The sequence below is a fragment of the Mesorhizobium sp. WSM4844 genome (assembly GCF_055811775.1).
Map to the genome: position 1 here is coordinate 56,820 of NZ_JBVVQB010000006.1, position 94,309 is coordinate 151,128.

The 94,309-nt window shown below is 62.5% G+C and carries 92 protein-coding genes and 1 tRNA gene (1 of these 93 running past the window's edge); 30 read left to right on the forward strand and 63 right to left on the reverse strand.

Features of this window, described 5'->3' with window-relative positions:
* Positions 1–280 carry the start of a triose-phosphate isomerase gene (tpiA, locus tag AC0L2A_RS07580; protein WP_473608191.1) on the reverse strand. The gene continues 488 nt to the left of window position 1, outside the view, so 280 of the gene's 768 nt are visible here — the first part of the coding sequence; it begins with the start codon at positions 278–280; its stop codon lies beyond the left edge, outside the window.
* A gap of 146 nt (positions 281–426) precedes the next feature.
* On the opposite strand from tpiA, the gene AC0L2A_RS07585 reads away from it, so the two are divergent.
* The 6 genes from AC0L2A_RS07585 to lexA all read left to right on the forward strand — a co-directional run bounded on the left by AC0L2A_RS07585 (position 427) and on the right by lexA (position 6,808).
* Positions 427–2,319, forward strand: a complete 1,893-nt coding sequence (locus AC0L2A_RS07585; RefSeq protein WP_473608193.1) for a SurA N-terminal domain-containing protein — start codon at positions 427–429, stop codon at positions 2,317–2,319.
* Positions 2,316–3,326: an anthranilate phosphoribosyltransferase gene (gene trpD, locus AC0L2A_RS07590; protein ID WP_077384095.1), complete on the forward strand. Its 1,011-nt coding sequence runs from the start codon at positions 2,316–2,318 to the stop codon at positions 3,324–3,326. Before AC0L2A_RS07585 ends, trpD begins: the two co-directional genes overlap by 4 nt.
* Before the next feature lie 4 nt (positions 3,327–3,330).
* On the forward strand, positions 3,331–4,182 hold the full coding sequence (gene trpC / locus AC0L2A_RS07595) for an indole-3-glycerol phosphate synthase TrpC (protein ID WP_473608194.1): 852 nt from the start codon (positions 3,331–3,333) through the stop codon (positions 4,180–4,182).
* A 66-nt stretch (positions 4,183–4,248) separates the two neighbouring features.
* Complete coding sequence (gene moaC / locus AC0L2A_RS07600; protein ID WP_473608196.1) at positions 4,249–4,746, forward strand: cyclic pyranopterin monophosphate synthase MoaC; 498 nt, start codon at positions 4,249–4,251, stop codon at positions 4,744–4,746.
* Positions 4,746–5,951, forward strand: a complete 1,206-nt coding sequence (locus AC0L2A_RS07605; RefSeq protein ID WP_473608197.1) for a molybdopterin molybdotransferase MoeA — start codon at positions 4,746–4,748, stop codon at positions 5,949–5,951. Before moaC ends, AC0L2A_RS07605 begins: the two co-directional genes overlap by 1 nt.
* 104 nt (positions 5,952–6,055) lie before the next feature.
* Complete coding sequence (gene lexA, locus AC0L2A_RS07610) at positions 6,056–6,808, forward strand: transcriptional repressor LexA (protein WP_027151887.1); 753 nt, start codon at positions 6,056–6,058, stop codon at positions 6,806–6,808.
* On the opposite strand, the gene AC0L2A_RS07615 is transcribed toward lexA, so the two are convergent.
* The gene (locus tag AC0L2A_RS07615) at positions 6,802–9,258 is read right to left on the reverse strand and encodes a ComEC/Rec2 family competence protein (RefSeq protein ID WP_473608199.1); all 2,457 of its coding nucleotides are present in this window, start codon (positions 9,256–9,258) and stop codon (positions 6,802–6,804) included. The two genes, lexA and AC0L2A_RS07615, sit on opposite strands and share 7 nt — an antisense overlap.
* Before the next feature lie 103 nt (positions 9,259–9,361).
* On the opposite strand from AC0L2A_RS07615, the gene gltX reads away from it, so the two are divergent.
* Both gltX and gltA read left to right on the forward strand, forming a co-directional pair.
* Complete coding sequence (gltX, locus tag AC0L2A_RS07620) at positions 9,362–10,786, forward strand: glutamate--tRNA ligase (protein WP_473608200.1); 1,425 nt, start codon at positions 9,362–9,364, stop codon at positions 10,784–10,786.
* 181 nt (positions 10,787–10,967) lie between these two features.
* Positions 10,968–12,296 carry a citrate synthase gene (gene gltA / locus AC0L2A_RS07625; RefSeq protein ID WP_473490194.1) on the forward strand — a complete coding sequence of 443 codons (1,329 nt, stop codon included), beginning with the start codon at positions 10,968–10,970 and terminating at the stop codon, positions 12,294–12,296.
* An 89-nt stretch (positions 12,297–12,385) separates the two neighbouring features.
* Here the strand turns inward: gltA and lpxB are convergent, their stop codons facing one another.
* The 17 genes from lpxB to AC0L2A_RS07710 all read right to left on the reverse strand — a co-directional run bounded on the left by lpxB (position 12,386) and on the right by AC0L2A_RS07710 (position 29,386).
* A complete protein-coding gene (gene lpxB, locus AC0L2A_RS07630) occupies positions 12,386–13,552 on the reverse strand; it encodes a lipid-A-disaccharide synthase (protein WP_473608201.1) in 1,167 nt (388 codons plus the stop codon).
* A complete protein-coding gene (locus AC0L2A_RS07635; protein ID WP_473608202.1) occupies positions 13,542–14,444 on the reverse strand; it encodes an LpxI family protein in 903 nt (300 codons plus the stop codon). The genes lpxB and AC0L2A_RS07635 overlap by 11 nt, the downstream gene beginning before the upstream one ends.
* Positions 14,431–15,264 carry an acyl-ACP--UDP-N-acetylglucosamine O-acyltransferase gene (gene lpxA, locus AC0L2A_RS07640; RefSeq protein ID WP_473608204.1) on the reverse strand — a complete coding sequence of 278 codons (834 nt, stop codon included), beginning with the start codon at positions 15,262–15,264 and terminating at the stop codon, positions 14,431–14,433. Before lpxA ends, AC0L2A_RS07635 begins: the two co-directional genes overlap by 14 nt.
* Before the next feature lie 13 nt (positions 15,265–15,277).
* Complete coding sequence (gene fabZ, locus AC0L2A_RS07645; protein WP_023801228.1) at positions 15,278–15,736, reverse strand: 3-hydroxyacyl-ACP dehydratase FabZ; 459 nt, start codon at positions 15,734–15,736, stop codon at positions 15,278–15,280.
* Between the two features lies 1 nt (position 15,737).
* Complete coding sequence (gene lpxD, locus AC0L2A_RS07650; protein WP_473608205.1) at positions 15,738–16,796, reverse strand: UDP-3-O-(3-hydroxymyristoyl)glucosamine N-acyltransferase; 1,059 nt, start codon at positions 16,794–16,796, stop codon at positions 15,738–15,740.
* Positions 16,797–16,976: 180 nt separating this feature from the next.
* Entirely contained in the window at positions 16,977–19,349 is a 2,373-nt protein-coding gene (bamA, locus tag AC0L2A_RS07655; protein WP_091593793.1) for an outer membrane protein assembly factor BamA, read from the reverse strand.
* Between the two features lie 217 nt (positions 19,350–19,566).
* Positions 19,567–20,709 carry an RIP metalloprotease RseP gene (gene rseP, locus AC0L2A_RS07660; RefSeq protein WP_473608207.1) on the reverse strand — a complete coding sequence of 381 codons (1,143 nt, stop codon included), beginning with the start codon at positions 20,707–20,709 and terminating at the stop codon, positions 19,567–19,569.
* A gap of 134 nt (positions 20,710–20,843) precedes the next feature.
* Positions 20,844–21,674, reverse strand: coding sequence for a phosphatidate cytidylyltransferase (locus tag AC0L2A_RS07665; protein ID WP_473608208.1), 831 nt, complete (start codon positions 21,672–21,674; stop codon positions 20,844–20,846).
* Complete coding sequence (locus tag AC0L2A_RS07670; protein WP_473608209.1) at positions 21,671–22,402, reverse strand: isoprenyl transferase; 732 nt, start codon at positions 22,400–22,402, stop codon at positions 21,671–21,673. The genes AC0L2A_RS07665 and AC0L2A_RS07670 overlap by 4 nt, the downstream gene beginning before the upstream one ends.
* A 32-nt stretch (positions 22,403–22,434) precedes the next feature.
* A complete protein-coding gene (gene frr / locus AC0L2A_RS07675) occupies positions 22,435–22,989 on the reverse strand; it encodes a ribosome recycling factor (RefSeq protein WP_077384157.1) in 555 nt (184 codons plus the stop codon).
* A 122-nt stretch (positions 22,990–23,111) separates the two neighbouring features.
* A complete protein-coding gene (gene pyrH / locus AC0L2A_RS07680; RefSeq protein WP_023801221.1) occupies positions 23,112–23,834 on the reverse strand; it encodes a UMP kinase in 723 nt (240 codons plus the stop codon).
* A gap of 321 nt (positions 23,835–24,155) precedes the next feature.
* Positions 24,156–25,079, reverse strand: coding sequence for a translation elongation factor Ts (tsf, locus tag AC0L2A_RS07685; RefSeq protein WP_473608211.1), 924 nt, complete (start codon positions 25,077–25,079; stop codon positions 24,156–24,158).
* Positions 25,080–25,197: 118 nt separating this feature from the next.
* Positions 25,198–25,995, reverse strand: a complete 798-nt coding sequence (gene rpsB / locus AC0L2A_RS07690) for a 30S ribosomal protein S2 (RefSeq protein WP_027151898.1) — start codon at positions 25,993–25,995, stop codon at positions 25,198–25,200.
* 177 nt (positions 25,996–26,172) lie between these two features.
* Complete coding sequence (locus AC0L2A_RS07695; protein WP_473608212.1) at positions 26,173–26,784, reverse strand: LysE family translocator; 612 nt, start codon at positions 26,782–26,784, stop codon at positions 26,173–26,175.
* A complete protein-coding gene (locus tag AC0L2A_RS07700) occupies positions 26,781–27,059 on the reverse strand; it encodes a DUF4031 domain-containing protein (protein WP_027151900.1) in 279 nt (92 codons plus the stop codon). Before AC0L2A_RS07700 ends, AC0L2A_RS07695 begins: the two co-directional genes overlap by 4 nt.
* A gap of 101 nt (positions 27,060–27,160) precedes the next feature.
* The gene (locus AC0L2A_RS07705; RefSeq protein ID WP_473608213.1) at positions 27,161–28,459 is read right to left on the reverse strand and encodes a hypothetical protein; all 1,299 of its coding nucleotides are present in this window, start codon (positions 28,457–28,459) and stop codon (positions 27,161–27,163) included.
* Between the two features lie 99 nt (positions 28,460–28,558).
* Positions 28,559–29,386 carry a cell envelope integrity EipB family protein gene (locus AC0L2A_RS07710; RefSeq protein ID WP_023801218.1) on the reverse strand — a complete coding sequence of 276 codons (828 nt, stop codon included), beginning with the start codon at positions 29,384–29,386 and terminating at the stop codon, positions 28,559–28,561.
* Between the two features lie 138 nt (positions 29,387–29,524).
* On the opposite strand from AC0L2A_RS07710, the gene AC0L2A_RS07715 reads away from it, so the two are divergent.
* The 4 genes from AC0L2A_RS07715 to AC0L2A_RS07730 all read left to right on the forward strand — a co-directional run bounded on the left by AC0L2A_RS07715 (position 29,525) and on the right by AC0L2A_RS07730 (position 32,552).
* A complete protein-coding gene (locus AC0L2A_RS07715) occupies positions 29,525–29,989 on the forward strand; it encodes a RidA family protein (RefSeq protein ID WP_287051899.1) in 465 nt (154 codons plus the stop codon).
* 7 nt (positions 29,990–29,996) lie between these two features.
* Complete coding sequence (locus AC0L2A_RS07720) at positions 29,997–30,725, forward strand: glycerophosphodiester phosphodiesterase (RefSeq protein ID WP_473608215.1); 729 nt, start codon at positions 29,997–29,999, stop codon at positions 30,723–30,725.
* 56 nt (positions 30,726–30,781) lie between these two features.
* Positions 30,782–31,999, forward strand: coding sequence for a GNAT family N-acetyltransferase (locus AC0L2A_RS07725; RefSeq protein ID WP_473608216.1), 1,218 nt, complete (start codon positions 30,782–30,784; stop codon positions 31,997–31,999).
* A gap of 118 nt (positions 32,000–32,117) precedes the next feature.
* Positions 32,118–32,552: an HIT family protein gene (locus tag AC0L2A_RS07730; RefSeq protein WP_023801214.1), complete on the forward strand. Its 435-nt coding sequence runs from the start codon at positions 32,118–32,120 to the stop codon at positions 32,550–32,552.
* 87 nt (positions 32,553–32,639) lie between these two features.
* On the opposite strand, the gene clpA is transcribed toward AC0L2A_RS07730, so the two are convergent.
* The 6 genes from clpA to AC0L2A_RS07760 all read right to left on the reverse strand — a co-directional run bounded on the left by clpA (position 32,640) and on the right by AC0L2A_RS07760 (position 40,313).
* A complete protein-coding gene (clpA, locus tag AC0L2A_RS07735) occupies positions 32,640–35,105 on the reverse strand; it encodes an ATP-dependent Clp protease ATP-binding subunit ClpA (RefSeq protein ID WP_023801213.1) in 2,466 nt (821 codons plus the stop codon).
* 6 nt (positions 35,106–35,111) lie between these two features.
* Positions 35,112–35,438: an ATP-dependent Clp protease adapter ClpS gene (gene clpS, locus AC0L2A_RS07740; RefSeq protein WP_023801212.1), complete on the reverse strand. Its 327-nt coding sequence runs from the start codon at positions 35,436–35,438 to the stop codon at positions 35,112–35,114.
* A gap of 461 nt (positions 35,439–35,899) precedes the next feature.
* A complete protein-coding gene (locus AC0L2A_RS07745; RefSeq protein WP_473608218.1) occupies positions 35,900–37,621 on the reverse strand; it encodes an ABC transporter permease in 1,722 nt (573 codons plus the stop codon).
* Positions 37,621–38,646 carry an extracellular solute-binding protein gene (locus AC0L2A_RS07750; RefSeq protein WP_473608219.1) on the reverse strand — a complete coding sequence of 342 codons (1,026 nt, stop codon included), beginning with the start codon at positions 38,644–38,646 and terminating at the stop codon, positions 37,621–37,623. Before AC0L2A_RS07750 ends, AC0L2A_RS07745 begins: the two co-directional genes overlap by 1 nt.
* A 115-nt stretch (positions 38,647–38,761) precedes the next feature.
* Positions 38,762–39,826 carry an ABC transporter ATP-binding protein gene (locus AC0L2A_RS07755; protein ID WP_473608221.1) on the reverse strand — a complete coding sequence of 355 codons (1,065 nt, stop codon included), beginning with the start codon at positions 39,824–39,826 and terminating at the stop codon, positions 38,762–38,764.
* Positions 39,827–39,983: 157 nt separating this feature from the next.
* The gene (locus AC0L2A_RS07760; RefSeq protein ID WP_023801209.1) at positions 39,984–40,313 is read right to left on the reverse strand and encodes a phasin family protein; all 330 of its coding nucleotides are present in this window, start codon (positions 40,311–40,313) and stop codon (positions 39,984–39,986) included.
* Between the two features lie 337 nt (positions 40,314–40,650).
* On the opposite strand from AC0L2A_RS07760, the gene AC0L2A_RS07765 reads away from it, so the two are divergent.
* A complete protein-coding gene (locus AC0L2A_RS07765; protein WP_473608222.1) occupies positions 40,651–42,081 on the forward strand; it encodes a D-alanyl-D-alanine carboxypeptidase in 1,431 nt (476 codons plus the stop codon).
* Between the two features lie 44 nt (positions 42,082–42,125).
* Here AC0L2A_RS07765 and AC0L2A_RS07770 read toward each other — a convergent pair whose 3' ends face one another.
* The 4 genes from AC0L2A_RS07770 to AC0L2A_RS07785 form a co-directional block, all read right to left on the reverse strand.
* A complete protein-coding gene (locus AC0L2A_RS07770) occupies positions 42,126–42,827 on the reverse strand; it encodes a DnaJ domain-containing protein (protein WP_198032858.1) in 702 nt (233 codons plus the stop codon).
* A complete protein-coding gene (locus tag AC0L2A_RS07775; RefSeq protein ID WP_287174278.1) occupies positions 42,824–43,555 on the reverse strand; it encodes a VWA domain-containing protein in 732 nt (243 codons plus the stop codon). Before AC0L2A_RS07775 ends, AC0L2A_RS07770 begins: the two co-directional genes overlap by 4 nt.
* 96 nt (positions 43,556–43,651) lie before the next feature.
* Positions 43,652–44,089: a DUF1489 family protein gene (locus AC0L2A_RS07780; protein ID WP_023801205.1), complete on the reverse strand. Its 438-nt coding sequence runs from the start codon at positions 44,087–44,089 to the stop codon at positions 43,652–43,654.
* Between the two features lie 122 nt (positions 44,090–44,211).
* Positions 44,212–45,615 carry an L-serine ammonia-lyase gene (locus AC0L2A_RS07785; protein WP_473608223.1) on the reverse strand — a complete coding sequence of 468 codons (1,404 nt, stop codon included), beginning with the start codon at positions 45,613–45,615 and terminating at the stop codon, positions 44,212–44,214.
* Between the two features lie 159 nt (positions 45,616–45,774).
* On the opposite strand from AC0L2A_RS07785, the gene AC0L2A_RS07790 reads away from it, so the two are divergent.
* Positions 45,775–46,530 (forward strand): DUF599 domain-containing protein, encoded by a 756-nt coding sequence (locus tag AC0L2A_RS07790; RefSeq protein WP_473608225.1) that lies wholly within the window; start codon positions 45,775–45,777, stop codon positions 46,528–46,530.
* A 35-nt stretch (positions 46,531–46,565) separates the two neighbouring features.
* Here the strand turns inward: AC0L2A_RS07790 and AC0L2A_RS07795 are convergent, their stop codons facing one another.
* The 4 genes from AC0L2A_RS07795 to AC0L2A_RS07810 all read right to left on the reverse strand — a co-directional run bounded on the left by AC0L2A_RS07795 (position 46,566) and on the right by AC0L2A_RS07810 (position 49,767).
* Positions 46,566–48,131 carry an amidase gene (locus AC0L2A_RS07795; protein ID WP_473608226.1) on the reverse strand — a complete coding sequence of 522 codons (1,566 nt, stop codon included), beginning with the start codon at positions 48,129–48,131 and terminating at the stop codon, positions 46,566–46,568.
* The gene (locus AC0L2A_RS07800) at positions 48,131–48,589 is read right to left on the reverse strand and encodes a GNAT family N-acetyltransferase (protein ID WP_473608228.1); all 459 of its coding nucleotides are present in this window, start codon (positions 48,587–48,589) and stop codon (positions 48,131–48,133) included. Before AC0L2A_RS07800 ends, AC0L2A_RS07795 begins: the two co-directional genes overlap by 1 nt.
* A gap of 7 nt (positions 48,590–48,596) precedes the next feature.
* Positions 48,597–48,884, reverse strand: coding sequence for an Asp-tRNA(Asn)/Glu-tRNA(Gln) amidotransferase subunit GatC (gene gatC / locus AC0L2A_RS07805; protein ID WP_027151920.1), 288 nt, complete (start codon positions 48,882–48,884; stop codon positions 48,597–48,599).
* A gap of 175 nt (positions 48,885–49,059) precedes the next feature.
* A complete protein-coding gene (locus tag AC0L2A_RS07810; protein ID WP_473608229.1) occupies positions 49,060–49,767 on the reverse strand; it encodes a metal-dependent hydrolase in 708 nt (235 codons plus the stop codon).
* Positions 49,768–49,867: 100 nt separating this feature from the next.
* Between AC0L2A_RS07810 and ruvX the strand changes: the two genes are divergently transcribed.
* Entirely contained in the window at positions 49,868–50,353 is a 486-nt protein-coding gene (gene ruvX / locus AC0L2A_RS07815) for a Holliday junction resolvase RuvX (protein ID WP_023801197.1), read from the forward strand.
* On the opposite strand, the gene AC0L2A_RS07820 is transcribed toward ruvX, so the two are convergent.
* The 3 genes from AC0L2A_RS07820 to AC0L2A_RS07830 all read right to left on the reverse strand — a co-directional run bounded on the left by AC0L2A_RS07820 (position 50,320) and on the right by AC0L2A_RS07830 (position 53,377).
* A complete protein-coding gene (locus AC0L2A_RS07820) occupies positions 50,320–50,631 on the reverse strand; it encodes a DUF6105 family protein (protein ID WP_473608230.1) in 312 nt (103 codons plus the stop codon). The genes ruvX and AC0L2A_RS07820 overlap by 34 nt on opposite strands.
* Positions 50,632–51,175: 544 nt before the next feature.
* Positions 51,176–51,595, reverse strand: a complete 420-nt coding sequence (locus tag AC0L2A_RS07825; RefSeq protein WP_473608316.1) for a UPF0158 family protein — start codon at positions 51,593–51,595, stop codon at positions 51,176–51,178.
* A gap of 153 nt (positions 51,596–51,748) precedes the next feature.
* On the reverse strand, positions 51,749–53,377 hold the full coding sequence (locus AC0L2A_RS07830) for a DNA alkylation response protein (protein ID WP_473608232.1): 1,629 nt from the start codon (positions 53,375–53,377) through the stop codon (positions 51,749–51,751).
* A 158-nt stretch (positions 53,378–53,535) separates the two neighbouring features.
* Here AC0L2A_RS07830 and AC0L2A_RS07835 point away from each other — a divergent pair, with 158 nt between their 5' ends.
* The 6 genes from AC0L2A_RS07835 to AC0L2A_RS07860 all read left to right on the forward strand — a co-directional run bounded on the left by AC0L2A_RS07835 (position 53,536) and on the right by AC0L2A_RS07860 (position 58,411).
* The gene (locus AC0L2A_RS07835) at positions 53,536–54,498 is read left to right on the forward strand and encodes an aspartate carbamoyltransferase catalytic subunit (protein ID WP_473608233.1); all 963 of its coding nucleotides are present in this window, start codon (positions 53,536–53,538) and stop codon (positions 54,496–54,498) included.
* On the forward strand, positions 54,495–55,781 hold the full coding sequence (locus AC0L2A_RS07840) for a dihydroorotase (protein ID WP_473608234.1): 1,287 nt from the start codon (positions 54,495–54,497) through the stop codon (positions 55,779–55,781). The genes AC0L2A_RS07835 and AC0L2A_RS07840 overlap by 4 nt, the downstream gene beginning before the upstream one ends.
* Positions 55,782–55,927: 146 nt before the next feature.
* Positions 55,928–56,515 (forward strand): glycerol-3-phosphate 1-O-acyltransferase PlsY, encoded by a 588-nt coding sequence (plsY, locus tag AC0L2A_RS07845; protein ID WP_091593741.1) that lies wholly within the window; start codon positions 55,928–55,930, stop codon positions 56,513–56,515.
* Entirely contained in the window at positions 56,512–57,636 is a 1,125-nt protein-coding gene (gene dprA, locus AC0L2A_RS07850) for a DNA-processing protein DprA (protein ID WP_473608236.1), read from the forward strand. Before plsY ends, dprA begins: the two co-directional genes overlap by 4 nt.
* Positions 57,637–57,648: 12 nt before the next feature.
* Positions 57,649–57,915: a hypothetical protein gene (locus AC0L2A_RS07855; protein WP_473608237.1), complete on the forward strand. Its 267-nt coding sequence runs from the start codon at positions 57,649–57,651 to the stop codon at positions 57,913–57,915.
* 40 nt (positions 57,916–57,955) lie between these two features.
* Positions 57,956–58,411: a translation initiation factor 2 gene (locus tag AC0L2A_RS07860; RefSeq protein ID WP_473608239.1), complete on the forward strand. Its 456-nt coding sequence runs from the start codon at positions 57,956–57,958 to the stop codon at positions 58,409–58,411.
* Positions 58,412–58,584: 173 nt separating this feature from the next.
* Here AC0L2A_RS07860 and AC0L2A_RS07865 read toward each other — a convergent pair.
* Positions 58,585–58,660 (reverse strand) — tRNA-Lys (locus AC0L2A_RS07865).
* Between the two features lie 263 nt (positions 58,661–58,923).
* Between AC0L2A_RS07865 and AC0L2A_RS07870 the strand changes: the two genes are divergently transcribed.
* The gene (locus tag AC0L2A_RS07870; RefSeq protein WP_473608240.1) at positions 58,924–59,511 is read left to right on the forward strand and encodes a BA14K family protein; all 588 of its coding nucleotides are present in this window, start codon (positions 58,924–58,926) and stop codon (positions 59,509–59,511) included.
* An 81-nt stretch (positions 59,512–59,592) separates the two neighbouring features.
* Here the strand turns inward: AC0L2A_RS07870 and glpK are convergent, their stop codons facing one another.
* The 20 genes from glpK to coaD all read right to left on the reverse strand — a co-directional run bounded on the left by glpK (position 59,593) and on the right by coaD (position 80,153).
* Positions 59,593–61,086, reverse strand: a complete 1,494-nt coding sequence (glpK, locus tag AC0L2A_RS07875) for a glycerol kinase GlpK (RefSeq protein ID WP_473608241.1) — start codon at positions 61,084–61,086, stop codon at positions 59,593–59,595.
* A gap of 88 nt (positions 61,087–61,174) precedes the next feature.
* On the reverse strand, positions 61,175–62,899 hold the full coding sequence (locus AC0L2A_RS07880; protein WP_473608242.1) for an ABC transporter substrate-binding protein: 1,725 nt from the start codon (positions 62,897–62,899) through the stop codon (positions 61,175–61,177).
* Between the two features lie 72 nt (positions 62,900–62,971).
* Positions 62,972–63,253, reverse strand: a complete 282-nt coding sequence (locus AC0L2A_RS07885) for a DUF2160 domain-containing protein (RefSeq protein WP_023801186.1) — start codon at positions 63,251–63,253, stop codon at positions 62,972–62,974.
* A 2-nt stretch (positions 63,254–63,255) separates the two neighbouring features.
* Positions 63,256–64,134: a carbohydrate ABC transporter permease gene (locus AC0L2A_RS07890; protein WP_413468417.1), complete on the reverse strand. Its 879-nt coding sequence runs from the start codon at positions 64,132–64,134 to the stop codon at positions 63,256–63,258.
* Between the two features lie 43 nt (positions 64,135–64,177).
* Complete coding sequence (locus AC0L2A_RS07895) at positions 64,178–65,044, reverse strand: carbohydrate ABC transporter permease (RefSeq protein ID WP_473608244.1); 867 nt, start codon at positions 65,042–65,044, stop codon at positions 64,178–64,180.
* Positions 65,045–65,046: 2 nt separating this feature from the next.
* Entirely contained in the window at positions 65,047–66,117 is a 1,071-nt protein-coding gene (locus AC0L2A_RS07900) for an ABC transporter ATP-binding protein (RefSeq protein WP_473608245.1), read from the reverse strand.
* 12 nt (positions 66,118–66,129) lie between these two features.
* On the reverse strand, positions 66,130–67,212 hold the full coding sequence (locus tag AC0L2A_RS07905) for an ABC transporter ATP-binding protein (protein ID WP_287210219.1): 1,083 nt from the start codon (positions 67,210–67,212) through the stop codon (positions 66,130–66,132).
* 28 nt (positions 67,213–67,240) lie between these two features.
* Positions 67,241–68,767, reverse strand: a complete 1,527-nt coding sequence (gene glpD, locus AC0L2A_RS07910; RefSeq protein ID WP_128172388.1) for a glycerol-3-phosphate dehydrogenase — start codon at positions 68,765–68,767, stop codon at positions 67,241–67,243.
* Between the two features lie 139 nt (positions 68,768–68,906).
* Positions 68,907–69,674, reverse strand: a complete 768-nt coding sequence (locus AC0L2A_RS07915; RefSeq protein ID WP_128172387.1) for a DeoR/GlpR family DNA-binding transcription regulator — start codon at positions 69,672–69,674, stop codon at positions 68,907–68,909.
* A gap of 127 nt (positions 69,675–69,801) precedes the next feature.
* On the reverse strand, positions 69,802–71,211 hold the full coding sequence (locus tag AC0L2A_RS07920) for a pyridoxal phosphate-dependent decarboxylase family protein (RefSeq protein ID WP_473608246.1): 1,410 nt from the start codon (positions 71,209–71,211) through the stop codon (positions 69,802–69,804).
* Positions 71,212–71,266: 55 nt separating this feature from the next.
* Positions 71,267–71,998: a proteasome-type protease gene (locus tag AC0L2A_RS07925; RefSeq protein ID WP_128172385.1), complete on the reverse strand. Its 732-nt coding sequence runs from the start codon at positions 71,996–71,998 to the stop codon at positions 71,267–71,269.
* A 32-nt stretch (positions 71,999–72,030) separates the two neighbouring features.
* The gene (locus AC0L2A_RS07930) at positions 72,031–72,825 is read right to left on the reverse strand and encodes a transglutaminase family protein (protein WP_287062681.1); all 795 of its coding nucleotides are present in this window, start codon (positions 72,823–72,825) and stop codon (positions 72,031–72,033) included.
* A gap of 117 nt (positions 72,826–72,942) precedes the next feature.
* Positions 72,943–73,884, reverse strand: coding sequence for an alpha-E domain-containing protein (locus AC0L2A_RS07935; RefSeq protein ID WP_287174994.1), 942 nt, complete (start codon positions 73,882–73,884; stop codon positions 72,943–72,945).
* Positions 73,885–74,099: 215 nt separating this feature from the next.
* The gene (locus AC0L2A_RS07940) at positions 74,100–75,512 is read right to left on the reverse strand and encodes a circularly permuted type 2 ATP-grasp protein (RefSeq protein WP_287222125.1); all 1,413 of its coding nucleotides are present in this window, start codon (positions 75,510–75,512) and stop codon (positions 74,100–74,102) included.
* A 171-nt stretch (positions 75,513–75,683) separates the two neighbouring features.
* Positions 75,684–75,920 carry an Lrp/AsnC ligand binding domain-containing protein gene (locus tag AC0L2A_RS07945; RefSeq protein ID WP_473490237.1) on the reverse strand — a complete coding sequence of 79 codons (237 nt, stop codon included), beginning with the start codon at positions 75,918–75,920 and terminating at the stop codon, positions 75,684–75,686.
* Positions 75,921–76,083: 163 nt separating this feature from the next.
* On the reverse strand, positions 76,084–77,214 hold the full coding sequence (gene tgt / locus AC0L2A_RS07950; RefSeq protein WP_473608248.1) for a tRNA guanosine(34) transglycosylase Tgt: 1,131 nt from the start codon (positions 77,212–77,214) through the stop codon (positions 76,084–76,086).
* Entirely contained in the window at positions 77,211–78,323 is a 1,113-nt protein-coding gene (gene queA, locus AC0L2A_RS07955; protein WP_473608249.1) for a tRNA preQ1(34) S-adenosylmethionine ribosyltransferase-isomerase QueA, read from the reverse strand. Before queA ends, tgt begins: the two co-directional genes overlap by 4 nt.
* A 122-nt stretch (positions 78,324–78,445) precedes the next feature.
* Positions 78,446–78,958: a peptidylprolyl isomerase gene (locus tag AC0L2A_RS07960; RefSeq protein WP_091593716.1), complete on the reverse strand. Its 513-nt coding sequence runs from the start codon at positions 78,956–78,958 to the stop codon at positions 78,446–78,448.
* A 29-nt stretch (positions 78,959–78,987) separates the two neighbouring features.
* Positions 78,988–79,578 (reverse strand): peptidylprolyl isomerase, encoded by a 591-nt coding sequence (locus AC0L2A_RS07965; RefSeq protein WP_473608250.1) that lies wholly within the window; start codon positions 79,576–79,578, stop codon positions 78,988–78,990.
* A 74-nt stretch (positions 79,579–79,652) separates the two neighbouring features.
* Positions 79,653–80,153 carry a pantetheine-phosphate adenylyltransferase gene (gene coaD / locus AC0L2A_RS07970; RefSeq protein WP_473608251.1) on the reverse strand — a complete coding sequence of 167 codons (501 nt, stop codon included), beginning with the start codon at positions 80,151–80,153 and terminating at the stop codon, positions 79,653–79,655.
* A gap of 325 nt (positions 80,154–80,478) precedes the next feature.
* Between coaD and AC0L2A_RS07975 the strand changes: the two genes are divergently transcribed.
* Positions 80,479–80,631 (forward strand): hypothetical protein, encoded by a 153-nt coding sequence (locus AC0L2A_RS07975; protein ID WP_084646649.1) that lies wholly within the window; start codon positions 80,479–80,481, stop codon positions 80,629–80,631.
* Between the two features lie 60 nt (positions 80,632–80,691).
* Here the strand turns inward: AC0L2A_RS07975 and gyrA are convergent, their stop codons facing one another.
* Positions 80,692–83,502 (reverse strand): DNA gyrase subunit A, encoded by a 2,811-nt coding sequence (gene gyrA / locus AC0L2A_RS07980; protein WP_473608253.1) that lies wholly within the window; start codon positions 83,500–83,502, stop codon positions 80,692–80,694.
* Positions 83,503–83,694: 192 nt separating this feature from the next.
* A complete protein-coding gene (locus AC0L2A_RS07985) occupies positions 83,695–84,549 on the reverse strand; it encodes a helix-turn-helix transcriptional regulator (RefSeq protein ID WP_473608317.1) in 855 nt (284 codons plus the stop codon).
* Between the two features lie 85 nt (positions 84,550–84,634).
* On the opposite strand from AC0L2A_RS07985, the gene AC0L2A_RS07990 reads away from it, so the two are divergent.
* Both AC0L2A_RS07990 and AC0L2A_RS07995 read left to right on the forward strand, forming a co-directional pair.
* Entirely contained in the window at positions 84,635–85,171 is a 537-nt protein-coding gene (locus AC0L2A_RS07990; protein ID WP_473608254.1) for a hypothetical protein, read from the forward strand.
* A gap of 77 nt (positions 85,172–85,248) precedes the next feature.
* Positions 85,249–85,878, forward strand: coding sequence for a MarC family protein (locus tag AC0L2A_RS07995; RefSeq protein ID WP_473608255.1), 630 nt, complete (start codon positions 85,249–85,251; stop codon positions 85,876–85,878).
* A gap of 88 nt (positions 85,879–85,966) precedes the next feature.
* Here the strand turns inward: AC0L2A_RS07995 and AC0L2A_RS08000 are convergent, their stop codons facing one another.
* Together AC0L2A_RS08000 and AC0L2A_RS08005 are read right to left on the reverse strand one after the other, a co-directional pair.
* On the reverse strand, positions 85,967–86,392 hold the full coding sequence (locus tag AC0L2A_RS08000; protein ID WP_023801163.1) for an OsmC family protein: 426 nt from the start codon (positions 86,390–86,392) through the stop codon (positions 85,967–85,969).
* A 132-nt stretch (positions 86,393–86,524) separates the two neighbouring features.
* Positions 86,525–87,043 carry a single-stranded DNA-binding protein gene (locus AC0L2A_RS08005; protein ID WP_473608257.1) on the reverse strand — a complete coding sequence of 173 codons (519 nt, stop codon included), beginning with the start codon at positions 87,041–87,043 and terminating at the stop codon, positions 86,525–86,527.
* Between the two features lie 237 nt (positions 87,044–87,280).
* Between AC0L2A_RS08005 and AC0L2A_RS08010 the strand changes: the two genes are divergently transcribed.
* From AC0L2A_RS08010 to AC0L2A_RS08020, 3 genes are read left to right on the forward strand one after another with little or no spacing between them, the layout of a single operon-like run.
* Positions 87,281–87,595, forward strand: a complete 315-nt coding sequence (locus AC0L2A_RS08010; protein ID WP_128172376.1) for an ArsR/SmtB family transcription factor — start codon at positions 87,281–87,283, stop codon at positions 87,593–87,595.
* Positions 87,592–88,086 (forward strand): SRPBCC family protein, encoded by a 495-nt coding sequence (locus AC0L2A_RS08015; protein ID WP_473608258.1) that lies wholly within the window; start codon positions 87,592–87,594, stop codon positions 88,084–88,086. Before AC0L2A_RS08010 ends, AC0L2A_RS08015 begins: the two co-directional genes overlap by 4 nt.
* Before the next feature lie 21 nt (positions 88,087–88,107).
* A complete protein-coding gene (locus tag AC0L2A_RS08020) occupies positions 88,108–88,713 on the forward strand; it encodes an ATP-dependent Clp protease proteolytic subunit (RefSeq protein WP_095520443.1) in 606 nt (201 codons plus the stop codon).
* 186 nt (positions 88,714–88,899) lie between these two features.
* Here the strand turns inward: AC0L2A_RS08020 and AC0L2A_RS08025 are convergent, their stop codons facing one another.
* Positions 88,900–89,154 carry a hypothetical protein gene (locus AC0L2A_RS08025; RefSeq protein WP_473608260.1) on the reverse strand — a complete coding sequence of 85 codons (255 nt, stop codon included), beginning with the start codon at positions 89,152–89,154 and terminating at the stop codon, positions 88,900–88,902.
* A 719-nt stretch (positions 89,155–89,873) separates the two neighbouring features.
* Between AC0L2A_RS08025 and uvrA the strand changes: the two genes are divergently transcribed.
* Positions 89,874–92,795 (forward strand): excinuclease ABC subunit UvrA, encoded by a 2,922-nt coding sequence (uvrA, locus tag AC0L2A_RS08030; protein WP_473608261.1) that lies wholly within the window; start codon positions 89,874–89,876, stop codon positions 92,793–92,795.
* Between the two features lie 188 nt (positions 92,796–92,983).
* Positions 92,984–93,790, forward strand: coding sequence for a DUF72 domain-containing protein (locus tag AC0L2A_RS08035; RefSeq protein ID WP_473608263.1), 807 nt, complete (start codon positions 92,984–92,986; stop codon positions 93,788–93,790).
* Positions 93,791–93,821: 31 nt separating this feature from the next.
* Here the strand turns inward: AC0L2A_RS08035 and AC0L2A_RS08040 are convergent, their stop codons facing one another.
* Positions 93,822–93,998, reverse strand: coding sequence for a hypothetical protein (locus AC0L2A_RS08040; RefSeq protein ID WP_473608264.1), 177 nt, complete (start codon positions 93,996–93,998; stop codon positions 93,822–93,824).
* Positions 93,999–94,309: the final 311 nt, after the last annotated feature.

Consider the following 94,309-nt stretch of genomic DNA (forward strand, 5'->3'; position numbering starts at 1 on the left):
GACTGGCGCCCGCATCTTTCAGCATCTCGGCCGAAATACAGCCGGTATGGGCGCCGCTCTCCTTGCTGTGGCAATCCTCGCCCCCGGCCCGGACCGGCGTGCGCGACAAGATCTCCGCGGCATGCGCAAGCAGCGTCGCCGGAACGCAGACCAGCGCTTCGGTCTCGGCATCGAGCCCGCTCATGAAGCCGTTGCCGATCATCCTGAGTTCGTTGAGCGAGGCGCTGGTGCCGTTCATTTTCCAGTTGCCAGCGACCAACGGGCGGATTCCAGGCGTCATGGGATTTGCTTCTCCGGGCAATATTCGGCTGCGTCCTCACTACCAAACTCAGCCCACAAAGCAATCGACAGTGGGCCGGAAGGACGCTATTGCGCTTGTTTCAGACTCGGCGCATGCGAAAATGCGCGAAAAAATCGGAAGTGACCATGCTTGGTATCTTGAGAAGCGCCGCGGGGACCTGGATCGCGAAAGCGCTGCTGATATTATTGGTGTTGAGCTTCGCCGTCTGGGGCATTTCCGGACAGATGGTCGGTGGTTTTGCAGGCCACGACGCCGTTGTCACGGCCGGCGGCACCAAAGTGTCGATCAACGAGTATCGGCTGGCCTATGACCGGCAGATCAGCGTGATGTCGCAGCAATTCGGCCAGCGCATCAGCCGCGAGCAGGCGACGGCGCTCGGCCTCGACAACCAGGTGCTGGCGCAACTCGTGTCGGGCGCGGTCCTCGATGAGCAGGCCCGCAAGCTCGGGCTTGGGCTGTCCAAGGACCGGCTGGCCCAACTCACGCATGAAGACCCGGCCTTCAAGGGTCCCGGCGGCAACTTCGACAGAAGGACTTTCGAATACATACTGCAACAGGTCGGCATGCGGCCGGAAGACTATCTCAGGAATCGCGCCCAGCTGGCTGTGCGCCAGCAGATCGTCGAGGCGGTTTCGGACGGCCTCAAGGCCCCGAATACGTTCTTGAGGGCGGTGGCGCTTTATCGTGGCGAAGACCGCACCATCGACTATTTGACCTTGCCGAAATCGCTGGTCGAGCCGATTGAAGCGCCATCCGACACTACGCTTTCGGCTTATTTCGAGGAAAACAAGAAGACCTATGCGGCGCCCGAATACCGCAAATTCTCCTATGTCAGGCTCGAGCCGGAAGACATCACGGATGTGAGTGCCGTGACCGACCAGCAGGTCAGCGACGACTACAACAAGAACAAGGGGCGCTACACCACGCCGGAAACGCGCACCATCGAACAGCTCGTGTTCAAAACGCCCGATGCTGCGAAGGCCGCGCTCGATTCACTCGAGACCGGCGCGACCTTCGACAAACTCGTCGCCGCCGAGGGCAAGACGCAGGCCGACACGCTGCTCGGCACGCTGTCCAAGGACAAGATCGCCGACAAGGCGGTGGCGGATGCGGCCTTTGCGCTCAAGGTCAACGAAGTCAGCCCGGTCGTTCAGGGCGCCTTCGGTCCGGTGCTGCTGCGCGTCACCGAGATCAAGCCCGAAGTGGTGAAGCCGCTGGCCGAAGTGGCCGCCGACATCCGCAAGGACCTGGCGCTCGGCGAGGCAAGCCGCATTCTGCTCGACGTCCATGACAGCTACGAAGATAGCCGCGCTTCGGGCAGCACGCTCAAGGAAGCGGCCGAAAAGCTGAAGCTGAAGGTCGTCACCGTCGACGCGATCGATCGCACCGGCCTGAGGCCGGACGGCGCCATCGTCAAGGATCTGCCGGAATCGCCGGATCTCATCAAGGCGGTGTTCGATGCCGAGCCCGGCACCGAGAATCCCGACCTCACCACCGCCAACAATGGCTTCGTGTTCTACGAGGTGGATTCGATCGCGCCGGCCCGCGACCGCACGCTGGATGAAGTCCGCCAGAAGGTCGTGGCCGACTGGACGGCGGCGGAAACGACCAAGCGGCTCACCGCAAAAGCGCAGGAGCTCGAAAAGCGTCTCGAGGCCGGCACCACGCTCGACGTGATCGCGAGCGAACTCAAGCTTGAGAAACAGACCAAGCGCGGCGTCAAGCGCGGGGCGGACGACGCCGATTTCGGCAAGGAAGGGGCGGCTGCGATGTTCGGCGAAGGCGAAGGCGGGACCGGATTGATCCCCTCGCCCACCGGCGACGGACAGATCCTGTTCAGGATTGCCGAAGTCTTCGAGCCTGCCGGGGCCGACGCCAGCTCGGTGCCGGACGACGAGCAGAAATCGTTCACCGCCGGCATGTCCGACGACCTGCTCGACCAGCTGGTGGCGCAGCTGCAAACGCAATATGACGTTCGCATCGACCAGACCGCCGTTGCCCAAGCCCTGACCAGATGAGCGCGCTCAAGACCCACATCGCCAAGGTCGCCGCCGGCAGCTCGCTTTCCTTCGAGGAAGCGCGCGATGCCTTCGACATCATCATGTCGGGCGACGCTACGCCCGGCCAGATCGGCGGCTTCCTGATGGCGCTGCGCGTGCGCGGCGAGACGGTGAGCGAGATTTCCGGCGCCGTCGCCACCATGCGCGCCAAGATGCTGCGCGTCGACGCGCCGGCTGGCGCCATCGACATCGTCGGCACCGGCGGCGACAATTCGCACAGCGTCAACATCTCGACCGCATCCGCCTTCGTCATCGCCGCCTGCGGCGTGCCGGTGGCCAAGCACGGCAATCGCGGATTGTCCTCGCAGACCGGCGCCGCCGACGTGCTGACCGCGCTCGGCGTCAAGCTCGACATCCCGCCGGAAACGATCGGCCGCTGCATCCACGACGCAGGCGTCGGCTTCATGTTCGCGCCGGCGCATCATCCGGCGATGAAGCATGTCGGCCCGATCCGCGTCGAGCTCGGCACCCGCACCATCTTCAACCTGCTTGGCCCGCTCTCCAATCCGGCTGGTGTCGTCAGGCAGATGGTTGGCGTCTTCTTGCCGGAATGGATCATGCCGGTGGCCGAGACGTTGAAGGCACTGGGTGCCGACCACGCCTGGGTCGCCCATGGCGACGGCTATGACGAGATCACCACCACCGGCGAAACCCAGGTCGCCGAACTGGTCGGCGGCGAGATCCGCAGCTTTACGCTGACCCCGGAAGCGGTCGGGCTGAAGCGGCATACCAAGGACGAGTTGCGCGGCGGCGATGCCGCCTACAACGCCCAGGCGCTGCGCGACATGCTGGGCGGCGCTGCCGGCGCCTTTCGCGATACGGTGCTGATGAACGCCGGCGCCGGACTGGTGGTGGCGGGAAAGGCGACGACGCTTGCCGATGGCATGGCGACGGCGGCGCAAGCCATCGACAGCGGCCGGGCGCTAAAGGTGCTTGACCGGCTGGTCGAGATTTCGAACGGATAGCGCCGTGTCTGATATCCTGCGCAAGATCGAAGCCTACAAGCGCGACGAGATCGCGGCGGCGAAGGCGCGGGTGCCGCTTGCCGAAATCAAGGCGCGGGCAAAGGATACCGACGCACCACGCGGCTTTCTCTCGGCCCTTGAAGCCAAACGCAAATCCGGCAGTTTCGCGCTGATCGCCGAGATCAAGAAGGCGAGCCCGTCCAAGGGCCTGATCCGCGCCGATTTCGATCCGCCGGCGCTGGCCACGGCCTATGCCAAAGGTGGGGCTGCCTGCCTGTCGGTGCTGACCGATGCGCCGTCTTTCCAGGGGGCGCCTGAATTCCTCACCGATGCGCGCAGCGCCGTGACATTGCCGGCTTTGCGCAAGGATTTTCTGTTCGAGCCCTATCAGGTGTTCGAGGCCCGTGCGTGGGGCGCGGACGCCATCCTGATCATCATGGCGAGCGTCGATGACGCCGTGGCCAGGGAACTCGAAACGACGGCGTTCGAGCTCGGCATGGATGCGCTGGTCGAGGTTCATGACGAGGCCGAGACGGAACGCGCGCTGAAACTGTCGTCGCGGCTGATCGGAATCAATAACCGCAATCTGCGGACGTTCGAAACCAGCATCGAGACATCGGAGCGGCTCGCGGCGATGGTGCCGGCCGACCGGCTGCTGGTCAGCGAGAGCGGTATTTTCTCGCACCAGGACTGCCGCAGGCTGGAACGGAGCGACATTGGCACTTTCCTCGTCGGCGAGAGCCTGATGCGGCAACAGGACGTGGCCACTGCGACGCACCTGCTTTTGACGGGCAAGGCGCCCGCCAATGCATCTGCCCGAAAATCGGAATCGATGTTCGGAGAGCATGATGCATAGATACAAAGCGTCAGAGCGTAGTTTGTGCGTCCAAACGGACGCACGTCGCTCCAGGGTGACCTGACGATGTCGGCCGCCCTCACCCATCTTGGCGCGGAAGGCGAAGCCAATATGGTCGATGTCGGCGACAAGGCGGAGACGACCCGCACGGCAATCGCCGAAGGTCTTGTCTCGATGCGGCCCGAAACGCTGAAAATGATTCTCGACGGCGATGCCAAGAAGGGCGACGTGCTGGGCACGGCGCGCATCGCCGGCATCATGGCGGCCAAGAGGACGCATGAGCTGATCCCGCTCTGCCATCCGCTGCTGTTGACCAAGATATCGGTAGACATCGAACCTGACGCGACGCTGCCCGGCCTGAAGGTCACGGCGCTGGCCCGCGTCACCGGCAAGACCGGCGTCGAGATGGAAGCGCTGACCGCCGTCTCGGTCGCCTGCCTGACCATCTATGATATGGCCAAGGCGGTCGATCGCGGCATGGCGATCTCCGGCATCAGGCTGGTGGAAAAGACCGGCGGCAAATCCGCCGACTACAAGGCGGATGCCCAGGGGGCAGGCCAATAATGGCGCTGCTTGCGGTCGCCGAGGCGCTCGAGCACCTGCTTGCGGATGCTGCGCCCTTGCAGGCTGAAAGCGTCGCGCTGATGGATGCCGCCGACCGCGTGCTGGCGGAGCCGCTCATGGCGCTCCGCACCCAGCCGCCATTCAACGCGTCGGCCATGGACGGCTATGCCGTGCGGGCCGACGATGTCGCGTCCGTGCCCGCGAGACTTTCGGTGATCGGCATGGCGCCGGCCGGTCGCGGCTTTACCGGAACGGTCGGCCCGGCGCAGGCCGTGCGCATCTTCACCGGCGCGCCGCTTCCCGCAGGCGCCGACACCATCGTCATCCAGGAGAATGTCCGCGACCTCGGTGGCGGCATCGTCGAAGTGACCGCGCCGACGGTTGAAGGCCGCAACATCCGCCGCCTCGGGCTCGATTTCTCGCAGGGCGACATGCTGCTGGAGAAAGGCCGCCTGCTTGATCCGGCGGCATTGTCGCTGGCGGCGTCGGCCAACCACCAGCAGGTCCGCGTGGTGAAACGGCCGCTGGTCGCCATCATCGCCACCGGCGACGAATTGCTGCCGCCGGGCAGCGACCTTGGCCCCGACCAGATCATCTCCTCCAATGCCTTTGGCGTCGCCGCCGCGGCCCGCTCGGTCGGCGCCAGCGCACTCGATCTCGGCATCGCCCCCGATCGCAAGGAGGCGATCGCCGCGCTGGTGACAAAAGCCGTCGACGCAGGCGCGGACGTCATCGTCACGCTGGGCGGCGCCTCGGTCGGGGACCATGACCTCGTCCATGACGTGCTGACCGGCGAAGGCATGGCGCTTGATTTCTGGAAAATCGCCATGCGGCCCGGCAAGCCACTGATGTTCGGGCGGCTGGGTGCCATCCGTTGCATCGGCCTGCCCGGCAATCCGGTGGCCAGCCTGGTCTGCACGCAGCTCTTTCTGAAGCCGCTGCTGGCGCGGCTCGGCGGCCGCGCCTTCCGCCAGGACATGCGTCAGGCGCGGCTCGGCGCCGCCATGCCGGCCAACGATCTCAGGCAGGACTATGTACGCGCGGTGGTGAAGGAAGAAGCCGGCACGCTTGAGGCAACGCCGTTCAGTATCCAGGATTCCTCGATGCTCAGAATGCTGGCCGACGCCAACGGACTGGTCGTGCGCGAGCCATTCGCTCCCGCAGCCGCAGCGGGCGCCGCCTGCAGCGTGCTGATGCTACGCTGAACAAACCGTCAACACATTCATTAAACTTTAAATGGTTGCGGAACACAACTGGAACAGATAGTGTTTGTTCTGGGTTTGTTTTTCTGATTCTGTTGGGGGTCGCGATGCTGACACGCAAACAACATGAACTGCTGATGTTCATTCACGAACGGCTGAAGGAAAGCGGCATTCCGCCCTCGTTCGACGAGATGAAGGAAGCGCTCGACCTCGCCTCCAAATCAGGGATCCACCGGCTGATCACGGCGCTGGAGGAACGCGGTTTCATTCGCCGCCTGCCCAACCGCGCCCGCGCGCTGGAGGTGCTGCGGCTGCCCGATTCGATCGCGCCGGGCCTCAATGCGGCGCGCAAATTCTCGCCGAGCGTCATTCAAGGCAGCCTTGGCCAGGGCGGGCTTGGACAGGGCGGCCTCGGACGCCAGATCAAGCCGGCGCCTTCGCGCATGCGTGCTGCCGGCAATGACGACGACGTCGTTGCCACCGTCTCCATACCGGTGATGGGCCGCATCGCTGCCGGTGTGCCGATCGACGCCATCCAGCACCAGACGCATTCGATCTCGGTGCCACCGGACATGATCACCGGCGGCACCCACTACGCGCTGGAGGTCAAGGGTGATTCGATGATCGAGGCCGGCATCTTCGACGGCGACACGGTCATCATCCGCAACGCCGACACCGCCCAGCCTGGCGAGATCATTGTCGCTCTGGTCGACGAGGAGGAAGCGACGCTGAAACGATTCCGCCGCAAAGGTGCCTCGATCGCACTGGAAGCCGCCAATCCGGCCTACGAGACGCGCATCTTCGGGCCGGACCGGGTCAAGGTGCAGGGCAAGCTCGTCGGACTGATCCGGCGTTACTGAAGGGCAGGCTTCTGGGGTTTCTTGGCCCTGCGGTATGGAGGCAGGCCCCTTGCCTCGCGCGAAAATCGCCGCTGCTCATGCCAGGGCCTGTATGGCTGTCTGACGGCAAAACGGATTTCTGCGCGCGTCGTCGCCGATAGCGGATCGAAGAAGACGGCGGCGCTGCCCATGCGAGCGAGCTGCCGTTTGGTGACGACGAGAACCAGCGGGTTGCGGCAGGGTTTGTAATAGGCTGTGGCGTCGTCGATGACGATCAAATCCGCAAAGGCACAGGCCGGCCGCGCGGTTTTCCGGTCGTCGGCGAGCGCAATGAGCGCGCCGGACGGATGCCGGGCCAAGCACAGGCCGGCAGTGCAGGTGAAAGGCGCTCCCGACGGCAGGTCGGCCGGGTCGGCGATGTCGAACTGCACATCTCCTTTTTCGAATGTCTCCGGCTCGATGATCGTTGTTGAAACCAGCGCATGTTTCCAGTTGTCGGTGGTGAATTCGTTCGAACGCATCCGGTTGACGGCAAGTTCGCCGCCGCCGATCGGCAGCGCCACCAGATGCGCATCCTCCGAAATCAGCACGTCGGGGGTGCGCGTCTCGGAAATCGTCAGCAGGCCGGCGAGCGCAAAGGGAAGTGCGGCAAGCCGCAGCCATGTCGTCGCCATCGTGGCTATGACCAGGGCGACTGTCACCAGCAGGACCGATTGCAACGAAATCAGTCCGACTGCATCGACCGGCGAACGCTCCGAGATCCATCCCGAAATTGCGATCATCGCCGTCAGGCCCTTGCCCATCATGTAGAGGAAAGGGCCGTCGAGGCCGAAAGGCATTGCCAAGGCGCTGAGGACGGCCAGGAACATGACGATCGTGACGATCGGCATGACGGCCAGATTGGCGAACAGGCTGAGCGGCGAGACGCGCTGGAAGTGCCAGATGGCGAACAGCGCGGTGGCGCTGCCGGCAATGATGGAGGTCATTGCGATGGTGCCTGCCCCAGCGACGAGTTTGCGCGTGACGAAAGCGACCGGTGACCGTCGCTGTCGCGGCGCCTTGGCCTTGTCGGCCCGGTAGTCGGACCAACCGGCATAGGCGCCCACGAGAGCCGCAGTCGCGGCGAAGGACATCTGGAAACTTGCGCCGACCACCTCATGCGGCGACACGACGATGACGACGATGGCCGAAATCGCCAGGTTGCGCATGGTGAGTGCCGCCCGGTCGAACAGCACGGCGACAAGCATTACCGCCAGCATGATGAAGCTGCGTTCAGCCGCGACCACGATACCGGAAAAGATCAGATAGGCAGCGATGGAGACGAGTGCGGCAGCAGCCGCATATTTCTTGACCGGCCGGCGCGACGAAAAGTCGGGAAACAGCGCAAAGGCGCCGCGCAGCAATCCCATGACGGTGCCGGCGACAAGCGCCATGTGCAGGCCGGAAATGGAGATGATGTGGTAGATGCCGGTGCGCCGCATCGATTCGTTTATCTCTTCGGGGATGCCGGCACGCACGCCGACGATCAGCGCAGCGGCAATCTCCCCCTCGGCACCACGGATGCTGTCCCTGATATGGTCGGCGATGGTTTCGCGCGCCTTCTCGATCGACGAAGAAAGGCGTGCGGTTAACGGTGCATCTTCGGAGACGACGATCTTTGGACTGCCGAGGAAAAAGCCACTGGCACCGATACCGGCGAAATAGCTGTCGAAGGAGAAGTCAAAGCTGTCCGGTCTGACCGGGCCAGTCGGAGGCAGAAGCCTCACATAGCCGGTTGCCACCGAGCCTGCGGTCATCTCAGCGGGAATCTTGCGTGCCGACACCCTGACACGTTCGGGTGCATAACGCAGTGTCGGCCGGGCGGTCGACATCACGTCGATGGTCAGCCTGATCCGGCCGTTCGCCATCTGGTCGAGCCTGACGACACGGCCGGTCAGCCGGGTCTGGATTTCCGAACCGAGCATCTTCGTTCCGGCGCGCCAGGTTTCAACCTTGGCGGCGAGCACACCAAGCGCGCACAGCAACGCTGCCATGAAGCACAGATGCGTTTTGCGGCGTGAGCGCGTGACGGCCGCACACAATGCCGTGAGGACCACGACGGCGACGGGCTGGGCAAAGTCCGGTTCGACGGCAAGCGAAAAATAGACGATCACCCCGCATGCCAGAAAAACCGGCACCAGCAGGAAGGCGACGCCGCGGTCGAGTTCCAGGCCGGCTGCCGAGGCCACGCTGTTGCGGACACCGGATGGTGAAAGATGGCTGAGCTGTCGGCGAAAACGAATGACAGGGCCGGGTGCTGGAGCCGGTATCGGCACCGAGCGATCCGGCGAAAGAGGCTGGATGCCCGGCGGCGACGCAGGCAGCGAAACGGGTAGCGGCTCAGCGTGAGGAACGTCGGCGAACAGCGATCGTTCGCTGACGCTTGCGTTCGCGCCCTCGCTCTCGTCCACGCCGCGGCCTGGTCCAGCCATAGGGTTCGCCCCTTGCGCCCTTGACCTCCTATGCTACATGAACGCGCAACGCGCGAAAGTCCGCGCAGCCACATCCGTTTCCTGCGCTTGCCCCGAGAGTTCCATGTCCGACAAGGTCGTCACCCGTTTTGCCCCTTCGCCCACCGGATTCCTGCATATTGGCGGGGCGCGCACGGCGTTGTTCAACTGGCTGTATGCGAAACACACCGGCGGCAGGATGCTGCTGCGCATCGAGGACACCGATCGCGAGCGTTCGACCGATGCGGCAACCGCTGCCATCCTCGATGGGCTCTCCTGGCTCGGCCTCACCTGGGACGGCGAGCCGGTATCGCAGTTCGAGCGCGCGCCGCGCCACCGCGCGGTCGCCGAGGAGCTGGTGCGCCTCGGCAAAGCCTATTACTGCTATGCGGCGCCCGCTGAGCTGGAGGCAATGCGCGAGAGTGCGCGGGCCAAGGGCTTGCCTCCCCGCTATGACGGCCGCTGGCGCGACCGCGACCCGTCAGAGGCGCCGGTTGGCGCCAGGGGCGCGATCCGCATCAAGGCGCCGGCCGAAGGCGAGACGGTGGTGCATGACCGCGTGCAGGGCGAAGTCCGCTTCCCCAACAAGGACCTCGACGATTTCATCATCCTGCGCTCGGACGGCAACCCGACCTATATGCATGCCGTCGTCGTCGACGACCACGACATGGGCATCACCCACATCATCCGCGGCGACGACCATCTGACCAATGCCGCCCGCCAGATGGTGATCTATCGAGCCTTGGGCTGGGAGGTGCCGTCAATGGCGCATATCCCGCTGATCCATGGCGCCGACGGCGCCAAGCTGTCGAAGCGGCACGGCGCCCTCGGCGTCGAAGCCTATCGCGCCATGGGCTATCTGCCCGAGGCACTGCTCAACTACCTGGCGCGGCTCGGCTGGAGCCACGGCGACGACGAGGTCATGTCGATCGCCGACATGATTGCGTGGTTCGACATCGGCGATGTCAACAAGGGGGCCGCCCGCTTCGACTTCGCCAAGCTCGAGGCGCTGAACGGCGTGCATATGCGGCGCATGAATGACGCCGAATTGCTCGATATCTTCATCAACACCTTGCCCTATCTTGAAGGCGGCCCGGCGATCGCAGCGCGCCTCGACGACAAACGCAAGGCGCAGTTGCTGGCCGCCCTGCCCGGCTTGAAGGAGCGCGCCAAGACGCTGGTCGAGCTGGTTGACGGTGCCGCCTTCCTGTTTGCCGAGCGGCCGCTGCCGATCGACGAGAAGGCGGCGGCGCTGCTCGGCGGTGAGGCGCGCGAGATCCTGCGGGGCGCCCATGCGGCGCTGAAGGCGATTTCAGGGGATTGGACGGCCGCAGCGGCCGAAGCGGCGATCCGCCAATATGCGCTCGCCGGCGGCCATAAGCTTGGCGCTGTGGCCCAACCTTTGCGCGCCGCGCTCACCGGCAAAAGCACCTCGCCCGGCGTGTTCGACGTGCTTGCCGTGCTTGGCCGCGAGGAAAGCCTGGCGCGCGTCGCGGATCAAATCGATTAGCAAAACTGGCCCAAGAAGATTGGCATTGAAAGGTGGGTTTCGCAGTGCAACATTAGGTCTTGGCCCAATTTGGCACGCAAATCCAATTGCGGGCGCAAACGCGCGAACTCCGATACTTTCGACGTGTTGCGTTGCAGAAATTTTGCCTTTGCCGACATGAGAACACAAAAAGGAGTTTGCAATGTCCGAAGCTGCGACAAAAATGGAATATGGCGGCAAAACCCACGCGTCGACTGCGAAACTTGAATTCGGCGGCAAAACTCACGAACTCAAGGTGCGAAGCGGCTCGGTCGGACCTGACGTCATCGATATCGGCGCGCTTTACAGCACTACCGGGGCCTTCACCTACGATCCCGGCTTCACCTCGACGGCAAGTTGCGAGTCGGAAATCACCTTCATCGATGGCGATGCCGGCATCCTTTTGCATCGCGGTTATCCGATCGACCAGTTGGCCGAGCACGGCGACTTCCTCGAAGTCTGTTATCTCCTGCTCTACGGCGAACTGCCGACCAAGGCGCAGAAGGACGATTTCGACTACCGGGTGACGCGCCACACCATGGTGCACGAGCAGATGTCGCGCTTCTTCACCGGCTTTCGCCGCGACGCCCACCCGATGGCGGTGATGTGCGGCGTGGTCGGTGCGCTGTCAGCTTTCTATCACGATTCCACCGACATCTCGGACCCCTACCAGCGCATGGTCGCATCGATGCGGCTGATCGCCAAGATGCCGACGATCGCGGCGATGGCTTACAAATACCACATCGGCCAGCCCTTCATTTACCCGAAGAACGAGCTGAATTTCGCGGCCAACTTCCTGCATATGTGCTTTGCCGTGCCGTGCGAGGAATACAAGATCAACCCGGTGCTGGCGCGTGCGATGGAGCGCATCTTCATCCTGCACGCCGATCACGAGCAGAACGCCTCGACCTCGACCGTTCGCCTCGCCGGCTCGTCCGGCGCCAATCCGTTCGCCTGCATCGCCGCCGGCATCGCCTGCCTGTGGGGACCGGCCCATGGCGGCGCCAACGAGGCAGCCTTGAACATGCTGGGCGAGATCGGCCAAGTCGACCACATCCCGGAGTTCATCGCCCGCGCCAAGGATAAGAACGATCCGTTCCGATTGATGGGCTTTGGCCACCGCGTCTACAAAAACTACGATCCGCGCGCCAAGATCATGCAGAAGACCGCACATGAGGTCTTGGGCGAACTCGGCATCAAGGACGATCCGCTGCTCGATATCGCCATGGAACTGGAAAGGATCGCTCTGACCGATTCCTACTTCATCGAGAAGAAGCTGTATCCGAACGTCGATTTCTATTCCGGCATCACGCTGAAGGCGCTGGGCTTCCCCACCACCATGTTCACCGTGCTGTTCGCGGTCGCCCGCACCGTCGGCTGGATCGCGCAGTGGAAGGAGATGATCGAGGATCCGCACCAGAAGATAGGCCGCCCGCGCCAGCTCTATACAGGTGCGCCGGAACGCGACTACGTGCCGATTGCTAAACGGTGAATAGTGAATAGTGAATAGTGAATAGCAGGGTCTCTTTGTGGCCTATGGTCAAGCCGATTTTGACCATTCACTATTCACCACTTCACCATTCACCGCTTGATACACCTCATCACGACCCCCGCAGCGATGTCGCCCGACGGTCTGTCGACGGCCATGCGTCTGGCCACCTCGGCAAAACCGTCCTTCTGCCATGCACGATAGGCGGTGTCGGAAAACAGCGCCTCCAACTGCCGCGCCAGATAGTGCGGTCGCACATATTCGTTGTAGCTTTCCGGCACGATCGGGCGGTCGGCGATGAGATTGGGCAAGGAGGCGCTCCATACGGTGATCAGGCGTTGGGCCATCCGCATGACCGGATCGAGCCGGTAGCAGGAGATCATCGGCAGACCCGACAGCGCCAGTTCCAGCGACACCGTTCCCGATGCGATCAGCGCTGCATCGGCCTTGCCGAAGGCCTGCCATTTGCGCTCGGGATCAAGGATGATCTCCGGCTTCTCGTCCCAGCTTGCCACCGAAGCCCTGACCAGGTCGGCGACATGCGGCACCGTCGGCAACAGCAGGCGCAAGCGGTGTCCGCGCGCACGCAGGATCGAGATCGTCTTGCCGAACGGGCCGGCCAGCCGTCGCACCTCGCCGCGACGCGAGCCGGGCAGCACAAGCAGTGTCTTCACACGATCGTCGGACAGGTCGCGCGGCAGGCTTTGCGCCTTGGCGGCGCCGAGCACGCCTGGATCGTGGGTAAGGCGATGGCCGACATAGGTGCCGGTCGGACCGCCGAGGCGGGCGAGTTCCCTCACTTCGAAAGGCAGGATGCAGAGGATGTGGTCGACATACGGTTTCATCGCCACCGCCCTGCCCGGCCGCCATGCCCAGACGCTCGGGCAGACATAGTGGACGATCGGGATTGCCGGATCGGCGGCACGCACCTTTTTCGCCACGCGCAGCGAAAAATCCGGGCTGTCTATGGTGATGAGGCAGTCCGGCTTTTCATTGGCGACCGCACCGGCTGTCTGGCTGATCCGTCGCATCAGGCGCGGCAGATCGCGCAGGATGGCGCTCAATCCCATCAGCGCGATCTCGCCGCCGTCAAACAGCGGCGTGAGGCCGAGCGCCTGCAAATGCCGGCCGCCGATGCCGACGAGCCGGACCTCGCGGCCGGTCACGCGCTTGAGCGCCTCTACGATGTCGGCGCCAAGCAGATCGCCGGATTCCTCGCCGGCGACGATGGCGATCTTCAGCGGTCGCTCAGTCGCCATGCACCGGCTCCGCAGCAGGCAGGCCGATCACGAACAGGCCGAGCGCGTTGGCGCGAGCGACGACTGTCGGGCCTTCAAGAATCAGCGAGCGGCCGGCTTCGACGGCAATGCCGGCAAGTCCGGCGGCATGCGCCGCCTCGATCGTCTGCGGGCCGATGGAGGGCAGATCGGCGCGCAACTCCTGGCCAGGCTTGGCGCATTTGACCAGGACGCCGCGCGTTCTGCCGGCCAGCCTGCCATGGCCGCGCAACTGCCGTGTTCGATCGAGCAATCCGTCGGTGCCCTCGATGCCTTCCAGCGCGATGGCGCGGCCGCCGATCGCAACAGCCGCCTGGCCGATATCCAGCGCGCCGATGGCCATTGCCGCTGCGTGGGCCGCTTTGATGTCGCGCCAGTCGGATTTCCGCGGCGCTGCCTTGGTCAGCGCGCCTTCGGCGGCGACCAGTTCCGGCACGATCTCATGGGCGCCGACCACCTTGATGCCGCTGCGCTCGACCCTTCGCACGAACAGTTTCAACACGGTGTCGTCGCCTTGGGTTACGCCGACAAGAAGGCTGGGCACCCAGGCGAGCAGGCCGAGATTGAGGCGCATGGCGCTCAGCCTGGGGCGGCGTGTGATATGGCCCGCTGTCACCAAATGGGTAACATGACTATTTTTGAGCGTCGGCAGCAGTGAGCCGACATCCTCCAGCCTCAACGTCGCCTGCTCATAGGCGTCGAAGTCGGCTATCCGGTCGACCTCGCCCGCCACTATTACCACGAAGGGAGACTTGCCTTGCCCAGCAAGCGCCCTGGCGACTTCGACCGGCAAACTGCCGCCGCCGGCAATGATGCCGACTTTGACGTCTGGCGCGAGATCAAGGCCCGTCCGGGTGCCCTCAATCTTCGTCATCGGCATCGCCGCCGCCGCCGGCCTTGAGCGACGGGACGGCATAGTGCCGCTTACCGCGACTGGCGATGAAATCGATGATCTTCATGGCGGTCGGTGACGAGGCGAATTCCGCCTTGGCGAACTCGATGTTTTCGCCGACAGTTCGGGAGCGATCGAAGATCGTCCTGTAGGCCTTGCGCAGCGTGTGGATCTCGGAGCGCGGCAGCCCGGCGCGCTTCAGGCCGATGATGTTGAGGCCGCGAAGGCTGGCGCGATTGCCGACGGCGATGGCGTAGGGAATGACATCGCCGACGAATGCCGAGCAACCGCCGAGAAAGGCGTTGTCGCCGACGCGGACAAACTGATGAACGGCGCTGAGACCACCGATATAGACGTTGTCGCCGATCTCGCAATGGCCGCCCAACGTCGCCTGATTGGCGAAGGTGGCGTTCTTGCCGACGATGCAATCATGGGCGATGTGGGCGTAGGCAAGGAAGTTGCCGTTGTCACCGATCGTCGTCTCGCCGCGGCTGGAATCGGTGCCGACGTGCATGGTCACGCCTTCGCGGATCGTGCAGTTCTCACCGACGACCAGCGTGGTGCGGCCGCCCTTGTGCTTGTTGTTCTGCGGCGGCGCGCCCAGTGTCGCCATCGGATAGACCTTGGTCGACGCACCGATGGTGGTCGCGCCGATCACCGAGACGTGGCTGACCAGTTCGACGCGGTCGCCGAGCACCGCGTCGGCGCTGATGTGGCAGAATGGCCCGATGCGGACGCCTTCGCCGATTTTTGCGCCGGCCTCGATGACCGACGATGGATGGATGACTGTCTGGATTTTCATAAGCATTCGATCGTCAGTCGCTCGCGACCATCATCGCCGAGATCTCGGCTTCCGCGGCCTTGACGCCGTCGACTAGAGCCTCGCAGGCGAATTTGAGAAGGTTGCCGCGTTTCTTGATTTTCTTCACATGGATCTTCAACTGGTCGCCAGGAACGACCGGTTTACGGAATTTGGCGTTGTCGATGGTCAGGAAATAGACCAGCGACGGTTTTTCGGTGCCTAGGCTGCGGATGCAGATGGCGCCGGCCGTCTGCGCCATCGCCTCGACGATCAGCACGCCGGGCATGACCGGCTGATCCGGGAAATGACCTTGGAAATGCGGCTCGTTTATGGTCACGTTCTTGATGCCGGTGGCGGACTCGTCGCCATCGATATCGATGATGCGGTCGATCATCAGGAACGGGTAGCGATGCGGCAGGAGCTTCATCAGCCCCAATATGTCGACCGCCTCGAGCGTTGTCGCCGCAACCATCTCAGCTCTTCCCTCCGTCGCCCGATTTGCGCGCCCTGGCCAGTCTTCGCAGAGCCGCGATCTCCCGCATGGCTTCCGCCATCGGCTGCGCCGGGTACCCTCCCCAAATCTCGCCTGCGGGGACGTTGCTCATGAACCCGCTTCTTGCAGCAAGCTTGGCCCCTGTCCCTACCGTCAGATGATCCGCAAGACCGACACCGCCACCCATGGTGACGTTGTCGCCCACCGTTACGGAACCGGAAATACCCGAAAGGCCGGCGATTATGCAATTGCGGCCGATGCGGACGTTATGAGCGATCTGGACCAGATTGTCGATCTTGGTGCCTTGACCGATAATCGTGTCGGACATGGCGCCGCGATCGACGGTGGTATTGGAGCCGATCTCGACGTCGTCCTGGATGACGACCCGGCCGATTTGCGGCACACGCTCCGGACCCTTGGCGCCGGCCACGAAGCCAAAACCGTCCTGGCCGATGCGGGCGCCGCCATGAATGATGACGCGGTTGCCGATCAGCGCGTACTGGATGCTGGCGCCTGGGCCGACATAGCCGTCGCGGCCGAACTGGCAGGAGGGGCCGATAACGGCATGAGGAGCAATGACGGTTCCGCTGCCGATGGAAGCGCGAGGGCCGATGATCGCGCCGGCCTCGACGATCGCGCCTGCCTCGACGCGCGCCGATGGATCGACATGGGCATGCGGCGATATACCAGTTTCGCCGGTCATCGGTGCCGGTGTCGCAGCCGCCGGGAAAAGCAGGCGGCCGACCATCGCGAAAGCCTGTTGCGGGCGCGGATGGATCAGAACCGCGATACCGGCCGGCGCTTTGCCGGCAAATTCGGCGGGGCATAGAACCGCCGCTGCTCGCAGCGATTGCATCAGCGCGAAGTTGCGTCTGCCATCGACAAAGACAAGCGCGTGCTCGCCGCCTTCGCTTGCCGGCGCCAAGGCTTCGATCGATCTGTCGGAGAGGTCGGAATCGACAAGCACCGAGCCGGTCAGATTCGCGACTTCGCCAGCCGTATACCGGCGTGATGGCGCGAAGAACACCGGATCGGTCATTCCAGAAGCTATATCCAGCTAGCGCACGACCCCGAAAATCGGAATCGATTTTCGGAAAGGATAATGCGCAAAATCAAAGTCCTGCAGCGTCCTATGCGCGTCCAGGAGGATGCGCGGCGCCGTAGTGTCGAATTACTCTCTTCCGGACCGCTACGGCCCGGAAGTATCGTTGCCCGCCAATCAGAAGCGGGACGATATGCCGAAGTTGAATTCCTGCACGTCGTCGGTGTCCTCCTCGAGGACCGGGATCGCATAGTCGATCCGGATCGGACCAAAGGGCGACGCCCACATCAGGCCGACGCCGACAGAGGCGCGCCACTGCATGTCGACCGTCGACTGATCGACCAGTGAAGCATCGATCTTGCTGCCATAGAGCGTCGCCGCGTCGGCGAACACCGCGCCGCGCAGGCCGAAGCTTTCCGGAATAACCGGCATTGGGAACTGGGCTTCCGCCGAGGCATTGAAATAGGTGGTGCCACCAAGATGGTCGCCGGCGTCGTCACTGTCGACCGGGCCGATACCGCCGTAAGCGAAGCCACGGATCATGCGGTCGTTGCTCTGGAAATGATCGAAGATGCGCAGGTCGCCATCGCCGCCGTAGCCTTGGATATGACCAGCCCCGCCGGAAATCACCGCCACCAGATCAAGCTGCTCGGACAATGTCTGGTAGACGCTGCCACGCGTTGTCACCTTGACGAATTTGGCGTCGCCACCGAGGCCGGCGAATTCCGTGGTGACATTGGCGAAGATGCCTTCATGCGGGTTCTTCATGTCGTCGATGGTGTTGTAGACCAGGCCGAGACTGACCGACGACTTGAGCCACGGGCTTTCCGCGATGCCGTCCAGGATAGCCGTAGAAATGTTGCATTTGAGGGGGTCGTAGTCGCCGTTGGTCTCGCAGTCTTCGTCGAGCTCGTACTTCTCCTGGGAGATATTGTACGCCAGCTGCGTCGAGATGTCGTCGGTGATCGGCAGGCCGAAGCGCACTGTCGCGCCTAGCGTCTCGCTCTTGTAGTCGTCGCGTTCCCTGGTCCGGTTGAAGACATCGAAACCGGCGGCAATGCGCCGCCCGAGGAAATAGGGCTCGGTGAAGGAGAAGCTGTAGTCGCGCGAATTCTTGCCGCCGCCCGCGGAGAGCTTGATGAACTGGCCGCGTCCGAGGAAGTTGCGTTCGCTGATCGATCCTTCGACGGTCGGGCCTTCAGTGTCGCCACCGCTCGAATAGCCGGCGCCGACGGAGAACTCGCCGGTCGACTTCTCGACCACGTCGACCACCAGCACCACCTGGTCCGGCTCAGAGCCGGGCACGGTCGAAACCTCGACTTTCTCAAAAAAATCGAGCGCTTCCAACCGTTTCTTCGCGCGCTGGATGAGAACCTGGTTGAAGGCATCGCCCTCGCTCACGTCGAATTCTCGGCGAATGACAAAGTCGCGTGTCCGGTCGTTGCCGCGAATCTCGATGCGCTCGACATAGGCCTTGGTGCCCTGGTCGATCGTATAGACCACTGAAATGGTGTGGTTCTCGAAATTGCGGTCGCCGCGCGGCGTCACCTGGGCGAACGGATAGCCGGAACCGGCGACCCTCTCGGTTAATGCGATGATGGTGTCTTCGACGTTCTCGGCGTTGTAGACATCGCCCTTGTGGGTTTCGACCACCGATTGCAGCGATGCGCCGTCGACCTCGGGAATCGTGCTCTCGACGCTGATGTCGCCGAAGGTGTAGCGCTCGCCCTCCTGCACGGTGATGGTTACCGTGTATTTATTGGTGGTTTCGTCGAGCTCGCCGACCGCGGAAATCACCTGGAAGTCGGCATAGCCGTGATTGTAATAAAAACGGCGCAGCAACTCCTGGTCGGCGTTGAGCTTGTCTTCGTCATAGACGTCGTCGCGCAGCACGAACGAAAGGATGGTCGAGCGCTTGGTCGAAATGACATCGGACAGGCGACGGCTCGAATAGGCGCTGTTGCCGACGAAATTGATCGCGGCGATCTGTGTGCGGCCGCCTTCGTTGATGTTGAACACCACGTTCACGCGGTTGTCGCCGAGATCCATGATCTGGGTGGTCACGGCGGCGTCGTCGCGGCCGATACGCCTGTAGGCAGCCTTGACCGCCTCGACATCGGCATCGAGCGCCTGCTGCGAGAACGTTCCACGCGGCTTCAACTGGACCGCGGCCGCCAGCGCGTTGTCCTTGAGCTTCTTGTTGCCCTGGAACAGCACCTGGTTCACGACCTGATATTCGGAAACCTTGATGACCAGCGTCGAACCGACCTGGTTGATCTGGACGTCCGAGAACAGCCCGGTGCCGAACAGCGCCTTGACCGCCTCGTCGATATCGGCGCTGGAAAACGGCCTGCCGGGCTTGATCGTGACGTAGTTGCGGATCGTCTCGGCGTCGACACGCTGATTGCCGCTGACTTCAACTCTTGAAACAACTGCGGCCTCGGCCGCCGATGTGGCAACGAACTGCACTGCGAGCGCACCTGGTACGACCAGGGCGGCGGACAGGGCCACCGCGGACGCGGCGCTCAGAAACTTGGATGCTGCCTTCATCGGGCTTTTGTACCTTTTCTCGAAGTCCCCACGGCGAGAAAACCGGACGTGCGGTAATTTCCCCTACCGTATTAACCGGATTTTCCCTACACGCAAGGCTCCTGGTTAATTTGTATTTACTTAACCCAATTGCGTGGCTTTCCCGTCACGCATATCCCCACGCATGGTAAACGGCGTCTCAACATTGGCTGTGCTGAAGCCAAATTTCTTCATGATTTCAGCATCCAAACAGGTCGTTCCAGAAAACGAACCCCATGAAGCCCAAGACGAGAAGCAGGCCAGCCCTGTAGCCCAACTCCATCATCCGTTCCGACACCGGTCGCCGAATGATGGCCTCCACGCCGTAGAACAGGAGATGGCCGCCGTCGAGCGGAGGAATCGGCAAAAGGTTCAGAATACCGATCCCGACCGACAGCAGCGCGACAAGTTGCACAAGCCAGTCGAAGCCGAGTTTTGCCGCCTGCCCCGACATCTTTGCGATCTTGATTGGGCCGCCCAGCTGGCATTTGTCTTCGCGACCGACAACGAAACGCTTCAGGAACTGACCGGTGCGCTGAATGATGTATCCGGTCTCCTCGACCGCCGCCCCTACCGCTCCGACCGGGCTGTAAGTGATCAGCCTGGGCTGGCCGAATTCCTGGTTGTTGACGACGCCGATCACCGCCACCTTGACCTTGTTGCCCAGCCCGTCTTGCTGCTCCATCAATTCCGGCGTCGCCGTAACGGTGATCTCCTTGCCGTCGCGCAGCATGACGAAGGTGATGGGGTCGCCACCGCGGCCCGAGACACGGCGCTGGACGTCGGCGAAGGTCTGGACCTTGCTGCCGTCGACGCTGACGAAGCGGTCTCCGGGCAGGATGCCGGCCCTGGCCGCTGGGCTGCCCGCAGTGACTTCAGCCACCATTGGCTCCAGCACGGGCCGGCCATAGGCGGAAAACAGCACCGCGAAGACGGCGATCGTCAGCAGAAAATTGAACAGCGGGCCAGCCACCACAGTTGCCGCGCGCTTCCAGACCGGCTGCGTGTGAAAAGCGATCTTGCGTTCGGCAGCCGTCAGCGTTTCGATCTCCTCCGAACTGGGCTGGCTCGAGGTGGGGTTCATGTCGCCGACGAATTTGACGTAGCCGCCGAGTGGAATGGCGCAGAGTTTCCAGCGCGTGCCATGGCTGTCATTAAAGCCGAAGAGTTCCGGGCCGAAGCCGATCGAAAAGACCTTCACGCCGATGCCGCACCAGCGGCCGACGAGATAATGGCCCATCTCGTGAACGAACACGACGACGGTCAGCACGAACAGGAAAGGCACCAGCGTGCCGAGGACAAAGCCCTCCGTGCTGAAAACCGCGTGAAGAAGCTCGTTCAATTCATGTCCTCAAAATTCGTCCGCAGCACGGTGGTACCGCGACTGTGGCATCAATCCAGGCGAATCCATGGCGCATCCTGCGCAGGTCAAGAAACCAGGCCCCCGAATCAATGCCGATAAAGAGCCAATGCCGATCAAGCTGGAAACAGCCACTGTGCCGGATGGTCGGCGGTCGCCGAAATCCAGCCGATGACGTACAGGGCGAAAGCCGCCGCGACAAGCCCGTCGACCCGGTCCATGACGCCGCCATGGCCCGGTATCAGCGTGCCCGAATCCTTGCGGTTGTGGCGCCGCTTCACCCATGATTCGAAAAGGTCGCCGGCCTGGGAGACGAGCGAAAGCACCAGCGCGACGACGCCGAGCACTGCGAGATTGCCGACTCCGGCCGCAGCGGCCAGAAGCAGCCCGGCAACCACGCCGCCGACGGCGCCGCCGAGCGCACCGCTCTGCGTCTTGCCGGGTGAGATCGACGGCGCCAGCTTCGGCCCGCCGACAGCGCGGCCGACGAAATAAGCTGCTATGTCGGTCGCCCAAACCACCGCGAACAGGAAGAGAATGGCGACGAGGCCGGAATGGTCGCCGTCGCGCAAAAGAGCAAGTGACAGTCCGGAAATGGCGGCATAGGCAAGGCCGGACGCGTCCCACTGTCCCGTTTGATGCATCGAAGTCTGGTGCATCGAAGCCACGACCACGGTGACAACGACCATCACCGCCACAAGAAGCAGCAGCCAGGACGCCGGCAGGCCGGCGACCAAGGCGCCGACGAAAACCAGAAGCAGCGCTTCCGGCAGAAGACCAACACCCGTGGCGGCGACCGGGCGGCACATTCGCGTCCATTCGTAGAAGATCAGGATCGTCATGGCGGCGCAAAGCAGCCGGAAGGGCAGTCCGCCGAGCCAGGTCAGGCCGAGCGTAACGACCGCAAGCACGACGGCAGAAATAACGCGAAGCTGGAGGTTGCTCATCCCTTGGCTGTCACGGCGACGCCTTCAGCGCCAAGCCCGCCGAAACGGCGCTCGCGACCGGCAAAGTCGCGCAATGCGTCAGCCAAATGCTCGCGGCTGAAATCGGGCCAGTAGCAAGGCAGGAAGACAAGTTCGCTGTAAGCCGCTTGCCACAGAAGGAAATTCGACAGCCTGAGCTCACCGCTGGTGCGGATGACCAGTTCCGGATCCGGAATACCCTGGGTGTCGAGAGAGCCGGCAAAGGATCCGGCCGTAATCTCCTCGCTGTCGAGCTCGCCGCGCGCCACCGCCGAGGCAAGCTTGCGCGCGGTGCGCACGATCTCGTCGCGTCCGCCATAGTTGAAAGCGATGACCAGGGTCAGAGCGTCGTTGCGGACGGTCAGCGTTTCGGCCTCTTCAAGCAGGCTCCTGATGTCAGGTTGCAGCCCTGCCCTGTCGCCGATGATCCTGACCCGCACGCCATTTTGGTGCAGTTCGGCGAGGTCGCGGCGGATGAAGATTTTCAACAGGCCCATCAGGTCGCTGACTTCGGACTTCGGCCGCGACCAGTTTTCCGACGAGAAGGCGTAGACGGTGAGGAACGAGATGCCAAGGCCAGGAGCGGCGCGCACCGTGTTGCGCAGCGCCTCGACGCCGGCACGATGCCCAGCAAGCCGTGGCAAGCCACGCGCCTTGGCCCAGCGTCCGTTTCCGTCCATGATGATTGCGACATGCGCGGGGCTTGTCATGTTCTCGCTTTCGAGCCAGCAGTGGCCAGACCCTAAACCTGCATGATTTCAGCTTCCTTATCGGAAAGCAGATGGTCGATGGTGCCGATCATCTCGTCGGTGAGCTTCTGGACCTGGTCGGACCGCTTGCGATGATCGTCCTCGCTGATATCGCCGTCCTTTTCCGCCTTTTTGAGGAATTCCATGCCGTCCCGGCGCACGTGGCGCACGGCGATGCGCGCATTCTCGGCATAACCATGCGAGATCTTGACCAACTCCTTGCGGCGCTGTTCGTTGAGCTCGGGCAGCGGAATCCTGAGATTGGTGCCGTCGACGATCGGATTGAAGCCGAGATTGGATTCACGGATGGCGCGATCGACCGCACCGACCATCGACTTGTCCCAGACCGAAACCGAAATCATGCGCGGCTCCGGCACCGACACGTTTGCCACCTGGTTGATCGGCATGGTGGTGCCGTAGGCCTGCACCTGGATCGCGTCGAGCAGGTTGCTCGACGCGCGGCCGGTCCGCAGCGAAGCCAGATCGTGCTTGAACGCAGCGATCGCCCCGTCCATGCGCCGTTTGAGATCATCGTATTCGCCACTCATCATCGTCTCCTCGACCCGTTAGCCGGGTTCACTTCAGGGTAACCCGTATTCAAGCCTCGATCCGAAAACCGGTTCCCGTTTTTCGCCTACGGAAAACCTTCGGTTCGGCATCGGGCTCCCGATCAGTCGTCCGTGACGACCGTGCAACGTCCGCCGCCCCTCAGAATATCACCGAAACCACCCTTCTCGTGGATCGAATAGACGATTATCGGGATGTTGTTTTCGCGCGCAAGTGCAATCGCGGCCGTATCCATGATCGAAAGACCGCGTTTTATGACTTCGCCATGGCTGATGCGCTCGAAGCGGGTCGCATGCGGGTCCTTCTTGGGATCGGCGGAATAGACGCCATCGACCTGGGTGCCCTTGAACAGCGCGTCGGCGCCGATTTCCGCCGCGCGCAGCGCCGCGGCCGAATCGGTGGTGAAGAACGGATTGCCGGTGCCGCCGGCAAAGATGACAACCTTGCCCTGGTTCATGTAGGCGGTCGCCTGGCGCTGCGAAAAGCTCTCGCAAAGCTCAGGCATGGCGATTGCAGACAGCACCACAGCGTCGACCCCGATCTTGTTCAGCGAGGTGCGCAGCGCCAGCGAGTTGATGACGGTGGCGAGCATGCCCATGTGGTCGCCGGTGACGCGATCTCCGCCCTTGGAGGCAACGGCGACGCCGCGAAAGATGTTGCCGCCGCCAATGACGACCCCAACCTCGATGCCAAGGGTGCGGGCCTCGGCGATGTCGGCGGCGATGCGATCGACCACCGACACGTCGATGCCGAAATGCTGTTCACCCATCAGCGCTTCGCCCGACGCTTTCAGCAAGACACGTCGGTAGAGGGGCTTCACCGTCATCTGGTCCTCATCATTATGCGTGTGACGCGCCCGGGGCGGCTTCCCCGCTCAGGCGCTGCCCCGAAACATTGGCGTTCCGATACACGAAGGGCGCTGCGATGTCACGCGGCGCCGGAACCGGCAAACGCTCTTCCAGCCATTGGCTTACACCGGAAAATGCAACTTGTGCATGCAGAATCTTGCATGAGCAGATCCGGGCATGAGCAGATAGCCAGCCGGCCTGTCGCCGACGCCTGGCCTTCATCGATACCGCGCAAGAAATCGGCCGGGCATCCTCGCGGACACCCGGCCGTAAAGTCGTTCAGAAAGATAGAGTGCGTTTTACTTCTTGACCGCCGCCGCGACTTCCGCCGCAAAATCGGTCTCGTCCTTCTCGATGCCCTCGCCGAGCGCAAAGCGCAGATAGGCAGTGATCTTGGCCGCTGCGCCGATTTCCTTCTCGGCGTCCTGCAGCGCCTTCTCGACGGTGATGTCGGGATTGAGCACGAAAGCCTGCTTGAGCAGCACGACCTCTTCGTAGAACTTGCGCAGGCGGCCCTCGACCATCTTCTCGATAATCGCTTCCGGCTTGCCGGACTGGCGCGCCTGGTCGGCGAAGATCGCCTTCTCGCGCTCGACCGCCGCCGGATCGAGTTCTTCCGTGGTCAGCGCCATCGGGTTGGTGGCGGCCACATGCATGGCGACCTGACGCGCAAAGGCGTTGGCGGCCTGCGCGTTGCCTGACGTCTCGATGGCGACCAGCACGCCGAGCTTGCCAAGGCCGTCGGCAACCGCATTGTGGACGTAGGTTGCGACGGCGCCCTGCTCGACGGTGAGCTTGGCCGAACGGCGGAAGCCAAGATTCTCGCCAATGGTGCCGACGGCGTCCTTGATGGTGTCGGCAACCGACTTGTCGGAACCCGGATACGGGGCGGCTGCAACGGCCTCGGTCTTGCCGCCATAGGCGAGCGCCACCTTGGCGACGTTGGCGACGATCTCCTGGAAGGCAGCGTTGCGGGCAACGAAGTCGGTCTCGGAGTTGACCTCGACGACCGCCGCCTCACGCACGCCGGAATCGACGCCGATGAGGCCTTCGGCCGCGGTACGGCCGGCCTTCTTGTCGGCCTTGGAGATGCCCTTCTTGCGCAGCCAGTCGACGGCCTCTTCCATGTTGCCGTTGGTCTCGTTCAACGCCATCTTGCAGTCCATCATGCCCGCGCCGGTCAAGTCGCGGAGTTCTTTGACCTGTGCAGCCGAAATGCTCATTGTCGCCTCTTCGTTTAAAATGCACCGACGCACCACCGGTCTTCGATGATGCGCCTGGCGCCAGCGCTCAGCGCGCCAAAATTATGAGAAAGATGAAGGCCGAAACCGGCCTTCGCTGTTACGCTTCCGGTGTCTGGGCGGCCGGTGTCTCGGCGGCCGGCGTCGGCTCGAGTGCCGGCTCGATCGGAGCCTCGGCCAAAGCGCCGACGTCGACGCCAAGCGCGCCCTGCTGGCGAGCAATGCCGTCGATTGCAGCCTTGGCGATCAGATCACAATAGAGCTGGATGGCGCGGGCCGCGTCGTCATTGCCCGGAATCGGGAAATCGATCTTGTCCGGGTCGCAGTTGGAATCGATGATGGCGACGACCGGGATGCCGAGACGCTTGGCCTCGAGGATGGCGATCGCTTCCTTGTTGGTGTCGATCACGAACATCAGGTCTGGCGTCGAGCCCATGTCCTTGATGCCGCCCAGCGCCTTGTCGAGCTTCTCGCGCTCGCGGTCGAGGTTGAGGCGCTCCTTCTTGGTGAGCCCCTGGGCCTCGCCAGCCAGCATCTCGTCAAGCTTGCGCAGGCGCTGGATGGAGTTCGAGATCGTCTTCCAGTTGGTCATCATGCCGCCGAGCCAGCGGGAGTTGACATAGTACTGGGCCGAGCGCTGTGCGGCGTCGGCAACGATGTCGGACGCCTGGCGCTTGGTGCCGACGAACAGCACGCGGCCGCCCTTGGCGACGGTGTCGGAAACCTGCTTCAGCGCCTGGTGCAGCAACGGCACTGTCTGCGAGAGGTCGATGATGTGGATGTTGTTGCGGGCGCCATAGATATAGGGCGCCATCTTCGGGTTCCAGCGGTGGGTCTGGTGGCCGAAGTGAATGCCAGCTTCCAAAAGCTGGCGCATGCTGAAATCAGGCAGAGCCATTCTTATGTCCTTTTCCGGTTAGCCTCCACGGACACAGGCATTTCTGGACTTTGTCCTCGAACGCCACCGGAGGTTTCAGCCGGATTTCTCCCGGGCAGACACCAAAGTCCGTGTGTGGAATGAGCGCGCATATAGAGGGGATGCGCGGCAAACGCAAGCGCTGCGGTGTCTTGCGGCTCAGCGTGCGGCGATCAGCGCACCGGTGCCGATCATGGCGCCGCCGGCAAACCTGTTCATCAAGCGCATCCGCCTTGGCGTCTTGAACCAGCCCGAAGCCTGCCCGGCAAGCACCGCATAGACGCCCATAGTGATAATGTTGACGCCGATCACGACCGTAACCACGAGCAGCCCCTCAGCGAAGTTCATTGCATTGAGATCGAGGATCAACGGCATGATGGAGGCGTGGAACAGGATCGCCTTGGGATTGCCCAATGCGATGGAGATGCCGAGGTAAAACGATCGAGACAGTCTTGCCTGCGTAACCTCCAGTCCATTCGATCGCGCGGAAGCCGATCGCCACATCCTGATGCCAAGAAACATCAGATAGGCTGCACCCGCATATTTCAGGATGAGAAAAACCCATTCGAAGGTCTGTGCCAGTGCCACCAGACCGAGCAGCGCCAAAGTCACCAGCACCGCGTCGCCGGCGGCGATACCGAGGCCGGCCAGGAACGCGCGAACGAACCCGCGCGAAACGCCGTTGGCAATGACCGTGAATACCGCCGGGCCAGGCGTGGCGGCGGCAAATGTGATCGCAGCGCAGTAAGCCAGAAATGCCGTCAACGTCATGGTCGTATCTTCCCCTTCGGCACCCGGACCCGCCGGAAAACAGCAACGATCTCCTCGCGGCTGCATTCGACGGCGCCTAGCCGCACCGCACGGTCGCGCTCGAAGCCGGTTATGTCATAGTGCGGCGCCGATGTCTTCGGCGGCCCCTGATAGGATGAGCGCTTGACGCCGAGCTGTGCCGCAAAACGATGCAGCTCGTCGGTGTCGTCGGCCAGCAGGTGACACCAGCGGTGGCCGACCCATTTCCAGATCGCCGCGTCGACATAGACCGCCATGAGGCTTGCCGCACTCCTTCATCTTGCGCCGATCAGCGGAGCCGCAGCTCACCCGCAGCCGAAATCCAACGTCAGCGATGCCAATGCTAGAGATGCCAATCCTAGCGATGATAGAAGGGATTCGGATAGAAAATGAAGCTGCCGGCGGCTTCGAGTTCGGCCACGGTCGTGGTGATGGTTTCCTGCATGCGCCGGTGCAGTTCGGCGAGGGCATCGTCGATAGAGCCCGGAAAGGCGTGCAATCCCAACGGCTCCGGCACCCGGATATGCGCGCAGCGCGGCCCGGCCGGTTGCGGTACGAAGCAATTGATCGTGTCGCGCAGCGTGCCCTTGCAATAATCGTTGCGGATACGCTTCAGATGCTCTGCGATCTCCTCTTGCGCGATGCGCGGATTGGCTGAGGCCCACGGTCCGACGCGTTGGAGACGCTGGATCGTGTCCGCCAGCGAGCGGATCTGTTTTTGTCGCTCGGCGTCGCCGGTGCCTTCCCGCAGCCAGCGGCGCGCCCGGCGCAAAAGCTCGGCGATCTCGCTGGCGCCGGGATCGACCGAAATACCCTCCCCCAGGCGCCGGCTCAATTCGAGCAGCAATTGCTTGTGCCGCGTAGCATACGAAGCCCGTTCGTCGGGCGCCATGCCGCAGGCAATCTCATCGCGCGACAGCAGCGTCGCATAGATATGGTGGACGCGCTCCGGCAGCGTATCGGCGGCACGACGCTCAATCTTCACGCTCTTCTCGACATAGGCGCATTCCTGCGCCAGCGCCGGCTCGACATTTTTGGTGAAGGCGAGCTTCCAGACAACCGGCGCGATCCAGACTTTGAAATCCTGATCCGTGACGCGACCGCGCTTGAGCGCTTCGAACCCCATCTCGACCGCCCCCGGAAGAAGCGGAGCGACGACATTGCCATGCCAGCCGACGCCGCCTTCGGGATGCAAGAGAACGCCATGCCCTTTCAGCGCCCAGGCGATCGAGTGTTCCTTGGCAGCGCCGCTGTTGCCGGGTATCTGGGCGATCAGATTGTTGGCCAGCCAGAATTTCTGCATGATCCGGCCGAGGCCGTTGACGACGCCATGCGTGGCCCAGGATGCCGCGAGCGGACTTACCCTCGAGACGATCTCCTTGTCGATCATCCAGTCGGTGAAGAATTCCGGATGGTTGGGCGTGATGAACGTTGCCTTGCCTGCGCCGCAACAGGCCTTCAGCCGCTGCCGGTCGTCGTCGGGAAAGTCGATATGGCGGACATTGGCGACACCGCGCAATCCGGCCACGCGGTTGAACGGCAACAGGTCGCGAAACCCGGGAATGCCACGCAGCATGACGACCCGATTGACGACAGTCATGATCCTGATCAGCGCCGGATTGGGCGTCGGCGCCACGAACACATCGATTTTGCTCAACCCACCCCCCGATCGATCCCTCGGCGTAGAGGTTGAAATGCAATTGCGGCGTGTTCAAGTCATTCGCCGCCGCCTTGCGGGCGTGGCTAACCCAAGGCTCTATTTCGGCGGACAGGGTTTCGTCTGATCGAACAGCGAAAGATTGACCAGCTTGCCGGTCATCGAGAAGTCGTTGTAGTCCATGAGCAGGTCGCGCGTGATGCCGTTCTCATGCAGCTTGAAGCTGATCCGGTATTCCGGCACCTCCTCGCCTGACTTGTCGGTGCTGTCGAAATAGGCGATGTCGACTGGCCAGTATTTGTCGGTGGCGAGTTTTGCCAGTGCCGGCACTTCCGGATCGGTCTTGTCTGCATCGGCTTTCTTGCCGACGACGACGGTGGTGGTCATCACCTTGTTGGCATCTTCCGAACCGTCGAACAGGTTGGTTTCGTAGAAATTTTCGCCCTTTTCGGCCTTGTCGATCAGTTCGGCCAGATGCTGCGTCGGAAACTGTGTGGCCGGCAGTTCGACGCTGCTCTTCTCCGGCTTGTCGATGTCGACCTTGAGGCCGTTTGTCTCCTTCGTCGCGGTGCCCTTGACCTCCTTGTCGAGAGTCTGGTCGACAAAGGATTTTGTCACGAACGAAAAGGTCTTGCCTTCGGCGTCCTCGAAAGTGGTCGTCTGCTGGTCGGTCAGCCTTGTATTCTCGTTGGTGACGATCTGGGTGACGAAACGGAACTTCACCGTATAGCCTTCGCAAGGCGAGCCGTTGAACTCATAGACCATGCGGCCGGAAATGCCGGTGATGCCGGAGCGGTCGGAGGCCTTGTCCAGGGTCAGATCGTAAACCGCGCGATGCGCCTGCAGCGCCGGTACGGCAAAAGCCGGCGCCATCGAGAACACCGCTGGCAGCAGGACAGCGTGGAATGCGAGGCGTGTTGCGCGCATGAGGGGCTCCGATCATCGCGCCTGATGGCAGGCCGCAGGGAAAGAGGGTCCAGCTTAAAAAAAGTCGTGGCGGAAGCGAGGCAAAAATTGCAATTTCGGCCCGGCCTGCGCAGCGTCATCAAGCAATAGGGAAATACCATGAGTGAAACAATCGAAAAGCGGCTAAGCGATCTCGGCGTGACGCTTCCGGTCGCTGCCGCGCCCGCCGCCAACTACGTGCCCTATTGCAGATCAGGCAATCTGCTGTTCATCGCCGGACAGCTGCCGCTCAAGCAGGGCAAGCTGCAGGCGAGTGGCCTGCTCGGCCGTGATGTCGACATCGCAATCGGCCAGGAAGCGGCAAAATACTGCGCGATCAACATATTGGCGCAGGCCAAGGCAGCACTTGGCGATCTCGAGAAAATCCGCCGCGTGGTGAAGATCACCGTCTTCGTCGCCTCGGCGCCGGATTTTTTCGAGCAGCACCTGGTTGCCAACGGCGCCTCGGATCTACTGGTTGCAGTGCTCGGCGATCCCGGCAAGCATGCTCGCGCCGCCGTCGGTGCCGCCTCCCTGCCGCTTAATGCCGCAGTGGAAATCGAAGCCATCTTCGAAGTCGAATGAGCCCGGCATGACCGACCTTTCCTGGCTGACCGCCCGACCCATTGCCCATCGCGGCCTCCACGACATGAACAAGACGCGCTGGGAGAACACGCTTTCCGCCTTTGCCGCTGCGGCTGAACGCGGCTATGCGATCGAATGCGATGTGCATCTGTCGTCAGACCGCATCCCGGTGATCATCCACGATAGCGATCTGAAGCGGCTGACCGGCCAGGACGGTTTCGTCTGGCAGCGCACGGCAGCGGAAATGACGGCCCTCAGGATCGGCGGCACATCAGATCGTCTGCCGACGCTGCAGCAGGCCCTCGACCTGGTCGATGGCCGCGTGCCGGTGGTCGTCGAGCTGAAAGGGGTTCCCGGCCGCGACGAAGGCCTGGTGGAAAGCGTCGGCAAGATGCTCAGAAACTACAAGGGCAAGGCGGCGATCATGTCTTTCGACCACTGGCTGATCCGCGATTTCCCGAAACACGCGCCCGGCATTCCGGGCGGGCTGACCGCATATGGCAAGGAAGCCAAGCTGATCGAAGCGCATTTCGCCATGCTGGCGCACGACATTGCCTTCACCTCCTACGCCGCCGGCGACCTGCCGAACCGGTTTGTCAGTTTTGTGCGCGAAAGGCTCAAAATGCCGGTCATCACCTGGACCGTGCTCGACCAACCGGCGGTCGACCTGACCTTCAGATATGCCGACCAGATGACGTTCGAAGGATTTGAGCCGGATCTTGTGCAGGTCGCCTGAACCGAGCTTGCTTGAACTGAACTTGCATGGACCGGCACGGAGCTTAAATAGGCCTCATGGATCAAGGCGATGAAGGCGACGGGCAAACGGCGAATGGAGAGTATGCGATCCGGGTTGCCTCCGGCATCGGAGCCTTCACCTGCGCCGAATGGGATGGCCTCGGCGGGACCTCACGCGGCGATACAGAAAACGGATACAACCCACTCGTTTCATTCGCTTTTCTGAGCGCGCTTGAGGAGTCCGGCTGCGCCGTGCGGCGCACCGGCTGGCAGGGCCATCATCTCAGGCTCGAGACAGCGCAGGGAAAGCTGCTCGGTGCCATTCCCTGCTACCTGAAATCGCACAGCCAGGGCGAATATGTATTCGATCACGGCTGGTCGGACGCGTTCGAGCGCGCCGGCGGGCGTTACTATCCAAAACTGCAATGCGCCGTGCCGTTCACGCCGGTCACCGGCCCTCGCCTGCTGGTCAATAAGGGCGAAGACAGTCGCGCCGTGAAGGCCGGCTTGGCAGCCGGCCTGAAGGCGGTGACTGAAAAGCTCGGCGTTTCTTCCGCGCACGTAACCTTCGCGCAGCCGAGAGATGTCGAGGCGCTGGAAGCGGCGGGTTTTTTGCACCGCACCGACCAGCAGTTCCACTTCTTCAATGAAGGTTATTCGACCTACGACGATTTTCTTGCCACTCTGGCATCGCGCAAGCGCAAGGCGATGAAGAAGGAGCGGCGCGAGGCGCTCGCTCACGGCATCTCGATCGACTGGCTGACCGGCAGGGACCTGACCGAAAGGGTCTGGGACGACTTCTTTGCCTTCTACATGGATACCGGGAGCAGGAAATGGGGGCGGCCCTATCTCAGCCGCGCGTTTTTCTCGATGATCGGCGAGCGCATGGCCGACGACATCCTGCTGGTGATGGCCAAGCGCAATGGACGCTACATTGCCGGTGCCATCAATTTCATCGGTTCCGATGCGCTCTACGGGCGCAACTGGGGCTGCATCGAGGACCACCCTTTCCTGCATTTCGAGGTCTGCTATCACCAGGCGATCGACTTCGCCATCGACCGTAAGCTGAAGGTGGTCGAAGCCGGCGCACAAGGCGAGCACAAGCTGGCGCGCGGTTACAGGCCGGTGACCACGCATTCGGCGCATTACATTGCGCATCCCGGCTTGCGTAACGCGGTCGCCGACTATCTCAGGCGCGAGCGCCGCGAAGTGGAGCGGATGGCCGGCTATCTCGAAGAGCACACCCCGTTCCGCAAGGATCTGGCGGACGATTAGAGCGACGTGCGTCCAATTGGACGCACAAAGCACGCTCGAAAGCATCGTAGTTTCCGAAAATCGATTCCGATTGTCGGGTCGATGCGGTAGGAGCAAGGCACAATCCGGAGCGCACGCCATGGCCGAACAAACCACCTACGACAGCAACAATATCTTCGCGAAAATCCTGCGCGGTGAAATCCCGTCGCATCGCGTCTATGAAGATGACGCGGTTGTCGCCTTCATGGATGTGATGCCGCAAGGTCCGGGTCATACGCTGGTTGTGCCGACGGCGCCGTCGCGCAATCTGCTTGACGCGGATCCGGCAACATTCGGCCCACTCTTCGCCGTCGTGCAAAAGGTGGCGGTGGCGGTGAAGAAGGCCTTCGGCGCCGATGGCGTCACCATCCTGCAGTTCAACGAGCCCGCTTCGGGCCAGACCGTCTACCACCTCCATGTCCACGTCATTCCACGCTTCGAGGGCATCCCATTGAAGCCGCATAGTGGGCAGATGGAGAAGCCGGAAGTGTTGGCTGAGAATGCTGGCAAGATACGGACGGCGCTGACAAACTGATGTCGGGCGCGTCGCACGTCCGGCCGCCCACCAGCCCCTCGAAGCAAAAAAGCCCCGTTTCCGGGGCTTTTTTTAGCTTTCAGGCCATCATCCCTTGCGGGGCAGTTGCGGCACCAGGCTGCGCTTGCTGCCGTCCTTGCCCTTGGGCTCCGCCTTCTGCGCGACCGCCTTTTTCGCGGCCGGCTTCTTGCCGGCAGCTTTCCTGGGCTTCGGCGTGTCGTCCGGTTCTTCCTTCTTCGGCTTGACCGGCGCCTCGTCGGCGAGCGACTCGAGCTTCAGCCCGGTTTCGCCGGTCTCTTTCTTGTCGACGGTGACACGCACCGTGCCGCCCTTCTTGAGCTTGCCGAACAGCACCTCGTCGGCCAGCGGCTTCTTGATGTGCTCCTGGATGACGCGGCCGAGCGGCCGTGCTCCCATGCGCTCGTCATAGCCCTTCTCGGCCAGCCAGGCGATCGCCTCCTGCGACAGGTCGAAGGTGACGCCACGCTCGGAGAGCTGGGCCTCGAGCTGCATGACGAACTTCTGCACCACCTGGTGGATGACCGGCACCGGCAGCGAGCCGAACGGGATGATCGCATCGAGACGGTTGCGGAACTCCGGCGTGAACAGCCGGTTGATCGCCTCGACATCGTCGCCTTCGCGCTTGGTCGAGCCGAAACCGATAGCCGCGCGCTGCGCATCCGAGGCGCCCGCATTGGTGGTCATGATCAGGATGACATTGCGGAAGTCGATCTGCTTGCCGTTGTGGTCGGTCAGCTTGCCATGGTCCATGACCTGCAACAGGATGTTGAACAGATCCGGATGCGCCTTCTCGACCTCGTCCAGCAACAGCACGCAATGCGGATGCTGGTCGACGCCGTCGGTCAACAGGCCGCCCTGGTCGAAGCCGACATAGCCGGGAGGCGCACCGATCAGCCGTGAGACGGTGTGGCGTTCCATATATTCGGACATGTCGAAGCGGATCAGCTCGACACCGAGCGAGGCCGCGAGCTGCTTTGCCACTTCGGTCTTGCCAACGCCAGTCGGTCCCGAGAACAGGTAGGAGCCGATCGGCTTCTCCGGTTCGCGCAGGCCGGCCCGCGCCAGCTTGATCGCCGAGGTCAAAGCCGTGATCGCGGTGTCCTGACCGTAGACGACGCGCTTCAGCTCGATGTCGAGACCGGCCAGCACCTTCTCGTCGTCGGCGGAAACCGTCTTCGGCGGAATGCGGGCGATGGTGGCGATCGTCGCTTCGATCTCCTTGATGCCGATGGTCTTCTTGCGCTTGGCCTCCGGCACCAGCATCTGCGAGGCGCCGGTCTCGTCGATCACGTCGATCGCCTTGTCCGGCAGCTTGCGGTCGTTGATGTAGCGCGCCGACAGTTCAACCGAAGCCTTGATCGCCTCAGCCGTGTAGCGAACCTTGTGGAACTCCTCGAAATACGGCTTGAGACCCTTCATGATCTCGATAGCGTCCTCGATGGTCGGTTCGTTGACGTCGATCTTCTGGAAGCGCCGCACCAAGGCGCGGTCCTTCTCGAAGAACTGGCGGAACTCCTTGTAGGTGGTTGAGCCGATGCAGCGGATCGTTCCGGACGACAGCGCCGGCTTCAACAGGTTCGACGCATCCATGGCGCCGCCAGACGTCGCTCCTGCCCCGATCACGGTGTGGATCTCGTCGATGAACAGAACCGCGCCCGGATAATCCTCAAGCTCCTTGACGACCTGCTTCAGCCGCTCCTCGAAATCACCGCGATAGCGGGTGCCGGCCAGCAATGTTCCCATGTCGAGCGCGAAGATGGTGGCGTTGTGCAGCACTTCCGGCACGTCGCCCTCGACGATGCGCTTGGCGAGGCCCTCGGCGATCGCCGTCTTGCCGACGCCGGGGTCGCCGACATAGAGCGGATTGTTCTTGGAGCGGCGGCACAGCACCTGGATGGTGCGGTTGATCTCGGACTCGCGGCCGATCAGCGGATCGATCTTGCCGGCCTTGGCCTTGTTGTTCAGATTGACGCAATAGGCGGTCAGCGCGTCCTGCTGCTGCTTTTTCTTGCCGCTGTCCTCTTGCGGCTCGGCGCCGCTCTGGCCCTGCTCGTCATCGGCGCCACGCGGCGACCGCGTCTCGGACGCGCCGGGCCGCTTGGCGATGCCATGCGAGATGTAATTGACCGCGTCGTAGCGGGTCATCTGCTGCTCCTGCAGGAAATAGGCGGCATGGCTCTCGCGCTCGGCGAATATGGCAACGAGCACGTTGGCGCCGGAGACTTCCTCGCGGCCGGACGACTGCACATGGATCACCGCGCGCTGGATGACGCGCTGGAAACCGGCCGTCGGCTTGGAATCCTCGTCATAGCCGGTAACGAGATTGTCAAGCTCGGTATCGATGTAGGTGAGAACCGTGTGCTTCAACTCGTCGAGATCGACGTTGCAGGCGCGCATGACCGCGGCCGCCTCGGTGTCGTCGATGAGCGCGAGCAGCAAATGCTCAAGGGTTGCGTATTCGTGGTGCCGCTCATTGGCGAGCGTCAGCGCCTGGTGAAGCGCCTTTTCCAGGCCTTGGGAGAAAGCCGGCATGTTACCTCACTTCTTCTCCATCACGCATTGCAGCGGATGCTGATTCTGTCGGGCGAAATCCATGACCTGAGACACTTTGGTCTCGGCCACCTCGAATGTATAGACCCCGCACTCGCCCACTCCATGATTGTGAACATGAAGCATGATGCGTGTGGCGGCTTCACGGTCCTTCTGGAAAAAGCGCTCCAGCACGTGAACCACGAATTCCATGGGTGTGTAGTCGTCGTTGAGAATGAGGACCCGATAAAGGCTAGGCTTCTTGGTCTTGGTTTTGGTGCGCGTGATGACGGCCGTGCCGCGACCGGTCTCGTTGCCGTCGCTGCCGTTTTGCATCCGCACCACATCTGTTGTGGCAGTCAAACCTGTCGTCACGTAACCCTGCCTTTTCGAATCCCCATATGAGTTCGACATGTAGGTCATCGATGAACGATTTTAAGCCCTTCTGTTTAGCTGACAATATGGCTAGGTGGCCAAACTTGACCGATTTTTCGAAATCGTGAAGGCAGCAGAGCCCCTGATTTCAAATTGAGGGCATCGCATCGAAAGTACGCTAGTCAACGGCGAGGGAAAACGAAGCCTGAACTCTGTCATGCTGCCCACTGCTTCGGTCGATAGGTTGAGCGGTTTTCCGACCCGTCGCTTTGGCGGCACGATCCGATAGGCGTGGAGCACTTACGATTTATCGTAGATGCGTCAGCTAACGAAACAACATGCATCTGAATAACGAACCTGGAGTCGCATGATCCCTTCAGACGCGCTTTAGGTGCCAGCGAGACTGTTTAGGCCGGGCACACTCAGGATTTCCATCGTCCAACATGAGCGAGAACAGCGACAGGCAAGATGCCGACGAGAACTATGGCAAGTGCCGCGATCGACGCTTCCTCGTAGGTCCCCCGCGCCGCCTCGCCGTAGAGATGCGTCGCCAGGGTCTCGAAATTAAGCGGCCTCAACAGAAGCGTCGCCGGCAACTCCTTCATGCAATCGACAAACACGAGCAAGCCCGCAGCGACGAGCGACGGTTTCGAAAGCGGCAGATGAATTTGCCGGAATGTGCCGGTCACATTGTGGCCGAGGCTGCGCGCGGCGTGATCGAACGAGCGCGGAATGCGGCTGAAGCCCGCCTCGACCGAACCGACCGCAATCGCCAGGAAGCGTGCGACATAGGCGTAGCCGAGCGCTGCTCCGGATCCGATCAGCAGCAGGCCGGTTGGCGCGCCCAGCCATGCCAGCGCGGTTCGGTCGATCATCTGATCGAGGGCCGCGACGGGCAACAATATTCCGATGGCCACCACGGTGCCAGGCATCGCATAGCCGACCGTGGAAATCCGCTGCAAAGCCGCCGTGACGCGGCCGGGAAGCGAGCGCGCCGTATAGGCGATGATCACGCCGAAGAGCAGGATGGCGAGCGTGGCCATGGCCGACAGGGTGACGGTGTTGAGCGTTTCCGACAAGAGCCGGGGCGACAGCCCTGCGAAACGGACGCGCTTCCACGCCTCGACGACAAGATAGCTCGCCGGGGCGATGAACCCGATGAACACCGGCAGAAGGCCGAGCGCAAAAACCACCAGACCCGAAACGGTTCCGAGACGATGCGGTGTGAAACTCCGCGCCTTTTGTGCGCTCGACCAATAACGCTGACGACGGCGCGCCCAACGCTCGATAGTGACGAGCGCGACCACCAATGACAGCATGGCGAGCGCAATCTGCGCCGCGCCCGGCAGGTCGGACCGCGTCACCCATGTCGTGTAGACCGAGACCGTCAGTGTCTTCACGCCCAGGAACTCCGAGGCACCGATGTCGTTCAGCGCCTCCATCAGCGCGAGGCTGACGCCGACGGCGATCGCCGGACGTGCCAGCGGCAGCGCAACGCGCCAGAAGACGCCGCCTTTGCCACTTCCAAGCGTGCGCGACACCTCGACCAGATTGGCCGCCTGGGTGAGAAACATCGCCCGCGTCGTCAGGTACACATAGGGGTAGAGCACGAAGCCGAGCAGCACGATGCAGCCGGCCATCGACCGGATGTCGGGAAGGCGGAATTCGTGTGGGCTGGTGAAGCCAAGTGCCACTCTGAGCGCACCCTGGACCAAGCCGATCGGATGGAGAAGATCGAGATAGACGTAGGCGATTATGTAGGTCGGCACCGCGAGCGGGAGGAGCAGCGCCCATTCGAGAAACCTGCGGCCGGGAAAGTCATAGGCGGTGACAAGCCAGGCCGTCGAGGTGCCAAGAAGCGTGACGAGGACACCGACGCCGATGAGTAGCGCCGTGGTCTGCTGGAAGGCCTGTGGCAGCACATAGGCGAGGAGATGCGGCCAGAGCCCGCTCGATCCCCGCAGCGCCTGCCAGATAAGGGCGAGAACCGGAGTCGCCACCAGCACAGCGACAAGCACGGTCGCCATGAACCACAGTCGCCCGGACCAGTACCGGGCGACCTTCACAGTGGAGGCTCTTCGCAGATCGACATCCGACATCGGGAGATCACCGGGCGCAGCACTGCCCACGCCCGGATCGCCCATCAGTTGTCGAAGCCGACCTTCTCGGCCAGTTCGCTTGCCTGCTTGCGATGCTTGACGATTTCCGTCATCGGCACTGGATCGACTTTCAACGCGCCGAACGAGGCGATGATCGGGTCGATCGGAGCGCCGGCCTTGACCGGGTATTCGAAATTTGCCTTGGCATAGAGTGTCTGGGCGTCGTCGGAGACCAGATATTCCAGCAGCTTGACCGCCTCACCCTTGTTCGGCGCATGCTTTGCGACGGCCGCGCCGCTGACGTTGACCTGCGTGCCGCCATCCTTGAACGTTGGCAGGACGACCTTGATCGCGTCGCCCCAGGCGACCTGCTCCTCACCGCCCTTGCCGGAGCGCATCAGTCCGACGTAGTAGGAATTGGCGATGCCTATCTGGCAAATGCCGCCGAGGATGTCCTTGGCCACATCGCGGTCGCCGCCGCCCGCCTTGCGGGCGAGATTCCCCTTGACGGCGGCAAGCCATGCTTCCGTCGCCTCGGCGCCGTTATGTGCGATGTAATCGGCGAAAAGAGCGGTGTTGTAGGGATGCTGGCCGGACCGGATGCAGACCTTGCCCTTCCATTTTGGATCGGACAGGTCCTCGTAGTTGAACGCGGCAAGATCGAGATCCTTGGCCGCGTAGAGTACCCGGGCCCGCATCGACAGAGCAAACCAGTTGTTGGCCGGGTCACGCAGGTTCTCCGGGACCGCGGCTTTCAGAACATCTGATACGACCGGCTGCGTCAGGCCTTTTTCGGCCAGATCAGCGAGGTTGCCGACATCGACCGTCATGAGAATATCGGCAGGTGAGCTTTCCCCTTCCGAGGCCACACGCTCCGCCAGACCATCTTTCATGAAGACTGTATTGACCTTGACGCCGCTCGAGGCGGTGAAGGCGTCAAGCAGCGGCTGGATCAGCCCAGGCTCACGCGTGGTGTAGATGTTCAGTTCGGCCGCCATGGCGCTGGCCCCGCCAACGAGGGCGAAGACGCCGCCCACCAGGGCGAGTCGCAATGTGGAAAGGCTCTTCATGAAGCGGTCCTCCATTAATTGATTGGTGCGGCCGGCATTGGTTGACAGCCCAGGAATTGCTCGATCATATGTGACTAATTTAGTCAAGTTACTTTGCGACCAAAGCGCTTGCGACTTATGCCGCAGCGAATATCAGGACGCCGCCTGGATCTACGGTCAGGTGGATCGGCTCACCCGGCTTTACATCGATCCGGCTGGTGGTGCGCAAGCGCAAGAGGTCAGCAACGCCCTCGATCCTGACCAGCAATTGTTCGATCTCACCCAGAAAAGAGCGGTTGACGACAAGCGCCGGCAGACCTTCGTCGGGACCTGAAAGGGAAACAGCCTGCGGGCGGATGCAGGCAAACGCCTTGCCGCCTTCCGGAAGATCGAGCTGGGCTGGAAAGCTGCCCAGCACCGTTTTGACCCGGCCATCGCGGTAGATGCCCTCTACCCTGTTGCACGGGCACAGAAATTCGGCGGCGTAGAGTGAATTGGGATGATCATAGATATCGTAGCCCGTCCCGACCTGCACAACACGCCCCTCCTGCATCAGCACAACCCGATCACCGACGGAAAGGGCCTCCTCCGGGTCGTGCGTGACGAGGATCGCCGTCGTCCCCAAGGCTCTCAACGTTGAAATGGTCTCCTCGCGCACCCGCTCCCGCAGGCCACGATCAAGGTTCGAGAAAGGCTCGTCCATCAGGAGAATGACGGGTTTTGGGGCAAGCGCCCGCGCCAGTGCGACTCGCTGCTGCTCGCCACCTGAAAGCGTGTGTGGGTAACGGCCGGAAAGCGCCTGGATGCCGATTCGGGCGATCACCTCGGCCGCACGGGCGCTCGCCTCGCGCCGCGACAGCCGCTTGAGGCCGAAGGCCACGTTCTCCTCGACGGTCAGGTGCGGGAACAGGGCATAATCCTGGAACATGAATCCGATGTTGCGGTCTTCGGGCTCGACAAAGCTGTTCGCGCCCGCGATCTCAATGCCATTGAGCAGAATTCTTCCGCTGTCCGCAGTATCGACGCCTGCAATGATCCGCAAAAGCGAGGATTTGCCGCAACCGGACTGGCCGACCAGGCAGACGATCTCTCCAGGCGCAATCGAAAGCGAAACGTCATCCAGCGCCTGGGTGTCGCCGAAGCATCGGCTGATGTGTTCCAGCGTTAGCGGAGCGCCGGCATCATTTATCGACCCATGCATCATTCGCCCTTAAGCTAAACCGACAAGCTGGCTCATAGCTGTTTAGATCAGCGTCGATCGGCTGGAAACTTAATTGCCATGAAAAAAACCCGGCCGCACGTTCGCGACCGGGTCCGTCTTGCTGGCCCAAGGGCCGTGTTCACATCTTGTAGCGAGATTATTTCGCCTTTGCGACGATCGATTCGAACGGCTTGTAGGCTTCCTTGGCGAGTTCGGCATAGAGGTCACCAATCTTGGTGGCTTCGGTGACGAAGGCTTCGTACGACTGCCTGGCAAAATCGGACTGGATCTCGATCGCCTTCTCCAGCGACTTGGCCGACAAAAGTTTCTCGGCTGCTGCGCTGCCGGCCTCGAAGCTTTTCTTGGTGTACTCGCCCGCCTCGGTGGCGATGGCCTGCGCGCCCTTGGAAAGGGATGCGAAGCTCTTCAAGCCGCTATCCGCAAACTCCTTGCCGTATTTGCTGAAATCTTCATAGGTCTGGGTCATTCACGCAATCCCTTGCCAGTTGTCCTTGAGCGGTGGACGCGGCCTTGTCCGGGCCGCGTTGTGCAATGCGAGTAATATATTGTGCACTGCACAAAAGTCAAGTTTTTTACCGAGTGCGGGTTTCACCGGGTGCGGCCCCGGCCATCCGGCCAGCAGATCGGCGCAACCGTCGGGAAATGGCTAAGATTCGAATAAAGAAAAGCTCAAGCTCGAAGAAAATGGTGAACGCCGCGGTTACCATAAACGGATTGGTAACGCTGGCCGCGATAGCTTGGCTTGAAGTGAGGCAGGACCCCTTTGCCGCCTCCACCGCAACAAAAATTCAAAGGAACCATCGGTGCGTCAGGCGTTGTCGGGCATTCTCTCCAAATCCGCGTCCTCCTTGAAAACGATCATGATCCTCGCTTTGGCGATGACATTCGTCGTTGCCGGCGCTGCTTCGTCCATGGCGGCGAGGTCGGCGGCCATCGTCATCGACGCCAAGACCGGCAAGGTGCTTTACTCTTCGAATGCCGATGGCCGACGCTATCCCGCCTCGCTCACCAAGATGATGACGCTTTACCTGGCCTTCGAGGCCATGGCGAACGGCAAGATCGGCAAGAACTCCCGCGTCGTCTTCTCGGCCAATGCTGCTGCCGAACCGCCGACCAAACTCGGCGTCAAACGGGGCGGCGCGATCACCGTCGAGACCGCGATCCTGTCGATGGTGACCAAGTCGGCAAACGACTCGGCAACCGCAATCGGCGAACTTCTCGGCGGCAATGAAGCCAATTTCGCCCACATGATGACTGCCAAGGCGCGGGCACTGGGCATGAAGGGGACCGTTTTCCGCAACGCCCACGGCTTGCCCAATCCCGGTCAGTTCACCACCGCGCGCGACATGGCGATGCTCGGCATCGCGCTGCGGGAGCATTTTCCCCAGTATTACAGCTATTTCTCGCAGCGTTCCTTTCTCTACGGCCGCAGGCGCATCAACGGCCACAACCGGCTGCTTGGACGCATCAAGGGCGTCGACGGCATCAAGACTGGCTACACCCGCGCCTCCGGCTATAATCTCGTCTCCTCGGTCGACGACGGCGATCGCCGCATCGTCGCGGTGGTCATAGGCGGGAAATCCGGCGGCAGCCGCGACAACCAGATGGCCGCATTGATCAAAACCTACCTGCCGAAGGCGTCGTCGCGCGGCAGCGGCATGCTGATCGCCAAGGCTGGCGGCGGCAACCCGATCACCGCTCTGGCGAAAGTATTCCTGCCCAAGCGCGACGCGCCGACGCCGGACAGCAGGCCGGAAGACGATGCGGCGTACAACGAGGCCCCGGAAGGCGATGCCATTGCCTCCCTGGTCGAGGAGGCCGAGCCCGTCGTTGAAGAAGCCACCCCCGTCGTTGAGACCACGCCCGTCTCTCGGACCAAAAAGCTCGAGACAATGGCCGCGGCCACGGCGGACGATGTGGCGACCGCACGGGTCGCAGCAGCCTATGGCGAACCGGCAAAGGTCGATCCCGTCAACACGGCATCGGTGCCGTCCGGCTGGGCAGTCCAGGTCGCCTCTTCGCCAAAACAGTCCGAAGCCCAGGCTCTCCTGGACGAGACGAGCAAACAGGCGCCTTCGGTCCTGGCCGATGCTGTGGGCTTCACCGTCGCCTTCGAGAAGGGCGGCGTCACCTACTACCGCGCCCGGTTCGGCTTTGGCTCGAAGACTGCCGCCTCGAAAGCCTGCAACGCCCTGAAGAAAAAGAAAATCGAGTGCTACGCCGTCCACCAGTAGGCGGCGTCGAAACTTCTCCCGGAAGAATTCTGCGTCGAAGGAGACTAGTTGTGATTGGAGAGCAAGACGTCCTTGGCTTCGTTGATCCGCGCCGCCAGAAACGAAGTGCCGCCGAGATCGGGGTGCAGGCGCTGCATCAGGCGGCGGTGCGCCTTGCGGACATCCGCCGCGGCGGCCCCCGCTTCAAGACCAAGGATCTTGTAGGCCTCCTCCTTAGTCATGGCGCCCGAACCTGGCGAAACACCCAGCCCGTCGCCACCATTCGCCTCCGCGTCTTTGCGCCAGATGGGAAATCTGCCGTCAAGATACGTCTCTAGGAGCTGGCGGCTCTCCGGGTCGCCGGGGAGTTCGCGATAAAGCTGCTGCAATTCCGCAAGGCTCATCGTGCCTAGCATCTTGCCTTCATGGCGGCCGGCGAGCACGAGCCCCTCCAGATTGCCGGTATCGTGATCAAGCTCCATTTCGAGGGCCGCGGTGCGCACCGTCGAATACTTGCCCGGCTCCAGTTTCGCCGTCGGCCGCTTCATCCGCATCGAGCCATACCAGGCGAGCGCCGTCGACAGGATCAAGCCGCCGATGCCTGCGCGTCCAACCAGAAGCGCGGCGACGCCGATCAGCGCCAGCAGGACAGGCCCAAGCGTCCTCATCCAGCTTGCGAGTTTCGCGGGGTCGGAGCGCAGAAACACCATGGCCACGCCGAGCAGCACCAAAAGCAACGCCACGAATGCGATAGTCGCGCCCATCATTTCCTGCCGCTCCGCAGATGCTCGATCAGCAGCCGGTCTTCCGGCCTGCCCCTGGCCTCCAGAGCCTTCAGCCCGCCCGTCGCAAACACCGCAACCGCCGATAGCAGGCTGGCCAAGGTTGCGGCGGCCCGCCGATCAAATCGGAACCAGGCGCCTTTGGACAGCCGCGCAATATCCTTGAACGCCTTTTCCGCGCCGGCATCATGGCCCTCCTGAAAGACGAAGACAGGAACGCCGTGCAGGCCGAGGCTGCCGGCCTTTTCCGCCAGATCGTCGATATTTTCCTCCATCGCGTCGCCGATATAGACCAGCGCGTTGACCTTGGCCGCCGCCGTCTGTTTCAGCGCATGGGCGAGCACCTTGCCGATCTGGGTGTGGCCGCTGCGGCATTCGATCCGCGTCATCAGCTGCTTCAGCGCGTTCGTATCGGTGACGAATGCGGATGAGCGGCACTCGCCAAAACCGCGAAAATAGACCAGTTGGACCTTGAGCGCCCCGGCCTTGCCGACGGCGTCGAACATCTCGCCCTGCAGCGCACAGGCGAGATCCCAGGTCGGCTGGCGGCTCATGGTCGCGTCGAGGGAAAGGATCAGCCTGCCAGTACCGGTCGCGGACGCAGCCAGCGTCCTTGCCTGACGGATAAACGCGTCGATTTCGCCGGTGCTCGATTGGGATTCGACCGGCGCAGGATTGGCCTTTGCGGGCACGGGCTGCTTCTTGTCGCTCATGACATTCAAGATGTGGCGTTGTCGCACAGCTTGCAAGCCCAGCATGAGGCTATCTGGAGGGCCGGCGATCACCGCAGCTTTGAATTTTGGGCCTTCCTAGAGAAGGCCGAGATCGGCAAGCTCGCGCCTGAGTTTCGGCGGCATTTCGACCAATCCCGCTTTGCCCTTGGAGAGATCGGCCGGTGCGTCCGACGGTTTCAAATAGCGCCAGCCTTGAAAGGCGCGGCGCGGCTGCCATTCAGTCGGCACGACCGCGGGATCGAGGATCAGGTGACAGCGGCCGATACCCTCGTCATCGGTGAAAGGACGGATTTCGGTGATCAACTGGCGGCACTGCACGTTGCCCTTGATTACCCAGTAGAGGGAACCGCCATCGGTGACCTCGGCGCTGCGCGTCGGCGTCATGCGGGTGGTGTGGTAGTGCTCGACCGGTTCACCGGCGCGCCGCCGTTCGTCGAGGCGGAACGCGATCCACTCTTCGAGATCTTCGACGCTGTCGCAGCCAACGCAGAGCTTTATGAGATTGAGGGACATGGATCAAGGTTTAGTCCGGCGCGCGAAGGCGTCAACTGGCCCAATCGACTTTCTCCACAGTGCCGACTTTCTCCACAGTGCCGCTGTTCTCCACGGCGCCAATCCACAGTGCAAGGTTTGGCTCAGCATTCCACGATATTGACGGCCAGTCCGCCGAGGCTGGTTTCCTTGTATTTCTCGTTCATGTCGAGGCCGGTCTGGCGCATGGTCTCGATCGCGGCATCGAGCGGCACGAAATGAACGCCGTCGCCCTTGATGGCCAGCGACGCGGCAGTCACCGCCTTGACGGCGCCGAGCGCGTTGCGCTCGATGCAAGGCACCTGCACCAGCCCGCCGACCGGATCGCAGGTCATGCCGAGATGATGCTCAAGCGCGATCTCGGCGGCGTTCTCGACCTGCTCGGGCGTGCCGCCCATCACGGCGCACAGCCCCGCTGCCGCCATCGCCGAGGCCGAACCGACCTCGCCCTGGCAGCCGACCTCGGCGCCCGAGATCGAAGCGTTGGTCTTGATGATGCCGCCGACCGCTGCTGCGGTCAGCAGGAAATCGCGGATGCTTGGCTGGTCGGCCTCGGGATGGAAATGCAGCCAGTAGCGCAGCACCGCCGGCAGCGTGCCTGCAGCACCATTGGTCGGCGCGGTGACGACGCGCCCGCCGGCGGCGTTCTCCTCGTTCACCGCCATGGCATAGATCGACAGCCAGTCGTTGGCGAGCAGCGGATTGGGCCGGTTCTGCCGCCACTGCTCCTGCAGCTTGTCATGCAATTGTCGCGCGCGTCGGCGCACCTTCAGGCCGCCCGGCATGATGCCGTCCTGCGACAGGCCGCGCTCGATGCAGCTCTTCATGGCGCTCCAGATGCCGTCGAGGCCGGCGTCGAGTTCTTCGCGCGACATCTGCGTCTCTTCGTTGACGCGCTTCATGTCGGCGATGGAAAGACCGCTTTTCGCGGCCATCGACAGCATCTCGACAGCATTCTTGAAGGGGTATGGAACCTTCTTGCCTTCGCTCGTCACAGAGCCCTTCGCCTTCATCCGCTGCAGTTCTTCTTCGGAAACCACGAAGCCGCCGCCAATCGAATAGTAGATGCGCTTGAGCAGCAGGCGGTCGTCGGCATCAAGGGCGGAGAAAGCCATGCCGTTGGCGTGGCCGGAAAGCGGCGTCTTGCGATCCAGCACCAGATCCGTGGCCGGCTCGAAGCGATAGGACGGATGGCCGGGCGGCGAAATCCGCTTCTCGGCGGCGATACGGTCGACGATGCTGTCGGCCTGATCGGGGTCTACCGTCTGCGGCGTCTGGCCGGCAAGCCCGAGCACGACGGCGCGATCGGAACCATGGCCGATGCCGGTATAGGCAAGCGAGCCGTGCAGGCTGGCGGCGATGCGGTCGACCTTGGCGCCGACCGGGCGTGGCCAGTCATCTCCCGCGACCTCGTCGAGAAAACGCCGCGCAGCCGTCATCGGTCCCATCGTGTGCGAACTCGATGGTCCAATGCCGATCTTGAACAGGTCGAAAACCGAAAGGAACACGCGTCGCTCTCCTATTGGAATTTACATATAGGAATTCCTGTGATGTTTCCGCTCTTTCGAAGATTGCGGCGCTGCACCTGCCGACCTTGTTTGCTCCGGCAGCGACATCGTTGCGTTCCGCCATCGAAGCGCCGCCACCGCTTGTGGTAAGAGGGTTGCATGGGCGATTCCTTCCATTTGTCGACGGCAGACCTCGTTGCGCTTGCCTTCTTCGTTTTCGTGTGGGTGCTGCATACGCTCGCCTCCGACGGAAAGCTGGTCAGGCGCATGTCGCTGACGACGGCGATGAACGTCCAGCGTCAAGCCTGGATGCGCAACATGGCCGAACGCGAGGTCCGCATTGTCGACACCGCCATCATGGCCGGCCTTCAACAGGGAACCGCCTTCTTCGCCTCCAGTTCGCTGATTGCGATCGGCGGCTGTTTTGCCCTGCTCGGCGCCTCCGACCAGGTTGTTTCGGTGCTGAGTGACCTGCCGCTCGGCGCGACGTCGTCCCGCTCCGCCTTTCAGATGAAGGTGTTCGGTTTGGTGCTGATCCTTGCCTATTCCTTTTTCAAGTTCGGCTGGGCCTACCGGCTGTTCAACTATTGCTCGATCCTGATCGGTGCGGTGCCGATCCCGCACGGCGAGGCTTCACGCAACCCGGTCAGCGAGACGGCGGTATGGCGGGCGGCGCGCATGAACATGCTGGCCGGAAAACATTTCAATTCCGGCATGCGCGGCGTGTTCTTCTCGATCGGCTATCTCGGCTGGTTCGTCGACCCAAAAGTATTCGTGCTGTCGACGCTGCTGTTGCTGGCGGTTCTGGTGCGTCGCCAATTCTTCTCGGCGGCGCGGCAAGCCGTGATAGGTCAGCCGCCCGAGCCGACACCCGGTCCGGGAAAAAGACGATCGATGCGGCCCGACAGCCGGTAGGCGACGCCCCTCACCCCTTCAGGTGGGAAACGACACTACCACCACTTTTCCGGCTGGAACGTACCCGCAGCCTGTTCGATGACATGGGCGGTCTGGAACAAGGTTTCCTCGTCGAACGGCCGACCGATGAGCTGCAGGCCGAGCGGCAGGCCCTTGGCGTCGAGCCCTGCGGGCACGGCGATGCCCGGCAGTCCGGCCATGTTCACGGTCACCGTGAAGATGTCGTTGAGGTACATCTTGACCGGGTCGGCGGCCATGTCCTCGTCGGCGATGCCGAAGGCCGCCGACGGCGTCGCCGGCGTCAGGATGACGTCGACGCCGGCAGTGAATGCATTTTCGAAATCCCGCTTGATGAGGTTGCGCACCTTCTGCGCCTGCAGATAGTAGGCGTCGTAGTAGCCGGCGGAGAGCACATAGGTGCCGATCATGATGCGGCGCTTGACCTCGCGGCCGAAGCCGGCGGCGCGGGTCTTCTCGTACATGTCGACGATGTCCTTGCCCGGCACGCGCAACCCGTAGCGAACGCCGTCATAGCGGGCTAGGTTCGACGAGGCTTCGGCGGGCGCGACGATGTAATAGGCCGGCAGCGCATATTTGGTATGCGGAAGCGAAATGTCGACGATCTCGGCGCCGGCATCTTTCAGCCAGGCAATGCCCTTCTGCCACAGCGCCTCGATCTCGTCGGGCATGCCGTCGACGCGGTATTCCCTCGGGATGCCGACCTTCATGCCCTTGATCGGCTTGCCGATCGCCGCCTCGTAATCCGGCACCGGGCGATCGACCGAGGTGGTGTCCTTCGGATCGACCGAGGCCATGGATTTCAACAGAATCGCGGCGTCACGCACGTCGCGGGCGATCGGACCGGCCTGGTCGAGCGACGAAGCGAAGGCGACGATGCCCCAGCGCGAGCAGCGGCCGTAGGTCGGCTTGATGCCGACCGTGCCGGTGAAGGCGGCGGGCTGGCGGATCGAGCCGCCGGTGTCGGTGGCGGTGGCGCCGGCACACAGGAACGCCGAAACGGCGGAGGCCGAGCCACCCGACGAGCCGCCCGGCACGAGTTGGGCGTTATCCAGCGTGCGCGCGGTCCTGGTGCCGCCGGCCGAGACAAAACCGCCATCGCCCTGATGCGTGGTCGGCATCACCATCGTGTCGACGCGTGAACGCCGCCACGGATTGACGACCGGGCCGTAGTAGGAGCTCTCATTGGACGAGCCCATGGCGAACTCGTCCATGTTGAGCTTGCCGAGCATGACGGCGCCGTCGGCCCACAGATTGGCGGTGACGGTCGATTCGTAGTGCGGCTTGAAGCCGTCCAGCACATGGCTGCAGGCCTGGGTGTGGATGCCTTCGGTGCCGAACAGGTCCTTGATGCCGAGCGGAATGCCTTCGAGCGACCCGCCCTCGCCCTTCGCAAGCTTCGCGTCCGAGGCCTTGGCCATGTCGCGCGCCTTGTCATCGGTTACGACGACATAGGCATTGAGCGCCGGATTGGCCCGATCGATTGCCTGGAGATAGGCTTCGGTGATCTCGGTTGCGGTGATTTCCCTGGCGCGCAGCTTGGCGCGGGCCTGCGATATCGTCAGGTGGGTCAGGTCGCTCATCAGGCAAGGCTCTTTTCGTAAAACACCGACCACCCGGAGTCGGGATAGTCCAGCACCGGGCCGCAGCGCGAAAATCCGGCGCGTTCATAGACGGTCCACGCAGCCGGATGGCGGTCGCCGGTTTCCAGCACCAGACGCTTCAGTCCTTCATTGCGCGCCAGCGCCTCGATTCGCTCGACGATCCCGGCGCCGATCTTCTGCCCGCGATGCGAAGGCCGCGTGTACATGCGCTTGACCTCGCCGACGGCGCCGTCATGGCGTTTCAGCGCGCCGCAGCCGATGGCGAGGCCGTTGTCGCGAGCGATGAAGACAGTCGTGTCTTTGTCGGCCATCTGCTCGACGGTCATGTGGGAGCAGTGCTCCGGCGGCGTCAGTTCCAGCAGCGTGTCGTTGAGCTCCTTGACCAGCCCGCGCACGTCGTCCTGCAGCGGCGTTTCGATGGCGATCTCGATTGCCATCGGCCCGCTACTCCACGACCTTCGGAACGAGGAAGAAATTCTCTTCGGTCGCCGGTGCGTTGGCGACGATGTCGGCCGCCTTGCTGCCGTCGGTGACGACGTCCGGGCGCTTCTTCATCTCCATCGGAATGACCGACGTCATCGGCTCGACGCCGGAGACGTCGACCTCGTTCAACTGCTCGACAAAGCCGAGAATGGCGTTCAACTCGCCGGTCATGCGCTCGGCATCCGCCTCGCTCACCGCAATGCGGGCGAGACGCGCGACGCGCTTCACTGTCTGCAGATCAACGGACATATTTGCTTGTGCCTCGGGAAAACCAGTCCGCGCTATAGCGGCGCGGCGCGTGCCGCGCAACATGCATCGTGCCGAGAACCGGCCCGGAGGTCGATGGCAGCGCAACGCCGTCGCAGCGAACAGCTTGCGCCTTTGGCATGCTCTACAAGGTGCATGCTTCTACAAGGTGCATGCACTACAAGGTGATTGTCCCGCCGATCTCCGGCAACGCCACCTTCACGCCGGAACCCTCCAGCCCCGCGACGAACTTGTCGGCGGTCTGGTCGATGATCGGAAACGTGCCGAAGTGACTGGGAATGACCGTCTCGAACTGAAAGAAGCGCCGGCAGGCAAGGGCTGCCACCGCGCCGCCCATGGTGAAGCGGTCGCCGATCGGCACGATGCCGATCTTCGGCTCGTGCAGTTCGTTGATCAGCGCCATGTCGGAAAAGATGTCGGTGTCGCCCATATGATAGAGCGTCTTGTCTTCCTGGAAATGCAGCACGAGGCCCCCGGGATTGCCGAGATAGGTGTTCTGGCCCTTGTCGCCCGGGAACGACGAGGAATGCAGCGCCTGGGCGAAGGTGGTGGTGAAGCCGCCGCAATCGATCGTGCCGCCGATATTGCCCGGATTGATCTTCTTGTCGCTGACACCCTTGCCGATCAGGTACATGCAGACCTCGAAATTGGCGACCAGCATGGCGCCGCTTTTCCCAAGCACTTCAAGCGCACCGCTGATGTGGTCGCTGTGGCCGTGGGTCAACAGAACATGGGTGACCCCTTCCGCCGGCTCTTCCCAGCCGCCCGTCCATGACGGATTACCGATCAGGTAGGGATCGATGAGGATTTTCGCGTCGGCGGTTTCGACGCGAAATGCGGAATGTCCGTACCAGGTCAGTTTCATGGATGCCTTCCTCGATTTTTGCTTCGCCAAAGGATAGAACGCCGGCAGTGAAATTAAAGTCCCACAGCGTCCTTTGCGGCGTGTAGTCCGAGGAAAGCCGTTGAGCATCATCACCATCGAGGAGTTGCCGGCGCGGCTCGGCGGCGGCAAGACGCTGGCCGGGCTCGACCTTGGCGACAAGACGATTGGCGTGGCGGTTTCCGACCGGGGCTTTGCCTTCGCCCACCCGCGTCCCGTCATCATGCGCAGGAAATTCTCGCTGGATGCCGCAGTGCTGCTCGCCTTGCTGCAGAAAGAGAATGTCGGGGCCGTGGTGCTCGGCCTGCCGGTCAATATGGACGGGTCGGAAGGCCCGCGCGCCCAGAAATCCCGCGCATTCGCCCGTAACATGGCTGGTGTGACCGACCTGCCCTTCGTCTTGTGGGACGAGCGGCTGTCGACGGTGGCGGCCGAGCGGACCCTGATCGAGATGGATTTTTCGCGCCGCAAACGCGCCGGCAAGATCGATTCGGCCGCGGCGGCCTTTATTCTGCAGGGCGCGCTCGACCGGCTTCAGGCGCTCGGCGTCGACGCCTGGTCGAAATAGCGGTCGCGCATTATCCTGATCCAGCCACCGATCACCCGGCGTCGGCGAAACGCCCAAAACGCCATGAGCAGCAGGCTGTCGAGGATGCAGGCCTTTGCCACCATGCCCGGAATGAGCGCCGGATCGATGCCAAGCATCTCACCATAGAGCTGGAAGACGAGGTCATGCAATTGGCGGCTCAGCATGACGTAGCCGAAATTGATGTCGTTGAACGACAGGAAGAACCAGCCCCAGAACAGGGCGAGCGGCGTCGCCCATAGCGCGAACAAGGTGCGCATCAGCGGTCCCTCAAGTTCGTGTCCGGCCTCAAGTTCGTGTCCAGCCCCAAGTTCGTGTCCAAGAGGCCTGAAATGCGCGAGAGCGCCGCGTTGTGCGCCGCCGCCTTCGCCATCAAGGAGCTCAATATATGCCGCATAGCGTTCCTGCTTCCGTAGACAGGACAGTGGGCTTTGCGGCCTGCCGCTGCAATGGAAACCATTTGTTAAGGTTAACGGTCATCCAAAGGCCTTTTTACCTTCTCCCCTTGTGAGGGCTTTGCACAGAAGAACAAGGTTCCGTCTTCGATTCTGGTTTGTTCGCGTCTGATTCTGAGACGTCTCGTGAACAGAATCTCTGTGCAAAACCCTCCTTGTGGGAGAAGGTGGATCGGCGCGCAGCGCCGAGACGGATGAGGGGTGCTGGAAGAAATGAGGCGTGGGCGTTCCCTGGAACACCCCTCATCCGGCCGCTTCGCGGCCACCTTCTCCCACAAGGGGAGAAGGGAGAACCGCGCTTGCCCTCATCAGCATCGCGCTGGATCCCTTCTTACCTTCTCCCTCAACCTCAGCTGCTGACCTTGATGTCGTTATCCGCGCACCAGGTCTTCAACGCTTCTTCCGTGGCTTTTTGCTCGAAGTCGTACCATCGATCAACGGCGCCCCTGTGCTCCAAAAGATCCTTAAAGAGGGCATAGGCACCCGCCCGGCTGAAGATCTCCCGAACCTTGTCGAAATCGTCGGGCAGGTGATGGCGCGCGAATGTCAGCACCAGCGGTTTGCCGAGATCGAGTTCCCGCTTGTCCGGGATGGGGATGTATCTCTCGCTGTCCTCGACGTCGTCAGGCAGTTCTTCAACATCGTCCACCCAGTCGGAATGCCAGTAGATCTTGCCTGTCTCCTTGCACAGATAGGCCGTATTTTCGCCGGCTCCGCCGGAACTCACGAATTCGAACGCGTCCAGAAGCTCACTGAAATTGACTGCCATTGCCATCTCGCTGCGCATGAGCCTGTCGTGGCCGTATACAACCCTATCTAATCGGGCGCGAACGTGGGAGTTCCCACAGTCTCAGATTATTTGCGCCGCGCTCGCAATCATCTAGCGGCGTGACAGACGACGAGAAGCCTTGCCGAAGTCGCTTCAGGTGACCGGTGGGTAGAGCGTGTCAATGATCATGCGCGCGTCATGGCGTGAATCGAGCATGCCATAGGTGTTGCGCCACTGGCCGGCGAGGCGCGTCTCGACGAAGGCGTCGGCGATCCGCCCTGCCCCCAGCCTGCGAAGCTCCGCCGCCGCCGCCGACAGCGCCAGTTGCTCGGTGAGCAGACGGGCCGAGCCCTCATCGGTTGCCGCGACCTGCATTGCTGCCTTGAGCACACCGACGGTGCCACGCCCGCCGGCGCCGAGATCGCGATCGATGCCGGCCAGCACCTCCTCGAACAGTCCGGTTGCACGCCCCAGCACGCGCAGCACGTCGAGCGCCATGACATTGCCGGATCCCTCCCAGATCGCGTTGACCGGAGCTTCGCGATAGTAGCGGGCAAGCGGGGCCTCCTCGACATAGCCATTGCCGCCAAGGCACTCCATCGCCTCATAGAGCAGCGGCGGTGCGATCTTGCAGACCCAGTATTTGACGACCGGCGTCATGGCGCGCGCAAAAGCCGCCTCGCCGCGGTCGCCGGCCGCCTCGTCGAAAGAGCGCGCCAGTCGGAATGACAGCGCGGTGGCGGCGGCGACGTCGAGCGCCATGTCGGCCAGCACGCGCTGCATCAGCGGCTGCTCGATCAGATTGGTTCCAAACACCTGGCGGTGACGGGTGTGGTGGACGGCTTCGGCCAACCCGGCTCGCATGATCGCCGACGAGGCGATCGCGCAGTCGAGCCGGGTCAGCGTCACCATATCCATGATCGTCTTGACGCCTGCCCCGGGCTCGCCGACCATCTCGCCGATGGCATTGACGAACTCGACTTCGGACGAGGCGTTGGAGCGGTTGCCAAGCTTGTCCTTCAGTCGCTGGAAGCGGAAGCCGTTGCCCGAGCCATCGCCGAGAATGCGCGGAACGAGAAAGCACGAAAGTCCTTCCGGCGCCTGTCCAAGCACCAGGAACGCATCCGACATCGGCGCCGACATGAACCATTTGTGGCCGGTCAGCCGATAGAAGCTGCTGCCGGCGCGCTCGGCCCTGGTGACGTTGGCGCGGACGTCGGTGCCGCCCTGCTTCTCGGTCATGCCCATGCCGAGCGTTAGCCCGGCCTTTTCGACCGGTGGCTTCTGGCTCTGGTCATATTTGCGTGTCGTCACCCGCGGCGCCCATTCGCGAAACAGTTTTGGGCTTGTCATCAGCGCTGCCAGCGAGGCGCTGGTCATGGTGATGGGACAGAGATGCCCGGTTTCGAGCTGCGCCGTCAGGTAGAAACGGGCGGCCCGCACCTGATGGCGGCGGCCGATCTCGGCATCGCCATTTTCCCAAACCGACGAATGCAGCCCGTTCGCCACCGACCGGCGCATCAGCGCATGATAGGCTGGATGGAACTCGACCAGATCGATGCGCCGGCCCTGGCGGTCGTGGGTCCTGAGCTTCGGCGTCTCGACATTGGCGAGGCGAGCCAGTTCCTGCGCCTCCTGCGTCAGCACGAAACGGCCAAGCCCATCGATATCCTTGCGCACCGGATCGGAAAAACGCTCGGCAAGCTGGATCAGCAACGGATCGCCTCGCCAGGCGTTGCCGCCTGCCAGCGGCGGCGGCTGGTTCGTCACGTCGTCGGTCACACACTGTCCTTATCATCACAAGGCCACGAATCCGAAGCCATCAGCTAGATATAGCCCAAGCGTTGCTGCGCGCGCGACGAAAATACCGGGGAGAAAGGCCGCAATCCAAAGCTGGTGCTTGCAGCCAAAGGTCCTCCACCCTATAGCAGCGCCTTGAGATGACCGACGCTTCGTCCCTGCCACTCTACCCTCACCGCCATCTTCTGGGCATCCGCGATCTTTCCCCCGCCGACATCGAGCTTTTGCTGGACAGGGCGGACCGGTCGGTCGCGATCTCGCGGCAGTCGGAGAAGAAGGCCTCGACGCTGCGTGGCCGCACCCAGATCAATCTGTTCTACGAAGCTTCGACCCGTACGCAATCGTCGTTCGAACTGGCCGGAAAACGGCTCGGCGCCGACGTCATGAACATGTCGGTGGCCAGTTCTTCGGTGAAGAAGGGCGAGACGCTGATCGACACGGCGATGACACTGAACGCCATGCATCCCGACATCCTGATCATCCGCCACCAGTCGGCGGGTGCCGCCGCGCTGCTGGCGCAAAAGGTCGGCTGCTCGGTGATCAATGCCGGCGACGGCGCCCATGAGCACCCGACGCAGGCGCTGCTCGACGCGCTGACCATCCGTCGCGCCAGGGGCCCGCTGTCGAAGCTGATCGTGGCGATCTGCGGCGACATCCTGCATTCGCGCGTGGCGCGTTCCAACATCATGCTGCTCAATGCGCTCGGCGCGCAGGTGCGCGTCGTGGCGCCGTCGACGCTTTTGCCCGCCGGCATCGAGAAAATGGGCGTGATCGTCACCCGTTCGATGGCCGAAGGGCTCAAGGACGCGGATGTGGTGATGATGCTGCGGCTGCAGCGCGAGCGCATGGAAGGCGCCTTCGTGCCTTCGGTGCGTGAGTATTTCCACTATTTCGGCCTCGACGCCGAGAAGCTGAAAGTGGCCAAGGACGGCGCTCTGGTCATGCACCCCGGCCCGATGAACCGCGGCGTCGAGATCGCCTCGGAAATCGCCGACGGTCCGCAGAGCGTCATCCAGGAGCAGGTGGAGATGGGTGTCGCCGTGCGCATGGCGGTGATGGAAGCGCTGCTCGATCCCCGCCGCAATCGCGAACTTGCCCGATGAGCACAACGGTCTTCAGCCGGGCCCGCATCGTTGATCCGTCGCGCGGCATTGACGAGGTCGGCACTGTCATTGTCGAGGGCCGCAAGATCGTCGCTGCCGGCAAGGCGGCCTTGAACCAGGGCGCTCCGCAAGATGCTAATGTCATCGACTGCGCCGGCAAGGCAATCATTCCCGGCCTGATCGATGCGCGCGTCTTCATCGGCGAACCGGGCGGCGAACACCGCGAGACCATCGCTTCGGCCAGCGTGGCGGCGGCCGCCGGCGGCGTCACTTCCATCGTCATGATGCCCGACACCGACCCGGTGATCGACAATGTCGCGCTGGTCGAATTCGTGCTGCGCACCGCCAAGGACACGGCCATCGTCAACATCTTTCCGGCGGCGGCGATCACCAAGGGGCTCGAAGGCCGCGAGATGACCGAATTCGGCCTGCTGCGCGAGGCCGGCGCGATCGCCTTCACCGACGGGCGGCACACCATAGCAAGCGCACTGGTGATGCGCCGCGCGCTGACCTATGCGCGCGATTTCGGCGGCGTGATCGCGCATGAAACCCAGGACGCCGACCTCGCTTCGTCAGGTGTCATGAACGAAGGCCTCTATGCCAGCTGGCTCGGCCTTGCCGGCATTCCGCGCGAGGCCGAGTCCATTCCGCTGGAGCGCGACCTTGCGCTGGCGCGGCTGACTGGCGGCGCCTATCACGCGGCCAAGATTTCGACTGCGATGGCGGCAAACGCGGTAACGAGGGCCAAGGCCGACGGCGCCAAAGTCACAGCAGGCGTCTCGATCCACAATCTGTCGCTCAACGAGAACGATGTCGGCGAATACCGCACCTTCTTCCGGCTGACGCCGCCGCTGCGCGCCGAGGAGGACCGGCTGGCGATGATCGAGGCGGTCAAGGACGGCACCATCGACATCATCGTATCCTCGCACGACCCGCAGGACGTCGACACCAAGCGGCTGCCTTTCGCCGACGCCGCGGCCGGTGCCATCGGACTGGAAACGCTGCTCGGCGCGGCGCTGCGGCTCTACCACATTGGCGATATGACGCTGCTCAGGTTGGTTGAGACGTTGTCCACTGCGCCGGCAAGACTGTTCGGCCTGCCCGGCGGCACGCTGAAGCCGGGTGCGGTCGCCGACCTTGCGCTGGTCGATCTCGACGAGCCATGGATCGTCAGCGAAAGCGGCATCCGTTCGCGCTCGAAAAACACCTGTTTCGAAGGCGCACGGCTGCAGGGCAAGGTCTTGCAAACGATGGTGGCGGGCCGCACAGTGTTTTCAGCCTAATGCATGTCGCGCAAAAGCATGCCCTCGGACCTGACCCGAGGGTGCGCAGCGGTTTTGCGATTACGACATGCATAAGAGAACAACCTAAAGCGCGTCGCATGAGGCCGGTCAAACGCGACGCGCTTTAGGGCATATACGGGGGAACAATGGCTTACGGCATCGTCTTGGCGCTGGTGTTCGGCTATCTGCTCGGCTCGATCCCGTTCGGCCTGCTGATCACCCGTGCCGCCGGCCTTGGCGACGTCCGCAACATCGGCTCCGGCAATATCGGCGCCACCAATGTGCTGCGCACCGGCAACAAGGGCCTGGCTGCCGCCACGCTGCTGCTCGACGCGCTCAAAGGCACGGCGGCGGTGCTGATCGCCGGTTACTTTGCCCCGGAGCTCGGGCTCTGGGCCGGTCTCGGCGCCTTTTTCGGCCATCTCTTCCCGGTCTGGCTCGGTTTCAAGGGCGGCAAGGGGGTCGCCACCTATCTCGGCGTGCTGATCGCTCTTGCCTGGCAGGTGGCGCTGATCTTTGCCGTCGTCTGGCTGGCCATGGCTTTCCTGTTCCGCTATTCCTCGCTGGCGGCGCTGACGGCAGCAATCGTCGTGCCGATCGCGCTCTATGTCCTCAGCACGCCCGAGATTGCCGGGCTGTTCGCGCTGATGAGCCTGATCGTCATCATAAAACACCGGGCCAACATTACCCGGCTGCTGGCCGGCACCGAGAACAAGATCGGAGCCAGGGAGTGAGCCAGCGCGCCGCCGGGACGCGGCTCAGCGACCGGCAGCGGTTGAGCTGGCTTCGTTTGATCCGCACGCCGAATGTCGGTGCGGCCACCTTTCGCGACCTGATCAACCGTTTTGGCTCGGCCGAGACGGCGCTCGAGATGCTGCCCGAGCTGATGGTTTCGGGCGGCGCCAGAAAGGCCGTCCGCATCCCGACGGTGGCCGAGGCCGAGGCGGAACTGGAGACCGCACGGCGCGCCGGCGCCCGCTTCGTCGGCATTGGCGAGGCCGACTATCCGCCGCTGATGAAAAGCATGGACCATCCGCCGCCGCTGCTCGCGGTCAAGGGCGAAGGCGCGGTGTTCCGGCTGCCGGCGGTCGCCATAGTCGGCGCCCGCAACGCCTCGCTGGCCGGCATCAAGATGGCGCGGACGCTCGCCGCCGAACTCGGCCGCGACGGTTTTGGCATCGTCTCCGGCCTGGCGCGCGGCATCGACACGGCAGCCCATCAGGGCAGCCTTGCGTCAGGCACGATCGGTGTGCTGGCCGGCGGCCTCGACCTGCCCTACCCGCCCGAGAATGCCGCACTGTGCAACGAGATTGCCGAGCGCGGCGGTGCCGTCATTTCAGAGATGCCGTTCGGCTGGCAGCCGCGCGCCCAGGATTTCCCGCGCCGCAACCGCCTTGTCGCCGGTGCGGCATTGGGGCTGGTCGTGGTCGAGGCGGCGCTGCGCTCCGGCTCGCTGATCAGCGCCAGGCTTGCCGGCGAGATGGGCCGGCTGGTCTTCGCCGTCCCCGGCTCGCCGCTCGATCCGCGCGCCGCCGGCGCCAACGCCTTGCTCAAGGACGGCGCCACCCTGGTTACCGAGGCATCGGATATCACCAGCGCGATCGCGCCGCTGGTCGGCGCACTGGCGCCAAGGACGGCGTCGTTCGAAGAGCCGCCCGACTTTTCGGCAACGCCGCCACCCGGCGAAGGCGACCGCGCCCGCGTCATCGAAGCGCTCGGCCCAACGCCGGTGGCGATCGACGAAATCATCCGCCACACCGGCCTGCATCCCGCCCAGGTTTTCATGGTGCTGCTGGAACTCGACCTCGCCGGCCGGCTGGAGCGCCACGCCGGCGGCAATGTCTCGCTGGTGTGATCGAGACGATTGTTGAAAAAACCTGGCTCGACGCCGCTAGCCCGGATGCCTTTCGTCAGTGACATCGAATGCGTGCTGAACGTCGATCCGGAGCCGCAAATGCAACCTGTATTTCCGGGCATACCGATGACCGAGTCGGTTGCCGATTTCCTCCATCGATGCGCGCGATCCCGGCGGCATACGGGGCGGCGGAAGAAAGGTCTGAACGCCCCCTTCCGCCGCTTTTTACTGTGGAATGAGCACGCTTTGGCGCAAATAAATTCGACAAAAGCCGGCTGATCTGCCAGCCTTTGCTGGGGCTTATGGGGGAACTTTCACAATGAAATCTGCGATTGGCGGCCTGGTGGCCGTCTCGATGCTGTGCGGCTGCGCGTCGGCCGTGCGCGGCACGACCGAAAAGGTGGTCATCAATGCGACGCCGGATGCGTCGGTGCGCACGTCGCTCGGGCACTCTTGCCCGACTTCGCCATGCACCGTCGAGGTTAGCCGGAAGACCGAATTCACCGCCTACGCCGAAAAGGAAGGCTATCAGCCGGGCAGTCTTTTTATCGGCACCAAGTTCAGCGGCGGAGGCGCCGCTGGCCTCGCCGGTAATATTCTGATCGGCGGAATCATTGGCATGGGCGTCGATGCGGCGACCGGTGCGACACTGGATCATTTTCCCAACCCGGCGGTGATCGCCCTAGAGCCAGTGGGCTCGGCAAAGTCGAGCACGACAGTGGTCCCTCCGGCAACGTCAAAACCGGGCAAGCCGGCTTCCCCGCCTGTTTCCTGAATCGCGCCTGGCCGCGTGAATCAGCACGCCACAAAGCTTGCGGCTTTCGGCGTGAGAATAACGGCGAACGGCCCGTGCGGCTTTTGCAGCCGCACGGGTCGCAAAAAGTCGCACGGTTCCGGCTCTGTTCCAAACGCCAAAACGCTAACCCATTGATTTAGCACGTGAAAAAATGGTGAGCGCGCAGGGATTCGAACCCTGGACCTACTGATTAAAAGTCAGTTGCTCTACCGGCTGAGCTACGCGCTCCCGCGGGCTCAGGATGCCGCCCTCGAAATTGCGCGGAACATAGGGAGAGTGTCTCGAACGGTCAACCGGAAAAAGAGGCCTCGCGAGCCGGACTTTTCGCGGTCTCCTGACGCCTCGCAAACCGTCTTGACAAGATCGGAGCGGCTGTCTCGCACAAAAGCCGAGACGCATTACAAATCAGCAGCTTGCTATTTTTCGCGGAACAATTGCGCAACCTCCCCGTTTTTATCGGCACAAGGGACGACGCTATCAAGGAGAAGACCATGAACAAAATCATGTCGGGCTTGCTGGCGACCGTGCTGTCAGCGTCTTTCGCTGTAGCGCAGATCGTGCCCGTCAACGCTCAGCCCATCTACGTGCCGCTGGGTCAGAACGTCTCGTCGGATGTCCAGACCGTTCAGGATGAACGGTGGTGGAGGTGGAGGGATCGGGATTTCTCCCGTCGCGATTTCCGTCGCGGCCGCGACTTCCGCCGCGATTTTTCTCGCCGTGATTTCCGTCGCGATTTTTCTCGCCGCGAGTTCCGTCGCAATTTCTCCCGCCGTGACTTTTCCCGTCGCGATTTTCGTCGTTTCGCCCGTAACGACGATTTCAGGTATTGGCGCGGCTATCGCGGCTATCGCTACTATCGTCCTGGCTATCGTCGCTACAACGACTACTGGTTCCCGCTGGCGGCCTTCGCCACTGGCGCGCTGATCACCGGCGCGATCATGAACAACCAGAGCCGCCGCATCTATCGCGGCGATGCCCACGTGGAGTGGTGCTACAGCCGCTACAGATCTTACCGGGCCTACGACAACACGTTTAAGCCTTACTACGGCCCCCGCCGGCAGTGCATCTCGCCCTATTGATAAGCCAGGGCAGAGTTGAATAAGCTTGTTGAAGAGTCTGCGCCGGCAACGGCGCAGGCTCTATCCTTCTGGTGCGCGAATCTACAGCGGGCTCAGTGTCCGGCGCACAGCATGGCGCCAACCCGCCAGCTTTGCGGAACGGACCGATGAATCCATGTCCGGTCGAAAACGTCGCTGCAGCGCCCAGCTCCTGGCGAATTCCCTTGTCTTCGGCCAGACGCCCGCCTTCGAACCGGCCAGCCATGCCGCGCCGAGCGCCGTCGTCTCCAAAATGGTCGGACGGTCGACCGGCGCATCGAGGATGTCGGCAAGCCGCTGCATCGTCCAGTCCGACGCCACCATGCCGCCATCGACCCTGAGAACGGTCTTCGCTGACGCGCTCTTCCAGTCCCTGCGCATCGCGTCGAGCAGGTCGCGCGTCTGGAACGCGACTGATTCGAGCGCCGCACGGGCAAATTCCGCCGGACCCGAATTGCGGGTCAGTCCAAAAATGGCGCCGCGCGCCTCGGCATCCCAATGCGGCGCGCCAAGCCCGACGAAAGCCGGCACCAGGTAGACTTGCTGAGTCGGGTCGGCGCTCGCAGCCAGCACGCCGCTCTGCTCGGCCTTGCCGATCACCTTGATGCCGTCGCGCAGCCATTGCACGGCAGCACCGGCGATGAAGATCGACCCTTCCAGCGCATAGGTGGTCTTGCCGTTCAGCCTGTAGGCAATGGTCGTCAGCAGGCGGTTCTTCGAGCGCACCAGATCGCTGCCGGTGTTGAGCAGCGCGAAGCAGCCGGTGCCATAGGTCGATTTCATCATGCCCGGCTCGAAACAGGCCTGACCGATGGTCGCCGCGTGCTGGTCGCCGGCCACACCGAGGATCCTTATCTCTGCGCCGAACAGGCTTTTCTCCGTGATTCCATAGTCGTCGGCGCAATCCTTCACCTGCGGCAGCATGCTTGCCGGTATACCGAGAATGGCCAGGAGCTCGTCGTCCCAGGCATTCTTTTCGATGTTGTAGACCAGCGTGCGCGAGGCGTTGGTGGCATCGGTGGCGTGAACCTTGCCGCCGGTCAGCCGCCAGATCAGAAAGCTGTCGATGGTGCCGGCCAGCAATTCGCCGTTCTCGGCGCGTTTTCTGGCGCCCTTCACCTTGTCCAGCATCCAGGCGATCTTGGTGCCGGAGAAATAGGGATCGAGCAGCAGGCCGGTCTTCCTGGTGAACTTCTTCTCCAGCCCCTGCTTCTTCAATTTCTGGCACAGCGGCGCGGTGCGGCGGTCCTGCCAGACGATCGCGTTGTGGATCGGCTTGCCGGTCGCCCTGTCCCAGATGACGACGGTCTCGCGCTGGTTGGTGATGCCGATTGCCGCGACATCCGATGCATCGCGGCCGGCGCTCTTCAGCGCAGCTTTCGTCGTCGCCAAAACACTCGACCAGATTTCCTCCGGATCATGCTCTACCCAGCCGGAGGCCGGATAATGCTGGGTGAATTCCTTCTGGCCGCTGCCTACGACCTTCATGTCACCGTCGAACAGGATCGCCCGGCTCGACGTCGTCCCCTGGTCGATTGCTAGGATAAAGCCAGTCATTCTCACTCCCTCGGCACAAACAGGGGAGACGGCAAGATGCCGCCTCCCCCGATTGGTGCGATGCGGGCGCGAACGCCCGGACCGATGCTCAGTTGCTCCAGCTCTTGACCAGCTCGTCGTAGTTGATGGTCTGCGGCTTGTCCTTCTCCGGCTCGATCTTCAGCTGCGGCGCGAGATTGCCCTTGGCGACGGCATCGGCGTTCCACTCCTCCAGGGTCTTTTCCTCGGCGAGTTTCGGTCCGATGTCGCCCTGCACGCCGGCGCGCTCGAGGCGCTCAAGCACCTCTTCCTGCTCGGCACAGAGCGAGTCCATCGCCTCCTGCGGAGTTTTGGCACCCGACGAGGCGTCGCCGATCGCCTGCCACCAAAGCTGTGCCAGCTTCGGATAGTCAGGGACGTTCGTACCCGTCGGCGACCACTGGACGCGGGCCGGCGAGCGGTAGAACTCGATCAGGCCGCCGAGCTTCGGGGCGCGGTCCGTGAAGCTCTTGTGCTGGATCGTGCTCTCGCGGATCAGCGTCAGGCCGACATGGGCTTTCTTAACGTCGACTGTCTTCGAGGTGACGAACTGCGCGTAAAGCCAGGCTGCCTTGGCGCGGTCGTCGGGCGTCGACTTGAGGAGCGTCCAGGAACCCACGTCCTGGTAGCCGAGCTTCATGCCTTCCTTCCAGTACACCCCATGCGGCGACGGAGCGAAGCGCCATTTCGGCGTACCGTCCTCGTTCACGACGGGAAGGCCGTCCTCCACCATGTTGGCGGTGAAGGCCGTGTACATGAACATCTGCTGGGCAATTTCGCCCTGCGCCGGAACTGGTCCGGATTCCGAGAAGGTCATGCCCTGGGCAGCGGCCGGAGCGTAAGCTTTCATCCAGTCGAGATATTTCTGGATGGCATAGACCGACGCCGGACCGTTGGTGTCGCCGCCGCGAGCCACACAGGAGCCGACGGGCCGCGACTTCTCGTCGACCTTGATGCCCCATTCGTCGACCGGAAGACCATTCGGCAGCCCCTTGTCACCATTGCCGGCCATCGAAAGCCAGGCATCGGTGAAGCGCCAGCCGAGCGACGGGTCCTTCTTGCCGTAGTCCATATGGCCGTAGACCTTCTTGCCATCGATCTCGCGGCCGGTGAAGAATTCGGCGATGTCCTCATAGGCCGACCAGTTGACGGGAACGCCGAGGTCGTAGCCGTACTTCGCCTTGAAGTCCGCCTTGTTCTTCTCGTCGTTGAACCAGTCGTAGCGGAACCAGTAGAGGTTGGCGAACTGCTGGTCGGGCAGCTGGTAAAGGTCGCCGTCCGGAGCCGTCGTGAACTTGGTGCCGATGAAGTCGGCGAGGTCGAGGTTCGGGTTGGTGACGTCCTTGCCCTCGTTCGCCATCCAGTCGGTCAGGCTGCGTGCCTGCTGGTAGCGCCAATGGGTGCCGATCAGGTCGGAGTCGTTGACATAGGCGTCGTAGATGTTTTCGCCCGACTGCATCTGCGTCTGCAGCTTTTCGACAACATCGCCTTCGCCGATCAGATCATGGGTGATCTTGATGCCGGTGATGTCGGTGAACGCCTTGGCCAGCGTCGCCGATTCATAAGAGTGCGTCGCGATGGTTTCCGAGACGACCTTGATGTCCATGCCCGCAAAGGGCTTTGCAGCATCGATGAACCACTGCATCTCGGCTTCCTGGCCGGCGCGATCGAGCGTCGACAGGTCCTTGATCTCGGCGTCGAGAAACGCCTTGGCTTCGTCCATTCCGGCATAGGCCTGGCCGGCTCCGAGGAGCAGGACCAGAGCAGTCGTTGACGTCAGAAATTGCCTTCGCATGTATTTCCTCCACTGTTCAGTTCCAAGTGCTATCTGGAGCAGCCCCCGGGGATGCTCCAACAGTTTCCCCCTCTATACGTAGCGGAACACGCCGATGGCGTAGACCACGGAGAGAGCGAGAGCCCACCACAGGTTGGGTCCGACAAGACCCAGCCAAGCGAGATGGATAAAGGCGCTGCCAAGCAGCGATAGGAAGAGACGGTCGCCCCGCGTCGTCTCGAAGCGCAAGACGCCGATGCGCGGATTGCCGCCAGGCGAGGCATATTCCCAGACCGCCATGCCGCAGAGCAGCAGGAAGATGGTGCCGAAGAAGGCGGCGGTCGGCCAGGTCCAGGCCATCCAGGAGAAGCTCATGATCAAACCCTCCCCAGGGCAAAGCCCTTGGCGATATAATTTCGCACGAACCAGATGACGAGCGCGCCCGGAAGGATGGTGAGCACGCCGGCTGCAGCGAGCACACCCCAGTCGAGGCCCGAGGCCGAGACCGTGCGCGTCATGATCGCGGCGATCGGTTTTGCCGCGGTCGTGGTCAGCGTCCGCGCGATCAGCAGCTCCACCCACGAGAACATGAAGCAGAAGAAGCAGGCCACGCCGACACCGCTCGCGATCAGCGGCATGAATATCCTGAGGAAGAAGCGCGGGAAGGAATAGCCGTCGATATAGGCGGTCTCATCGATTTCCTTCGGCACGCCCGACATGAAGCCTTCAAGGATCCAGACCGCCAGCGGCACGTTGAACAGGCAGTGCGCCAGCGCCACGGCGATGTGCGTGTCGATCAGGCCGAAAGCCGAATAGAGCTGGAAGAACGGCAGCGCGAACACCGCCGGCGGCGCCATGCGGTTGGTCAGCAGCCAGAAGAACAGATGCTTGTCGCCGAGAAAACGGTAGCGCGAGAAGGCATAGGCTGCCGGAAGCGCCACGGCGACGGAAATCACCGTGTTCATAACCACATAGATGATCGAGTTGATGTAGCCCCTGTACCAGGACGGATCATTGAAAATGACCGCATAATTGGCAAGCGTCGGGTTTCTCGGCCAAAGCGAGAAGGCGCCGAGGATCTCCTGGTTGGTCTTGAAGCTCATATTGACCAGCCAGTAGATCGGCAGCATCAGGAAGATGATGTAGATCGTCGGCACCAGCCACCAGAACCGTGACTCCTCGCCGCGTCGCCGCATCTTGCGGGCCAGCGCGGCGTTCGCCGTCTGCGCTTCCGCTGTAGCGGGGGTCTGCCGCATCAGCGTTCGTTCGTTGGCCGTGGTTTCCTCGAGGCGCGCCATCTCACCGCTCCGCATCGTAGGCTGTCATGACGGTGTAGAACACCCAGGACAGAAGCATGACAATCAGGAAATAGATGATCGACATGGCCGCCGCCTCACCGAGGTTGAACTCGCCGATGGCCAGCTTCACCAGATCGATCGACAGGAAAGTGGTGGTGTTGCCAGGCCCGCCGCCGGTGACGACGAACGGTTCCGTGTAGATCATGAAACTGTCCATGAAGCGCAGCAGAACCGCGATCAGCAGCACCCGGTTCATCTTCGGCAACTGGATGTAGCGGAAGATCGCCCAGCGCGACGCCCCATCGATCTTGGCAGCCTGGTAATAGGCGTCGGGGATCGAAACCAATCCTGCGTAGCAGAGCAGGACTACGAGGCTCGTCCAGTGCCAGACGTCCATGACAATGACGGTGATCCAGGCGTCGAACGGGTCGTTGACATAGTTGTAGTCGAAGCCGAGCGCGCGCAACGTATATCCGAGCAGGCCGATGTCGACGCGGCCGAACACCTGCCAGATCGTGCCGACTACGTTCCACGGGATGAGCAGCGGCAGCGCCATCAGCACCAGGCAGACCGGAACGCCCCAGCCCTTCTTGGGCATGTTGAGCGCGATGAAGATGCCGAGCGGAATCTCGATGACCAGGATGATGGCCGAGAAAATCAGGTTGCGGCCCATCGCTTCCCAAAACCGGTCGGAATGCAGGATTTCCTCAAACCATTCCGCGCCCGCCCAGAAGAAGACGTTGTTGCCGAAAGTGTCCTGCACCGAATAATTCACGACCGTCATCAGCGGGATGATCGCCGAGAAAGCCACCAGCAACAGCACCGGCAGCACCATGAACCAGGCCTTGTTGTTCCAGGTCCTTCCCATGCTCAGCCTCCCATCTCGACGCGCCAGGAATCGGCATAGATGTTGATGCCGGCCGGGTCGAAAGCGATCTTCGGATCGGCGGGAATGTCCTCGTCCTCGCCGATAATCGCCGCGATGTCGCGGCCTTCGAAACTGGCGCGCACCACCTTGTGGCGGCCGATGTCCTCGACCTTGCGGATTGAAACCGGCATGCCGCTGGCGCCAAGCCTGACATATTCGGGGCGGATGCCGAGTTCGATCGCACCGGTGATCCCGGCCTTGGGCGCGCCCGGCAATTCGATGGTCTGGCTGCCGAGCCGCGCGCTCCTGCCTTCGACCGCGACCGGCATGACGTTCATGCCCGGCGAACCGATGAAATAGCCGACGAATGTATGCTTGGGACGCTCGAACAGTTCGGCTGGAGAGCCGATCTGCACGATCTCGCCCTCATACATGACGACGACGTTCTCGGCGAAGGTGAGCGCCTCAGTCTGGTCGTGCGTGACATAGACCATGGTGAAACCGAAGCGCCTGTGCAGCTGCTTCAACTGCGAGCGCAGCACCCACTTCATATGCGGGTCGATGACGGTCAGCGGCTCGTCGAACAGGATCGCGTTGACATCGGAGCGCACCAGCCCGCGTCCGAGCGAGATCTTCTGCTTCTGGTCGGCGGTCAGCCCCCTCGCCTTTCGCGTGGCCATGTCGGCCAGACCGGTCATGTCAAGGGTTTCACGCACCTTGCGGTCGACGTCGGGTTCCGCAACGCCGCGGTTGCGCAGCGGGAAGGCCAGATTGTCGTAGACCGTCATGGTGTCGTAGATGACCGGGAACTGGAACACCTGAGCTATGTTGCGCTCCTGCGTCGACAGATTGGTGACGTCCTTGCCGTCGAACAGAAGTTCGCCGTGCGACGGATACAACAGGCCGGAAATGATGTTGAGCAGCGTGGTCTTGCCGCAGCCCGACGGCCCCAGCAGCGCATAGGCGCCGCCGTCCTCGAAGGCGTGATGCACCTCCTTCAGCGCATAGTCCTTGTCCGACTTCGGATGCGGCCCGTAGGCGTGACGGATGTGATTGCAGTCGATGCGCGCCATGTGCCCTCCTCCTCAAGCCGCCAGCATCTGTGGCGGCGCGGCCGAGCGGCCGTTCGCGTCGAACACCATGATGTGCCGCGGGTCGATGAACACCTCGATGGTCTGGTCCGGCTCGAACACCAGGATGCCGTGCTCAAGCATGACCCAGCGGACATCGGCGAAATCGAGATGCACAAAACTTTCAGAACCGGTAATCTCGGTGACCGAGACCTTGGCTCTCACCGCCACCGCCGACGGGCTCGGCCGGGCAAGGGAGAGATGGTGGGGCTGGAAGCCGATCGTGTAACTCGTATCGGCAATACTGACGAGTTCAGCCGGCACCGGGAGGCTCACCCCACCTTCGAGAAGGAAGCTCGAACCGCTCTTCTTCAGCACGATCGTGTTGAGGGGCGGATCGGCGAACGTCCTGGCCGTGACGAGGTCGTTCGGCCTGCGGAAGACGTCGATCGTCGGGCCGAACTGGGTGATGCGGCCTTCGGAAAGCGTCGCGGTGTTGCCGCCGAGCAGCAAGGCTTCGTGCGGCTCGGTCGTGGCGTAGACGAAGATGGTGCCGGTTGCCGCAAAAATCTTCGGCAATTCCGCGCGCAACTCCTCGCGCAGCTTGTAGTCGAGGTTGGCGAGCGGCTCGTCGAGCAGCACGAGGCTGGCGTTCTTGACGATGGCGCGCGCCAGCGCGGTGCGCTGCTGCTGGCCGCCGGAGAGGCTGAGCGGCGTGCGGTCGAGAAAGGGCGTCAGCTTGAGAAGGGCTGCGGCATTGCGCACCTCCTTGTCGATCTTTGCCCGCTCGGCACCGGCCACCCTCAGCGGCGAGGCGATATTCTCGTAAACGGTCATCGCCGGATAGTTGATGAACTGCTGGTAGACCATGGCGACGTTGCGCTTCTGCACCGGGATGCCGGTGACATCCTTGCCATCGAACCAGACCGAGCCGGATGTCGGCACGTCAAGGCCGGCCATCAGCCGCATCAGGCTGGTCTTGCCGGAAAGCGTCGGCCCGAGCAGGACGTTGAGCGAGCCATGCTGAAGCGTCAGCGACACGTCGCGTATGTGCTCCGCCGCGCCGACCGTCTTCGACACGTTTCTCAGTTCCAGCATGATGCCTCCTCCCAGGCTTTCTGCATGACTATTCGGCAGCCGCGACATGGCGCCGGCTTATGCCGCGCATGAATTCGTCGAGCGCTGCCGCCTGCTCGCGGCTCAGTTGCAGGCCGCGCTTGGTCCTGCGCCACAATACATCTTCGGCCGTCATCGCCCATTCATTTTGAACGAGATAGCGTACCTCGGCCTCGTAGAGATCGGCGCCAAAGTTGCGGCCAAGGTCGGCATTCGACCTGGCGAGGCCCAGCAGCATCCTTGCGCGAGTCCCGTAAAGCCGGGTCAGGCGGCGCGCCAGACGCGCATCGAGGAACGGATAGGCCGTTTTCAGTTTCGCCACTTCGGCGTCGAAGCCGCTCGCCGGGAAATCGCCGCCCGGCAGCGGCGCGTTTGCCGTCCACGGCTTGCCGCGCTTGCCGAGAAAACCCTCGATTTTCTCGAGCATCGATTCCGACAGCCGGCGATAGGTGGTGATCTTGCCGCCGAAGGTGTTGACGATCGGCGCCGTGCCTTCGCCGCCGTCGGTCTTCAGCACATAATCGCGGGTCGCTTCCTGCGCCTTCGAGGCGCCGTCGTCATAAAGCGGGCGCACGGCGGAATAGGTCCAGACGATGTCCGAACGCTTGACCGGTTGCGCGAAATATTCGCTCGCCGCAGCACAGAGGTAATCGATCTCGGCATCGCTGATCTTCACGTCGCGCGGGTCGCCGGAAAAGTCCTGGTCGGTGGTGCCGATCAGGGTGAACTCTTCCTCGTAGGGGATGGCAAAGATGATGCGGCCATCCTTGTTCTGAAAGAAATAGGCGCGCGGATCGTCGAATTTCTTGCTGATAACGATATGGCTGCCCTGTACCAACCGGACATTGTGCACGTCGTTCAACCCGACCGTAGCCGACAGCACGTGGTCGACCCATGGGCCGGCGGCGTTGACCAAAAGCCGCGCCTTGACCTCCTCGGTGTCGCCGGTCTGCGTGTTTTGCAGCCTGACCGTCCAGAACTCGCCTTCACGGCGTGCGTCGACGACTTTCGTGCGGGTTCGTATCGTTGCGCCGCGATCGGCCGCGTCGCGGGCGTTCAACGCCACCAGCCGCGCATCGTTGACCCAGCCGTCGGAATATTCGAAGGCCCTGCGAAACAACGGCTTCAGCGGCTTGCCGGCTGGGTCGTTTGCCATGTCCAGCGTCTTGGTCGCCGGCAGCAATTTGCGCCCGCCAATGTGGTCGTAGAGGAAAAGGCCGAGCCTGATCAGCCAGGCCGGGCGCAGTCCCTTGGCATAGGGCAGCACGAAGCGCATCGGCCAGATGATGTGCGGCGCGTTCTTCCAAAGGATCTCGCGCTCCATCAGCGCCTCGCGCACCAGGCGGAACTCATAGAACTCCAGATAGCGCAAGCCGCCATGGATCAGTTTGGTCGAGCCCGAGGACGTGCCGCTGGCCAGATCGTTCATCTCGGCAAGAAACACCGAGAAGCCGCGCCCAACCGCATCGCGGGCAATGCCGCAGCCGTTGATACCGCCACCGATGACGAAGATGTCATGGATCGGGGATGCGCTCACAAAAAGTCCTCCCGGATTTCGCATTGCAGCATTTTTAGGTTTTTACGAAACCGTGTCGGGATTATTTCGAAATAGGAACGAATGTCAAACGAAATATAAACAGCGGGAGTTACCGCAACGGCACCATCAACGGTCCCATCTAGGAGAGCGAGGTTTCGATCAGTTGAACCTCTGCTTCCTGGCAGATCTTGCGCACCGACGGGATGTCGCAGCGGTCGGTGATGAAAGTGTTGACCTGCGACAGGTGGCCGATGCGAACCGGCGCCGTCCGCTCGAACTTGGTCTGGTCGGAAACGAGGATGACATGCCGGGCATTGGCGATGATCGCCTGCGCCACCTTCACCTCGCGAAAATCGAAATCGAGCAACGCACCGTCATGGTCGATCGCCGAGGCGCCGATCACCGCGTAGTCGACTTTGAACTGCCTGATGAAATCGACCGCCGCCTCGCCGACCACACCGCCGTCGGAACCACGCACGACGCCGCCGGCAATAACAACTTCGATGGAAGGATATATGCGCATCCTGTTGGCAACATTGATATTGTTGGTGATGACCATCAGGCCGGCATGATCGAGAAGCGCCTTGCTGACCGACTCCGTCGTGGTGCCGATATTGATGAACAGCGAGGCATTGTCCGGGATCAGCCTGGCTGCGGCGCGGCCGATCGCCTCCTTCTCGTCGGCGGCGATCTTGCGCCTCGCCTCATATTCCATGTTCTCGATGCCGGACGGGAACAGCGCCCCGCCATGGATACGGGAAAGCAGGCGCTGGTCGCACAGATCGTTGAGGTCCTTGCGGATGGTCTGCGGCGTCACGTTGAAATGCGTTGCCAGATCCTCGACCAGCACGCGGCCATTGTCCTTGGCCATCTGGATGATCTCGGAATGACGCGGCGACAGATACATCGGTGACCTCCCGTTTTCGTTTTCCTTGTCTATAGCGAAAAACGAAAGCGGTGAAAAGGCATGGGGCCGGCTAACGAAAAATGCATGCGTCCAAAGACAAACCTCGACGCAACTTCGCCGACCAATTTCAGGCCAGCCGGCGGGCGATTTCGGTGATGACCTCGAATGCGGTGTCGACATCCGCCGCCGTCGTCTCGAACTGGCCGACCTGAAAGCGGATCGCGACCCGCCCGTCCACCCGTGTCTGCGTCAGGTAGATGCGGCCATCGTCGTTGATTGCGTTGACCAACCGTAGGTTGTGTTGGCCCGATTCGGTGCCGGCCACCAAATGCCGGAACGAGAACAGCGACAGCATCGGTTCGGTGACGATCTCGAAATCCGGCTCTTCGGCCAGCCGCGCGGCGAGACGTTCGCTCCAGGCGACATGGTTGCGGATCATGGTCCGCAGATTTTCCAGCCCGTGGGCGCGCAGCAGGAACCACAGTTTTAGCGCACGAAAACGCCTGCCGAGCGGCACCGACCATTCGGAATAGTTGATGATGCCGTCACGCCCATGCGTCCTCAGGAATTCGGGCTTGATGGCCAGCGTGCGAACGAGATCCTCCGGCTGGCGGATGAACTGAACCGAGCAATCGAACTGCGCACCCAACCATTTGTGCGGATTGAAGACGATGGAATCCGCGTGCTCGGCGCCGGCCCAGAAATGGCGAAACTCGGGGCAGATCATCGCTGATCCGGCCCATGCGGCATCGACATGCAGATAGAGCCCATGGCGCTTGGCCACCGCAGCAACGCCGGCAACGTCATCCGTGCCACCGGTGCTGGTGCCGCCGACGCTGGCGATGATGCCAGCCGGCAGCATGCCATTTTCGCGATCGGCGACGATTGCTGCTTCTAGGGCGATGACATCCATTGCGCGGAAGCGGCCGGCAACCGGAATGCGCACGAGATTGTCCTCGCCGACGCCCGACACCCAGATCGCCCGGTCGATGGAGGTGTGGACCTGATCGGAAGAATAGACGCGCAATATCGGCTGGCCTTGCAGGCCCTTCTTGTTGCCCTGCCAGTCGAGCGCGCGCTCGCGCATGGTCAGCACGGCGGCGAGCGTCGCCGACGATGCCGAATCCTGCATGACGCCGGAAAACCCTTCCGGCAGGCCAAGCGCCTGGCGCATCCAGTCGACGACGCGCGTCTCGAGTTCGGTCGCTGCCGGCGAAGTCTGCCAGAGCATGCATTGCGCGGCCATCGCCGAGACCAGATATTCGGCCACCACCGAGACCGGTGCGGCATTGGCCGGGAAATAGGCGAAGAAGCGCGGATGCTGCCAATGCGTCATGCCCGGCAGGATTTTTTGCTCGAAATCGGCGAAGATTGCCTGCATCGTTTCACCATGTTCCGGCGGCGAGACGTCGATGCTTCCAAAGATTTCACCCGGCTCGACGAGCGGCCGCACCGGTCTTTCGCGAAGTGTGCTCCTGTAGTCGGCACCCCATTCGGCCGCGTGCAGCGACCACTCCCGAAATTCGTCGCTATTCATCTTGCTCTCCGTCGCATCGAGCCCAGCGGTCAAAGAGCACGAAAAACGGACGCTTTCACTCGGGAAAGTCAGGCAGGCTCGCAAAAGCAGCCTTCAGTGCATTCGACCAGCCGTCCGAGATCGTCCGATAATATTGGTCGTCTTGGGCTATCCGCTTCTTCAGGCTGACCTTGAAAGCGTCCTTTTCGTAGAACAGCAGGTCGAGCGGCAGACCAACCGACAGGTTCGATTTCAGCGTCGAGTCGAACGACACCAGCAGCAGTTTCACCGTCTCGGCGAAACTCATCGCCTTCTCATAGGCGCGGATGATGATCGGCTTGCCATATTTGGTCTCGCCGATCTGGAAGAACGGCGTGTCGTCGGTCGATTCGATGAAATTGCCTTCCGGATAGATCATGAACAGCCGCGGCGCGCTGCCCTTGATCTGGCCGCCGAGGATGAAGGAGGCATTGAAGTAGGAATCCGCCTTTTCGCCCGCCGGCGACGAACTGGCGATGACTTCCTTGACGGTGTCGCCGACCAGCCGCACCGTCTGGTACATCGACGGCGTTTCAAGCAGCGTGGCGTGGCGATCGGCCACTGCCTTGGTGCGCTCGTCGAGCAGGCTGACGACAGCTTGCGTCGTCGCCAGATTGCCGGCCGACATCAGCACGATGACGCGCTCGCCCGGCTGCTCCCAGACATGCATCTTCTTGAAGGTAGAGATCGAATCCATGCCGGCATTGGTGCGCGTGTCCGACATGAACACGAGCCCGCGATCGATCTTCAAGCCGACGCAATAGGTCATCGAATCCCTTTGGCAGCAAATCTTGCCGGGGATTACTGCTCCACGGTGACGGTCACCGCAAGCTGTTCTTCCGCTTGTCCCAGCCGAATTCCTGATACGGGCGTGGCATCGCGGTAATCACGGCCGGTTGCCACCTTCACATAGCGTTCGTCGGGCGAAATGCCGTTGGCGACGTCGAACGCGACCCAACCAAGGCCCGCAACATGCGCTTCGGCCCAGGCATGGCTCGCCGCCTGCTCGACCGCCGCATCCATCATCAAATAGCCGCTGACGTAGCGGGCCGGAAACCCCATGGCGCGCGCGGCGGCGGCAAAGATGTGGCTGTGGTCCTGGCAGACGCCGGTCTTGAGCGCCAGCGCGTCCTCGGCCGGGGTCGCCGCGTTGGTGGTGCCCGGCGTATAGGCGACGCGCTCGCCGATCACCGCCATCAGCCGGTGCAGCCTTTCGATATCGGCCCCCTCGCCGACCGAGGCCGCGAGTTCGCGAATACCGCCGCCGATCGTGGTCAACGGCGTTTCCTGGCCAAACAACCACAGCGGCGCGAAACCCTGATGCGGCCCGCTGACGCCTGATGTGTCGCGTGTCACCACCTCGCCCGATGCCTCGACGGTGATGAAATCGCGCTCGCCTTCGACGCTCAAAAGCCGCGTGTCGTTGCCGAAATGGTCGGTGAAGCGCACCTCTTCGCGTGCCCCTTCGATCTTCAGCGCCCAGGACAAGACGGTCTGTGTCGGTCCGCTGACTGGAAGCAGCCGCAGCCGCTGCAACAGATAGTGCACCGGCGCATCGTAGCGGTATTCGGTCCTGTGAGTGATCTTCAGCCGCATTGCTCTCGTCCCCTGAGCATGATCTTTTCCGGAAACCGGCTTCCACTTTCCGGGATCATGCACGTCCCCCGAGCATGATCTTTCCCGGAAACCGGCTTCCACTTTCCGGGATCATGCTCAATTAAACCTGTAGTCCTGCGCGATCTCGTCGCCGAGCCTGATGTTGTCGCGGATGAAATTGGCCAGGAATTCATGCAGGCCGGCGTCGAATATGTCCTTGATCGAGCCGGCGGCCAGCATGGCCTGGGTCTTGCCGGCTGTCACATGACAGGCATGGCGCTCACCATAATCATCACCCAGGAATCTGAGATGCTCCGTCAGGAAACGGTAGCAGAAGGTCAGTGAGCGCGGCATGCGAACGTTGAGGATCAGATAATCGGCAATGTTGGTCGGCTTGTAGTCGGCCTCGTAGACCCAGCGATAGGAGCGATGCGCCGACACCGAACGCAGGATCGATTCCCACTGGTAGTTGTCGAGCGTGGAGCCGACCCACGAGATCGACGGCAACAGCACGTAGTATTTCACGTCCAGGATGCGCGCCGTGTTGTCGGCGCGTTCGACATAAGTGCCGAGCTGCGAGAAATCGAAGATCTCGTTGCGCAGCATGGTGCCGTAGAACGAGCCGCGGATCAGTGCCGTTTCGCGCTTGATCGCGTCGAGCACGCTGGGCAGGTCGCGTTCGTCGATCGGCTTGGCCAGCATGCGCTTCAGCGACATCCAAGCTTCGTTGATGCTTTCCCAGGTTTCGCGCGTCAATGCGGTGCGCACCATGCGGGCATTGTTACGGGCCGTTTCGATCGACGTCATCGTGCTCGACGGGTTGGATGTGTCGCGCAGCAGGAAATCGGCAACGTTGGCGGCGGTATAGTCGGAATATTTCTGCGTGAAGGCAGCGTCCGAACCGGCACTGAGCAGCACCGAATTCCACTCTTCGGAGGCGTTCTGGGTGCGGGTCAGCGCCATCCGCAGCCCGGCATCGACCAGCCGCGCCATGTTTTCCGCCCGCTCGATGTAGCGGTTCATCCAGTAGAGCCCGTTGGCGGTGCGGCCGAGAAGCATTCTACGCGGTCCTTCGGACGGTGAACGGTGAATGGTGAATGGTGAATGGCCAAATTTTTCCAGGGCACGACGCCGCGTGCTTCATTTCAGGGCATTTCACCAACATCAACGACATGTCATCCTTATCTATTCACTATTCACTATTCACTATTCACTATTCACTATTCACTATTCACTATTCACTATTCACTATTCACTACTCGCTACTTCCCACTCTAATCATCCAGCACCCACGTATCCTTCGTCCCGCCGCCCTGCGAGGAGTTGACCACCAGCGAGCCTTCCTTCAGCGCCACACGCGTCAGCCCGCCCGGCACGATCTGGATGCGATCAGATACCAGCACGTAGGGCCTGAGATCGACATGGCGCGGCGCCAGTCCCTTGTCGGTCAGGATCGGACAGGTCGACAGCGCCAGCGTCGGCTGGGCGATGTAGTTCGACGGTCTTGCCGCGAGTTTCTTGGAAAAATCCTCGCATTCCTTCTTGGTAGCGGCCGGCCCGACCAGCATGCCGTAGCCGCCGGAGCCATGCACCTCCTTCACCACCAGCTCGTCTATATGTTCGAGCACGTATTTCAGGCTGTCCGGCTCCGAGCAGCGCCAAGTCGGGATGTTGCCGAGGATTGCCTTGCGACCGGTGTAGAATTCAACGATCTCGGGCATGTAGGAATAGATCGCCTTGTCGTCGGCGATGCCGGTTCCCGGTGCATTGGCGATGGTGATGTTGCCGGCACGGTAGACATCCATGATGCCCGGCACACCCAGTGCCGAGTCCGGACGGAAGGTCAGCGGATCGAGGAAAGAATCGTCCACCCTTCGATAAAGCACGTCGATCTGCTTGTAGCCTTCGGTCGTGCGCATCGCGACGTGGCCATCGACGACGCGCAGATCCTGCCCCTCGACAAGCTGCACACCCATCTGGTCGGCAAGGAAGGCATGTTCGAAATAGGCGGAGTTGAAGCTGCCCGGCGTCAGCACGGCAATGGTCGGCGCGCCCTTGGTGCCTTGCGGCCGCACTGCCGCCAGCGACTGGCGCAAGAGCTGCGGATAGTTTTCCACCGGCCGCACCTTGATCTGCTGGAACAACTCGGGAAAGAGCTGCATCATCGTCTCGCGGTTCTCCAGCATGTAGGAGACGCCGGACGGCGTGCGCGCATTGTCCTCCAGCACGTAGAATTCGTTCTCGCTGATGCGAACGATATCGACGCCGATGATATGGGTGTAGACACCGGCCGGCGGCCGCACTCCGATCATCTCCGGCAGGAACGCCTCGTTCTTGGCGATCAATTCCTTGGGGACGCGCCCGGCGCGCAAAATCTCCTGGCGGTGGTAGATATCGTCGAGAAAGGCGTTCAGCGCCTGGACGCGTTGCTCGATGCCTTGCGTCAGCCGTCGCCATTCATTGCCGGAAATGATGCGCGGAACGATGTCGAAGGGGATAAGGCGCTCGGAGGCTTCCTGCTCGCCATAGACGGCAAAGGTGATGCCGGTCTTGCGAAAGACGCGTTCGGCGTCCTGCATCTTTTCGGTAAGCCTGGCCGGATCCTGCTCCTTCAGCCAGCGATCGTAAGCCGAATACGGTTTTCTCAATCCGGAGATTTCCGGAAGCATTTCGTCGAACGCTGCCAATCGCTTACTCCCTGTCAGGCCATTTCACTGGCGTCACCGGAGAAAATCAAGCGCAATCGGTGATTTGGAGGATGTTGGCGATCAGTATGTCGCGACCTGCCTAAAATTAGGGCAGCGCCGATAAGCCTGGGTCAGGCTTTGCCTTGTGCCCGGGCAGGTGGCAGGCGCCGCTCAGAACGCGCGGAAGGTGACCACCGTAAACGTGTCCTTGATGCCGGGAAGAGTCTGCACCTTCTCGTTGACGAAGTGGCCGATGTCTTCATCGTCGTCGACATAAAATTTGGCGAGCAGATCGTAGTCGCCGGCTGTCGAGTAGATTTCCGAGGCGATCTCGGCATCGGCCAATGCGCCGGCAACGTCATAGGACTTGCCCAGATCGCACTTTATCTGCACGAAAAATGCCTTCATTGCCCGGTCCTGCTCAAGCTTGCACGCACAGGCCGCCCTTGTGGCAGACTGCCGCCCGGCTTTCAAGCATCAGGACAGCGCTCAGGCAGAAGCGGACCAGCCAAACGGCGGATGTATGCGGGCGCTGAAACCGTGCATCTCTGCTGAGCACCTGAGGGCTCGATCACATCGCCGGGATATCGCCCCTGGCCCAGCCCTCGGAAATTTCCGCCGCCCGCGCCTCGAACGCGCCGGCTTCGATGGCGGCACGAATGTCCTGCATCAGCTTCTGGTAGTAGGAAAGATTGTTCCAGGTCAGCAGCATCGCTCCCAGCGCCTCTTGCGAGCGGACCAGATGGTGCAGGTAGGCGCGTGAATAATCTCTGGCGGCCGGGCAGTCGCTCTCCTCGTCCAGCGGGCGCGGATCGTCGGCATGGCGGGCGTTGCGCAGATTGACCTTGCCGCGCCTTGTATAGGCGAGGCCATGGCGGCCGGCGCGTGTCGGCATCACGCAATCGAACATGTCGATGCCGCGCGCCACCGATTTCAATATGTCGTCGGGCGTGCCGACACCCATCAGATAGCGCGGCCTGTCCGCCGGCAGCTCCGGGCAGGTGATGTCGAGCATGTCGAGCATCACCGCTTGCGGCTCGCCGACCGCCAGCCCGCCGATCGCGTAGCCCTTGAGGTCCATCGCTTTCAGCGCCTGCGCGGAGCGCAGCCGCAGGGCCGCTATGTCGCCGCCCTGGACGATGCCGAACATCGCCTTGCCCGGCTGGTCGCCAAACGCCGTCCTGCAACGCTCGGCCCAGCGCAGCGACAGCTCCATCGCCCGCTCGATCTCCTTCTCCATGGCCGGCAGCGCGGTGCATTCGTCGAGCTGCATCTGGATGTCGGCGCCGAGCAGTCCCTGGATTTCGATCGAGCGCTCGGGCGACATCTCATAGGCGGCGCCGTCGATATGGGAGCGGAAGGTGACGCCCTTTTCGGTCAGTTTCCTCAGCTTCGACAGCGACATCACCTGGAAGCCGCCGCTGTCGGTCAGGATCGGATGCGGCCAGCGGGCGAATTCATGCAGACCGCCAAGCCGCGCCACACGCTCGGCGCCCGGCCGCAGCATCAGATGATACGTGTTGCCAAGGATAATGTCCGAGCCGACGCCGCGCACCTGATCCATATACATGGTCTTGACCGTGCCGCCGGTGCCGACCGGCATGAAGGCCGGCGTACGGATTTCTCCGCGCGGCATGGTGATGGAGCCGCGCCGCGCTTTGCCGTCGGTCGCCAACACCTTGAAGGTGAACGCTTTAGTCATTGAATTCCTTGTTCTATACCGGGCGCGCGTCCATCGTTCTCCTGCTTGAGCAGCAGACTTGCATCTCCGTAGGAGTAGAACCTGTAGCGGTTCTCGATGGCATGCGCATAGGCCGCACGCATCGTTTCCAGACCGCAAAACGCCGAAACCAGCATGAACAGCGTTGAGCGCGGCAGATGGAAATTGGTCATCAGCATGTCGGCGGCCTTGAAGCGATAGCCGGGCGTGATGAAGATATCGGTCGGACCCGACCATCCAGCCAGCATGCCGTCCTTCCGCGCGGCGCTCTCCAGCAGGCGCAGCGATGTCGTGCCGACGGCGATGATGCGCCCGCCACGCGCCTTTGCCGCGTTCAGCGCCCTGGCGGTTTCCGGACTGACCGAACCGATCTCGGCATGCATCTTGTGATCGGCGGTGTCGTCGACTTTCACCGGCAGGAACGTGCCGGCGCCGACATGCAGGGTGACGAAGCGCCGTTCGACGCCCTTGGCATCGAGCGCGGCGAAAAGCTCGGGCGTGAAATGCAGGCCGGCAGTGGGGGCCGCCACAGCCCCCTCCTCCCTGGCATAGATGGTCTGGTAGTCGCTGCGATCGCGTTCGTCGTCGTCGCGCTTCGAAGCGATATAAGGCGGCAGCGGAATGTGGCCGACGGCGTGCAGCGCCTCATCGAGAAACGGACCTGAGAGGTCAAAACCAAGCAAAGCCTCGCCGGCCTCGCCCTTCTCGATCACCGTGGCATCGAGCTGGCCGAGAAAGCAGGAATTGGCGTCATGGCCGAAATGGATGCGGTCACCGGCGGCGATGCGCTTGCCCGGCCGCATGAAAGCCAGCCAGCGGTCCGGCGCCACCCGCATGTGCAGCGTGGCTTCGATTTGCGCCGCCGCTTCGCCGCGCCGCCTGATGCCCTTCAACTGTGCCGGAATGACCTTGGTGTCGTTGAAGACCAGCACGTCACCGGTCTCGATCAGCGACGGCAGCTCGCGCACCGTCCGGTCTTCGAGACCTTCACCCGGCCTGACAACCAGCATTTTGGCGCTGTCGCGCGGTTCTGCCGGTCGAAGCGCGATGCGCTCCTCCGGCAGATCAAAGTCGAAAAGATCGACGCGCAAGAGAATCCCGCCTCAGAATTTCGGGCAGGTCACCGCCCAGGCGCCAGCGAACGACCCCGTCGCCAGCGCCGGAGCGGCCGCCGCGGCAAGCATCAGAGTGATAGCCGCGACAGCCGAGGAGGTCATTTCACGTCGGCCGCGACCTTCAGCGACACGATCTTGTCGGGATCCGGCACCGGCTCGCCGCGCTTGATCTTGTCGACATTGTCCATGCCTTCGATGACCTGGCCCCAGACCGTGTATTGGCGGTTGAGGAAGGCGGCATCGTCGAAGCAGATGAAGAATTGCGAATTGGCCGAGTTCGGGTTCTGCGAGCGCGCCATCGAGCAGGTGCCGCGGCCGTGATTGGCGTTGGAGAACTCCGCCTTCAGGTCGGGCTTGTCGGAGCCGCCGGTGCCGGCGCGCGCCGGTGCGAAAGAGGGCTTGCTGGAATTGCCGAATTTCACGTCGCCGGTCTGCGCCATGAAACCGTCGATGACGCGGTGGAACACCACGCCGTCATAAGCGCCTTCGCGCGCCAGTTCCTTGATGCGGCCGACATGGCCAGGCGCCAGATCGGGAAACAGTTCGATGACGACCTTGCCCTTGGTCGTTTCCATGATGAGCGCGTTCTCGCGGTCCTTGATCTCGGCCATGTCAGAATATCCTTTTGAAATAAATGGGTTTACTTGCCGTCGGCGGCGATGCGCACCTTGATCATGCGATCGGGATCGGTGACGACCCCGTTCTGCGCCGCGTCGCCTTTCCTGATCTTGTCCACCAACTCCATGCCGTTCTCGACATTGCCGACGATGGTGTACTGGCCATCGAGCGGCGGCGCCGGCGCGAACATGATGAAGAACTGCGAATTGGCGGAATCCGGGTCCTGCGAGCGGGCCATCCCGAGCACGCCGCGCTGATAGCGCTCGGTCTTCGAGAATTCGGCCGGCAGGTCGGGAAGATCGGAACCGCCGGTGCCGACAGCGTCGGCGCTGAAGCCGTTCTTCATGTTGCCGAACTTCACGTCGCCGGTCTGCGCCATGAAGCCGTCGATGACACGGTGGAAAGCGACGTTGTCATAAGCGCCCTGGCGCACCAGCTTCTTGATCTGCTCGACATGCTTCGGCGCGAGATCGGGCCTGAGCGCGATGGTCACGTCGCCGTCCTTAAGCGTGATGATCATCGTGTTTTCCGGATCGGCGGCGAACGCCGAAACGGAGGCGGTCACAAGACCGAAAAGAACGACAAAACAGGTGGCGAGCCTTTTGAGCTGCATGGATCTTTCTCCGAAAACCTTCGTTTCACGCATGTCGTTGCCCCAAACCGGGTTCCACGTTTGGGCGACATGCATTATTTCGCAAATTTGGCGGTGAGTGCGCCAGCCACGGCCGCCGGCACGAAGGGGCGAATGTCGCCGCCCATCGCGGCTATCTGACGGACAAGTGTGGCGGTAATGGTTCGCACCGAAGGGCTGGCGGGCAGAAAAACCGTCTGCAGTTCCGGCGCCATGGTCTCGTTCATACCGGCCATCTGCATCTCGTAGTCGAGATCGGTGCCGTCGCGCAGGCCACGGATCATGATCGAGGCGCCCTGCTTCCTGGCAGCGTCGATGACCAGCCCGTCGAAAGCGACGACCTTGATGCGCGCGCCGTCGCGGCCGAATTCGGCCTTCGTCGCAGCTTCGATGAGGCCGACCCGCTCCTCGAACGAGAACAGCGGTTTCTTGCCGGGATGAATGCCGATCGCTGCATAGACGGTGTCCGCCACAGCCAGCGACGCCTTCAGCACGTCGAGATGGCCGTTGGTCGGCGGGTCGAAGGAGCCGGCATAAAGGGCGATGCGTTCGGTCATGGCAGGTGCTTCTAGCGAGCCTCTCTCGCAAAGGCAAATCCGATCGGCGAGCCGCCAATGCAAGTCGCCGCAAACGCCTGCCTTTGGGGCCTGACCCGAGGGTGCGCAGCGGTTTGGAACAACGGCATCCACCCAAACGGGGCTTCAAAGCGCATCGCCTGAGCCGCGGTAATCGCGATGCGCTTTGAGTGAACCTTTTGGCCGAGATGAACGACCAATGAATGGGCCGATCACGAAGGCTTCACGCAGCGTTCATTAGATTGCAGCTTCAGAAGATGAAACCAAAACCCCATTTGATCGTTGCTAGGTGCAGGAGAACACGCACATGCTGATCTACATGCTCGCCACCGCAATGACCATCGCCATGCTGATCGCCACCGTATTCGGGCTGCATCAGGAAGCAGAGCGCGTCCGCGCCAAGTCCAATGCCAAGCGGTTCGGAGGCTTCGGTATCCGCAAGCCTTCACGCCACTTCTGAAGCGGCTGCTATTTGTTGACGGCGCCGGCCCCATCTGGCCGGCACTCCCCAAATCAAGACCTACTCGGCGTTGTTGTCCGGGCCAGCGCCTTCAGTACCGGTATCCAGAGTTGCGTCGCCCTCGACATTCTCTTCGGCTTCCTCGTCCGACTGCGGTTCCGTTATCCGCTCCACCGAAACGACCTTCTCGCCGTCGGCAGTGTTGAAGATGGTCACGCCCTTGGTGGCGCGGCTGGCGAAGCGAATTCCGTTGACCGGCACGCGGATGACGGTGCCGCCATCCGAGACAAGCATGATCTGGTCGTCATTGCCGACCGGGAAAGTCGCCACCAGACGGCCGATCTCAGCCACTTTCGACACATCGGTGGCGCGAATGCCCTTGCCGCCGCGCCCTATCTGGCGGAAATCATAGGAAGACGAGCGCTTGCCGTAGCCATATTCCGTCACCGTCAGCACGAACTGCTCGTGTGCCTTGAGGAATTCGTAGCGCTCGTCGGAAAGCTCCGTCTCCTCGCCGACCTCCTCATTGGTGAGCTGGAAGTCTTCGTCCTCGCCCGCCGCAATGCCGGCGGCGAGCCGCCGTTCGGCCGCCACCCGCTTGAGATAAGCGGCGCGCTCGGCCGGCGACGCATCGACATGTTCGATCACCGCCATCGAGATCACCCGGTCGCTGGCAGCCATGGCGATGCCGCGCACGCCGACCGAGTTGCGGCTCTGGAAAACGCGCACGTCGCTGACCGAGAAGCGTATGCACTGGCCGGAGCTTGCGGTCAGCAGCACGTCGTCATTGTCGGTGCAGGTCTCGACGCCGAGTATCTCGTCGCCCTCCTCTTCCAGCTTCATGGCGATCTTGCCGTTGCGGTTGACCTGGACGAAATCCGACAGCTTGTTGCGGCGCACCGTGCCGCGCGTCGTGGCGAACATCACGTCGAGTTCGCCCCAGCTGGTCTCGTCCTCTGGCAGCGGCATAATGGTGGTGATGCGTTCGCCCTGCTCAAGCGGCAGCATGTTGATCAGCGCCTTGCCGCGCGACTGCGGGTTGCCGATCGGCAGGCGCCACACCTTTTCCTTGTAGACTATGCCGCGCGAGGAGAAGAACAGCACCGGCGTGTGCGTGTTGGCGACAAACAGCCGGGTGACGAAATCCTCTTCCTTGGTCGACATGCCGGAGCGGCCTTTGCCGCCGCGGCGCTGGGCCCGGTAGAGCGACAACGGCACACGCTTGATGTAGCCGGAATGGCTGACCGTCACGACCATGTCCTCGCGCTGGATCAGGTCCTCGTCTTCCATATCCGCCCCGCCATCGGACAGCTCGGTGCGGCGCGGCGTGCCGAACTCGTCGCGCACGGCGGCAAGCTCGTCCTTGACGATCTGCTGGATGCGCGCGCGGGACGACAAAATGTCAAGATAATCAACAATTTCCGCGCCGATCGTGTTCAACTCGTCGGCGATCTCGTCGCGGCCGAGCGCAGTCAGCCGCTGCAGGCGCAGTTCGAGGATGGCGCGCGCCTGTTCCTCGGACAGATTGTAGGTGCCGTCCTCGTTGATGCGGTGGCGCGGATCGTCGATCAGCAGGATCAGCGATTCGACGTCGCCCGAGGGCCAGCGCCGCTCCATCAACTGCTCGCGCGCCGTCTGCGGATCCGGCGCGCTGCGGATCAGCTTTATCACTTCGTCGATATTGGCGACGGCAATGGCAAGGCCGACCAGCACATGGGCACGGTCGCGCGCCTTGCGCAGCAGGAATTTCGTGCGCCGGCTGATCACGTCCTCGCGGAAGGCGACGAACGCCTTCAGCATGTCGGTCAGCGTCAGCAATTCCGGCTTGCCGCCGTTCAGCGCCACCATGTTGGCGCCGAACGACGTCTGCAGCGGCGTGAAACGGTAGAGTTGGTTGAGGATGACGTCGGCGACCGCGTCGCGCTTCAGTTCGATGACGACACGGTAGCCCTGGCGATCACTCTCGTCGCGGATGTCGGAAATGCCTTCGATACGCTTGTCGCGCACCAGCTCGGCCATCTTCTCGATCATCGACGACTTGTTCACCTGGTAGGGAACCTCGGTGATGACGATCGATTCACGGTCGTTGCCGCGCGCCTCGACGTTGACGCGGCCGCGCATGACGATAGAGCCGCGGCCGGTCGAATAGGCGCTGTAGATGCCGGAACGGCCGAGCACGATGCCGCCGGTCGGGAAATCCGGCCCTGGAATGATCTCCATCAGCGCCGGCAGATCGATCGCCGGATTGTCGATGAGGGCAATGGCGCCGTTGCAGACCTCGCCCAGGTTGTGCGGCGGGATGTTGGTGGCCATGCCGACGGCGATACCGCCGGAGCCGTTGACCAACAGGTTCGGAAAGCGCGCCGGCAGGACTTTCGGCTCGCTGCCGGACGCATCATAAGTGTCCTGGAAATCGACGGTGTCCTTGTCGATGTCTTCCAGCAACTCATGCGCGACCTTGGTGAGCCTCGATTCGGTGTAACGCATCGCCGCCGGCGGATCGCCGTCGATCGAGCCGAAATTGCCCTGCCCGTCGATCAGCGGCACGCGCAGCGACCAGTCCTGCGCCATCCGCACCAAGGCGTCGTAGATCGAGGCATCGCCATGCGGATGGTATTTACCCATCACGTCGGCGACCGGGCGAGCCGACTTCACATATTTGCGGTTCCAGTGGTAGCCGCTCTCATGGGCGGCGTAGAGGATGCGGCGATGCACCGGCTTCAACCCGTCGCGCACGTCGGGCAGCGCACGGCTGACGATCACGCTCATCGCGTAATCGAGATAGGAGCGCTGCATCTCCTCGATGATGGATATCGGCTCGATGCCGGTGGGCCCGCCGTCGGCGCCGCGCGGTGTCTTCTGGTCGGTCAAATCAGGTCACAATCAAATCGGGAATCACTCGGTGCTTATATAGGAAGCCGGGGCGAAACTCCAACGCCCGCGGCAGTTTTCCAGTGTCGGTTTTTGTGGTGATTTCAAAAGGATATCACTGATTGCGACGATATGGCCGAGGCGCTTTCGTGGCCGCCGGGGCAAAGCTCATTGGCAGGCCGATTTTTTGCTTCACAAAGCCGGAAGCACGGATGCGTTCGGCAATTTATCGCCTCGCCGCCGGAGCCGGTAGGCGCCGGGCGCCTCCCCCATCACGCGGCGGAAACGGCGGTTGAAGGTCGACAAATCGTTGAATCCGGCTTCGAAGGCGATCGTCGAGATCGCCTCGTCCGACATGCGCAGCCGCACTGCCGCCCTGTGCAGCCGGGTTTTCAGCACGAACTGGTAGGGCGTCATGCCCGCGACATCCCGGAAGCTGCGCAGGAAATGATAAGGACTGGTCGCCGTTTCGCTTGCAAGCTCGGCGAGCGAGACCGGCCTTTCGGCATCCTTTTCGATGCGCCGCACCGCCTCCGCAACGCGTTTCTGATCGCGGCGGCTCGGTGACCGGGCAGCGGGCGTGATACCGGAGGCGACGGCTGCGCCGGCAATCCGCAGTCCGAGTTCCTCGAACGCCTCGTTATCGGCCATCTCTCGCGCGGCTTCCGCCTCGGCCAGCAGCCGTGCCAGCGCCGGCAAGGGCGGCAGCCGCGCCGTCTCGAAGGCCAGCTTCTTCGCGCCCGGCGTGTCGGCGACGATCTGCTCCATATAGGCCGAGCTGAAATGATAGGAGATGCAGCGGTCGCCGGCGCCATGCTCGTGCCCACACTCGTAGCAAGTGCGCGGGTTGCCGAGCAGAACTGCGCCCGGCGTCAGCATCGCCGTGCCCTGGCGTGCGCGGTAGCGGAAGGTGCCGTTGGTCACCACTGCGACACAGAAGCTGCGATGCTCTTCCTCGAACGGGCGATCAGCGACACCGGCAGTGCAGACCACGTCCGACACCCGCCAGCCTTTTCCGGACGCCAGTGTATGCACGCTCGTCGTCATGGCCGAAAGATAGCAATTTTTCCCAAGCGCAAGAAGCCTGGCGCGGCCTATTCCTCCCGGCCTCCTGACAAAGTGGGCAGAAACCATGTTCAATTCGTCTTCCTTTGCCGAAGCCCTGCACAGTGACGGGCCAGACGCAGGCCTTGCCGAAAAACTGAACCTTTACGGCCGCTTCGTCGGCGCCTGGACGTTCGATGCCACGCGCCATCTCGAGGACGGCCAGGTGCTGACCGGACGCGGCGAGGTGCATTTCGGCTGGGTGCTCGAGGGCCGCGCGATCCAGGACGTATGGATCTTGCCCGTGCGGAACAGTGGCGCACAGAGCTCGCTCGGCAAATGGACCTTTTATGGCACGACACTGCGCGTCTATGACCCCGGCGTCGACGCCTGGCATATCTTCTGGAGCGATCCGCGCACCCAGTATTACAGCCGCCAGCTCGGCCGCGCCGAGGGCGACACCATCGTCCAGCAAGGCGCTGACGGCACCGGCGCCTCGGTGCGCTGGAGTTTTTCCCGGATCACCGAAAATTCGTTCCGCTGGCTGGGCGAACGCTCGCAGGACGATGGCGCGACCTGGCGGCTCGAAGTCGAGTTCCTGGCGCGGCGCACCGCCAGCGCCTGACCTGCATGGTTTCCCCTGACGCCGCTTTGCTCTACCAATGCTGGGATCTCGGGCACGGCCCGGCGGGAGGGTCAGAGATGCCGAGCTTCGACAGCCTGTTCAACGCCTTCGTCACCATTCTGGTGACCATCGACCCGCCCGGCCTGGCGCCGCTCTTCCTCGCCGTCACGCGCGGCATGAACCGCGAGGAGCGCAACCAGGTTTCCGTCCGCGCCTCGATCATCGCTTTCCTGGTGATGGCGCTGTTTGCAATCGCCGGCGCATCGATCCTGTCGGTGTTCGGCATCACGCTGCCGGCGTTCCGCGTCGCCGGCGGGTTCCTGCTGTTCTTCATCGCCTTCGAAATGGTGTTCGAGCGCCGGCAGGACCGCAAGGAGAAGATCGGCGACGTCGCCATCACCAAGGACATGATCCACAACATCGCCGCCTTTCCGCTGGCGATCCCGCTGATCGCCGGTCCCGGCGCGATATCAGCGACCGTCCTGCTGTCAGGCTCGTTTCCAGGTTTTGGCGCGCAGGCAGCCCTTGTCGGCATCATCGCGATCTGCCTTGTCCTCACCTATCTGGTGTTCGTGCTGGCCGAGCGCATCGACCGGGTCCTCGGCCAGACCGGCCGTTCGATCCTGACACGGCTGCTCGGTGTCATCCTGGCGGCGCTCGCCGTGCAGTTCGTCGCCGACGGCGTCAAGGCGTTGATGGCAGCATGAAAATGAAGGCGGCCTCGCGCTTGATTGCCGAGGCCGTCATTTTCGTTGTCCATCTCGCGCAACGAACCGCCACTGGGCGGACGCTATCCTACTTCGCCGTCGTATCAATAACTTCGAAGTCGTGGGTGATCTCGGCGGTCTTGGCCATCATTGCCGAGGCCGAGCAGTATTTTTCGATCGAAAGATCGATTGCCCGCCTGACCTTGTCGTGCGAAAGCGCGCGGCCCTTGACGATGAAATGCATATGGATGCGGGTGAACACCCGCGGCTCCTTCTCCGCCCGGTCGGCATCGAGTTCGACCACGCAGTCCTCGACCGCCTCGCGGCCCTTTTCGAGGATGTGGACGACATCATAGGCCGAGCAGCCGCCAGTGCCGAGCAGCACCAGTTCCATCGGGCTTGGCCCCGGCGTCTTGCCATCCGGTCCGAACGCGGTTCCCAGCACCACCTTGTGACCGCTGCCGGACTCGCCGACGAAAGTACGCTCCTCGACCCATTTGACCCGTGCTTTCACCTGATACGTCCTTTCACCGCACACCACTCAAACGCACAACGTCCCGAAAATCCGAGACAGATTTTCGGGACGCCAATGCGTGGCCTCAAATAGCTGGCTGTCAGCTCGCGCAGAGCCGCTTGCTCCAAGCGATCAGAACGGAATTTCGTCGTCGAGTTCGCGCGACGAACCGCCGCCACCCTTGTTGCCGCCACCGCCGCCGCGATTGAGATTCTCGCCCGGGCCGGACTGGCCGAAATCGGAACCGCGACTGCTGCCGCCACCGGCATAGCTGCCGACCTGACCGCCCTCGCCCTGCCCGCGTGCGTCGAGCATCTGCAGCTCGCCACGGAATTTCTGCAGCACGATTTCAGTCGTGTAGCGGTCATTGCCGGTCTGGTCCTGCCATTTGCGCGTCTGCAACTGGCCCTCGACATAAACCTTCGCGCCCTTCTTCAGATACTGCTCGGCGACCTTGGCGAGCTGCTCGTTGAAGATGACGACATTGTGCCACTCGGTCTTTTCCTTGCGCTCGCCGGAAGTCTTGTCGCGCCAGCTTTCCGACGTGGCGATGCGGATATTGACGACCGGCTCACCCGAATTCAAACGGCGGATTTCCGGGTCCGCCCCGAGATTGCCCACCAGAATGACCTTGTTGACGCTACCCGCCATGATACTTCTCCGCGCTCATCCGAAACAAATTTTCTCGCTCTCACCTTATAGACTGCGGACATTCCCCGCCTGCCGTGGCTGGCTTTTCCCACAAGGTTTTTTGTTCTCTTTTCGTTCTAAAACCATCAATCCGTTTTGTCAAGGAATGTCAGCAATCGATGGGTTCCGCCGTGCCGTTCCATATGGGCGCGAAAAGACTGCTTGCCAAATCAATAAGTGTAGACTTATGCTTTTGCTATGATCGAAGCCGAGATTTTTCGAGCGCTTGCCGACCCGACGCGCCGCGCCGTCTACGAACGGCTCGCCGCCGGCGAGATGACGGTGTCGGAGCTGCGCAGCGGCACGAGCGTGTCGCAACCGGCCGTGTCGCAGCATCTCGCAGTGCTGCGCGGCGCCGGCCTGGTGACCGAGCGGCGAGCCGGCCGCAACTCCTATTATCGCGCCGATCCGCAAGGGCTTGAGCCTCTGCTCGGCTGGATCGAGCGTTACCGTGCGTTCTGGCCCGAGCGTATCGAACGGCTCAAGGCGGTTTTGAAGGATATGGACCAATGACGGCAAAACAGCATTCAAACATGGCGGCAGACTCGATCGAGTTCGAGTGCGAGCTCCCAGACCCGCCGGAAAAAGTGTGGCGGGCGCTGACGGTGCCGGACCTGCTCGCGGCCTGGATGATGCCGAACGACATCAAGCCCGAGACTGGCAGCCGCTTTGCCTTTGACAAGGCGGATGCACCGATCGAGTGCGAAATCCTCGACGCCGAGCCCGAACGCCTGCTGCGTTATTCCTGGCGGGAGCGGCCGGCGCCTGGCAACGCAGCGGATCCGGTCACCAGCCCGCTGGACGGCCCAATGGACAGCATCGTCACCTTCACGCTCGACCGCACGGTGTCGGGCGGAACGCATCTGCGCATCGTCCACGACGGATTTGCGCGAGTAGCGACGCCTGCGGTTGCCGGCGCCGGTTGCCGGCTTTCACTCAACGCGCACAACCCCAGACAGACCATAGCCGCAAACACGCCTCGCCTCTCCCTGCGCGCGGCCTGAACAGCACAACGGAGAAAAGCGATGAGCGGTTTTGCCAACCTGGTGCCGATGGTGATCGAGCAGTCGAGCCGCGGCGAACGCGCCTTCGACATTTTCTCGCGGCTGCTGCGCGAGCGCATCGTCTTCATCAACGGTCCGATCGACGACAATGTGTCGGCGCTGGTCTGTGCCCAGCTCCTGTCGCTGGAATCCGACAATCCAGACAAGGAGATTTCGCTCTACATCAACTCGCCTGGCGGTGTGGTGACCAGCGGCTTCGCCATCTACGACACGATGCAGTACGTTTCTTGCCCCGTGTCGACCGTCTGCATGGGCTTTGCTGCGTCGATGGCCTCCTTCCTGCTGATGGCCGGCACACCGGGGCGACGCATCGCGCTGCCCAACACCAGCATCCTGCTGCACCAGCCGTCAGGCGGTTTCCAGGGCCAGGCCTCCGACATCCAGCGCCACGCCGAAGGCATCCTCAGGACCAAGCGGCGCATGACCGAGCTTTACGCGCACCACTGTGGTCGCACGTTCGAAGAGGTCGAACGCACACTCGACCGCGACCATTTCATGACCGCCGCGGAGGCAAAGACATGGGGCCTTGTCGACCATGTTTTTGATACGCGCAAACAGGCGGCTTGAAAGCCGAACGCCATGAGCGATAGCAGCCAAGCCGTTCGGCCAGTTTGATCGCCACCGGTCTGGCTTCGGCCAGAGTGCGGCGATACAGTCCGCCGATGTCCAGGATTTCAAGCATTTGCTCGAATCGGCTGATTGTCGGTGTCGCCATCGCGGCGATACCTCCGGCACGGCGTTCGCCGGAGACATTCAACGCCGCCGCACGAAGGCACGCTGCCCGGCGTGACCAATGACTACCGTATCGCCACGCCGGCTGCCGAACCCGACGATGCCGTGCCCAGCGACAACAGCCAGTTTAGGATTGGCGATACCGACGTCAGGATTTCCGGCAGCATAATTTTCGATGTCGGCGTCGGCGCAATTGAAGCCCCCGGCGACAGGACACGTCCATCGGCGATAGGACACGTCCATCATCGCTGCCACAATGTCAGGAGTGTCAGGCATTCGTGCTGCGCTTGCGCCATTGAAACGAATAGCCCCGCCGCTGCTTCCGCAAACGGTCGGGGCTTTCTTGGATCTGAAATCCAATGGCCGGGAGCGAACTGCCGGCTCTTTGATCTCGGATGCTTCGCGGCGTTCAGCCGACGATCCGACTAGTAGTCTCTGATTTTAATGGGATCGGCAGGTCACGGTTTGTCGGGCGGCGCAAACGCCTGGCCCCTGGCACTTATGCCTGCCGCGGCTCCAGTGACACGTGGAGCCTCAAGGGACTGTCCGGTGGAGTCATTCCTCTGCTCTCCTCTTCTGTCCATTGCGACTGGTGTCGTCCGAAGCGCATATCGCAAAAGCCTGCAACTCGTGCAGGCCGCCTTAGGGCGGCGAGGCCATCGAAAGATAGTCGGCTTCGGTGACGCTTGGAGTCTGACTCCTTGAGGTTAAGACGTCAACAGCTGGATAGCCGATTTACCAAAAACGTGATCGCTTGTGTGGCGAATCCAAAATTTGCATCCGTTTTGAGCAGCGCGACGTTGGCTGTGGATAGTGGACGCATTTGTCAGGAGCGTGTTCGGCCTTTGTTCTTTCCGCTTGCTCGCCCGCGCGAAAGACGGTTAAAGGCTTTGGTCGAGAGTTCTCTCGAAATGGTGAGCGAAATTACCTACATGGGAGATGGCCGGGACAACCCGCCATCCCACGAGATTCCAGATCTGAGGCGGCGACCGGCGATGGCCGACCATAAATATCTTTCCATTCGCGGGGCGCGCGAACACAATCTGAAGAATGTCGATCTCGACCTGCCGCGTGACAGCCTGATCGTCATGACCGGGCTGTCGGGGTCCGGCAAGTCGTCGCTTGCCTTCGACACCATCTATGCCGAGGGCCAGCGCCGCTACGTCGAGAGCCTGTCGGCCTATGCGCGGCAGTTCCTCGAAATGATGCAGAAGCCTGATGTCGACCAGATCGACGGCTTGTCGCCGGCCATCTCCATCGAGCAGAAGACCACGTCGAAGAACCCGCGCTCGACGGTCGGCACCGTCACCGAGATCTACGACTACATGCGGCTGCTGTTCGCGCGCGTCGGCATCCCCTATTCGCCGGCCACCGGCCTGCCGATCGAGAGCCAGACGGTTTCGCAGATGGTTGACCGCGTGCTGGCGGTCGAGGAAGGCACGCGTCTGTTCATCCTGGCGCCGATGGTGCGAGGCCGCAAAGGCGAATACCGCAAGGAACTGCTGGAGCTGCAGAAAAAGGGTTTTCAGCGCGTCAAGGTCGACGGTGTCTTTTACGAGATCGCCGACGTGCCGGCGCTGGACAAGAAGTACAAGCATGACCTCGACGTCGTCGTCGACCGCATCGTCGTGCGCGGCGATCTGGCGACGCGGCTTGCCGATTCCATCGAGACCGCGCTGAAGCTCGCCGACGGGCTGGCGGTGGCCGAATTCGCCGACCGGCCGCTCGACGCCAGCCAGACCGGCGAGGATTCGGTCAACAAATCGAAGAACGAGACGCATGAGCGCATCCTGTTCTCCGAAAAATTCGCCTGCCCGGTGTCCGGCTTCACCATTCCCGAGATCGAGCCCAGGCTGTTCTCCTTCAACAACCCGTTCGGCGCCTGCCCGACCTGCGACGGCCTCGGCAGCCAGCGCGCCATCGACGCCAGCCTGATCGTGCCCGACGACAATCTGTCGCTGCGCGCCGGCGCCGTCAGCCCATGGGCGAAATCGACCTCACCCTATTACGTGCAGACACTCGAGGCGCTGGGCAAGGCTTATGGCTTCAAGCTCGGCGACAAGTTCCGGGACCTGACCGCAGAGGCAAAGCAAGCCATCCTGCACGGCACCGGCGAGCGCGAGGTCACTTTCCAGTATGATGACGGCCTGCGCTCCTACCAGACGACAAAGACATTCGAAGGCGTCATCCCCAACCTCGAGCGGCGCTGGAAGGAAACCGAATCCGCCTGGATGCGCGAGGAGATCGAGCGCTTCATGTCGGCCACGCCTTGCCCGGCCTGCCGCGGCTACCGGCTGAAGCCGGAAGCGCTGGCGGTGAAGATTGCGGGGAAGCACATCGGCGAGGTCACCGAGCTGTCGATCCGCAAGGCCGACCAATGGTTCACCGAGCTGCCCGCCGCACTCAGCGACAAGCAGAACGAGATCGCGGTGCGCGTGCTCAAGGAAATCCGCGAGCGGCTGCGCTTCCTCAACGATGTCGGGCTCGACTACCTGACGCTGTCGCGCAATTCCGGCACGCTGTCGGGCGGCGAGAGCCAGCGCATTCGGCTGGCCTCGCAGATCGGCTCCGGCCTCACCGGCGTGCTCTATGTGCTGGACGAGCCGTCGATCGGACTGCACCAGCGCGACAATGCGCGCCTGCTCGACACGCTGAAGCATTTGCGCGACATCGGCAACACGGTGATCGTCGTCGAGCATGACGAGGACGCCATCCTGCATGCCGACTATGTTGTCGATATCGGCCCGGCCGCCGGCATCCACGGCGGCCACATCATCGCGCAGGGAACGCCGCAGCAGATCATGGCCAGCCCCGCCTCGATCACCGGCAAATATCTGTCCGGCGAGCTCGAAGTGGCGACGCCGGCGGCGCGGCGCGAGGCCAAGAAGAACCGGCGCCTGAAGATCGTCGGCGCGCGCGGCAACAATCTGAAGAATGTTACCGCCGAAATCCCGCTCGGCACCTTCACCGCCGTCACCGGCGTCTCCGGCGGCGGCAAGTCGACCTTCCTGATCGAGACCTTGTTCAAGGCAGCGTCGCGCCGCATCATGGGTTCGCGCGAGCATCCGGCCGAGCACGACCGCATCGAGGGCCTCGAATTCCTCGACAAGGTCATCGATATCGACCAGTCGCCTATAGGGCGGACGCCGCGCTCCAATCCCGCCACCTATACCGGCGCCTTCACGCCGATCCGCGACTGGTTCGCCGGGCTGCCGGAGTCCAAGGCGCGCGGCTATCAGCCAGGTCGCTTCTCGTTCAACGTCAAGGGCGGTCGCTGCGAGGCCTGCCAAGGCGACGGCGTCATCAAGATCGAGATGCACTTTTTGCCCGACGTCTATGTCACCTGCGACGTCTGCCACGGCAAGCGCTACAACAGAGAGACGCTCGACGTCCTATTCAAGGGCAAGTCGATTGCCGACGTGCTCGACATGACGGTCGAGGAAGGCGTCGATTTCTTCGCCGCCGTGCCCGGCGTGCGCGACAAGTTGGAGACGCTGAAGCAGGTCGGCCTCGGCTACATCCATGTCGGCCAGCAGGCGACGACGTTGTCGGGCGGCGAGGCGCAGCGCATCAAGCTGGCCAAGGAACTGTCGCGCAAGGCGACCGGCAAGACGCTCTACATCCTCGACGAGCCGACCACCGGCCTGCATTTCCACGATGTCGCCAAGCTCTTGGAAGTGCTGCACGAGCTGGTCGACCAGGGCAACACGGTGGTCGTCATCGAGCACAATCTCGAAGTTATCAAGACTGCCGACTGGGTGCTCGACCTCGGCCCCGAAGGCGGCGACGGTGGCGGCGAGCTCGTGGCCTCTGGCACGCCGGAGGATATCGTCCGCGAAAAACGCAGCTACACCGGCCAGTTCCTCAGGGAACTTTTGGAGCGGCGCCCCGGAGGCAAGCGCGAAGCGGCGGAGTGAGTGAAGACTGGCTGGCGTCTGGAAGAACCTCAAATGAAGATCAGAAGAGCGCTTGCCGGTGATCCTGATGCTGTCGTCCGGCTGACGCAAGCCGTCTTTGCGCCCTACGCCCAATCCGCATTTCGACATGGCTAAAGCTGTCGAAACGCTCGCTACGGCCTGATCCATTTCAACCCGGGAGGACGACCATGACTCAATCTGGAACAATCCGCGCCGGCATGGGCGGCTGGACCTTCGAGCCCTGGGACAAGTCTTTCTACCCGGACAAGTTGTCCAAGGCGAAGCAACTGCACTATGCAACCCGGCAGGTGCCAAGCATCGAGGTCAACGGCACGTACTATTCGAGTTTCAAGGAGCCGACCTTCGTCAAATGGGCAAACGAAGCGCCGGACGGTTTTGTCTATTCGCTGAAGGGCAACCGTTTCGTCACCAACCGCCGCGTGCTCGGTGAAGCCGGCGAGTCGATGACGCGTTTCCTGGGATCGGGCGTCGCCGCGCTCGGCGACAAGCTCGGGCCGATCCTGTGGCAGTTCGCGCCAACCAAAAAATTCGACCCGGACGATTTCGAGGCTTTCCTCAAGCTGTTGCCTGAGAAGCAGGACGGCGTTGCGCTGCGCCATGCGGTCGAGGTGCGCAACGACAGTTTCGTCGTGCCGGAATTCGCCGCCCTGGCGCGCCAATACAAGGTCGCGATCGTCTATGCCGACCACGCCAAATATCCAGCAATAGCCGACGTCACCGGTGATTTCATTTATGTCCGGCTGCAGACCGGCAGCGACGACAATCCCGACTGCTACACGCCGGAGGCGCTCGACGAATGGGCGGCGCGGGCAAAGACCTGGGCCCAGGGCAAGGCGCCGGCCGACCTGCCGCGTGCCGATCCCTCAACCGAAGCGCCGCTCAAACCGCGTGATGTGTTCGTCTACTTCATCACCGAAGGCAAGGCCCGCGCGCCGTTCGGCGCCATGGCGCTGATGAAGCGCGTCACAGGCTGACGTTGGCGGCACATCGCGCCCACCCCTTCGGTCATGCCGCAACCACGATTTCGTTGTAGGCATCGAGATCGACGAAGAACACCTTGGTGAGCTCCGCGATCAGTTCGTCGTGGTCGTATCCTTGCGATTTCAGAATATCGATGGCGGTCATGATGTCGACGCGCTCGGTAAGCCGTCGTTTCTGGTGGTCCTCGAGGTAACGTTCCATCGGCTGCCCTGGCCCAAGTGCGTTTGAATAACGATCAGATTCCCGGAAGGGGGCTGCACGGAACGTGCCGGCTGAGCCTGCGCCTGATCTGTCGACGTGACTGATACGGAAAGCGGCCGACTCAACAAGGCCAAGCAAAGCCTAGCATGCAATCTTCAGCGCGCCAGAGGCGTTCAGGAACAAAGGCGTTCAGGAAAGACTGGGCGGGCATTCGCGACTTGGGGGGGGGGGGGGGGGGGGGCGGCGCGCGGGCCCGCGGGGGGGGCGGGGGGGGGGGCCCCCCCCCACAGAAATTAAAAAAAAAACCCCCC

Bases quoted from the DNA above. Each gene is read 5' to 3' on its own strand.
- gatC (WP_027151920.1), bottom strand. From the start codon at position 48,884: ATGTCCGTTGATCTGCAGACAGTGAAGCGCGTCGCGCGTCTCGCCCGC.
- AC0L2A_RS07730 (WP_023801214.1), top strand. From the start codon at position 32,118: ATGGCCGAACAAACCACCTACGACAGCAACAATATCTTCGCGAAAATC.
- tsf (WP_473608211.1), bottom strand. From the start codon at position 25,079: ATGAGCATTTCGGCTGCACAGGTCAAAGAACTCCGCGACTTGACCGGC.
- bamA (WP_091593793.1), bottom strand. From the start codon at position 19,349: ATGAAGGCAGCATCCAAGTTTCTGAGCGCCGCGTCCGCGGTGGCCCTG.
- AC0L2A_RS07710 (WP_023801218.1), bottom strand. From the start codon at position 29,386: ATGCGCGCAACACGCCTCGCATTCCACGCTGTCCTGCTGCCAGCGGTG.
- fabZ (WP_023801228.1), bottom strand. From the start codon at position 15,736: ATGGTTGCGGCGACAACGCTCGAGGCGGTCGACATATTGGGGCTGATG.
- AC0L2A_RS07810 (WP_473608229.1), bottom strand. From the start codon at position 49,767: ATGAAACTGACCTGGTACGGACATTCCGCATTTCGCGTCGAAACCGCC.
- clpS (WP_023801212.1), bottom strand. From the start codon at position 35,438: ATGCAAAACGGCAGCGACGGCAACGAGACCGGTCGCGGCACGGCCGTC.
- AC0L2A_RS07975 (WP_084646649.1), top strand. From the start codon at position 80,479: ATGCTGATCTACATGCTCGCCACCGCAATGACCATCGCCATGCTGATC.
- AC0L2A_RS07775 (WP_287174278.1), bottom strand. From the start codon at position 43,555: ATGAGCGACAAGAAGCAGCCCGTGCCCGCAAAGGCCAATCCTGCGCCG.
- AC0L2A_RS07935 (WP_287174994.1), bottom strand. From the start codon at position 73,884: ATGCTTCTCGGCCGCACCGCCAACGGGCTCTACTGGATGAACCGCTAC.
- uvrA (WP_473608261.1), top strand. From the start codon at position 89,874: ATGGCCGACCATAAATATCTTTCCATTCGCGGGGCGCGCGAACACAAT.
- AC0L2A_RS08020 (WP_095520443.1), top strand. From the start codon at position 88,108: ATGAGCGGTTTTGCCAACCTGGTGCCGATGGTGATCGAGCAGTCGAGC.
- AC0L2A_RS07585 (WP_473608193.1), top strand. From the start codon at position 427: ATGCTTGGTATCTTGAGAAGCGCCGCGGGGACCTGGATCGCGAAAGCG.
- pyrH (WP_023801221.1), bottom strand. From the start codon at position 23,834: ATGACGGTGAAGCCCCTCTACCGACGTGTCTTGCTGAAAGCGTCGGGC.
- AC0L2A_RS07715 (WP_287051899.1), top strand. From the start codon at position 29,525: ATGAGTGAAACAATCGAAAAGCGGCTAAGCGATCTCGGCGTGACGCTT.
- trpD (WP_077384095.1), top strand. From the start codon at position 2,316: ATGAGCGCGCTCAAGACCCACATCGCCAAGGTCGCCGCCGGCAGCTCG.
- tgt (WP_473608248.1), bottom strand. From the start codon at position 77,214: ATGACTAAAGCGTTCACCTTCAAGGTGTTGGCGACCGACGGCAAAGCG.
- AC0L2A_RS07895 (WP_473608244.1), bottom strand. From the start codon at position 65,044: ATGGGAAGGACCTGGAACAACAAGGCCTGGTTCATGGTGCTGCCGGTG.
- AC0L2A_RS07985 (WP_473608317.1), bottom strand. From the start codon at position 84,549: ATGACGACGAGCGTGCATACACTGGCGTCCGGAAAAGGCTGGCGGGTG.
- coaD (WP_473608251.1), bottom strand. From the start codon at position 80,153: ATGACCGAACGCATCGCCCTTTATGCCGGCTCCTTCGACCCGCCGACC.
- AC0L2A_RS07795 (WP_473608226.1), bottom strand. From the start codon at position 48,131: ATGAGCGACCTGACCCACCTGACGATATCGCAGGCCCGCGCCAAGCTG.
- AC0L2A_RS07890 (WP_413468417.1), bottom strand. From the start codon at position 64,134: ATGCGGCAGACCCCCGCTACAGCGGAAGCGCAGACGGCGAACGCCGCG.
- frr (WP_077384157.1), bottom strand. From the start codon at position 22,989: ATGAGTGGCGAATACGATGATCTCAAACGGCGCATGGACGGGGCGATC.
- AC0L2A_RS07745 (WP_473608218.1), bottom strand. From the start codon at position 37,621: ATGGGCGATCCGGGCGTGGGCAGTGCTGCGCCCGGTGATCTCCCGATG.
- AC0L2A_RS07820 (WP_473608230.1), bottom strand. From the start codon at position 50,631: ATGCGCACCTTGTTCGCGCTATGGGCGACGCCGCTCGCCCTGTTCTGG.
- AC0L2A_RS07905 (WP_287210219.1), bottom strand. From the start codon at position 67,212: ATGCTGGAACTGAGAAACGTGTCGAAGACGGTCGGCGCGGCGGAGCAC.
- AC0L2A_RS07665 (WP_473608208.1), bottom strand. From the start codon at position 21,674: ATGAGCAACCTCCAGCTTCGCGTTATTTCTGCCGTCGTGCTTGCGGTC.
- AC0L2A_RS08015 (WP_473608258.1), top strand. From the start codon at position 87,592: ATGACGGCAAAACAGCATTCAAACATGGCGGCAGACTCGATCGAGTTC.
- AC0L2A_RS07925 (WP_128172385.1), bottom strand. From the start codon at position 71,998: ATGACCTATTGCGTCGGCTTGAAGATCGATCGCGGGCTCGTGTTCATG.
- AC0L2A_RS08005 (WP_473608257.1), bottom strand. From the start codon at position 87,043: ATGGCGGGTAGCGTCAACAAGGTCATTCTGGTGGGCAATCTCGGGGCG.
- AC0L2A_RS07835 (WP_473608233.1), top strand. From the start codon at position 53,536: ATGACCGACGCTTCGTCCCTGCCACTCTACCCTCACCGCCATCTTCTG.
- AC0L2A_RS07920 (WP_473608246.1), bottom strand. From the start codon at position 71,211: ATGAATAGCGACGAATTTCGGGAGTGGTCGCTGCACGCGGCCGAATGG.
- AC0L2A_RS07750 (WP_473608219.1), bottom strand. From the start codon at position 38,646: ATGAAGAGCCTTTCCACATTGCGACTCGCCCTGGTGGGCGGCGTCTTC.
- AC0L2A_RS08025 (WP_473608260.1), bottom strand. From the start codon at position 89,154: ATGCCTGACACTCCTGACATTGTGGCAGCGATGATGGACGTGTCCTAT.
- clpA (WP_023801213.1), bottom strand. From the start codon at position 35,105: ATGCCGGCTTTCTCCCAAGGCCTGGAAAAGGCGCTTCACCAGGCGCTG.
- AC0L2A_RS07755 (WP_473608221.1), bottom strand. From the start codon at position 39,826: ATGCATGGGTCGATAAATGATGCCGGCGCTCCGCTAACGCTGGAACAC.
- AC0L2A_RS07900 (WP_473608245.1), bottom strand. From the start codon at position 66,117: ATGGCGCGCATCGACTGCAATCACATCCGTCACGCCTACGGGCCGCAT.
- AC0L2A_RS07965 (WP_473608250.1), bottom strand. From the start codon at position 79,578: ATGCAGCTCAAAAGGCTCGCCACCTGTTTTGTCGTTCTTTTCGGTCTT.
- AC0L2A_RS07790 (WP_473608225.1), top strand. From the start codon at position 45,775: ATGGGCGATTCCTTCCATTTGTCGACGGCAGACCTCGTTGCGCTTGCC.
- AC0L2A_RS07720 (WP_473608215.1), top strand. From the start codon at position 29,997: ATGACCGACCTTTCCTGGCTGACCGCCCGACCCATTGCCCATCGCGGC.
- AC0L2A_RS07615 (WP_473608199.1), bottom strand. From the start codon at position 9,258: ATGGCTGGACCAGGCCGCGGCGTGGACGAGAGCGAGGGCGCGAACGCA.
- lexA (WP_027151887.1), top strand. From the start codon at position 6,056: ATGCTGACACGCAAACAACATGAACTGCTGATGTTCATTCACGAACGG.
- AC0L2A_RS07930 (WP_287062681.1), bottom strand. From the start codon at position 72,825: ATGCGGCTGAAGATCACTCACAGGACCGAATACCGCTACGATGCGCCG.
- AC0L2A_RS07770 (WP_198032858.1), bottom strand. From the start codon at position 42,827: ATGATGGGCGCGACTATCGCATTCGTGGCGTTGCTTTTGGTGCTGCTC.
- AC0L2A_RS07800 (WP_473608228.1), bottom strand. From the start codon at position 48,589: ATGGCAATCGAGATCGCCATCGAAACGCCGCTGCAGGACGACGTGCGC.
- AC0L2A_RS07860 (WP_473608239.1), top strand. From the start codon at position 57,956: ATGAAATCTGCGATTGGCGGCCTGGTGGCCGTCTCGATGCTGTGCGGC.
- AC0L2A_RS07885 (WP_023801186.1), bottom strand. From the start codon at position 63,253: ATGAGCTTCTCCTGGATGGCCTGGACCTGGCCGACCGCCGCCTTCTTC.
- rpsB (WP_027151898.1), bottom strand. From the start codon at position 25,995: ATGGCTCTGCCTGATTTCAGCATGCGCCAGCTTTTGGAAGCTGGCATT.
- AC0L2A_RS08040 (WP_473608264.1), bottom strand. From the start codon at position 93,998: ATGGAACGTTACCTCGAGGACCACCAGAAACGACGGCTTACCGAGCGC.
- AC0L2A_RS07915 (WP_128172387.1), bottom strand. From the start codon at position 69,674: ATGTATCTGTCGCCGCGTCATTCCGAGATCATCCAGATGGCCAAGGAC.
- gltX (WP_473608200.1), top strand. From the start codon at position 9,362: ATGTCCGACAAGGTCGTCACCCGTTTTGCCCCTTCGCCCACCGGATTC.
- AC0L2A_RS07825 (WP_473608316.1), bottom strand. From the start codon at position 51,595: ATGGCAGTCAATTTCAGTGAGCTTCTGGACGCGTTCGAATTCGTGAGT.
- AC0L2A_RS08010 (WP_128172376.1), top strand. From the start codon at position 87,281: ATGATCGAAGCCGAGATTTTTCGAGCGCTTGCCGACCCGACGCGCCGC.
- AC0L2A_RS07990 (WP_473608254.1), top strand. From the start codon at position 84,635: ATGTTCAATTCGTCTTCCTTTGCCGAAGCCCTGCACAGTGACGGGCCA.
- AC0L2A_RS07605 (WP_473608197.1), top strand. From the start codon at position 4,746: ATGGCGCTGCTTGCGGTCGCCGAGGCGCTCGAGCACCTGCTTGCGGAT.
- AC0L2A_RS07995 (WP_473608255.1), top strand. From the start codon at position 85,249: ATGCCGAGCTTCGACAGCCTGTTCAACGCCTTCGTCACCATTCTGGTG.
- AC0L2A_RS07760 (WP_023801209.1), bottom strand. From the start codon at position 40,313: ATGACCCAGACCTATGAAGATTTCAGCAAATACGGCAAGGAGTTTGCG.
- AC0L2A_RS07945 (WP_473490237.1), bottom strand. From the start codon at position 75,920: ATGAAGGCATTTTTCGTGCAGATAAAGTGCGATCTGGGCAAGTCCTAT.
- AC0L2A_RS07635 (WP_473608202.1), bottom strand. From the start codon at position 14,444: ATGACGAAGATTGAGGGCACCCGGACGGGCCTTGATCTCGCGCCAGAC.
- AC0L2A_RS07725 (WP_473608216.1), top strand. From the start codon at position 30,782: ATGGATCAAGGCGATGAAGGCGACGGGCAAACGGCGAATGGAGAGTAT.
- AC0L2A_RS07870 (WP_473608240.1), top strand. From the start codon at position 58,924: ATGAACAAAATCATGTCGGGCTTGCTGGCGACCGTGCTGTCAGCGTCT.
- AC0L2A_RS07880 (WP_473608242.1), bottom strand. From the start codon at position 62,899: ATGCGAAGGCAATTTCTGACGTCAACGACTGCTCTGGTCCTGCTCCTC.
- moaC (WP_473608196.1), top strand. From the start codon at position 4,249: ATGTCGGCCGCCCTCACCCATCTTGGCGCGGAAGGCGAAGCCAATATG.
- lpxB (WP_473608201.1), bottom strand. From the start codon at position 13,552: ATGGCGACTGAGCGACCGCTGAAGATCGCCATCGTCGCCGGCGAGGAA.
- plsY (WP_091593741.1), top strand. From the start codon at position 55,928: ATGGCTTACGGCATCGTCTTGGCGCTGGTGTTCGGCTATCTGCTCGGC.
- AC0L2A_RS07840 (WP_473608234.1), top strand. From the start codon at position 54,495: ATGAGCACAACGGTCTTCAGCCGGGCCCGCATCGTTGATCCGTCGCGC.
- glpK (WP_473608241.1), bottom strand. From the start codon at position 61,086: ATGACTGGCTTTATCCTAGCAATCGACCAGGGGACGACGTCGAGCCGG.
- AC0L2A_RS07780 (WP_023801205.1), bottom strand. From the start codon at position 44,089: ATGTCCCTCAATCTCATAAAGCTCTGCGTTGGCTGCGACAGCGTCGAA.
- AC0L2A_RS08035 (WP_473608263.1), top strand. From the start codon at position 92,984: ATGACTCAATCTGGAACAATCCGCGCCGGCATGGGCGGCTGGACCTTC.
- AC0L2A_RS07700 (WP_027151900.1), bottom strand. From the start codon at position 27,059: ATGGCGGTCTATGTCGACGCGGCGATCTGGAAATGGGTCGGCCACCGC.
- lpxD (WP_473608205.1), bottom strand. From the start codon at position 16,796: ATGACCGATCCGGTGTTCTTCGCGCCATCACGCCGGTATACGGCTGGC.
- AC0L2A_RS07695 (WP_473608212.1), bottom strand. From the start codon at position 26,784: ATGACGTTGACGGCATTTCTGGCTTACTGCGCTGCGATCACATTTGCC.
- AC0L2A_RS07670 (WP_473608209.1), bottom strand. From the start codon at position 22,402: ATGACAAGCCCCGCGCATGTCGCAATCATCATGGACGGAAACGGACGC.
- gltA (WP_473490194.1), top strand. From the start codon at position 10,968: ATGTCCGAAGCTGCGACAAAAATGGAATATGGCGGCAAAACCCACGCG.
- lpxA (WP_473608204.1), bottom strand. From the start codon at position 15,264: ATGAAAATCCAGACAGTCATCCATCCATCGTCGGTCATCGAGGCCGGC.
- AC0L2A_RS07960 (WP_091593716.1), bottom strand. From the start codon at position 78,958: ATGGCCGAGATCAAGGACCGCGAGAACGCGCTCATCATGGAAACGACC.